Raw genomic sequence first — 90,800 nt, 5'->3', positions numbered from 1 at the left:
TTCACCCCACGGAACCGCGGGTAACCGGGCGTCTCCCCGGCTTTGACGCGGCGGAAGAAAGCCTGGAATGCCTTGTCCAGGCGGCGCAGCGTGGCCTGCTGGGACGAGAACGACCACCGGCCGTGACACTCGGGGTCGAAGGCCCGGATGTCCTTGAGCTGCGCGGACTGGTCCCCGTACTTGATGCCGGTCTTCGACACGTGCCGGTAGGCGTCGCGGCGTTCCTGCAACGCCCCGTTGTACAGCGAGCAGTGATCGCGGAGCATCTCCGTCAGCGCCCCGGCCTGCTGGACGGTCGGCCGGAGCAAGAACCTGTACGAGCGGATCATCCTCCGGCCTCCTTTCTATTACGTGATGTGACATCACACTACCATGCATGCACTCACATCACGCAACGCCTACCATCGGCCCATGACCCAACGCCCCCTGACCGGAGCCGAAGCCGCCGAATACCTCGGCATCAGCATCCGCCGCATCCACAACCTCAACGCCGCCGACAACGACTTCCCCGAACCCGAATACACCGGCCGCACACCCACCTGGACCACAGGCCAGCTCGACGCCTGGCGCACCACCCATCCCGCCCGCAGACACAACATCCGTACTCAAAACTGAGGTCAGAGCAACACCGAGAAGCGATTCCGCCACGCCTAAAGGCGCGGGTCCCCTCGCCAGGAGTCTGATGGAGAGGGGCCGGACAGAACCCTGGCCCCGAATCGCGGTCATCGTTGTTGAACGACTTCCAGAACGTCGAGGACGAGCAGGATCGCAGCCCCGGACAGAACCACGATGGTCAACGCCCATCCGCAGAATTCCGAGCGTCTTCTGGCTACGCGGCGGGACATCACTCCATTTCCTCCGCGTCACCGGACAGAGGCAGGACGGGAACGAGCGGGATCAGATACCAGGTGCCCGCACGGGCGTCGCGGTGGTCCCCGGGGTGCCCGGACTCCCGTACACACGCGCCCGCTTCGCCGAGTATCGGGGCGCCGTAGAACAGGGAGGCGCGTACCGTCCCGCACCGGTCACGGGCCGGGGGCGTGGCTGCGGTCGCCGTCACCGCGTGCCCTCTTCTGGCATTCGCAGAAGCGCCCATACGACCTTGCCGACCGTGTCACGCGGTTCGGAGCCCCAGGCATCGGCCAGGGCATCCACCAGCGCCAGCCCCCGCCCCGACTCGTCCTCGCCCGTCGCGTGCCGCAAGCTCGGCTGCCCGTCGCTAGCGTCGGAGACCTCCAGCCGCAGCGCGGCACCGGTCAGTTCGAACCGGACGCCGATCTCCCGGCCGGGGGTTGTCGGGGCGTTCACGGCGTTTGTAGTCAGCTCCGAGAGCAACAGGACTGCGGAGTCGGTGAGTTCGGCGTCGTCGATGTGCCATATGGCGAGCTGGTGGCGGAGGGCTGCGCGGGCGCGGCCGACGCTGCGGCGGTGCCGGGGGAACCGGTGCGTCGCGCTCCGTGTGGGAGCGGGCGGTGCGGTTCCTGTCGGTAGGGCTCTTGTGGGCATGGCACATCCCCTTGCGAGCGGGTGACGGTGCGTCAAGGTGACTCATCTGTCACGGGCTGGAGCGGTGAGTAACGGATTCCAGAGTGCACGGCAATCTCCCTGTCCGCAACATCCCCTATGGAAATATATCCATGATCAAATTAATGAGCTAACGTTCACGCGGACAGGCATCCAGGAAGGGGGCTCGCATGGCTGGATCTCGCCCAATGGTTCGACAACGTCGCCTTGCTGCACTGTTGATCGAGTTCAGGGAGACCGCGGGGAAGACCCTCGATGAGGCGGCTGACCGTATCGGATGCCACCGAACGAAGATCAACCGCATCGAGAACGCACGCTTGGGGATCTCCTTGGGGGAGCTGCGTGACCTGCTGACGTTCTACGGGGTCGAGGATTCCGCCCAGGTCGACGAGATGGTGTCGCTGGCCAGACGGCGGCGGCAACCGGGCTGGGTGCAGCGTGCGGGGCAAGCGCGCCCTACATACCCGGACTTCATCGAGTACGAGGAAATGACCGACTGCATCCGGTCGTACCAGCACGGCGTCATCGCCGGGCTCCTGCAGACGTCCGACTACGCGCGGGAGATCATCTCCGCCGCCCCCTCGTCCCTGAAACGCGAAGAGATGGACGCGCTGGTAGAAGCACGGATCAAACGTCAGGAGGTCCTGGAAAGGTCCACACCGCCGCGGCTGTGCGTGATCGAAGGCGAGGCGGCTCTCCGCGTTCAAGTGGGTGGCCGAGGGGTGATGCGCAAGCAGTTGGAGCACCTGGAGGAGATGGCCGGTCATCCGTCCGTGGAGATTCAGGTTGTCCCGGACCAGGCGGGCGCGCACGCGGGACTGACCGGATCGTTCGTCCTCTTTTCGTTTCCTGGTACGTCGTTCCCGGATGTCGTGTGCTTGGAGCAACGCACGGGGACGCTCTACATGGAGTCTCCGGAGGAGGCGGCGGAGTATGCGCTCATCTTCGACTCGCTCCGGTCAATCGCCTTGAACCCTGGGGACAGCCTCGGCCTGATCAGCCGGGTACGGCAGGAGATGTAGCAGCATGCAACGCAGAGAGGTAACAGGGATGAGTGCCCCCAGTCCTGAGACAGCGACTTGGCGTAAGAGCAGCCACAGTGCAGAGGGCGGCGACTGCGTGGAGATCGCCGCCGGGTTCCCGAACGTGCTGCCCGTACGCGACAGCAAGGACGCATCCGGCCCCAACCTGGCCTTCGACACCCGGGCCTGGACCTCGTTCATGACGGCGTTGAAGGCCGACGAACTCCCCTCGGCCTGAGCAGCAGCGTCCCTCGCATCTCTGGACCATTCGCCCAACACCCGTACAACCAAGCCGCATCCTCACGCGTCCTGATCGTCGACGGCTCCCTCCTGCCGTCGACGACCACGACCGAAGGACCGCATGAACCCACACAGACGTACGACGCCCACAGCCACCACCGCGACGGCGACCGCCGTCGTGCTCGCCACCGCCGGTGCGCTGCTCAGCACCGCCGCCCCAGTCGCCTCCGCCGCGACCACCTGCGACTCCCCTGTCTACAAACGCCAGTTATTCGCGAACGCCAGCCTCTCCGGTACGCCGAAGAGGACGGACTGCGATTCCGCCATCGCGGAGAACTGGGGCGCGAAGGCCCCCGCTGCCGGCCTCCCGAAGGACAACTTCAGCGTCCGCTGGACCGTCACCCGCGACTTCGGCTCCGGCGGGCCCTTCACCCTCACCGCGGCCACCCAGGACGGCATCCGCGTCTACCTCGACGGCAAGATCAAGGTCAACCTCTGGAAGAACGTCACGACGACCCAGAAGAAGACCGTCAACCTCACCATCCCCAAGGGCAAGCACACCCTCCGCATCGACTACGCCAACTTCACCGGCAACGCGAACGTCAACTTCGCGTACACGCCCAGGACTTCGGCGTCGGTGGACAAGGTCAAGCCGCTCGCGCCGACGGCGCCGACCGTCACGTACGACAAGACAACGGGCAAGGCGAAGCTCACCTGGGCGAAGAACAAGGAGATGGACCTCTCCGGGTATCGCGTCTACCGCCGCGTCACGAGCAGCGACAGTTGGAAGCGGCTCTCGGCCACGACCGGGACCTCGTACACCGACACCCCGCTCGCGACCGGCGAGACCTACTACTACGAGGTCCGCGCCTACGACAAGGCCGGCAACGAGTCGGCGGGCAGTGCCGACAAGACCGTCGCCACCGAGTTCGGTGCCCCGCAGGGACTCGTGGCGACGTCGACGAGCGCGGCCAACTCCCTTGCGTGGAAGGCCGCTCCGGGAGCGGCGTCGTACGAGGTGTACCGCGCGTTCGGCGACAGCGGGACGTTCGAGCTCGTCGCGACGGTCGGGTCGCCCGCGTACACCGACGGGACCGCGGCGGCCAACGTGCCCTACGCGTACAAGGTGCGGGGGCTGAACGCGGCCGGGAGCCCGTCGGCGTACTCGGCCGTCGTGTGGGCCACCCGGGACACCGTCGCGCCGCCGGCGCCCGAAGGTCTCACGGTCGCCTCGGCGGACGAGGGCGGGGTGACCCTGACCTGGCGGAGTTCGGGCCCCGACGCGGCGAAGTACCACATCTACCGTTCGACGTCGTCGATACCCGGCGGTCCCAGGCTGGGATCGACGTCCACAACGGCCTACCGGGACACGAGCGCTGAGCCCGGCCAGCTCTACTCGTACACGGTGAAGGCCGTGGACGCGGCGGGGAACGAGTCCACCTGGAATTCCTTGGTCCACGCGACGAGGCCGGTCGGACCGAGCAGTGCTCCGAGGCCACCGGCCATCATGAACCCCTCCATCGTGAACAACCGGCTCTCGATGAGCTTCGAGAACAACGGGTACGTCCCCGTGTCCGGCTACGAGGTGTACCGCTCGCGCACCACCCCCGTGGACACGACCGTGGCGGCGAACCGCTTCGGGGGTGGGGGAACGTCGTTCCAGGCCACGGTCTCCGAGAACGAGTACGACTACTACTACGCCGTGGTCGCCGTCTCGCCGTACGGCGTCCGTTCCGTGCCCTCGGGCTCGTTCCGGCCGCACGTGGTGCCTCTGACGCAGCTGCCGCTGCCCGTCAACGCGGTCCAGGCCGTTCCGGGCGACGGGCAGGTCCGGCTCCTCTGGGACGCCAGTCCCCAGAGTTCCACCGAGCAGGTGGTCGTCGGCTACCGCGTCTACCGCTCGACCACCCCTGGGTTCACCAAGGAGACCGCCGAGTCGAGTGTCCTGACCCACGTCACCAGCTACACCGACACGGGGCTGATCAACGGCACGGCGTACTACTACGCCGTCGCCTCCGTCGCCGAGACCGGCACGGAGTCCGCACTGTCCCCCGAGGTGACGGCGACACCCACGGCCTGACCCGTCTCAGCTCCGCCGGTGGCCCGTGATCGCCTCACGATGACGAGCCCTCGGCGGGGCCTTCCGGGACGACGGCCTCGGTGGCGTACGGCGGCAACACGATGCTCACCCTCACCGTGCACCCGAGGCCGGTCGTACACCGACACCACGGCCACCGCCGGCACCACCCACTTCTACTGGGTGACCGCCCTGCACGCCGACGGCACCGAGTCCGCCCCCGGCGACGCCTGGGCGGCTCTGGCGCCCTGAGCATGCGAGGAGGGGCCCGGAGAATTCTCCGGGCCCCTCTCGCGTGTCTGTCCACCTGCGTCAGTCCTGTTGCCGCTTCGGCCGCCAGACCACCAGCGCACTCGTCTGCTGAACTTCCTGATACGGCACCAGATCCCGCCGGTACGAGGCATGCACAGCCGCCTCCCGCTGCTGCATCGCAGCCGCGGCCCCGTCCAGCGCGGACTCCATCTCCGCCACCCGTGCCTGCAACGCGGCGACCTGGTTCTCCAGTTCGATGATCCGCTTGATGCCGGCCAGGTTGATGCCCTCGTCCTGCGACAGGGCCTGCACCGTGCGGAGCAGGTCGATGTCGCGGGCCGAGTAGCGGCGGCCCCGGCCGGCGGTGCGGTCGGGTGAGACCAGGCCCAGGCGGTCGTACTGGCGCAGGGTCTGCGGGTGCAGGCCCGAGAGCTGGGCCGCCACCGAGATGACGTAGACCGGGGTCTCCTGCGTCAGTTCATACGGGTTGCGTCGACGACCGTCCATCTCGGTCAAGCTCCCTTCGCTGCCTCGAACAGCTCCGCCCGCGGATCCTCGTCCGCGGTCGCCTCGCGATACGCCTCCAGTGCGTCACGAGCCTTCCCCGTCAGCTCCGTCGGGACACTCACCTCGACGGTGACCAGCAGATCGCCCCGGGTGCCGTCCTTGCGGACCGCGCCCTTGCCCCGCGCGCGCATCGTGCGCCCGTTGGGTGTGCCCGGAGGAAGCTTCAGGGTGACCGGCGGGCCGCTCAGGGTCGGGACCCTGACCTCGCCGCCGAGTGCCGCCTCGACGAACGTCACCGGCACCGTCACCGTCAGGTTGTCCTCCCTGCGGCCGAAGACCGGGTGGGCGTCGACATGCACGGTGACGTACAGATCGCCGGCCGGACCGCCTCGCTCGCCCGGCGCTCCCTTGCCGCGGAGGCGGATGCGCTGGTCGTGCGCCACGCCCGCCGGGATGCGCACCTGCATCGTCCGGGAGGACTTGGCGCGCCCGGAGCCGCTGCACACCAGGCAGGCGTGCTCCGCGATCAGGCCCCGGCCCTTGCAGTCCGGGCAGGGGTCGGTCAAGGAGAAACCGCCGCCCGAACCGCGCGCCACCTGGCCGGTCCCGACACACGTCGGGCACACGCGCGGCGTGCCGTTCTTGTCGCCGGTTCCCGAGCACGCCTTGCACGGTGACTGGGACGTCATGCGCAACGGGACCGTCGCGCCGTCCACCGCCTCCGTGAAGCTCAGCGTGACCTCGGTGTCGATGTCCTGGCCGCGCCGGGGCTGCGCACGCGTGGTGCCGCCGCCCCGGTTGAACAGTCCGCCGAAGACATCTCCGATACCGCCGCCGAAGCCACCCGCGCCGGGGCCGGATCCGGCCCCGCCCGGGGCGCCGCCACCGAAGAGGTCACCCAGGTCGAAGTTGAAGGAGCCGCCGCCCGCGCCCGGCCCCGGACGGAAGCCGCCGTTGCCGAAGAGGGCACGGGCCTCGTCGTACTCCTTGCGCTTCTTGGGGTCGCCGAGGATGTCGTTCGCCTCGGAGATCTCCTTGAAGCGCTCCTCGGCCTTGGCGTTGCCCTTGTTGGCGTCCGGGTGGAACTCGCGGGCGAGTTTCCGGTACGCCTTCTTGATCTCGGCCTCGGTGGCGTCCTTCGGGACGCCGAGGACCTTGTAGAAGTCCTTCTCGATGAAGTCCTTGGTGCTCATCCCCGACGTCCCTCCTTTCCGGCGTTCCCCGCGTCAGTGCTCACGTCAGCCCTCTTCCGGGCCACCGCTCTCCTTGCCGTCCGCCGCGTCGCCCGACTCCGGGGCCTGCGCCCCGGGCTGGGGCTCGGCCACCGCGACCCGCGCGGGACGCAGGTTGCGCTCGCCGAACCGGTAGCCCGGCTGCAGGATCGCCACGCAGGTCGTCTCCGTGACGTCCGGCGCGTACGAGTGCATCAGGGCCTCGTGGATCATCGGGTCGAAGGGCTCGCCCTCCTTGCCGAACTGCTGCAGGCCCATCTTGGCGGCGACGGTCTCCAGCGACTCGGCGACGGACTTGAACCCGCCGACCAGTTCGCCGTGGTCCCTCGCCCGGGCGATGTTGTCGAGCACGGGCAGGAGTTCGGTCAGGAGGCTCGCGACGGCGACCTCCTTGACCGCGATCCGGTCCCGGTCGACCCGGCGGCGGTAGTTCTGATACTCGGCCTGGAGCCGCTGGAGGTCCGCCGTGCGCTCACCGAGCGCCGTACGTACCTGGTCCAGCTGTGCCGTCAGACCGGCGACCTGTGCTGCTGCTGCGTCCCCGGCCGGGGACGCCCCCTCCGAAGAGGGGGCGGCCTTCGGCTCGGCGTCGTCGGGGGTGGCGCCGGAAGGGACGTCGGGCTTCTCGTCGAAGCCCGGAGTCTCCTCCGTCACGCGGCACCGTCCTTGCGCTCGTCGTCGACGATCTCGGCGTCCACCACGTCGTCGTCGGCCCTGGGGGCCTCGGCGCCGGGCGCGTCGTCACCGGCGGCCTGCGCCGCGGCGGCGTCGGCGTACATCGCCTGGCCGAGCTTCTGCGAGACGGCGGCGACCTTCTCCGTGGAGGTGCGGATCTCGGCGACGTCCTCGCCCTTGAGCGCGGCCTTCAGCTCCTCGATCGAGGCCTCGACCTCGATCTTGATGTCGCCGGGGACCTTGTCCTCGTTGTCCTTGAGGAACTTCTCCGTCTGGTAGACGAGCTGCTCGCCCTGGTTGCGGGACTCGGCGGCCTCGCGGCGACGGTGGTCCTCGTCCGCGTACTGCTCGGCCTCCTGGCGCATGCGGTCGACCTCGTCCTTCGGCAGCGAGGAGCCACCGGTGACGGTCATCTTCTGTTCCTTGCCCGTGCCGAGGTCCTTGGCCGTGACGTGCATGATGCCGTTGGCGTCGATGTCGAAGGCGACCTCGATCTGCGGCACACCGCGCGGGGCCGGCGGCAGGCCGGTCAGCTCGAACATCCCGAGCTTCTTGTTGTACGCCGCGATCTCGCGCTCGCCCTGGTAGACCTGGATCTGGACGGACGGCTGGTTGTCCTCGGCCGTCGTGAAGATCTCGGAACGCTTGGTCGGGATCGTGGTGTTGCGCTCGATGAGCTTCGTCATGATCCCTCCCTTGGTCTCGATACCGAGGGACAGCGGCGTCACGTCGAGGAGCAGGACGTCCTTGACCTCGCCCTTGAGGACACCGGCCTGGAGCGCGGCGCCGATGGCGACGACCTCGTCCGGGTTCACGCCCTTGTTGGCGTCCTGGCCGCCGGTCAGCTCCTTGACGAGCTCGGCGACGGCGGGCATACGGGTGGAACCACCGACGAGAACGACGTGGTCGATCTCGGAGAGGTTGATCCCCGCGTCCTTGATGACGTTGTGGAACGGCGTCTTGCAGCGCTCCAGCAGGTCGGCCGTCAGCTGCTGGAACTGGGCGCGCGTGAGCTTCTCGTCCAGGTGCAGCGGGCCCTCGGCGGACGCCGTGATGTACGGCAGGTTGATCGAGGTCTCGGTGGACGAGGACAGCTCGATCTTGGCCTTCTCGGCGGCCTCACGGAGGCGCTGGAGGGCCATCTTGTCCTTGCCCAGGTCCACGCCGTGACCGGCACGGAACTGCTGGACCAGGTAGTCCATGACGCGCTGGTCCCAGTCGTCACCGCCGAGGTGGTTGTCACCGTTGGTGGCCTTCACCTCGACGACGCCGTCGCCGATCTCCAGGAGGGACACGTCGAAGGTGCCGCCACCGAGGTCGAAGACGAGGATCGTCTGGTCGTCCTTGTCGAGGCCGTACGCGAGAGCGGCGGCCGTCGGCTCGTTCACGATGCGCAGGACGTTCAGGCCCGCGATCTCGCCGGCCTCCTTCGTCGCCTGACGCTCGGAGTCGTTGAAGTAGGCCGGGACGGTGATGACCGCGTCCGCGACCTTCTCACCCAGGTAGGCCTCGGCGTCGCGCTTCAGCTTCTGCAGGATGAACGCGCTCATCTGCTGCGGGTTGAAGCTCTTCCCGTCGAGCTCGATCTTCCAGTCGGTGCCCATGTGGCGCTTGACCGACCGGATGGTCCTGTCGACGTTGGTGACCGCCTGGCGCTTGGCGACCTCGCCGACCAGCACCTCACCGTTCTTCGCGAAGGCGACGACGGACGGCGTGGTCCTGGCACCCTCGGCGTTGGTGATGACGGTGGGCTCGCCGCCCTCCAGAACGCTGACGACGGAGTTAGTCGTGCCCAGGTCGATGCCGACCGCACGTGCCATTTTGAATCCTCCAGAAGATGACTTGAGTGGAACAGGCTCAAGTGTGCATCACTCCCGTCGCGTGGTCAACAGAGCTGAGTCGACCACACTCAACTCTTATCCGTTCCTTACGCGCAATGCCGCTCTGACCTGCGCCGACTGCGCGGTAGGAGGCCGCCGGAGCCCGTACACGGGAACTCTCAGCAGCCCCAGTACGACCATCCCGGCCACCCCCGCCACCCACCACAGCCCCGATTCCCCGGCCCATCCGCCGTGCGCGAGCACACCCACCAGCACCGCCCCGAAGGCACCCGCACCGAGCAGAACCGCCGCCCCGCGCGCGGTGAGGCCCAGCCGCCGCAGCCGGTGCGCGAGATGATCGGGCCCGCTCCGCGCCAGCGGCCGTCCGGCCAGCCGACGCGACACCACGACGAGCACCACATCCGCGCCCGCCACAGCCGTGAGCGCGAACAGCACCCCCGCACTGGACGCCGGTTCGTGCCCGGTCCGCACGACCACCGCCGCCGAGGCCAGCACGAACCCGGTGAACAGGGACCCGCACGCGCCGAGGGCGATCCGCGCAGGATGCCAGTTGTGCATGAGGAACCCGGTGAGCGCGGCGGCCAGCACGCTCAGCAGCACGGCGAGCCCGTCCAGCACCTCGACGGCCGCGCACGCGGCCACCCCGAAGGCGGTCAGCACCCCGACGGTCCCCACCAGCCCGTCGGCGTGGTCGAGGGCCCGGAAGGCGACGGTCACGAACACGATCCAGAGGGCGGCGAGCAGCCCGACCCCGAACCCCAGCTCCCCGTACGGCACCACGAACGCGGCGGCGACGGCCGTACCGACGACAAGGAACCGCGCCTTCACCCGCCGCACGTCGGCCACCAGCCCGAGCACGCCGACGCCCGCACCGGCGAGGAGAAGGGCGGCGACGCCGTCCCCGAGGGGGGCGTGACCGGTCCACTCCCCCGCCCCCGCGACCAGCCCCGTCGCGAGCACGACGGCGAGGCCGCCGAGCAGTGGCAGGGGGCGCGCCCGGCGCCGGTCGAGTACGCCGAGGCGCAGGGCGAGTGTCCGCAGGAGGGCGGCTAGGACGGCGGCGAGGAAAAGGGCGGCGATGGCGGCGAGGATCCCGTAGAGCACGGGCTCACGGTAGGCGGAAACGTAACAATTCTGTACGAATAACACGACTTAACATCGTCTGATCTGATCGGCTTCGATCTACGACTCAGGTAAGCCTGAGCGATCCAGATCACTCCGCCCCTGACTACAGTGCGGGCCAGGATGTTGGGTAGTCTCTGACAGACTGCCTAAGTTACCGCTTAGTAATACTCTCCCCCAGCCATTCCGCCAGTCATCCACCACGCATCCGTCAGTCATTACGCGCGCAGGCCTGAGGAGCCCTTCCATGCAACTCGCCGCGATCATCGTGTCGCTCGTCCTGACCGTGATCGGCGTCGCGCTGCTCGCACGCGCCATCGGTCAGTTCGTCCGGTACTTCAAACTCGGCCAGCCGGTCCCGGCCGGCCTTCGGACGGACAACCCGTACCAGCGCAGTGTCACGCTGGCGAAGGAGTTCCTCGGCCACACGCGCATGAACCGGTGGGGCATCGTCGGCTTCGCCCACTGGTTCGTGGCGGTCGGCTTCCTGACGCTGCCGCCGACCCTCGCCCAGGCCTTCGGCCAGCTCTTCTCGGCCGACTGGACGCTGCCGGTCATCGGCGGCTTCCTGCCGTTCGAGCTGTACATCGAGTTCATCGGCGTGATGACCATCCTCGGCATCGCCGTGCTGATCGTCATCCGCCTGCTGAACCTGCCCTCGCGCCCCGGCCGCAAGTCCCGCTTCGCGGGCTCCAAGTCGGGCCAGGCGTACTTCGTCGAGTACGTCATCCTCACCATCGGCCTCGCGATCTACGTGCTGCGCGGCCTGGAGGGCGCGATCCACCACGTCGAGCACTACGAGGCCGCGTACTTCGCCTCGTACCCGCTCGTCCTGGCCTTCAAGGGCCTGAGCACGGCGACACTCCAGAACCTGATCTACCTCACCGCGACGGTGAAGATCAGCACCTCGTTCGTCTGGATGATCGTCGTCTCGCTCAACACCAACATGGGCGTCGCCTGGCACCGCTTCCTCGCCTTCCCGAACATCTGGTTCAAGCGCGAGGCGACCGGCGGCACGGCCCTGGGCGCCCTCCAGCCGATGACGTCCGGCGGCGAGGCGATCGACTTCACCGACCCGGGCGACGACGACGTCTTCGGCGTATCGCAGGTCGAACAGTTCTCCTGGAAGGGCCTGCTCGACTTCTCCACCTGTACGGAGTGCGGTCGCTGCCAGTCGCAGTGCCCCGCCTGGAACACCGGCAAGCCGCTCTCCCCCAAGCTGCTGATCATGTCCCTGCGGGACCACGCCCACGCCAAGGCCCCGTACCTGCTGGCAGGCGGCGGCAAGACGGCGGAGGGTGACGAGAAGGCGAGCGCTGAGCAGCTGGCAGGCGTACCGGCCGCAGCCCTCGCCGAGGCCGAGCGCCCGCTGATCGGCACCGCCGAGGAGAACGGCGTCATCGACCCGGACGTCCTGTGGTCCTGCACGACCTGCGGCGCCTGCGTCGAGCAGTGCCCGGTGGACATCGAGCACGTCGACCACATCGTCGACATGCGCCGCTACCAGGTGATGATCGAGAGCGCGTTCCCGTCGGAAGCCGGGACGATGCTCAAGAACCTGGAGAAGAAGGGCAACCCCTGGGGCCTGGCGAAGAAGCAGCGCCTGGAGTGGCTCAAGGAGCTCGACTTCGAGGTGCCGGTCGTCGGCCAGGACATCGAGGACCTCACCGAGGTCGAGTACCTGTACTGGGTCGGCTGCGCCGGTGCGTTGGAAGACCGCGCCAAGAAGACGACGAAGGCCTTCGCCGAGCTCCTCCACATCGCGGGCGTCAAGTTCGCGATCATGGGCGGCGACGAGAAGTGCACCGGCGACTCGGCCCGCCGTCTCGGCAACGAGCCCCTGTTCCAGGAGCTCGGCATGGAGAACGTGGCCGCGCTGAACATGGCGTTCGGTGAGGACGACGAGGACGAGTCGACGAAGAAGCCCAGGTCGGCCAAGAAGATCGTCGCGACCTGCCCGCACTGCCTGAACACCATCGGCAACGAGTACCCGCAGCTCGGCGGCGACTACGAGGTCGTCCACCACACCCAGCTGCTCCAGCACCTCATCGACGACGGCAAGCTGCTCCCGGTGACCCCGGTCGAGGGCCTCATCACCTACCACGACCCCTGCTACCTGGGCCGCCACAACAAGATCTACACGCCCCCGCGCGAGATCATGTCGGCCGTCCCGGGCCTGCGCCAGCAGGAGATGCACCGCCACAAGGAACGCGGCTTCTGCTGCGGCGCGGGCGGCGCGCGGATGTGGATGGAGGAGCGGATCGGCAAGCGCATCAACAACGAGCGGGTTGACGAGGCACTGTCGCTGAACCCCGACATCGTGTCGACGGCCTGCCCGTTCTGCCTCGTCATGCTGACCGACTCGGTCAACGGCAAGAAGAACGAAGGCAAGGCGAAGGAGTCCATCACGGTGGTCGACGTCGCCCAGCTCCTCCTGGAGTCCGTGAAGACCCCGGCGGACGAGGAGCCCCCGGCGGGCGAGACGGAGCCGGAGAACGTGCCGGAGCCGCAGCCGGTGAAGTAGGGACTGGAACAGGCCCGTTCCAGTCCTGGAACAGGCCCGAACGGGGTCGGTGCCGGTGGCGTCGGCCCCGTTTTCGGTTCACCGAACTGCCGTACAACCATTACTACTTGTCGAGCGTCTCCTGATCGCCCGCTTTCCTCGTGCACTGCCGCGACCTTGGAGACCCCATTGCTCCCCAGACCCTCCGCCCGCGCCGCCCTCCTGGCCACCGCCGTCCTCGCCGCCACCGTGAGTCCACTGGCCCTCGGCGCCCCGGCGTCGGCCGCTCCGGCGAAGCACGTGGACGACTTCAACGGCGACGGTTACCGCGACCTGCTCCTCGGCGACCAGACCGCCACCGTGGCCGGGAAGAAGGACGCGGGCGCCGTCGTCGTCATCTGGGGCTCGGCGACGGGGCTGAACCCCGCCAAACGCTCGGTGATCACGCAGAACAGCCCCGGCATCGACGGCGTGGCCGAGGCGAAGGACGGCTTCGGCACGAAGGTCACCTCGGCCGACCTCAACAAGGACGGCTACGCGGACATCGTCGCCACCGCCCCCGGTGAGCTGTACGCCGACCGCCACGGCACGTTCACCGTCCTGTGGGGCTCCAGGTCGGGCCTGACCAAGGGCAGTACGTACGCGTCCCCGGGCAGCAAGAAGCAGATCTTCGGCCTGGACGTCGCCATCGGCGACTTCAACGCCGACGGCCGGCTGGACATCGTGTCCGTGGACGGCGACTTCGTCTGGTTCCTGCGCGGTCCGTTCACCAAGTCCGGCGGGCGCGGCAAGGCCACCAACCTCGACCCGCAGGACGGCGAGGACATCAAGCCGAAGATGGTGGTGGCCGGCAAGGTCACCAAGGACGGCACCGCCGACTTCGCGCTCATCGGGTGGGACGCGGCCACCGCCTCCAACCGCGTCTGGTTCTACAAGGGCGGCAGGAACGGCCCCGCCAAGCCCTGGAAGAGGAGCCTGCCCGCCTCCTCCGAGCTTTCCGGATCGAGCGCCGTGATCGCCGACTTCGACCGCAACGGCTACGGCGACCTCGCGATCGGCCTCTCCCGCTCCGGCAGGGGCGGCGCGGTCCACATCCTGCCCGGGACGGCCACCGGCCCTGCCGGCCGGCTCACCACCCTGACCCAGAACACCGCGGGCGTCCCCGGCAGCGTGGAGGACGGCGACGACTTCGGTTACGACGTCTCGGCCGCCGACACCAACGGCGACGGCTACCCCGACCTGGCCGTCGGTGCCCCCTACGAGGCGCTCGGCACCAGGGCCTGGGCCGACGGCTCCATCACCGTCCTGCGCGGTGGCTCCACCGGTCTGACCGGCAGGAACGCCCGCCAGTACGACCGCACCACCCCCGGCCTGACCAACGCCTCCCCTGACAACGGCTGGCTCGGTGCCTCTCTCCTTCTGCGCGACTTCAACGGCGACGGCCGCGCCGAGCTGATCGCCACGGCCAACGAGGGGGGCCGCCTCCACATGTTCCCCGGCACCTCGTCCGGCCCGACGGGCACGGGCTCCGTGACGCTCACCGTCCCGCAGCTGGGTCTGGGGGCACGAGCGTTCATGGGGGCGAGGCTGGCGGACTGAGGACGCCCTCCGCCACCTACCGCCAGGCACCCCCGTGGTGTGGTGTTCCGCACCGCCACGGGGGTGTCTTCGCCTCTCGAACGCGTGCATCATTGCTGGACTGAGTCGTTGTCAATGAGGCCAATGATCCGGACGAGGTGCAGGGTGCGGGTGCGGGTGCGGGTGCGAAAAGGTGGTCGGGGTACGACGGCCATCAGCGGGCTGGCGGCCCTCGGTGCCCTGGTGGCACTCACCGCCTGCGGCCCGCTGTCCGGCGACGACCCGGCAGCCGCCGACCGGACCCCGATCCGCGTCGCCAAGGCCCCCGCCAAACGCCCGATACCCCAGGGCGACGGCAGCAAGGTCGCCGACGACTTCAACGGCGACGGTCACCGTGACCTGGTCCTCAACGACCTCGTCAAGGACCAGGTCCACACCGACGACGCCGGTATCGGCATCGTCTACGGCTCACCGGGCGGACTCGTCCCGGGCGCCCGGCAGTTGCTGAGCCCGGCCCGTCAAGCCGCCCGTACGAAGGGCCAGTTGCCGGCGGTCTTCGACGCGGAGGCCAGCTGCGACCTCGACGGGGACGGCTTCACCGACCTGGTCGTGTCGACCGACCCGCCCTACAACGGCCAGGGCCGGCCCCCGGTGCCCCTCCAGCTCCTGTTCGGCTCCCCGGACGGCCTCACCGGCCGCGCGGTCGCCCTCACGATCCCCGCCCAGGCCCGCGCCGGCAACGACTGGCCCGACCAGCCGGTGTGCGGCGACTTCGACGGTGACGGCGCCCAGGACCTGGTCGTCCACGCCTCCGACGTCCAACTCAGCTATCTGCGCGGCCCGTTCACCCGCAAGGGCACCCCGAGCAAGGCCGGTGCGCCGATCACCGCCCCCGGCAACGTCCCGACGGGCCCGGCGGCCGACGTGAACCATGACGGATACGACGACCTCGTCGTCCGTACGGCGGACGGCACCTCGAAGTCGGCTGTCGTCCTCGGCGGCCCGGACGGCCCGACGCGCACGGGGACGGTGCTGCCCGAGGGCATCGACGTCGCCCTCGGCCGCTTCGGCAAGGGGCGCGACCTGGACGCAGCCGTGGGCGCGATGGGCGAAACGTCTCTGCGCTACGACCTCCCCGACGCCACCAAAGGCGCCCTCGCCTCCCCCGGCTCGATGCTCGACACCGGTGACTTCGACGGCGACGGCCGCGACGAACTCGTCTCCAGCGGCTCACGGTTGAGGATCTTCCGGGCACCGACAGCGGCGGCCGGGCTGTCAGCGGCGGACACGGTGACCGTCGCGCCACCCACCCGGGGCACGACCCGGGTCCTCACGGTCGGGGACTTCGACGGCGACGGCCGGGCGGACCTGGCGGTGCGGACGTACCGGGGCGAGACATGGGACGAGGTGGCCGTCTATCCCGGGGTGAAGAAGGGCCTGGTGGCGACGGAGCCCTCGGTGACGTTCTCCAGCTCGGAGTTCCTGTAACGGCCGGTGGGCGCCCGCTCGGCTCGGCGTCGGGAAGCGGGATACTTCCCCGATGTCCCCTAGGGGGAAGCCTGGAGGCCCCCTTAGTGGATGTAACAGCTGGGCAGCAAAGCCCGGCCCAAAAGCCCGGGCCCCACGCGTCACTCTCCGGGACCAGGTACGTTCGATGACGTGGCTGGATTCAGGATCGGACGCGGCGGCCGGGACAACCGGGCCCCGCAAGCGCGACCGCAACAACAACCGCGGCAGCAGCCGTACGGCCAGCAGCCCCCACAGGGCGGCCCGTCGTACGGCTACCCGTCCACGCCTCAGCAGCAGCCGTACGGCGGCTCGGGCGGCGCCGGACGGCCGTGGCCCCCGCAGGCGACCGCCGGCGGCGGTTACGGCGCACACGGCTCGCACGGCGGGCACGGTGAGCCGGAGTACTTCGGCGACGACAGACAGGGACACGGGCCCGGGCACCCGAACGCCCCCGTGGACCCGTACGCGGCCAACAACCCTGGTCACACACAGGCGTTCACGGTCAACGACGACCCGTACAGCCAGGGCGACACCTACCGCGCCGGCTCCGCCACGGCCCCACCGGCCGGTCCTCGCCTGCGCTGGAAGGAACTGCTGCGGGGCATCGTGACCGCCCCCGACCGCACGTTCCTCCAGATGCGCGACTACCAGGTCTGGGCGCCGGCCCTCGTCGTCACGTTCCTGTACGGCCTGATCGCCGTCTTCGGGTTCGACGACACCCGCGAGACCACGATCAACGCGACACTCAGCAACGCGATCCCGATCGTGCTGACGACGGGCGTGGCGATGGTCCTGAGCGCCTTCGTCCTCGGTGTGGTCACCCATACCCTCGCCCGCCAGCTCGGCGGCGACGGCGCCTGGCAGCCGACGGTCGGCCTCTCCATGCTGATCATGTCCATCACGGACGCGCCCCGCCTCCTCGTCGCGATGTTCGTGGGCGGCGACGCCCCCTTCGTGCAGATCCTGGGCTGGGCGACCTGGGTCGCGGCAGGCGTCCTGCTGACCGTCATGGTCCGCCGCTCCCACGACCTCCCGTGGCCGAAGGCCCTGGGCGCGTCGGCGATCCAGCTGATCGCCCTGCTGTCGATCGTGAAGCTGGGCACGTTCTAGGGACGACCTGGACGCACATGAGGGGGAGGGCTCCCGGCCGCGCGCCGGGAGCCCTCCCTTCTCGTCGGCCCCTGCGACCTCTTTGGTCAAATTAGACCCAAGAGGTCTAGTCCACCCCATACCCGCCGGTGTTCACTGCGCGGCATGACGTTTCCCCACAGCGCCCGGAGAGCCGACCGGACGATCACCCTCGTCTCCGCCGCCCTCGGACTCACCCTGACGGCCTTCACGACGGCCGCCGGGGCTGCCCCCACCGTCCCGTCGGAGTTCGGCACCGACTACCACGACCCGGTGACGGCCGCTCCCCCCATCTCCACCCCCCACACCCGGTCCTGCGAAGTGACCGTCGCCCAGGCGAAGTTCAAGGACTTCACGCCCTACACCGGCACCTACACCCCGCCCACCGCCTGCGGCACGCCGGGCCGCTGGTCGAAGGTGGTGCTCCGCCTCGACGGCAGCGTCGCCGGCCGTCAGTACGACCGCCTCGGCTACCTCGACATCGGCGGCGTCCAGATACTCCGCACCTCGACCCCCGAACCGTCGCAGGACGGCATCGACTGGTCGGTGGAGAAGGACGTCACACGGTACGAGAAGACGCTGAGCAAGTCCCGGTCCGTGGACATGCTCATCGGCAACGTCGTCAACGACACCTACACCGGCGTCCTGGACGTCAAGGTCACCCTGACGTTCTACGCCCCCGAGCACGGAACCCGGCCCGCCAAGGCCAGTGGCTCCGCCCCCGACCAGGTCATCCCGCTGAGCGACGGCAACAGCGTCACCACGGGAGCGAAGCTCACCACCCCGCGCAACTCCGAGCGCATCCTGGCCGAGGTGTACGCGACCGGCTCGGGCGGCGGCTGCGAGGAGTTCTGGTACTCGGCGGTCACCCCGTCGGCGTCCTACTCCTGCCAGGGCGGCGACGACGGCCCGTACCGCGAGGTCCAGGTCACGATCGACGGAAAGCTCGCCGGGATCGCCTCCCCGTACCCCAACATCTGGACGGGCGGCTGGTCCCCGTACCTGTGGAGCGTGATCCCCTCCCCCACCGCCTTCGACGTACGCCCCCTGGAGTTCGACCTCACTCCCTTCGCCGCCCTCCTGAACGACGGCAGGGCACACACGGTCGACGTGACCGTGGCAGGCGTCCCGGCGGGCCAGACCGGCTGGAGCGCACCCACCAACATCCTGGTCTGGCAGGACGCTCACAAGTCGGTGGTGACGGGCGCCCTGACCTCGTACAAGGCGACCGATCCGGCCGTCACGAACACGTACGCGGACGGCTCGACACGCACCCTGGACACCACCGGCATCCGCCACTTCACGGCCACCGGCTACCTGAACACGTCGCACGGCCGCGTGACGACGACGGTCGACCGGCGCCTGACCACCGCCATCACACACACCTGGACCCCGGACGAGAACACCGACAACCAGAAGGGCCGCTGGACGGACGACCAGACGGTCCGCACGACCGGAACGGGCGGCAGCCGGCACCCGGTGACGTCCCACACCAACCGGACATACACCCTGGACGGCCGCTCCACCATCGACGCGGACAACCGCCTCCGCGTGATCATGTCCTTCGGCGACCACGCCCGCATCGACGGCGTCCGCCTGGACGACACGTACGACGGCGACGCGACCTTCACACTCGGCGTGGCCCGCGACCAGCGCCACGCGGTCGCGACGACCACCGAGCGCTACCGCCTGCGCGGCCCGGACCTGTGCTACGACCGCACGCTGGGCACGGAGCAGGGGGTGCTGACGAAGGACGGGCGGGACTGCTAGCGAGCCTGGAGAACGCCGGGCGGCCCTCGTACAACAGGTACGACGGGTACAACGGCCGCCCGGCGTGCGTCTCAGCGCTCAGAGCGCGTCCTTGGACGGAGTGATCAGCTCCCCCGACTTACGTACTACAGGCAACACACTCCACGGAAAATTGATCCACTCATCGGTCCGCTTCCACACGTACTCGCACTTCACGAGGGACTGCGTCTTCTCGTAGATCACCGCGGAACGCACCTCGGCGACGGCGTCCAGACAGAAGTCCCGCACCAGTTTGAGCGTCTTGCCGGTGTCGGCGACGTCGTCGGCGATGAGGACCTTCTTGTCGGAGAAGTCGATGGCGTTGGGGACGGGCGCGAGCATGACGGGCATGGGAAGCGTGGTGCCGACGCCGGTGTAGAACTCGACGTTGACCAGATGGATGTTCTTGCAGTCGAGCGCGTACGCCAGCCCGCCCGCCACGAACACACCCCCGCGCGCGATGCTGAGCACGACGTCGGGCTCGTACCCGTCGTCGACGATGGTCTGCGCGAGTTCGCGGACGGAGACGCCGAACTGGTCGTAGGAGAGGTTCTCTCGTACGACCGTCATACCTGTGTCCGGTGGAAGTTGAGGAAGGACCGGGAGGCGGTGGGCCCACGCTGCCCCTGGTACCGCGAGCCGTACCGCTCGCTGCCGTACGGGAACTCGGCCGACGAACTCAGCTGGAACAGGCACAGCTGGCCGATCTTCATACCGGGCCAGAGCTTGATGGGCAGCGTCGCGAGGTTGGAGAGCTCGAGCGTCACGTGTCCGGAGAACCCGGGGTCGATGAACCCGGCGGTGGAGTGGGTGACGAGCCCGAGCCGTCCGAGCGAGCTCTTGCCTTCGAGACGGGAGGCGAGGTCGTCGGGAAGGCTGATCACCTCGTAGGTCGAGGCGAGCACGAACTCCCCGGGGTGGAGGATGAACGGCTCGTCACCCTCGGGCTCGACCAGGCGTGTGAGGTCGGCCTGCTCGATCGAGGGGTCGATGTGGGGGTAGCGGTGGTTCTCGAACACCCGGAAGAAGCGGTCGAGGCGCACGTCGACGCTCGACGGCTGCACCATGGATTCGTCGTAGGGATCGATCCGTACTCGCCCGGAGTCGATCTCGGCCCGGATGTCCTTGTCTGAGAGAAGCACGCCCCGAGGATACGCAAGGCGCGCGAACCCGACACCACCGGCCGGTTCCGCGCGCCCGCCACTGCTCTACTTCGACTTCGACTTCGACTTCACATGTCTGCTTCTGCTGCTGCTTACTGCTACAGCCTCTGCTTACTGCTTACTGCTTACTGCTTACTGCTTACTGCTTACTGCTTACTGCTTCTACTTACTGCTGGTGCTCCGCTGCTGCTGCTCCAGCGTCACCGGCACCACACTGCGGAGCCGCGCGCAGCGCGGACACCGGACCAGCCGGCCTGGGCCGAGCCGATCGGCCTGCTGCATCGGGAACGAAGCGGTGCTGAACACGTGCCCTTCGGCACAACGGACGACGGTGCGCTCGATCAAGTCCTCAGAGTCCCTTCCCCAAGAGCCATCGCCGGTCACTGTCGAGACCGACGAGAGAAGCCACATTACGGGACGAAAAGGGCGACCTTCCAGGCGGCGCTCCGATCCCGCCGAGCCCCTGTTCCGCGCCCCACCGTACGCCTCAACTCCAGGCCCTCACAGCCGGGTCGCACCGCGAAAACGCGTCCGGTTCGCATCCGGTTCAGGTCCGGTCCACGCCCGGAACACCCCCGGAATCCCCTGGAAACGGGGGCAGGCCCCACGGCTTCGATGCCGGGGGCCTGGCGTGCGGTAGAGTGACCGAGCGTTCGGACACCGGCCATACCGGCGTCTTACGCGGGTGTAGTTTAGTGGTAGAACATCAGCTTCCCAAGCTGATAGTGCGAGTTCGATTCTCGTCACCCGCTCCATGAAGAAACCCCAGGTCAACGGCCTGGGGTTTATTTGTTGTCTAGTCCAATTCGAGGGTGACGCGCCCTCCGCGTGCCCTAACAGCGCCGATCACCCACGAAAGCCCTCAGCCTGCCGTCCCCATGGTGGGGTCGAATGGCGTTTTCGTGCGCTGCGGAGGGACGGCAAGCCGGGGCTTGCCGCGTAAGACACAATGTCTTACGCTGGCTGCATGGCTGACACCATTACCATCCGCAGCGACTCGGAGACCGAGCACGCCCTGGATGTTTTGACCCATGACGGCGGCTCACGCTCGGCGGCCATCCGCCAAGCCGTACTTGAAGCCGCACTGCGTAAGGAGCGGGCCGCCGCGATGCGTCGCGCTGTTCTGCGGATGCCGCTCGGCGAACCGGACGGCATCGACATCGCGGCGGAGATCTCCCGCAGCCGCGAGGACGAGCGCTGATGATCTACCTCGACTCGGCCGCCATCGTAAAACTCGTCCATGCCGAGGCCGAGACACAGGCATTGCGCGACTGGCTCGACGAACGGGCGGAGACCGGGTGGACGAGTTCGGTTCTGGCGGAGATCGAGTCATCCCGGGCGCTGGCACGCTACGCCCCAGAAGCCGTCGCCCGACTCCACCCAGTCCTCGACCTGATCGAGTCGGTGGAACTGGACGCCAGCATTCGCATTCTGGCCCAGACCGTGAAACCAGCGACCGTACGGAGTCTGGACGCCATTCATCTGGCAACGGCTCTCCGCATCCGCTCCCGGCTCACCTCATTCGTCACGTATGACAAACGGCTGGCCGATGCCGCCCAGGCGGCCGGACTGACCGTCGATATGCCTGCCTGAGACATCTCTCCGCCTCAGGATCTCCTGACGGGGGCTCCTCTCTGGCCTGCGGATACCTGTGATGTCATGCAAGCAAGGTGCCACGCCACCGCTCAACTCGCCCTCACCAGAACGCCTTTTGCGTGCTTCCGCCAGCAACGAGATCGCCATGGCGATACCCGCGCCCAACTGCATGGCCAGAAGAGTCGCCCACGACGGCGCCCACGCCCTGCCCCTGGGCCTCCTCCAGCCGGACGAGGCCCGCGCCCTGCTGAGCCGGGCCCTAGGCACGGACCGGGTCGACGACAACGAACACGCGGTCGCCGAACTGATCCGGCTCTGCGGCAGCCTCCCCCTGGCCCTGCGGGTAGCCGCCGCCAGGCTCGCGGGTGATCCGGCCCTGCGGACGGCCGACCTCGTCGCCGAGATGACCGAGGGCAACAAGCTGGAGGCACTGGAGCCGGACGGTGACACCAACTCTCCTTTGCGTACGGCCTTTTCGGTGTCGTACCGGGTCCTGGCTCCCGGTGCGCGCCGGCTGTTCCGCCTGCTCGGCCTGTTCCCGGGAGCGGATTTCACCGCCGAGGCCCGCACCCACGCCGAACAGGCGCTGGCCCTGGCCCGCACCCACTCCTTCCGCGTGGTGAAGGGCCAGTCCCTGACAGCCCTGTGCGAAACAGCGGAGGCCGAGGAAGCACATGGCACAGCCGTCGAGCTCGGCCAGGAGGCCCTCGCCGTACATCGCGGGACCGGCCACCGACTCGGCGAGGCCCGCACCCTCACGGCCCTCGCCCGCGTTCGCCGGAGGACCGACGGCGCCGCCGCTGAACTGATGAGGCGACAGGCATGGACTATCTTCTCGGACATCGGCGTGCCCAAGACGGAGTACGAGAATCTCGACCGGTGACGTCTCCTCAGATGAGCCCGCCAGTCCCGTTCCCGACGTAGCCAGGACATGTGCTCCGGCCCATAGCGAAAGGCGCGGGAGACCGTGTTCTGGGCGCCACGGGAGGATTCCGTGCCAACGCCCGCGCCGAAGGCGCCGAAGTGGGGCACGTCGTGTTCCCGGACGACGTCCCCGTCGGGTGTCACCTCGAAGAGAGGCGGCCGAAGGAACCCTCGGCGGTGAAGGCGTCGCCGTTCGGGAGGCGTGGGGCTCTCACGGGGACCACGCCACCGGTTGCACATTCAACAGCGACCGCACGCGCCGTGCCGGCTTGCGCCTGATACATCCTTCCAAGGGCGTGACGACGCCGCTGACCTGTGGTTTTGCGGCACCGGTCACGAGGTTCACGAGTGAGAGCCCTCAGCCTGCTGTTCCATGCCGTTCTCCGCTGCGGTCGGGTCACCGGATCGACGGTCGGCTCCGGCTCTCCGCCCCGTCGCCACGCGTCCCGTCGCCACGCGTCCCGTCGCTACACGTCCCGAGCACTCTGGATGTCCTCGTGCAGATGCACGAGGAGCCAGTGACCGTCATGGCGGGCGCGCCGCAGAACCGCGGTGTTGCGCGCCAGTTCCGGCAGGGCTGTGAGGAAGTCGACCCGCAGCCAGTAGCGGGCCACGGCCAGTTCTCCGAAGACGTCGATGACCTGCCCGTACGGCGTGAGACCGGTCTCGGCCGGGCTGCCGTCGGCCGTGGGGCGATTGTCCCGGACCCGGTCCAAGTCGGTTTTGCCACAGAGCAGTTCGGGGGTGGCGGAGTCCCAGATGGTGGCGTCCGGGTCCAGGTGGGAGTCGATGCGCTCGCGATCGCCTGCGGTGTAGCCCGCATACATGTCCGTGATCACCGCCCACACTGCTGCCAGGTCGGCGGGTGTGCCACCCGGGCGGGCGCCACTGGGTGCGGGCTGAGCGGTACGGGGCGGTGAAGCGGGCATGGCTGGGTCCTTCGGTGGGGTGGCGGAGCGGGTGCGGCTCGGGTCAGGGGCGATCGTGGGCCCAGGTTCGCAAGGCAAGCGACCGTCCTTTGTCGACGGTGAGGATCGGCGGCTCGTCGGTGAGGTGGTAGCCCGCGGCACGGGCCACCGCGGCGCTGGCGCCGTTCTCCGCCTCGATGCTCAGCGTCACCCGGGGCAGGCCCAGGGTGTGATGGGCGTAGTCCGTCAGTACGGTCAGCGCCCTGGACCCCAGGTGCCGGCCGCGGTGTGTGGCTCCCACGGAGTAACCGAGGCTCGCGGTACGGTCGTTGGCGTTCCTGCGGATGACGAGCACCTCGCCCAGGGGGAGCTGGCCGTCGGTGGTGATGGCCAGCTGAACGCGCAGGCCGTCGAGGCGGGCCTGCCGGGCGGTGGCGAGGTAGGCGCGGGCTGCGGCCAGGTCGAACGGTGAGGCGAGCGGGGTCCAGTGCGCGATCCCGGGGTCGTCGAACAGGTCCGTCATGGCGGGGAGATCGGCCTCGGTCCACTCGCGCAGGACGAGGCCCTCGCCGGGCAGCCACAGCGGTGCCGGGACGGCGGGACGGGCCGTACTCTCGTAGGTCATCGCTGGTTCCTGGTTCCTGGTTCCTGGTTCCGGTTTCTGGTTCCGGTTCCGGTTTCTGTGGGCGGGCGCGGGGTCAGGGGAGTACGACCAGGTCGCGGGCGGTGCGGTTGAGGCGCTCCCCGCCGTCCTCGGTGCAGATCACGATGTCCTCGATCCGCGCTCCGTACCGGCCGGGCAGGTAGATGCCGGGTTCGACGGAGAAGGCCATGCCGGGCTCCAGCGGGAGCCTGTTGCCGGCCACGATGTAGGGCTCCTCGTGGCTCTCCAGGCCGATGCCGTGTCCGGTCCGGTGGATGAAGTTCGGCCCGTATCCGGCGTCGGAGATGATGTCCCGGCCGATGGAGTCCAGCCGCTCGGCGGTGATGCCGGGCCGTACGGCGTCGGTCTGGGCGCACTGGGCGCGCAGCAGCACTTCGTGGAGCCGGCGGAAGTCCGCGGGCAGCTCACCCATCGCGTACACACGGGTGGAGTCGGAGCAGTAGCCGTCCGGGGTCGTACCGCCGATGTCGACCACCACGGGGTCGCCGGGCCGGATCGTGCGGTCGGACAGTTCGTGGTGCGGGCTGGCGCTGTGGGGTCCGGAGCCGACGATGACGAAGTCGACGCGGGCATGCCCCTCGGCGATGATCGCGTCCGCGATGTCCCGGCCGACCTCGCGTTCGGTACGTCCGGCCCGCAGCCACTCGCCCATGCGGGCGTGCACCCGGTCGATGGCCGCACCGGCCCGGCGCAGGGCGGCAGCCTCCTGCGGGGTCTTGCGCATCCGCAGCTCGTTCAGCACGCTTCCGGCCAGCTCCTGACGGGCGCCCGGAAGTGCAGTGCGGAACGCGATGGTCTTCTCTGCCCACATGTGGTTGTCGACGCCGAGGCGGCCCGTCCGGGAGGGCAGCCGGGCCGCGACGAGGGCGTAAGGGTCGTCGGTCTCGTTCCAGCCGGTGATCTCGATGCCCAGGTCACCGGCCGGAGACGCCCGCGCGGCGGGTTCTTCCAGGGCCGGCACGAGCAGGAAGGGCGAGCCGTCGGCCGGCAGGACCAGGCAGGTCAGCCGCTCCAGCGGCTTGGCGTCGTAGCCGGTCAGGTAGCGCAGGTCCGCACCGGGGGAGATCAGCAGGGCGTCAAGACCGGCCCGTGCCGTGGCCTGTCCGGCGGTGCGAAGACGGTCGGCCGGGTACAGGGCCGCGAGCGGTTCGGCGGGGTGGCGGAGGTGGGCGTCGTGGGGCGTCGGGGCGTCGGGCATCGGTTCTCCGTGAGGTGTTGTGCGGGTGGGACGGTCGCGCGGGAGGTGCCGCTGACGCGGAGCCACCGGGAACGCGGCCGGCGGGCCGGGCGGCACCCCGGGTCGGGCGCGCGCATCCCCGGGTGAGTCACCGGGCCGGGCGTACGTCCGGCCGGGCCCACGGCCTCGGGGCGTACGGACGGACCGGCGAGCGGGCGCGCGGGATCCGGTACCCGCTCCTGGTAACCGATCCTGGGTGGGCGGTTCGGCCCGGGTCAGGTCAGGCCGCGTACAAACGGCATGCGACGCCCCCGGCGATCAGCTGCGGTTCCTCACGGTCGCAGCCGTCGAAGACCCGTGGGCAGCGGGGGTGGAAGCGGCAGCCGCTCGGCGGGTCGGCGGGGTCGGGTACGTCGCCGGGGAGTTCGGCGGGCAGCACTCCCGCCCCGTCGGGCCGCGGTACGGCGGCCAGCAGCGCCCGGGTGTAGGGGTGCCGTGGGTCGTCCCAGACCTCGGCGGTGGGGCCGGTCTCCACGATCTGCCCGAGGTACATCACGGCGATACGGTCGGCGATCAGCCGTACGACGGACAGGTCGTGGCTGATGAACAGCAGCCCGGCGCCCGACTCGACGGCCAACGACCGCATCAGCGTGGCCACTTGGAGCTGGGCGGAGGCGTCGAGGGCGGAGATCGGTTCGTCCCCGACGAGCAGCCGGGGGCGGGCGGCGAGCGCGCGGGCGATGGCGATGCGCTGCCGCTGGCCGCCGGAGAACTCCTGCGGGTAGCCCTGTGCGGCGCTCGCCGGCAGCCCCACCCTGGTCAGGAGTTCCTCCGGGGTGGTGCCTTCGGGTGCCTCGCCGCGCTCGGCGGCGGCGCGGATGCCGTCGGCGAGCTGTGCGCCCACCCGGCGGCGGGGGTTGAGGGAGCCGTACGGGTCCTGGAAGACCATCTGGACGCCGGTGAGAGCCGGGTCACGGCGGCGTACCCGCAGCGGGCGCACCGGTGTGCCGTCGAAGGTGATCCGGCCTTCCGCCGGTGCGGTGAGGCCGCAGACCGCGCGGGCCAGGGTGGACTTGCCGCAGCCCGACTCGCCGACCAGCCCGACGACCTCCCCCGCCCGCACCTGGAGGCTGACTCCGGCGACGGCGCGGGTGGGCGGCGCGCCCGGCCGGGGGTACTGGACGACGAGGTCGTCGACCGAGAGGAGAGGGGCCGTCGGGTGGGGGGTCATACGGGTCGTCATACGGTGCTCCTTCCGGGGAGCGCGTCCAGGAGCGTACGGGTGTACTCGTGCTGTGGGGCGGTGAGGACCCGGCCGCGTGGGCCGGTCTCGACGACGAGGCCGTGGCGCATCACGCTCACCTCGTCGGCGATCGCGGACATCACGCCCAGGTCGTGGGTGACCAGCAGGACGGCGAGGCCCAGGTCGTCGCAGAGGCCGCGCAGCAGCCGCAGCACGCCGGCCTGCACGGTCACGTCGAGGGCGGTGGTCGGTTCGTCGGCGATCAGCACCTTCGGTTCGCAGGCCAGCGCGATGGCGATGGCGATGCGCTGCCGCATCCCGCCGGAGAACTGGTGCGGGTAACGCCCCAGCGCCTCACGGGGGTTGGGGATACGGACCTGAGCGAGCAGCTCGGCCGCCCTCTCCTTCGCGGCCTTCCGGTCCAGCTTCAGATGGTGGCGCAGGTGGTCGGTGAGCTGGTGTCCGACGCTGAGCATGGGGTGCAGGCTGGTCGACGGGTCCTGGAACACCATGCTGATCACCCGGCCGCGCAACGCCCCGAGCCGCCTGGGGGGCAGGGTCAGCAGGTCGGTGCCCTCGAACTCGATCCGCCCGCCGGTACGGGCGCCGGGCGGCAGCAGGCCGAGGGTGGCGAGACCGGTCAGGGTCTTGCCCGACCCGCTCTCCCCCGCGAGCCCGTGGATACGGCCGGGCCGGAGGGTCAGGTCGACGCCGCCGAGGATGCGACGGCCGCCCAGGTCGAGGGTGAGGCCGCTGATCTCCAGCACGTTGCCGGCGCTCACCGGAGTCATGCCACACGCTCCTTCTCCGCGCCGATGGTGCGGGCGGTGTTGGGGTCGAGGGCGTCCCGGAGCGTGTCGCCGAGGAAGTTGAAGGCGAGGACGACGGTGAGGATGGCCAGGCCCGGGAAGACCCCGATCCACCACCTGTCGAACTGCTGGGTACCGGCGGCCACCATCGCGCCCCACTCGGCCGTCGGCGGCTTGGCGCCGAGCCCGAGGAAGGACAGTCCGGACAACAGCAGCGTCGCGGTCCCGATGTCGAGGGTGGCCAGCACCAGTAGCGGCCCGAGCACGTTGGGCAGGATGTCCACCCGCAGCGAGCGCCAGGCGGAGAAGCCCAGCAGCCGTCCGCTGAGCACGAACTCGCGGTTCCGCAGGCCCATGACCAGGCCCCGGGTGACCCGTGCGTACGACGGCCAGGCCACCACCAGGACGGCCAGTACCGCGTTCTGCAGGCTGGCGCCGAGCGCGGCGGCGACCACCATCGCCAGGATGACGGTGGGGAAGGCGAACACCAGGTCCGCGATCCGCATCACGGTCTCGTCGACCCAGCGTCCGAAGAACCCGGCGCAGGCGCCCAGAATCCCGCCGACGAGCAGGGACATCGTCACGAGCAGCAACGCGAGCGGGATGGACACCCGGGCCCCGTACAGCACCCGGCTCAGCACGTCCCGGCCCAGTTCGTCCGTGCCGAGCCAGTGTCCGGCACCGGGGGCGGCCAGCCTGGGCAGGTCCTGCGCGAGGGGGTCGTGCGGGGCGAGCATCGGGGCGGCGAGCACGATCACCAGCCAGAACGCCGCGACCAGGCCGCCGGTGACGGACAGCGGGCGGCGCCAGGCGGGCGGCAGCCGTTTCAACAGGTTGAGCCTCACTGCACCCTCACCCTCGGGTCGATCACGCCGTACAGCACGTCCACGGCGAGGTTGACGGTCAGATACACGATGCCGACGACCAGGCCGACGCCCATCACGGCCGGCAGGTCGAGCGTCGTCGCGCTCCGGTACGCGTACGCCCCCAGGCCCGGCCAGGCGAAGATCGACTCCACCAGGACGGTGCCCGACAGCAGCGACCCGAAGGCCAGTCCGGCGACCGTGATGACGGGTACGAGGGCCGCCCGGAGCACGTACTGGAAGAGGACCGTCCGGCCGGGCAGGCCCTTGGCGCGGGCCGCCCGGACGTAGTCCTGGTTCAGCACCTCCAGGACGGCGGAGCGGGTGAAGCGGGTCAGCAGGCCGACGGTGTACGCGGTCAGCACCAGCGCCGGCAGCGCGAGATGACCCACCGCGCTCCAGAACACCGGCCACTGCCCGGCGAGTGCCGCGTCGATCGTGTACAGGCCGGTAACCTGCGGCGGGGCGGTCATGCCGGGGTCGAGGCGGCCGCTGCCCGGCGCCCAGCCGAGTCGGTAGAAGAAGACGTAGAAGGCGAGCAGCGCCAGCCAGAAGGTCGGTACCGACACCCCCAACAGGCTGATCACGCGAAGGAGTTGGTCGGTGAACCGGTCCCGGCGCAGTGCCGCGACGACACCGAACGCCACGCCCACGACCAGCGAGATCACGATCGCGGCCCCGGCGAGTTCCAGCGTCGCCGGCACGGCCGTCGACAGGTCCGTCAGAACCGGCTGATGGCTCTGCTGCGACTCGCCCAGATCCCCCTGGAACAGATTGCCCAGATAGGTGACGTACTGGACCGGCAGGGACTTGTCGAGGCCGTAGTGGTGCCGGAACTGTGCCACGATCGCCGGGTCCCCGACCGCCCGCTGCCCGAGCGCCGCCGCCGCCGGATCGCCGGGCACGAGGTTGGTGAGGACGAACGTCACCAGCGTCACCCCGAAGGCCAGCAGTACGGCGACCGCGGTGCGGCGGAGCAGGAACCGCGCGAGCGGGTAGCGGGCCAGCGGGTGGCGGGCGAGGAGCCGCCCACCACCCACGCGCCTACTTCGCACCCAGGGCGGCGACATCGACCGTCCACACGGGGTTGTACGCGAGGCCGGTGACCGTCGAGGCCGACACCATGTGCCGGCTCGGCTGGATCAGCGGGATGAACGGACCACTGTCGTTCAGCCCGGTCTGGATCTGCTGGTACAGCTTCGCCCGGGTGGCGGTGTCGGTCGTGGTCGCCGCCTTGTCGCCGAGCGCCGTCAGCGCCGGGTCGGCGCCCGCCTTGTAGCCCGCGCGCAGGCCGACCAGGCCGCCGGGCAGGAAGACCAGGTAGTCGCTGGGGTCCGGGTAGTCCGGGCCCCAGTACCAGAGGCCGGCCTGCTCCTTGCCGTTGCGGTAGTTGTCCAGCTCCGTCGTGGTCGGCGCCGGCGCGAGGGTCACCGTGATACCGACCTCCTTGAGCTGCGACTGGACCCGCTCGGCGAGCGTCTGCAGCGACAGGCCGTCCACACTGAGGTCGCTCGGGTAGCCGAGCTTCACCGTCGGGTTCGCGACCCCGCTCGCCTTCAGGGCCGCTTTCGCCCCGCTCAGGTCCCGCTGCTGTGCCTGGGAGGCGGGCAGCGCGCCGACGAACGTCGTCGGAATGAGCCCGGGCGCCTGCACCGCGCCGGTCCCGCCGAGCGCCAGCAGGCTGGTGTAGTCGAGGCCCTTGCGGACCGCCTCACGGAACTTGGCGTTGGCCGTCGTACCGCTGATCCCCTTGTCCATGTTCAGCAGCAGGAAGATCACATCCGACGACGCCCCGCTCAGCACCTTCAGTCCGCCGCCGAGCCCCGTCACCTGGTCCGAGTTCAGGTCCAGGGCCACCTGGCTGTCACCGCGCTGCACGTTCAGCTTCTGCGTCGGCGCCTGGACGTTCCGGATCACGACCTTGTCGTACGTCGGCTTGTTCGACCCGGTGTACTTCGGGTTCTTCGCGAGCACGACCTGCGTGTTCGTGTTGAAGGACGTCAGCGTGTACGGCCCGGAGCCGGCGGAGGACTTGTTGAGGTACGCCTCCGAGCCCCCGTGCGCCTTGACCGCCTTGGCGTTGAGGATGCCCAGCGCCGGGTTCGGCAGGATGAAGGGCAGCGCCGGATTCGCCTTCTTCGACGTCAGCGTCACCGTCGAGTCGTCCGTTTTGGTCACCGTCACCCCGTCCAGCAGGAACGACGGGTTGCCCTTGAGGTCGATGACCCGCTGCAACGAGTACACGACATCGTCCGCTGTGACCGCGCCGCCGTCGGAGAACTTCGCCCCCGCACGCAGATGCAGGGTCAGCGTCCTGCTGTCCGAGGACTCCTCGTACGAGGACGCCAGCCCCGGCAACGGCTTGGTGACGTCACCGCCCTTGAACGTCAGCAGCGTCTCGTACAGCGCCTTGTCCACGATGGCGCCGGTCGTCTCGAACTCACGGCCGGGGTCGGCGGTCTTCAGGTTGAAGGTCGTGTCGATCACCAGTGTCGTGCCGCCCGACGAGCCGGACGTACCGCCGCCACCGGAGCAGGCACTGAGGGCGAGCGCCGCGACGGCGACGAGCGAGACCGCCGCCGGGTACGACCCGGTGCGTGATCTGGACATGGGTGCCTCCGAGAGCAGGGGGATGGAGCGGGAGAAGGCACGGCGGGCATCGACGGCCGCCGGAGGAAGTCCCAGGCAGTCCCTGGAAGTCCCTGGACGATTCACCGTTAGGGTGGGCTGAAACTAACCACAACATCTGACCAACAGGACACGATCGAGACGAAGCGTCCAGGAAAGGCACTCCCATGGCAGATCCGTCCAGCCCCGACGCGTCCGGCGAACCCCGCTCTGGACGGATCGGCATCGGTCTTGCCCTGGATTCTGTACATTTCAAGATCCTCGACGTCCTCCGCACCCAGGGCCGCATCTCCGTCGCCGCCCTTGCCGAGCGCGTCGGCGTCTCCCGCGCGAACGCCTACACCCGCCTCGAAGCCCTCCGCGCCGACGGCGTGATCAGCGGCTTCAGCGCCCGCGTCGACCACGGCCGGGTCGGTCTCGAAATCTGTGCCCTGATCTTCGTCACCGTCCGCCAGGAACTGTGGAAGCAGTTCCGCACCGCTCTCGCCCAGCTGCCGGAGGTGGAGTACTGCGCCGTCACCACCGGCCAGCACGACGCCATGATCCAGGTCCGGGTGCGCGACGTCGCCGCCGTACACCGCCTGGTCACCGACCAGTTGTCCACCATTCCCGCGGTCCGCGCCACCGAGACCGTCATCATCCTCGACGAGGTACTCCGCCGCCCCTACGTCCTGCCGTCCGCACCCGGCGCCACCGAGCCGACGCCCACCACCCCTCAGGGCGCCCCCGGAACGAGCCAGTTCGGCATGACCCGCTTCATCCGCGCCGCCGAAGGCCGGGCTGATCTCCAACGCGTTTCCGAGCCGGAGGACTGACAGCGAACGCGGCCGTCACCATCCAGGTGCGCACTCACAACGATGCCCCGGGCCGGACACCGGAGTGAGCCGAACCCGGAGCACCGACCGCCACGCACGGGCATCGCCCCGTGGGTTCACCGCAGCGTGCCCACGGCGTGCCCGTAGGAGCGGACAACCACGGTGGACAGCGGTGCGATCCGACCCGGTCATGTTCGACCTGGGTGTGTCCACCGATCACTCCAAGGCCGCGCTCGGCCGGCTGTCCGAGAAGGCCGGGCGCCTCAAGCCGAACGGCCGTCTCTTCTCCCGTTCGCCGCTCAGCGACGTCCTGGAGCTGGAGTCGATGCTCCTCGGCGTGCAGGGCAAGACGTCCTGCTGGCGCCCGCTCACGGCGTTCTCGCTTCCTCGCGCAGGGCGGGCGTCAGGCGCGGGTACCCCGACGGCCGGCGACGATTCGGACCTCGACGCCGTAGACGTAGGCGTAGAGGATCCCGGACCGTGCGGGCGTCCAGGCCACCGGGTGGGACTGCCGGGCACGGCGAAGGGCGGGCACCGGCAGAACACCGGTGCCCGCCCTCGTGTGCTGCGGAGTGACGGTCAAGCTCAGGCTCGGCGGTCTCCGTAGTAGCCGCCGACCTGCTCGTGGTAACCGGGGTCACCGACGTGCTTGTCCTTGTCGAACTCGGGGGAGTTCTTGATCTCTTCCTTGGTACGGCCGACATGGATCGTCCGCTCCGCGACATCAATGGACGAGATGACACCGGCAGGAAGCAGAACCTGCTTGCCGAAGATCCACACTCCGGTGTCGACGACGATATACGCGGCCCCGACGTCCTCGGAGTGCTTGTCGACCTTGCCGATCGAGCCGTCGCTCGCCTCGACCTTGAATCCCGTCAGGTCCGTCCCCGTCTGGTGGCCCATCTCGGCCGGGTAACCCCACACATTGTCCGTCATACAAAACCTCCCCTTGTCGTACGTGAATACCGAGGAAGCCCGTCAGATATCTCAGTGGGCATCCCTCGGTGGGTCGGGTGCCCACCGTTTCCCGTCCCACACAATTTATTTTCGGTCTACGCATCCGTAGGCACGACGACCAACGCGAGGGACGGTACGCGCAGCTGACTCACCAGCGGTACCAGCGGCCCCTCCTCGCTCCACCGGTTCCGGTACTCCGGGAGACGAATCGCAGGAACCACAGAACGTGAAGGGCGAATAGGGCGCCGCCCAATATCAGGGCGAGGAGAAGTAAAGAGTCAACACAGCCATGTTGATTCCACTTTTTCGAGGTCATGGCTGCTCATGCGCCACGAGGGGCACGGTTCAGCGGCGGCGCAGCATCATGACGACAGCGACGATGACAATGATGACGACGACAGTACCCAGACCTATATACACGAGCTTCTCCTTCCCTCAGGAAGCAGCACCCATCAGTGCCGCGAAGAACCGAGTGCCCCCGTCAAATCCTTTCAGCCCGCTCCAGTTGAGTCTGTTGCCCTGCTGTGACATTTACCGCACTACCGTCCGTCACTGAATTCCTCAGCTGCACGTTTCTCCACCGCCTCTTCATGGTTCGGCCCACCTACGGACGGGCCGCAAAAAAGGTCGTTCATGGTCTCCCCTTCACCTGATGACCGACCGGGACCATAAATGCGCCGAAGTAGCAATCACGGTGTTGGCGCAGGCGCTGCCCGACAGGCTCCAGACCCCCATCGCCCTCGGCCTGGGGCTTTTACCCGAGCGGGCTCTCCCGCGTCTTCTGGCACGTGTCGCGCTCGAGGATGGGGCATGCGGAGGGCACGAATGCCTTGCGGGTACAGCCCACTCAGTTGTCCGTGGTCACAGCTTCACCTTGTTCATCCCGTGTGGAGGTCTGCCACCGCACAACCTGGTCAAGCGCGTCGGCGAGCCGTTCGGCGGTGATGGACCGGATCGGGGACTGCATCGATCGCGGGCGGCCGCCCGGCCCAGAACGGCTGGTCAGCGGTCACCGGCACGGTCACCACGGGAACTCCGGCCCGCAGCGCGGCCGCCGTGGCCCATGCCCCGGTGTGGTGGACCACCGCGGCCAGCCGCAGGAGCAGCAGGTGTGCGGCACCGTCCCCGTCGGTGCCGGCGTCGTCGCCCTCGGCCGCGAGGCCTGCGCTACTGGACTGGACCATCGCCGACGCGACGGGCGCGCTCCGCTCCCGATACCTCTCAGGGGGTGCGGCTCGGGATCACACAGTTCTTCGGCTGTTCCCGGCCGGTGGGCCAGCCAAGGCCGACGAACTTCAGCTTGCCAAGGCCCTTCCGGCCCGGATCCAGTTCGACCACCGCGACCGGCTTGTCGTACGGGTTTCCACCGCTGGTCAGGCATATCAGGCCGCTCGTGCCCTGCACCCGGTGGCGGGACTGGAGCTGGGGCCATTCCCGGCCGACGTCCTCCAGGCCGGGCACCTTCTCGGCGCCGCCGCTCTGCACCTGATGCAGCGCTGTGCCGATGGTGACCAGGCCGTCGTAGACGAGCATCGTCCGGGAGTCCAGCAGGTCCGGGGTGGAGCCGAGATCGGTCCCCTTGTCGCGCGTGGTCCTGATCAGTTTGTTCAGGCTGTCCAGGGCCGCCTTGGGCTCGGTGAGGTACTGGGGGAGCTCGTCCGCGGTGGGCTCGCGGTCGTGGGTCGCGTCCCACTTCTTGCGCCAGGCGGCGAGTTCGGTGCTCCAGGCGGCAGGGTGCGCGGGAGCGGCGTACTGCACCGTCACTTTCGCCTGCCCGCCCTCGTCGCCGCGCAGTTGCGCCCAGTCCTTCGCCGACATGTCCTCCCGCAGCGAGGCGGCGTCGGAACCACTGATGATGGTGTAGTGCCGGTTCTCGCAGACCATCTGGGCCAGCTTGAGCGCGAAGATCCGCAGGTGCAGCGTGCGCCCCGCGAAGTAGACGGTGTCGGCCTCGGAGTCGCAGATGTTGTTGGCCATCTGGGCGAACTGGTTACCGCTCGATCCCGCCTTGTCAATCCCCGGGGATTCGTAGGGCATCGCGGCGGGACCGGCCGGCCCCTTCTCCTTGATCCCGGAGAACGCCTTGGCCAGCGACTCGTCGTAGCTGTCCGGACGCGTGTCGTAGACCAGCACCGTCCTGCGGTTCTCCCGGCCCCGTTCACCGTTGAAGTTGGACAGCGCCTGGGCCGCTTCGTAGTTGGTGGGGATGATCCTGGCCAGGCCGGGGTACTGGAGTTTGGTCATCCCGTCCGCCCCGTCCTGGTTCGCGATCTGGTCCCCGGTGATCCGGGAGGCGAGTACCGGGACCTTGTGCTCCGTCAGGCGTTTGACGGCGTCCTGCGTGTCGACGAGGCTGAGGTTGAAGCCGGTGACGGCCCGCAACCGGTCCTTTGACGAGTCGGCCATGCGCAGCAAGGTGTCCACGACCGTGGACTGGTGCCCGTAATCCTGTCCGGGGTTGGCCAGCACCAGGCGGATCCTCGGCGGTTCCCCCTCGCCCTCGTTGGCCTCCAACTGGCCCAGATACGCGCCCTGCAGGTCTCTGCGCATCTGCCGTCGCAGTGCCGGACTGTCCGACTGGAGGGGCAGCATCATCGCCACCGTGACGTAGGGCTGCCCCTCGATCTTCTCGTTCTCCTCCGCGATGGCCCGGGCCACGTCGCGGATCTCCGGGGTGCCGAAGTCGTAGCCGTCACTGCTGACGCCGACGCACTCGCCGCCGATCCGGTCAACTCCCTTGTGACAGGTGTCCGGTCGGGTCAGGGCGTACCAGCTGTACAAGGCCAGGGCCACGATCGTCACCGCGCCCAGCAGCACGTAGAGGATCTTCTTCCATCTGGGCATCCCCGTTAACTCCTTCGCCCGAGTCGGTCGGTACAGGCACAGCGCAGCAACGGCCTCTCGTTCTCGGCCAGTTCACGCCAGTGGGTGGCTGTCCTGCCGAGTTGCCCGGCACCGTCGAAGTCCATCTTCGAAAGATCCTTCAGCAGCTGGGCCAAGGTGCCGGCCGTCTCCTTTCCGGTCGGCCTGGTCCGCTCCTCGCACAGCCACACCGCGTGCAGCAGCTGGTCGACCGTGCGGCGCAGCGCCGGGCCGTCCACCGTGACCTCGCCCGTGGCACGCTTCCGGCGGGTGTCCGCCCCGCCCGGATACGGGGCCTGGGCGATCTCCAGCAGCTCCGCGCACCATTCCTGAGGGCGGCCTGGCAGCGTGGCGGCCAGGTGGCGGACCACGTCGTCCACGCCCCCGGACACCAGGTGGTGGTTCATCCGGTGCGCGAGGACCGAACGGAACGCCCCGCCGCCCGGCACACCCTCGTCCCCGGTACGTACGGCGTAGTGGTCCCGCAGCAGGTGGTGGTCGGCGTACCAGGCGGCGCCGTCGGGGCGTAGCCCGTACAACCGGTGCACCAGCTGCTGGCGCAGTCCGAAGTCCCCTATGAAGTGCCGTTCGCAGCTGGGCCACCCGGTGTCGGTGAGCAGTTGGGAGACTTCATGTGCCGCCAAGCGGTGGACACGGCCCGCCTGATGATGACGGAGCAGGACGTCCGCGCACTCCTCGTCATGGGCCACCGACAGGTGGATGAGCAGATCGAGCCACTGGTCGTGGTGCTCGATCGGCAACTTCACCGGCAGCTGGTCCAGGATCAGTTCCCGCAGCAGGACGTCCACCACCGTTCGGCCGGCGGCGGCGTCGCCGTCGCCCGGGCGTCGCAGCGTGGCATCCAGTATGTCCCGGTCATTGGCGTCCGTCGGCATCCGGAAGGCGCCGGCAGCGGCGGCCAGCCGGATCACCGTGTGCGGTCGTCCGCCGCTCAGCCGCGCCACGGCGGCATCGACACGGCGGCGGCTCGCGCTGCCCTCCGGTTCCGTGCGCCGGTGTCTTCGCTGGGTCTCCTCACGCATCTGGTCATCGGTGAGAAGGGGCATGCGCAGGAGGAGCACCCCGTCGGCCAGCGGCGCCCTGCCCTCGTCCGGATCCGGGCTCCGGGACGACTCGGGCGGTACGCCGCCGACGGGCCGGAACACCGCCGGGGGCAGCACCTCCTGCGACGACAACCCCTCGTACAGGAAGGCTCCGCCGTCCGCCCTGCGTGCCGTGCCCACGATCACCACGCGGTCGCGTTGCCCGCCCCGGCGGTCGGTGAGCACGCCGCTCAGCAGTTGCTCTCCCAGCGGTGACTCGGCGTGGTCCAGCAGCAGTCCCGGGCGTCCGACGCGGCGCAGCCAGGCCGATGCCCCCGTGTACCCCGCCTCAAGATCCTCCCGTAGCGCCCTGAAGAGGAAGCTCTCCGCCAACTTCCGCTGCTCGCCGCCGGCCTGGAAGTCCTCGGCGAGGTCGTACAGCCCGTTCTTGGGGTTACCGACCGCGCCGGGATACGCGCCGTAGGTCCGCGCGAGTTCCGCCCTGCCCCGTGGGGCCAGACTTGGCGCCAGATTCGCGAACACGGCGTCCAGCAACGCGGTGCTCACGGAGGCCGCCAACGGATCGAGCACCTGCCCGGAAAGGGTCGTCAGCAGGTTACGGCCGGCTCCAAGGAACACGCCCTTCCAGAATTCGCCCGTTGCCAGGCCGCCGAATCGCCGCCTCTGAGGCAGCTCCTCGTACCGTGCGATCTCTGTGGCGACCGTGGTGGGCGTGGCGTTCGCGACGCCGGTCGCGATCACCGCCAGGCCCGTGAAGAGCCGGGGAAAGACGAACGGCCCGCCTGTCCCCTGCCACATGCACAACCGCCGGGCGGCCTCGACCAGCGCCTCGGTCGCGGCCGAACGGGCGCCGGGTTCCGGCCCCGCCCGGTCCGCGTACACCGGCGAGCCGCAGTCCAGCAGGATCACCGGCACCTTGGGGGCGAAACGGTCCCGCACCACGCGTAACAGCCGTCCCTTGCCCATGCCCGGGCCGCCGGTGAGCAGCACCACCGGGAGGTCGGGGCCGTACAGCAGTTCGCGACCAGCGCCCGACGGTGACCGCCCGAGCAGGTGCGCGAAGAAACCGTCCTCTTCGAGGAGTTTTTCGAACCCCAAATCCTCACACACGGATTCCCTCACGGGCATCTCCCCGCCCAGAAGCAGTGATCGTCACGGCGCAGGAAGATTAGTGGAACATGACATGTTCTGCTGGGACAACAGTGTTTGTGTGAAAGAAGATTGGTGATCGTGCACAATGTGGCGCTACGCCCTGCGGGCACCGTCCCGACGCCCCCGTTCGCCCCCGAAACCGAGTGCTCCGCCGGCGGTGTCGCGACAGACCACGACGGGACTGGATGTGAACAAGAGAACGCCGGGGCGCAAGCGGGGACCGGCCCTCGACGTGGTCCACCTGCTGGCTCCCGGTGTGTGCGGTCGCGACCGGCGCTCGGGATCAGCCACAGAGAAGATGCGGCTGATCGGTGCAGGGGCTGTGCACTGTGCAGCCCGGTTGCTGGTGGCGCCCGTGCCCACAGCGTGCCCGTAAGAGCGGACAACCACGGTCAACAGCGGTGCGATCAGGCTCGTGCGACGACGCCGGCACAACGAATCAGCGCAGGTCAGCAGTCCTGCACCCGCCCAAGCGCCGTAGCTTCCCAAGCTGAGAGTGCGAGTTCGATTCTCGTCACCCGCTCCATGACAAAGGCCCAGGTCAGCGACCCGGGCCTTTTTGCTGTCGTCGTCAGTTATTCGCTGCGTGCCAGATTCGTGCCGGAACGTTGATCGTCTGGATCAATGGCGTCTTCATCTGGCACGGCAGCAGCTTCCTGACGTGCCTTGCGCGCGGTCGCGTCGAGTCCGTCCGGTAGCAACTTCCTGCTGTCGATCGTCGTCGGAGTGTTGACAGATCAACGCCGCCTTCTCCGAGGACTGGCCGGCGCGGACCATCGCGTCCTTCAGCGTGGTGCCTGACCGCGTCGACAGGGTGTGTCCGGTGTGGGGAAGGCCGTAGAACCGGAAGCCGTCGGCATACCGATGACGGGTCCCGGGGCGGACTCAGATCCAGACGGGCGCGTGGTCCTCGGAGTAGCGGGCGCCGAAGCCGCCGTGCGGCAGGATCTCGTCGATCGTGGCGAGGTCGGCCTCGGTCAGAGGGACGTCGACGGCGCCGGCGTTCTCCTCGATGCGCTGGACGCTGCGGGTGCCGGGGATCGGCACGACGCGCTCGCCCCGGGTGAGCAGCCAGGCCAGGGCCAGCTGGGAGACGGTGATGCCCTTGGTCGCGGCCAGGTCGCCGAGCTTGCCCACGGCCTCGACGTTCTTCTCGAAGTTGCCGGGCTGCCAGCGGGAGTCGACGTTGCGCATGTCGGTGACGTCGTATTCGCCGGCGGGCTTGGCTGTGCCGGTGATGAAGCCGCGGCCGAGCGGTGAGTAGGCGACGAAGCCGACGCCCAGTTCGTCGAGGACCGGGAAGAGCTGCTCGACGTCCCGCTCGAACAGGGAGTACTCGGTCTGCAGGACGGAGACCGGCTGCACGGCATGCGCCCTGCGGATGGTCTGCGGGCCGGCCTCGCTCAGGCCGAAGTACTTGACCTTGCCCGCGTCGATCAGCTCCTTGACGGTGCCGGCCACGTCCTCGATCGGCACGTCCGGGTCGACGCGGTGCTGGTAGAGGACGTCGATGTGGTCGACGCCGAGGTAGCGCAGGCTGTTGTCGGTGACCGTACGGATGTTGTCGGGGCGGCTGTCGAGACCCAGCCCCTGCTCCGTCTGCGCGAAGCCGAACTTGGTGGCCAGCACGACCTCGTCGCGGAAGTCCCTTACCGCCTTGCCGAGCAGGACCTCGTTGTTGCCGGTGCCCCAGCCGTAGAGCTCGGCGGTGTCGAAGAAGGTGATGCCCAGGTCGTGGGCGCGCCGGATGGCGGCGACACCCTCCTGCTCGTCGCCGGGGCCGTAGCCCATCGTCAGGCCCATCGAGCCGTAGCCGATCGCCGCGACCTCCAGGCCCTGGCTGCCGAGTGTCCGGTTCTGCATGACGCGCTCCTCAGGTCAAACCAAAATGTTTGTTTTTACCGTACGCCTTGCGGGCGGCCTTTGCCAAACAGACCTTTTTGGTTGGGTAGTCTTCAGGCATGGCAGACTCGACCCGCGCAGACTCGACCCGCGACCGCATCGTCACCGCGGCACGGGCCGAGTTCGCCCGGTACGGAATCGCCGGCGCACGGATCACCCGCATCGCCAAGGCCGCGAAGACCAGCTCGGAACGCCTCTACGCGTACTTCCGCAGCAAGGAAGAGCTCTACCGGTTCGTCGCCGAACAGGAGCTGGCCGCGGTCCTCGAGGCGACCCGCCTGGACCCCACCGATCTGCCCGAATACGCGGGGCGGGTGCACGACTACTTCCTCCGGCACCCCGACCGCTTCCGGTTCATCAGCTGGGGACGCCTGGAACTCGCCGGCGCCGCCGCCGACCCCGTCACCCGGGAAACCTTCCGCCGAAAGGCCGAGCAGCTCCGCAAGGCCCAGGAGGCCGGTCACCTGGATCCCGCCTGGGACCCCGTCGACATCCTCGTCTTCGTCAGCCAGCTCGCCACGGCCTGGGCCGGCCAACTCGACCTCGTGGACGCGGCGGCCGACCAGGTCCGCGACCCCTCCCCGGCAGCCCGCCGCGCCGCCGTCGTCACTGCCGTGCAACGCCTGTTCCCTGCCACCGCAGGCGACGCCGGCGACGGAGCCGGGAGCTGATCGATCGACTTCGGTATCCGCCCGGCCGCATCCTTCGCCCGCCGGTAGGCCAACGTGTCGAAGAGGTAGGACTGCTCATCCCCCTGCCCCGAGCGCTCGGCCGATCGGTGTGGAGTGAGGACCTCCGACAGGCCGGCCGGCTCAGGGCGGGCCTCCACCCTGCGTCCGACGCTTCTGCGGTCGGCCGGCAGTAGCCGCCGCGTCCGGGGTTCAGGATCCGGTGCGGTAGCGGGTGAGCATGAGGGCGACGGCTTCGTCCACGATCGTGGTGTCGGTGGGGTCGGGCGGGATGAAGTCGGTGCGTACGAGTTGGGGCCACAGGAGCTGGCCGCAGATCATGCCGAGGAATTGTTCGGCCACTGCGGATGCCGGCTGCGTCTGTCCGTCGGCCGAACGGAAGTCGAGTGTGCCGGCCTGCGCTTCGGCGTCCAGGTAGTCGCGGAGCCGGCCGAAGAAGGGTCCGCGGTCGATGGCGAAGCCGGTGCCGACGATGTCGGCGAGTTCCGGCATCTGGGGAAGTTCGGTGATGATGAGGCGGCACAGCGCCGCCGTGCCGGGCCGCGAGACCAGGCAGGCGTAGTCGCGGCCGATGTGGTCAAGACCGTACCGGGGATCACCGGGCGGGGGCGGTTCGGCGTACTGCACGTCCAGCTGCCACTGCTCGGAGGTGACGGCCGCGAACAGCGCGGCCTTGGAGGGGTACCGCTTGAAGAGGGTGCCGGTGGAGACGCGGGCCTCTCGGGCGATCTGGGCCAGGGAGGTCTTGTCGTATCCCCGGGCGAGGAAGAGGTCGCGGGCGGCGCGGATGATGCGCGCGCGGTTCTCCGCTTTGATCTGCGCGTGATACCCGGCCTGGCACGTATCGCCACCGGTTTCCGTTCGGTCACGGTCCGCCACCGACATACCCACGCCCCTCGCCCGTCTCCCAGCCGCATCCTCGCTGTCAGAGAACGGTCTGGCCACCGTCCAGGATAAGGTCCTGGCCCACAGCGAAGGCGGAGGCATCGGAGGCCAGGTACACGACGGCTTCCGCGACCTCCTCGGGCAGACCCATGCGCCCCAGCGGAATGCCGGAGCTGATCGCCTCCAGAACCGCCGTCTGCTGCGCGGGATCCTCGATCCCGAGCTTGGAGTACAGCGGGGTGTCCACCGGGCCGGGGCTGACCGCGTTGAACCGGATGCCGTGCGACCTGAGCAGGTCCGCGTTCCACGACCGCATCAGGGAACCGACAGCCGCCTTCGTCGCGGCGTAGGCGTTCGACTGCCCGTAGCCGCCGTGCGCACTGTTGGACGCGTTGAGGACGACCGAGGACGGGTTGGCCAGCACGGGCACCAGGGCCTGCGTGAGAAAGAAGACGCTCTTGACGTTGATGTCGAAGAGCCGGTCGAAGCTGTCCTCCGTGTGGTCCTCGAACGGCCGCCAGTCCGAGACGCCGGCGTTCAGGAACGCCACGTCCAGCTCCCCGAAGTGCTCACGCACCCGCTCCGCCAGGCCGCGCTGCGCATCGAGGTCGCGCGCATCGGCCTGCACCACCGGCACCTTGTCCCCGAGGATCTGCCGCGCCTTGTCGATGCTGGCCGGGGTTACGCCTGTGACCAGCACGTCGGCGCCCTCCGCGACAAAACGCTGTGCGGTCTCCAGGCCGATGCCACTCGTGCCGCCGGTGATGAGGGCGCGCTTGCCCGCAAGACGATTCATGTTCATTGTTCCTTGCCGAGTCGTGAGGTAAGTCGATGGACTCACCACTTGAAGGTAGCCCCCGCATCACCCATAAGGCAAGTCGATCCACTTACCATTGGGAGAAGGTGACCGACACCGGCTCGAAGGCCATGTCGCTGCCGTCCGCGAGGAGCCGGGCGAGGGTGGTCTTCCCGACCGCCGGGCGGCCCCGCAGGATGGTGGAGCCGAGTCGCTTCCGGGCGGCCGCCCGGGGCCGGCAGCGGCGTCCGCGGCCAGGAGGTGGTCCTGCCCGACGGCGTGCTCCAGCTGCTTTGCGGGGCGCAGGCGGTCGGCGACTGACCGGAGGGCTCTTCGTCGAAGAGCGGCAGGATCACTACGGTCGGTAGGTGCGCGGGTCGACAGGCCGCTCGGCCCGGTGACGGACTGTGGCATCGAAGGAGGCGGAGGGTGCGCCGCGCGGGCGCGGTGGCACGTCCCATCCTTCCGTCGAAGCCGACCGGAGGGGCGGTAGGCTGCGGACACGTGATGGTCGACAAGCGACACTCCGGGCCGACGAGGCCGAGCGGGCAGGCCGGACCAGCTGCGGTTCCGCTGTACGGTTTCCAGCCCCCGGTCGGTACTCCGTACGGCCTCGAGGTGAGTACCGTCGAGGACTTCTTCGCCCAGCACGACGACTGGCCGTGGAACCCGCCCCGTCCGGGCCGTGCCACCTTCCACTACCTGATCCTGGTCACCGAGGGTGAGTTGCGGCACGACGTCGACCACGTCACGCGGACCGTCGCCCCCAGCCAGTGGCTGTGGGTGCGTCCCGGGCACGCGCAGTGCTGGCATCCGCCCGGCGCGGCCCGCGGCCCGTTCATCCTGTTCGAACCGGACGTGCTGCGGCCCGACCTCGCCCGTCTCCTGGCCCCGCTCACCGCGCACGAGGCCCCTGCAGTGCTCAGCCCGCACCCCGACGACACCGCCTGGCTCCAGCAGACGGCACTCCAGCTCCTGGACGAACACCGCGCACTGGGGCGCCGCCCCCTCGACATCCACCACGCCCTGCGGCGCAGCCTGCTCGAATCGCTGCTGCTGCGCCTGGCCAACTCCCCGGACATCGCCCCCATCGGCACGGCCACGGCCGGCATGGGCCGTGCCGACAGGTACGGGCGCTTCCTGGACGCCCTGGAGTTGCACTTCCGCGAGCTGCACCAAGCCGCGGACTACGCCGAGTTGCTCGGCTGTTCGGTCCGCACCCTGAGCCGTGCCGCCCGGGACGCCACCGGCAAGGGGGTACGTGAACTCATCGACGAGCGGCGCCTCCTGGAAGCCCGGCGTCTGCTCGGAGGTGCCCGGTGGGACGCCCGGGCTGTGGCCGTCCACCTCGGCTTCACCGACCCCGCGAACTTCGGCCGCTTCTTCCGCGACCGCACCGGTCTCACCCCGGCCGTCTACGCGACCGGCGAGGCCACGACCGTCTCCCCGCCTCTCCTTGGTTGACGATCCCGGTGGTTTCCGGCTGGGTTATCAGTCGACGGCCTCCATGGTGACGTCGACCGTGCCGTCGTACTTCTTGAATGCATCGGCCCCCGAGTCGATCTCGCCGAGGACGATGATGCCGGGGTCGGGGATGGACTGGCCGTCGTGGTCATAGAAGATCGCGATGTCGGGACCGGGTGACCAGTAGACGATGTTGCCGATCTCGTAGCTGTACCGCGGCTCGCCTCCTGCGGCGAGAGACCGGGGCAGGTGACCGTACTTCTCGCGCTTGAACAGGTCGTTCATCTGCAGCGTCAGCGGAAGCAGCGAGGCGAGGTCGCGTGCCGTCGCGTTGTCGTCGAGGGTTGCGTTGAGGACGGTTTCTCCGGCGGTCAGTCGGATTCTCATATGGGTTCTGCCCTCTGGGGTGTTGTTGGAGTTATCGTCTGCGGCCGACACGTACGCCATGTTCATCGGAGTACGCGCTTCGGTTCGGCGTGGACCCCGCGAACGTAACTTCCACACCATCCCGACGGCAAGTCGATCCACTTACCATTGGAGCTTGGGCCTTGGGCCTTGGGGCTGATCGGCCATTTGCCCGGCACGGCTACGGCTACGGCTACGGCTGGCCCGTATCAGGTCCTACGCCAGTTCCCCTTAACGGGGTGAAATCGGGGATCGTCCACTGGCCCGCCTGTACCCCTCGTTGGCGTTGAAACGCCGACGTCTGGAAGACCAATGGGCAGCGCCGGGAACAGGCGGTCCGGCCCACGCGGTTGCATCGACCGAGGGACCGGCGCCGTACGGGCGGGGAACACCGAGACAACACGGTCGTGGGCCCCACCAGGATCCGGGCCCCAGAAGCGCGGTACGCCCGCCGCGCTACTTGGACCAAGACGTATTTCCGCAGGAGGACTGCCTTTCATGACTGACCGGCCCTTGACGCTCATGGCAGTACACGCCCACCCCGACGACGAGGCCACCGGAACCGGCGGGGTCCTCGCGCGGTACGCGGCGGAAGGCATCCGCACAGTTCTCGTGACGTGTACCGACGGCGGTTGCGGTGACGGACCGGGAGGTGTCAAACCGGGTGACCCCGGGCACGATCCGGCGGCGGTCGCCTTGATACGCCGTGAAGAACTTGAGGCGAGCCGTGACGTCCTGAAGATCAGCGATCTGGAGCTGTTGGACTACGCCGACTCCGGGATGACGGGCTGGCCCAGCAACGACGCCCCCGGATCCTTCTGGCAGACCCCCGTGCAGGAAGGCGCGGCCCGGCTCGCGGAACTCATGCGGCACTACCGGCCTGATGTGGTCGTCACGTACGACGAGAACGGCTTCTACGGCCACCCCGACCACATACAGGCCCACCGCATCACGATGGCGGCGCTGGAGATGACCTCGCTCACGCCGAAGGTGTACTGGACCACGATGCCCCGCTCGGCGATGCAGCGGTTCGGCGAGGTCATGCGCGAGTTCGGAGAGGACATGCCGGAGCCGGATCCCGCCGAGGTTGCCGCGCTGGCCGAGATCGGCCTCCCCGACGACGAGATCACCACGTGGGTGGACACCGTCGCCTTCAGCGGCCAGAAGTTCGACGCGCTGGCCGCGCACGCCAGTCAGGGCGAGAACATCTTCTTCCTCAAGATGGGCAAGGAGAGGTTCGGCGAGTTGATGGGCACGGAAACCTTCGTACGTGTCCAGGACGCCACCGGCACAGCCCTACCCGAGAACGATCTTTTCGCCGGACTGCGCTGATCCCCTCGTCCGACCGGGGCGCGGGAAGGTCCTCGCGCGGGCCACACACCCGGAGGCTTGTCCACGCGGGTCCCGCTCCGGCAGCCCGCGTCCAGGCCCGCGCTGCCGACCCGACACCGTGCTCGTCCCCGAACCACCTGCCAACCGCACGGGTGGGAGACCTGCGGGCTGCTGACTCGGAAGGTGCGTGACAACCCAGTTCACAGGCCCGGCGGTCCGCTTCGATCAAGACAGGCCGCCGAGGGCTGGGGTAATCATGCGGCCGGCGTCTCACCTGCCTTGTCCGCGACCCCGACATCCAGCAGCGCCTCGTCCGACCCGGCCGACAGCCGTCCCCCCGGACCTGCGCCGTGCCAGACCCGCGAACATCCGCCAGCCCCCTGGATCGGCCGAGCCAGCCGGTCAACCAGACCAACGACGAATCCGCCGACCTATTACCGACGGACCGCACTCCCCTCGTCACGACGGCCAGGCATCGGCAACCACGAAGGAGACCACCGTTCCGCCGAAGTGACTGGGCCCGGAGTGCCACGACTCCGCGATCGAGTCGACGAGCAGCAGCCCGCGCCCGTGTGCGTCGTTGGCATCGGGGTGCCGGAGCCGCACGTTCGCAGGGAAGCCCGGGTTGTGCACCTCGACCCGCAGCGAGGTCTCCTCCCGGAACCACTCCACCCGCACGACCCAGGGTTCATGAGCCCGTCCGTAGCGGATCGCGTTGGTGACCAGTTCCGAGATCATCAGCGCGCAGTCCTCGACCGAGCAGGCAGGGTTGTACGGGGCGATGAACTTCCGGAACCAGCGTCGGGCCCGGGGGACGGACTCCGGGGTCGGATGCAAGGCCATCGCTCCGAGCCGTGGTGAGTCCTCGGAGGGGTAACGGTCGATCCTGTAAGCCATCCGCGCTCACTCCTTGCCGCTGCCGTCGCAGTCGAGGCAGCGCCGCTTCGATGTGGCACGGGTGCTGTCGACGGCAGCGGCAAGCGCCGAGGGCGTACGCGAACCGACGCGCTTCCAGTCGCCCCCTGGCAACTCCGGCAGGGTAGATGCGCTCCCTGGTCCGGCTGCCGACTCATCACTCCGTGCCCTCTTCCGATCAAGTGGCCTTAGCCACTTACTGGATAGTGGCATTAGCCACTTGTGGCGCGCAAGCAGTTCGCCGAAACGACGAGCCATCAGGTGAGCGGATACCCCTGCTCGAACGCCCAGCGGTGCGGCGGGTAGGTGGCCTCGGCGAACTCCAACGGCCGGTCCTGGAGGTCGAAGACGACGTGATGCACGATCAAGACAGCCGCGCTTGACTCAAGTTGGAGGTCCGCCACCTCGTCGTCGGTCGCCTGCCGGGCACACATGCGGTCTTCGGCGTAACTTCCCTGCCGTGCCGTCATGTTCTCGACGTACATCAGGGTGCCCTCCTGGATCCGTTCCGGTTCCAGGAGCTTGGGCGCCCTCCGCCCGACGTCCGGCGCGAACCACGAGGTGGACAGCGTGATGGGCCCGTCCTGGTTGTTGGTCACACGCCGGCGATGCACGGCACGGCGGTCCTTCACCAGGCCCAACGCCTCAGCAACGTGATCCGGGGCATCCAGCCACCCGGCCGACGTGATCACCGCGTACTCACCGGGTGTGTAGATCTTCCCGGTCTGCCGGGCCCACCCATACAACTCACGTGCCCGCCGGTTCACTTCCAGACTGCGGACGTACGTGCCGGACCCCTGCCGCTTCTCGACGAGCCCCTGATGGCTCAACGCCTCCAACGACCGCGCCGCCGTCGGCCTGGATACCTTCCAAACCGCCGCCAACTGCCGCTCCGAGGGAACCTCGTCCCCCGGCCGAAGGTCGCCCCGAAGGATCTGATCACGGATGAAGTGCGCGATCTGCAGGTACTTCGGCTGCGCCTCCTCAATCTGAGGCATGTCCCCTCCTCGTCCAAGTGGCCATAGCCTCTAGCCACTATAGGGTGATCGGTCAACGAGCCGCCCCGTACCCTTGGTCCCATGACGCGGTTGATCGTCGCAGCAGGCGGAGGGGGCGACGCGGTCGCCGCCGCAATGCTTGCCGCCGCCCTGTACGGCGACAGCGAGCGGGCGGTGATCCTCACGTACGCCTGGGACCGCCTGCTGATCGACCCGGTACCGGGCCCCCGAGGCCCCGCCGACTTCACCGGCCTCGAACCGCTCACCCCGGCCGTCTGGACAGTGCCGGCGGAATCCCGCCCGAACGCCCCGGCAGGGTCGACGCTTCCTCGACTAGCGGCAGAGCTTCCGCACTCTTTTGCCCTGCTCGACCCGGGGCAGGGCGCCGAGGGCGTCACGCGCCAACTCGAAGAGCTGGTCACCCACTTGCAGCCGACCTCCATCGATCTCCTGGACGTCGGCGGCGACGTGCTGGCCCGAGGGGACGAACCGACGCTGAAGAGCCCACTCGCCGACTCCCTGACACTGTCAGCATGCGGCCAAGTGAACGCCCCCATAAGCCTGTTGGTCGCAGGCCCCGGCCTCGACGGCGAACTGTCACACGAAGACCTGCAAGGCATGCTCGGCCCCCTCGTCCACACCTTCACTGCTGAGGATGCGGAGCCGATCAGCCCGGTCCTGGAATGGCACCCCTCAGAGGCAACAGGCATGCTCGCGGCAACAGCCCGAGGCGTACGCGGCACGTGCGAGGTCCGAGACGCCGGACTTCCCATCCCGCTCACCGACGAGAGTCCGACCGTCCACGAGGTCGACCTGGAAGAGGCGTTGAGCCGCAACGAGTTGGCCCGCGCCATCATGTCGACAACCACCCTGGACCAGGTGGAAGCACTGAGCCGCGAGGTCTGCGGCTTCTCCGAAATCGACTACGAGCGCAACAAGACTCTCTGGCTCAAGGATCGACGGCCAGCGAAGTTCAACGCCGAATCGGCGCTGATCCAGCTCGCCCAGTTCGAGGCGGAAGCCCGAAGCCGCGGAGTCACTCACACGACGTTCCGCCACCTCACCGAGGTCCTGAACCTCAACGGCTCACAGCGCGATGACCTGCGCCGACTGCTCATCAACAACCGACCGGAGCAGTATTCGACCCCACTGTGGCGCATCCCAGCCACCATCTGAGTAACAACCTTCTTCGCGGGTTCAAGGCGGCCCGCCTACGGCGGGCCGCGCGCGCTGGCGGCCACGGGCCGCCGCCACTCAGCGCGCAGCAACGGCCAGGCCGGGTCGAGTTGATGGCCGTGACGTACGGAAGAAGCGTGGCAGAGGCCAGCAAGGGGTTGCCGGAAACACACGTGGGGGGGTGCTCGCTCGGCGCGCCCGCCAACCGCCCCGGCACCATCGGCACCGGGGTCCTGATCAGGGCTTCCGCGACCGGACCACCCGGAGTGCTGTCCAGGCCGAGGGGCGGTCCGGTCTGCACTCGATGGTCCGCCAGCCAGTAGCGGAGATGAGCAGCGAGACGCCGAAGGCGTAGACGTTCGGCTTCATGCGTCGGCTCAGGCCGCCCCGGGGCGAGAACGCCGACCGCGATCTCCGGTGCCACGTAGTGGACGAGGCAGCCGCGGAACGGATCCCATCGGATGGCTGAGCCGCCATACAGGCCCTGGAGTGGCGGTCAGCAACGCTAAGATGACACATGGTTACCGGGCTAGTCGTGGACGCCAACGGGTTTGAGCTGGTCGTTGATGGCCGGCGGGTCGGTCCCCGTCGGATGTTGCAGACCTCTGACGTCGACCTGCTCAATGCCGTCGCCGACCAGTATGTGGATGCCGTGCGTAACGGCTCCAAGGAGCAGGCGCTGCTCGCGGTGGGACGCGAGTTGTATCGGTGGCTCGACGGCGACCTCGGCCAGTTGACGCGCCTGCTCGATGAGGCGTCGGCCCCGCTGGTGTTCGAGGTCCGAGCGCCGGCGAGACCGTCCGCGGTGGCGTGGGCACTGCTGCGGGCCCCGTACGAGTTGCTGGCCGCCCCCGAGGGCGGGTTCCTCGCCGAGGCGCCGAAGCTGTTCGCCGTGGCACGTCGGCTCGGTCACCCGAGCCCGGCGCAGGCCCTGGACGGGCACCGGCTCGGGGTGGCGTTCATGGCCTCGGCACCCCGGGGCCAGCACGATCTGGACTTCGAAGCCGAGGAGATGGCCATCCTCAACGCCGTCGGGGAGACGGGCCTTGATCTCGTTGTCGAGGACTCCGGCAATCCCGAGCATCTTGGCCTGCGTCTGTCCGAGCTCGGCGGGATGCCGGTGGTTCATCTGTCGTGTCACGGTCTGCACAACTGGCGCTCGGGGCCTGACGGGCCTGCCACCCCCGTCCTGCTGATGGAAGATGATCTCGGGGACGGGTGTCCGACGAGCGCGGACGCGCTGGTGGGTCTGTTGACTCCTCGGCCGCGGCTGGCGTTCGTGTCGGCCTGCCTGACCGCCACCGGTGCCGACGTGGCCGGGCATGTTCCCGCCGGCGCCGGCCACCGCGGCGATCCGACAGCCGAGCCCGGCATGTGGGTGGCGCACTCGATGGCCACCGGGCTGGTGGCCGCCGGGATTCCCGCGGTCATCGGCTGGGACGGCTCGGTCAGCGACCAGGCCGCCACTCGTTTCGCCGAACACCTGTACCGGCAGCTCAGCCGCCGTGTCGAGGTGGCCGAGGCCGTCGCCGGCGCCCGCCGCCACCTGCTGGCCTGTTCCGATGAGCGCCTGCGCGCCGACTGGCACCTGGCGCGGCTGTGGCTGGGGCCGACCGGTGGTGGCCCGCTGGTCGCGGGAACCCGCAAGCGCCAGATGGTGCCCCCGCACCATGTGACCAAGACGTTCCTGGACCGCAAGCACCAGCTGCCGGTCGCGGCCGCGGAAATGTTCGTCGGCCGCCGCCCGGAAATGCAGCACACGCTGCGGGCCCTGCGCGGCGGGCAGAAGGCCGGGGTCCTGCTCCACGGGCAGGGCCGGTTGGGCAAGTCGAGCCTGGCCGCCCGGATCGCCGACCGTCACCCCAACCGGGCCGTCGCGGTCGTGTTCGGCGACTACACCCCGATGGCGATCCTCGACGCCATCGCCGACGCCGTCGACGCCAACCCCGACGCCCGCTCCCTCATCGACGAGAGGCGCGTCGAGGTCCGCGAACATCCGGACCGCTTCAAATGGCTGCTGATTGATCTGCTGGCCGGACCGTGCGCCCAGGAACTCGACGACGTTCGCAAACCGCTCCTGCTGATCATCGACGATCTCGAACAGATCCTGACCGCCAACCCTGACGGCCCGCACCAGGTCGACCCCGGGCACGCCACCGTGCTCGCCGACGTGCTCTCCGCGTTCGACCCGACCATCACCGACAGTCGCATACTGGTCACCAGCCGCTACACATTCACTCTCGGCGGGCTGGAGGCCCGGCTGGAACCGGTCCAGTTGCAGCCACTGTCTTCGTCGGCCCAGCGCAAGCTCCAACGTCGCCAGCAGGACCTCGCCCCGGCCGGGTACCGGACCCAGCGCGCCGACCTGGCCCAGCGGGCTCTGGACGTCAGTTGCGGCAACCCCGGGCTGCAGGACCTCATCGGGCTGCGCCTGGTCTACAGCAGCCAGGTCGACCAGACCCGCGCCGAGGCCGCTGTCGCCGGCATGGAGGCCTACCTTCACCGGGGTGACCTCCCGGCCGACAACTCCGACATCGGCGAGTTCCTGGAGAAGCTGGCTCTCGACACCCTCCTCGACCAGGCCGGGCCCGCCCACCGCGACCTGTTGCGGGCCTGCACCCTGTTCACCGTCCCGGTCCCGCAACCCGTCATCGACATCCTCGCCGCCGCTGTCGGCGGATCGGCGTCCCGCCTGTGCGGCCTCGGGCTCCTTGACACTTTTCCCGACCAGCACCGCCCCGACTTCCCGGCCTTGGCCGTCAACGCCCTCGCGGCCGGACGCCTGGCCCCCCTCACCCCCGACGAGCGGACCGCCCTCGCCACCGTGGCCGCCGAACCGCTGTACGCCCAGTGGGGCGGTGCCACACCCCGACCCGCCCGCGGCAGCGACCTGGACCTACAACTGACCCAACTCGCCCTGGCCGCCGACAACCCGGCCATCACCGCCTGCTGCGCCGCCACGGCCGTCTCCGCCCTGCGGCAAGGCCCGGCCTCCACCGCCGCCGAGCTCGGCCACCACGCGATCACCCTCCTCGACCGCCACAACCACGAGGTTTCCGTCACCCTGCTACGGGCCGTCGCCGACGCGGCCGTCACCAGCGGCGACGGCGACCACGCCGACACCCTGCTCCACCGTGCCGTCAAGCAGACCCGGACCAGCGACCGGCGGACCAACCCTGCCGGCCACGCCGCACTCCTCTACGACCACGCCAACCGCCTGATCACCCGCGGCGAGGTCGACCAGGCCGAGAACCTGCTCCACCAGGCCCGCCAGCTGTTCACCGACGCCGGTAACACCCACTCGGTCGCAGTCACCTGGGGAAAGATCGCCGACATCCTCCAGCAACGCGGCGAAGTCGACGAGGCGTTGCGGATCCGCCGCGAGGTCGAACTTCCGGCGTACGAGCGGATCGGCGACACCAGCTCGGTCGCAGTCACCTGGGGAAAGATCGCCGACATCCTCCAACAGCGCGGCGAAGTCGACGAGGCGTTGCGGATCCGCCGCGAGGTCACCCTGCCGGTGTACGAGCGGATCGGCGACACCAGCTCGACCGCAATCACCTGGGGAAAGATCGCCGACATCCTCCAGCAACGCGGCGAAGTCGACGAAGCATTGCGGATCCGCCGCGAGGTCGAACTTCCGGCGTACGAGCGGATCGGCGACACCCGCTCGACCGCAATCACCTGGAGCCAGATCGCCGACATCCTCCAGCAACGCGGCGAAGTCGACGAAGCATTGCGGATCCACCGCGAGGTCACCCTGCCGGTGTACGAGCGGATCGGCGACACCCGCTCGACCGCAATCACCTGGGGAAAGATCGCCGACATCCTCCAGCAACGCGGCGAAGTCGACGAAGCATTGCGGATCCACCGCGAGGTCGAACTTCCGGCGTACGAGCGGATCGGCGACACCAGCTCGACCGCAATCACCTGGGGAAAGATCGCCGACATCCTCCAGCAACGCGGCGAAGTCGACGAAGCATTGCGGATCCACCGCGAGGTCGAACTTCCGGCGTACGAGCGGATCGGCGACACCCGCTCGACCGCAATCACCTGGAGCCAGATCGCCGACATCCTCCAGCAACGCGGCGAAGTCGACGAAGCATTGCGGATCCACCGCGAGGTCACCCTGCCGGTGTACGAGCGGATCGGCGACACCCGCTCGACCGCAATCACCTGGGGAAAGATCGCCGACATCCTCCAGCAACGCGGCGAAGTCGACGAAGCATTGCGGATCCACCGCGAGGTCGAACTTCCGGCGTACGAGCGGATCGGCGACACCAGCTCGACCGCAATCACCTGGGGAAAGATCGCCGACATCCTCCAGCAACGCGGCGAAGTCGACGAAGCATTGCGGATCCACCGCGAGGTCGAACTTCCGGCGTACGAGCGGATCGGCGACACCCGCGAGGCCGCGGTCGCCTGGGGAAAGATCGCCGACATCCTCCAACAGCGCGGCGAAGTCGACGAAGCCGTCGAACTGCAGCTCAAGCGCTTGGAAGTCAATGAGCAGCTCGGCGACATGGACGGCATCGCGGCAGCCAACTGGGACCTTGCGCGAATCGATCTGAGTCGCCAGGATTTCGACGCGGCGGTGCCGAGGCTGGTCACCTCGTTTCAGCTCCTTCTGAAGCTTCAACGGCCGGATGGCATCGCGGTCGTCGGGGCTACGTTGGGGCAACTTCTGCTGGTCGCAGGTAAACAAGGGCAGGCCCGACAGGTGTTTCAGACGAGCCGAGCCTCTGCCGCCAAGATCGGGTTGTCAGACGTTGTTGACCAGCTCGATGAGCTACTGAATGCCACCGACGACGGAAACGAGGAATCATGATCATCGAGTTTGTCGGAGCGGACGTCGAAGCCGCCGGGAAGAGTGTCGCCGCGTTGGCCTCGAGCTGGGGCTACCAACCCGAACCAGCTCCAACAGCGGAACTGGCGAGCGATCCGGACACCAAGGGCGTCGACCCCGTCGCGGTGACGTCTCTGATCGTGTCCATTCCATCGGCCATGCTCGCGGTCGCGGACATCGCCGACCGTATCCACAAACGGCGCCGCGCCGGCGAGCTCATCGAACGCGCCCAACAGCTCAGGACTCAGCAGGCGGCGGCACGGCTCGTCCGCGAAGACCGCTCCGTCGACCTTGCCACTCTCACCCCCGACCAGCTTCTGGACCTCATCGCCGACGAGCTTTCAGCAACCTGAACCCAGGGAGCGTCGCCCGACGGCCCGGACCCGGTCCGCCCGGCCCGACGAACCCGGGACCGCGACTGTCCGCGGGAGAGGGTCGTGTGTCGGTCGTGGTCTGGTGTTCGCCAGACCACGACCGACACACGACCCTCAGGGACCGAATAGCAACCTCTATGCCCCTTGTTGACCGATCTCCATAGAGCTACGGGTCCAGAAGGCATAACCTGTTGAGCGGTGAGGTTGTCCGCACGGTAAAGGCCGCGACCCGGGGTGCGACAAGGGTCGGCTGCCTCACCGCTGAGAGCCGTGCCAGTTCCGCGCCAGGTGGAGCGGGGAGCCACGGGAGATGGCGGGTAGTGAACCGCTGGCGTTGAAGCAGTTCCTCACAGTCGGCCGCAGGTCAGGCGCCCAGCAGGCTCTTAAACACCTCAGCTTCCCAAGCTCATGGCTCCGCTTTCCTGTCGAGCGGAGAGCCGCGGTCGCAGCAGGCGGGCCGACGTTGCGCCTGCTAGGCGCCGCTTGCGCGCAGAGCGAGCTGCGCGGCTGGGCGGCATGGACGGCCTGCTCGGGCACACCGTTCGTCGAAGTCCGGAGGAAGCCAACCTCGGGTGAGCAGACGCGGATGGGCCGGGAACGCAGTGATCGCAGCAAGCACGAAGGCAAGCGAAGCCCATGGCGTCTGCACGCGAACCGTCGTATGGGAACCTCGAGTATCGACGAAGCCCGTCTGGAACACGTCGGACGCTACGAGGTCGACAGAACTCAACGCCCTCCAGTCGAGGTCGAGTTCAGCAGGGTGCGCGAAGTGGAGCCTCTGCAGTGTGAGCGTCACTTCGCCGGCCCCGTCCACAACCCACCGTGGCTCGGCGTCACGCGCCGCCTGACGACGGCGGGCGGAGTTTCCGATGGCAGAGCCCGCCAAAGAGCCGATCACAAAGCTGGGGCTGCCGAAGGCGGCGACGTTGGTGTGCGTGTACCTCCCGTTGCCGAGGGCTCTCCACGTCTGGCGTTGTGCCGGTCCTACGGCAAGTGCACGATCGCCGTGTGGCAGCCGTGCGGTCGTGGCCACGACCGGTCGGCGAGCCACTTGTCCTTCGAGGACATCGGCGAGGATGTCGCACGAGTGCCAGAGGTATTCGTCAAACGGCGACCATAACGGCTGGCTGGGGATCTCTGGCGGCGGTGCAAAGGGATTGGCCACTGTCGCTCCAGGCTCCGTCAGGGGTCAAGGGCTCGCGATCAACCCTACCCAGGCTGTCCTAGCCGGTCGTTCCTGATGGCTCTTGGTGGTCCGGCCTGGACGGCGTACGCCCAGCTCCCTCGAACGTCCGCTTCTCCTTGCCATACGGGCCGTCACAGGTGCCTGCGATCCCGGCCCGCGTCCGGTGGTGTCCCGTCGCCGCGAAGCAGACGCGCCGTCGGCGAGGTCAGGGCCGTACCGGCCGACCGCCGCAGGGAGACCAAGCCCGAGAGCGACGTCTCCCTCAGCTCCACGGTGGCGCCGTGGGCGGTCTCGTTGCCGCTGTTGGTGACGGAGAACGGCACGGTGAGGCTGGTGCGTAGGACGCGGTGCGGCGTGTGTGTGGGGGGCGGTGCAGCGTGTTGGGGGTGTTGGGAGCGCATCGCTCCCCTCCCTCCCTCCCTCTCCCCCCCGACACACACGCCTCCGCATCAACAGGCCTCCCAGGTCGCCGACTTCTGCGGTGGCTGGTCAGGCCGTCTGCGGGACCGGGGTCTTGAAGCGGTCGGACGGGATCTCCGGCAGGTTGCGCCTGGCCAGGCCGGCGAGGGTGGAGCCGGGGCCGATGTCCAGGAAGGCGGTGGCGCCCAGTTCCTCGTGGAGGGCGTGGAGGGTGTCCGCCCAGCGGACCCGGCTGATCAGTTGACGGGCGCACAGATCCCGCCAATGGGTGCCGCCTTGGTGGGCGCGGGCGTCGACGTTGGCCACCACGGGGACCGCCCCGGTCGCGAAGCCCGTCAGTTCCAGGGCTCGGCGCAGGGCCGCGCCGGCCGGTTCCATGTAGGGGCTGTGGCAGGCCGCGGTGACCGGCAGGACGCTGTAGCGCAGGCCGGTCTCGGCCGCGCGGGCTGCGGTGGCTTCCACGGCCGTACGGCTGCCGGCGATCACCGTCTGCTGGGGGCTGTTGTGGTTGGCCACCCACAGCTCGGCACCGTCCCGGCGGGCCGTCTCCACCAGGGCCTCGACCTGCTCCAGGTCGCCGCCCATCACGGCGGCCATCGCTCCGGGCCGCTGCCGGGCCGCCTCGGCCATGGCCCGGCCCCGCTCGCCCACCAGCCAGGCGCCGTCGGTCACCGACAGCACCCCTGCGGCCACCAGGGCCGAGTACTCGCCGAGACTGTGTCCGGCGACGGCGACCACGTGCGTGGGCGTGGGCGGATCGTGCCTCTGGAACTCCGACCAGGCCAGCAGGGACGCGGTGAACACCGAGATCTGGGCGTGGTCGGTGCGGGAGAGGGTCTCCTGGTCCGCCGTCAGCAGCAGCTCGGCGACGTCGAAGCCGGAGGCCCGGGAGACGGAGTCGACGAGCTCCCAGGACGGCGTCCCCCGCCACGGCTCACCCATGCCGGGGCGCTGCACCCCCTGACCGGGGAACAGGACGGCGTACCGCGGCCCGGCGGTGGACCCGTGAACGTGCGCAACCATGATCTGCCCTCTCGAGATTCCGGCGACGGTCGGAGACATCGTCCGCGGGGGCCGCTCAAGTTCCGGACCGCTTTTCCCTCATGTCCCAGACTGCCTTTCACTCAAGGCCCGGAAAAGGAATAGGAGGCTTTTTCGCGGCTTGAGTCAGGCATTGTCCGTGACCCCGAACTCTTGTTCCGGGCGGCCTCGATCCGGCGGCCACCCGGACGGGAGGACAAGGCATGACCATCGTGGTCGAGAAACCCATCGCGGAAAACCCGGTGCCGTTCGCCGAGTCGGAGCCCGAGCGTCCCGACAGCATGCATGTGCGGGTGGAGGAACTGCGGCGGCTGCGTGCCGAGGTGCACGCGGGTCCCGGAGCGCGGGCGACCGAGGCGCAGCACGCACGAGGCAAGCGCACCGCCCGCGAGCGCATCGAACTCCTGCTGGACGAAGGGTCGTTCACCGAACTGGAACCGCTGCGCCGACATCGTGCGACCGGCTTCGGCCTGGAGCACCGCCGGCCGCACACCGACGGCGTGATCACCGGCTGGGGCACCGTCGACAGCCGCCAGGTCTTCGTCTACGCGCACGACTTCCGGATCTTCGGCGGCGCGCTCGGCGAGTCCCACGCGGCGAAGATCCACAAGTTGATGGACCTGGCGGAGGCTTCCGGAGCCCCGCTGGTGAGCCTCTGCGACGGCGCGGGCGCCCGCATCCAGGAAGGGGTGACCGCGCTCGCCGGATACGGAGGCATCTTCAGCCGCAACGCACGCGCATCGGGCGTCATCCCGCAGATCAGCGTGATCCTCGGCCCGTGCGCGGGCGGCGCGGCCTACTCGCCGGCGCTGACCGACTTCACCTTCATGGTGCGGGGCGTGGCCCAGATGTTCATCACCGGCCCGGACGTCGTGCGGGCGGTCACCGGTGAGCAGGTGAGCATGGACGAGCTGGGCGGCGCCGACGTGCACGCGTCGGTGTCCGGAGTCGCGGCGTTCGCGTACGACGACGAGGCGAACTGCCTGGAGGACGTGCGCTATCTGCTGTCGTACCTGCCCTCCAACAACCGGCAGGCCCCGCCCGCGCTGCCCTGCGACGATCCGGCGGACCGGCGCACCGACCGGCTCGCCGACCTCGTTCCGGCCGACCCCGCACGCGGGTACGACGTACGGGAGGTCGTCGAGGAGATCGTCGACCACGGCGAGTACTTCGAGGTGCACCCCACCTGGGCGGGCAACATCGTGTGCGCCCTGTCCCGGATCGACGGGCAGGTGGTCGGCATCGTCGCCAACCAGCCCATCGTCGGCGCCGGGGCGCTGGACATCAAGGCCAGCGAGAAGGCCGCGCGGTTCGTGTCCCTGTGCGACGCCTTCAACATCCCGCTGGTCACCATGCTGGACGTGCCCGGCTTCCTGCCCGGCGTGGCACAGGAGCACAACGGCATCATCCGGCACGGCGCGAAGCTGCTGTACGCGTACTGCAACGCCACCGTCCCGCGCATCCAGCTGATCCTGCGCAAGGCGTACGGCGGCGCCTACATCGTCATGGACTCCCGCTCGGTCGGGGCGGACCTGTCCTTCGCCTGGCCCACCAACGAGGTGGCGGTGATGGGCGCGGAGGGTGCCGCCAACGTCATCTTCCGCCGGCAGATCGCCGCCGCCGACGAGCCCGCGGCGATGCGCGAGCAGATGGTCAAGGAGTACCGGGCCGAGTTGATGCACCCGTACTACGCGGCCGAACGCGGCCTGGTCGACGACGTCATCGAACCGGGTGAGACCCGCGCGGTGCTCGCCCGCTCGCTGGCCATGCTGCGGACCAAGCACCAGGCACTGCCGCAGCGCAAGCACGGGATCACCCCGCTGTGAGCGCCACGCCGTCCGCCTTCCGCGTACTGCGCGGCGAACCCACGCCCGACGAACTGGGCGCGCTGGTCGCCGTGTTGACCGCCCTGCGCGCTCGCACCGAGACCGCCGCCGCCGGCGATGACACCTCGGGCGCCGGGGCCGCCGTACCCCGTGCGGCCTGGGACCGGGGCGGCAACGGCTATCGCAGTCCGCTCGCCTGGGTGGGCTAGCCCGTCAGGCCCTGGGGCCTGCCGGCCGACTTTCGCGGCCCGCCCCTTGAGTTCGCTTTTAGTGAGCGATTTGCCACCTCCCCCGACAATGAAACCAAGCGAGAGAAAAGGGAATTGACTTCCCGTCTCGCGCCGCATCAGGAGGACGAAGAAAATGACCCCTGCCGAAAAGAAGACCTGCCTGCCGGGCGCCGCGAACCTCGAATTCATGCGCACCGTGGACCGTTCCCTGCTGCATCGCTGGGCGCTTTCCGAGGTGTTTCTCACCGACGCCCGTCAGACCGGCGAGGACGAGTATCTCGCCGCCGCCCAGCTTCCCCCGCTGCACGCCTTCTACACCGGGCACACCTCGCGGCTCGGCAGCCCCGACCCGATGCTGCTGCTGGAGTGCTGCCGGCAGGCCGAGACCTACGGCGGCCACGAGTACGCCGGGGTCTCGCGCAAGAGCAAGTTCCTGCTGCGGTCCTGGTCGATGGAGCTGCCGGGACTGCTCACCCTCCCTCAGCAGGAGCAGCCAGGTGAGCTGCGGATCTCGGTGCGCACCAGCAACCGTCGCGGTACCCCCGGCGATGTGCGGCGGCTGACCTTCGGCATCGACATGAAGCTCGCCCAGCGCTGCCTCGGCTTCGTGCGCATGGACGTCGGCTACATCCCCGCCGAGGTCTACGACACGGTCCGTCTGCAGGGCCGCGGCCGGCCGCTGGTGCCGTTCCGGGACCTGCCCCGCCAGAGCGCGTACGTCGACCCGCACCTGGTCGGTCGCAGCGACCCGGCGAACGTCGTGCTCGCCGAGGCCACCGTGGGCAGCGACAACGCCTCCGCGACCGTGCGGGTCCCGCTGGACAACCGCAGCATGTTCGACCACGGCCAGGACCACGTGCCCGGCATGGTGCTCATGGAGGCGGCCCGCCAGCTGTGCCTGCTCGGCGTGTCCGACCTGTGGGGCGCCTCGGTCAGCCGCAGCACGGTCGCCGGCTTCGACTTCTCCTTCATGCGGTACGCCGAGCTGGACGTCCCCACGACGGTGCACATCCGCAAGACCGAGACGTACACGCACGAGGACAACCTCAGCCTGATGCTGCCGGACCTGCGGACCTTCCACATCGACTTCGAGCAGGACGGCGACGTCATCGCCTCCGGCCGGATGCACACCACCACCGCGTCGACGGGCGTCGCGCTGCTCGACGGCGAGGAGTGCGCGTGATCCCCGACGACCTGTGGGTCGCTCCCGCCGAGTGGCTGCCGCCCACTGCCGAGAAGACGGCGGACGCGCTGGCCACGGGCCGGGTGACCACCGGGGAGGCGGACGCGATGGGCTACGAGCAACTGCCCGTCTCCGACGACCTGTCCGCCCCTCAGATGGCGGTGCGTGCCGCCCGGCGCGCCCTGTCGCGGGCCGGCGTCCCCGCCGGGAACCTCGCCGCCGTCCTGCACGCCTGGACGTACTACCAGGGCCACGACTTCTGGTCGCCAGCGCACTACGTGGCCGCCGAGACCGGCGCCCGCGACGCGATCCCGACCGGCATCCAGCAGATGTGCAACGGCGCGGCGGCGGCCCTGCGCGCCGCGGTGCACCAGCTCGCCGCGCATCCTGGCGGCGCGCCGGTCCTGGTGACCACCGCCGACCGCTTCGCGTCGCCGGGCTTCGACCGATGGGGTGGTGACTACGGCGTCTGGTACGGCGACGGCGGCACCGCGGCCGTCGTCGGCGCCGGACCCGACGGCGTCCCGGAGGGCGCGCTCGCCCTGCGCGCCCTGCGGACCCGGGCGGCGCCCGAGCTGGAGAACGCCCACCGTGACGTCGGCGCCTTCCATCCGGCGCCGCACACCGGGGGCGCGGCCGTGGACGTCCGCCGGACCAAGAAGGCGTTCCTCGCCGACCACGACAAGCCGCGCTTCCTCGCCCGGCTGCGCCGGGAGACCACGGCCGTACTGGCCGCCGCGCTGACCGCGGCGGGCATCGGCCCGGGCGGGCGGCAGCTGAGCACGGTGCTGCTGCCACGGCTCGGCCGGGCCACCGCGCGGGACGTGTACGGCCCCGCCGTCGCCGAGATCACCGACGCGCCCCTGGCCGACCTGGGCGACCGCACCGGCCACCTCGGCGCCGGCGACCTGCTGTCCAACCTGGCCGCCCTGGCCGCCGACACCGGCCCGCACCGCCTCGAACGGGGCGAGTACGCGGCGGTGCTGAGCGCTGGCGCGGGGTTCACCTGGAGCGCGGTCGTGGTGCAACGGACCTGATCCGACAGGGACTTCACCCCATCTCTCTCCGTTTTCCCGACCCCTCTCCGTTTCCCCAGTCCCTCTCCGTTTCCCACCCTCCCCCCTTCCTGCCCTCTCCCCTTCCCGCCCCTCCGTTTCCCGCCCCCTCCGCTTAGATCCCTCTCCGCTCAGATCTCGAAGAAAGGCACTGTCATGACGTTCCCTCAGCGCGAGGGTCCCGGTGAGCGGCGTCCCGTTCTCGTCGTGGGCGCGGGCCCCGTGGGACTCGTACTCGCCACCGAACTGCTCGCACAGGGTGTTCCGGTCCGGCTGATCGACCACTCGGCCGCCGGCCCCGTCCAGCACTCCCGGGCCAGCGTCGTCTGGCCGCGCAGCCTGGAACTCCTCGGCCGTATCGGCGCGTCCGAGCCGCTGATCGAGCTGGGCAACCGCCTGGACGAGGTGCAGTACTACTCCGAGAAGCGGCATCTCGGCTCCATCGAGATGAGCCGGCTCGCCGACACCCCGTACCCCTTCGGCGTGGTCGTCCCGCAGGACACCACCGAGGAGGTGATCCGCACCCGGCTGGCCGCCTACGGCGGTGAGATCGAGTTCGGTTCCCTCAGCGGGCTCGACACCTCGGGGCCCCGGCCGGTCGCCGACGTGACGCGGGCCGACGGGCGCACCGAGCAGATCGAGGCGGACTGGGTGATCGGCGCGGACGGCGCGCACAGCGCGGTGCGCCGACTGGCCGGGATCGAGCTCCTGGGCAGCGGGAACGACGTGCTGTTCGCCATCGGTGACGGCCCCGTGGCCGGTGACATGGACCAGCACGCACTGGTGTACTGCTACTCCCGCTCCGGAGCCCTGGGCATCGCCCCCTTCGGTGGCGGCACGTACCGGCTCGCCATCAGCGTGCCGGACTGGCGCGGGGAACAGGGGCCGCCGCCGGAGCTGTTCCAGCGGTTCCTCGACGAGCGCTCCCCGCGGCCCGGCATCGTCGGCGAGCTGGACTGGTCCACCATCTTCCGCGCCCGGCGCCGGGTCGCCGAGACCATGCGGGCGGGCCGGGTCTTCCTCGCGGGCGACGCCGCCCACGTGTTCAGCGCGGCGGGCGCGCAGGGCATGAACACCGGCATCCAGGACGCGGTCAATCTCGCGTGGAAGCTGGCCGGCGTCGTCAAGGGCGCCTTCGAACCGGGCATCCTCGACACCTACGACAGCGACCGTCATCTGGCCGCGGAGCGCATCGTCCTGACCACCGCCAAGCAGACCAGCTGGGGACTGTTCAAGCGGCGCCACGAGCTCGCCCTGCGCGACGCCACCGTACGGCTGGCCCACCGGACCGGGGTGCTGCAGCGGTTCGGCGCCCCGCTGATGGCGCAGCACGACGTCAGCTACCGGCCGGCCGAGTCCCTGCGCGACACGCTGCCGGGGCTGACCCGCAGACTCCGCGTCGGCGACCGGCTGCCGGTGTTCACCGCGTACGGCGCTCCCCAGCCGGGCGCCGAGCGCTGGCCCTCGATCGACCCGGCGCGGCTGACGCTGCTGCTCTGGGCCGGCGAACGGCAGGACGCCGCATGGGTGGCCGCCCGCGAGGCCGTGACAGCGGCCGCGCCGGACGGGGTGCCGGTACGGGACATCTCCGTCTGGCCGGGCTTCACCCCGCTGCTCGGCACCGCACCGAAGGCCGTCCTGGTCAGGCCCGACGGACACATCGCGGCGCTCACGGCCCCCGAGCCGAGCGCGGTCCGTACGGCGCTGCGCCGGGCGGGCAACAGCTTCCGCACGGCCCGCACCTCGACGCCGGACGCGCCGGATGCCCCGGCCACCCTGGCCGCCCTGGACACGCCGGACAGGGCGGGCGCGCCCGCCCCGAACGACCCGAACGACCCCACCGCCACCACCGACCCCACCACCGACCCCACCGCCGCCGACAAGATCGAGGAGCTGGTCTCATGAGCCGCGCCGCGGTGTTGTGCGGACTCGGCGGCGCGCTGCCGGCGACGGCCGTGTCGAACGAGGAGCTGGCCGGGCAGCTGGACACCTCCGACCAGTGGATCCGCACCCGTACCGGGATCGGCCTGCGCCATGTCGTGGCCCCGGGCGAGGCCACCTCCGACCTCGCCGTGGCGGCCGGGGAGCACGCCCTCGCCTCGGCCCGCCGTACGGGCGGGGACGCCGCCGCCGACGTGGACCTGGTGGTGCTGGCCACCAGCACGCCGGACCGGCCGTGCCCGGCCACCGCGCCGGACGTCGCCCACCGGCTCGGACTGGGGACGGTGCCCGCCTTCGACGTGGCCGCCGTGTGCACCGGGTTCGTCTACGCGCTGGCCACGGCGTCCTCCATGATCACCGCGGGTGTCTCGGAACGGGCCCTGGTGATCGGCGCTGACACCTTCTCCACCATCCTCGACCCGGCCGACCGCACCACCCGGGCCATCTTCGGCGACGGAGCCGGAGCCGTGGTGCTGCGGGCGGGCGAGGCGGACGAGCCGGGGGCGCTGCTCGGCTTCGACCTGGGCAGCGACGGCTCGGGCGCCGATCTGATCACGGTGCGCGCCGGAGGCTCCAGGCAGCGCTCCTCGGCCGAACCCCAAGGCGCCGGGGACCACTTCTTCACGATGGACGGCCGGCCCGTGTTCACCCAGGCCGTGCTGAACATGAGCCGTTCCTCGCAGGCGCTGCTCGACCGGGTCGGCTGGACACCCGCCGAGCTCGACAAGGTCGTGGCGCACCAGGCCAACATCCGCATCCTCAACGCCGTCGGCGAGCAACTCGGCCTCGACGAAAAGCAGATCGTCGTGAACCTGGACCGGGTCGGCAACACCGTCGCCGCCTCGATCCCGCTCGCCCTGCGGGACGCCGCCGCCGACGGCGAGCTGCGGCCGGGCCACCGCGTACTCCTCACCGGCTTCGGCGGCGGCCTCACCTGGGGCTCTGCCGCGCTTGTCTGGCCGGCCCTTGAGACCGACTGACCTCTCCGAGCGCACCGAACCCACCAGGCACACCAGGCACAGTCAGCTCACCGAACACAGTCAACTCAGCGAACACACCGAGCACATCCACGAAAGGAACCTCACCATGAGCACTCCCGTCATCAAGATCCAGGAATCCCTCAAGCACCGCGTCTCCGGCCTGATCAGTGAGAAGTTCGGCCTCGACGAGGCGGAACTGCTGTCCGGCGCCACCTTCGACGAACTGGAGATCGACTCCCTCATCCTCGTGGAGCTCAGCCTGATCCTGCGCAAGGAGATGGGCATCGTCCTCCAGGAGGGCGAGCTGAAGGCCGCCTTCACGCTGGACGAGGCCGTCGCCGTCATCCGCACGAAGGCGGATCAGGCGTGAGCGGCGTGGCCCGGGGTCGCGGAGTCGCGATCACCGGCATGGGCCTGGTCACTCCGGCGGGCATCGGGGTGGAGGAGAACTGGCGGCGCGTGCTGTCCGGCGTGTCCGCCGCGGCCACCGACCCCGAACTGAAGGGCTCGAAGGTCGACATCTCGTGCCGGGTCCCCGGCTTCGACCCGACGGCCGAGCTGGGCCGGCGCACCGCCTGGAAGCTGGACCGCTTCACCCAGCTCGCCGTGGTCGCCGCCCGGCAGGCGGTCACCGACTCCGGCCTGGACACCGGGTCCTGGGACTGCACCCGGGTGGGCGTGGTCATCGGCAACTCGCTCGGCGGCGCGGCCACCCTGGAGAAGCAGCTGCGCACCTACTGCGAGGGCACCCCCGAGGACGTGTCGGCGCTGATGATCCCCATGAGCATGGTCAACATGGTCGCCGGATACATCGCGATGGACCTGCGCATCCACGGCCCCAGCCTGGTCACGGCGACCGCGTGCGCGTCGGGGGCGTCCGCGATCGGCACGGCCCGCGAATGGCTGTTGTCCGGGCTGTGCGACGTGGTCCTGGCCGGCGGGACCGAGTCGGCGATCAGCCCCGGCACGCTCAACGGGCTGTCCCGGATGGGCGCGCTGTCGGGCCGTACCGACCAACCGGGGGCGGCGTCCCGCCCGTTCGCTGCGGACCGGGACGGCTTCGTGGCCGGCGAGGGCGCGGCGCTCCTCGTGCTGGAGCGGTGCGCGGACGCCACCGCCCGCGGCGCCCGGCGCTACGCGGACATCGCCGGCTTCAGCGCCACGTCCGACGCGCACCACGCCACCGCCCCGCATCCGCGGGGCGAGGGCCTGGCACGGGCCCTGCGGGCCGCTCTGAACGACGCCGGAGTGCTCCCCGACGAAGTGGAGCACGTCAACGCGCACGGCACCTCCACCCCGATGAACGACCTCACGGAGGCCCGCGCCCTGCACTCGGTGCTCGGCGACCGCGCGGCGATCACCTCCACCAAGGGCGTCACCGGCCACACCCTGGCCGCGGCGGGTGCCGTCGAGGCGGCGTACACCGCACTGGCGCTGTACCACGGCGCCGTGCCGCCCACCGCCAACGTGCAGTCGCTGGACCCGGCGATCGACGTCGACATCGACATCGTCACGGGCGCGGCGCGGCACCGGCGGATGAGCGTCGCGGCGAGCACCTCCCTGGGATTCGGCGGGCACAACGCCGCCCTGATCCTCACCGCCGCCTGACGGGGCCGGGGTGTTCGCACCCCGGCCCCACCAACTCCCTTTGGCAGATTCGACCGACAGATTCGACCGCCGGATTCGACTGACGGATTCGACAGAAAGGAAGTTCGCGTGACCACGCGTAACCTCGGCCCGACCGGACTCGCCGTCCACCCCGTCGGCCTCGGATGCATGGGAATGAGCTGGGGTTATGCCGAGTCGCAGCGCGACGACACGGTCTCGGTCATGGTGATACGGCGGGCGCTGGACGCCGGGCCGGTCCTGCTGGACACGGCCGACGCCTACGGCGCGGGCCACAACGAGACCCTCGTCGGCCGCGCCCTGGCCGGCCGCCGTGGCGACGCCGTGGTCGCGACCAAGACCGGCATCGTCGTCGACGACCTCGCCACCCGAAGCCTGAGCCGCGACGGTTCCCCCGAGCACATCCGGCGCTCGGCCGACGCCTCGCTCGAGCGGCTCGGCGTAGACGCCATCGACCTGTACTACCTGCACCGCGTCGACCCCGCCGTACCTCTGGAGGAGTCCTGGGGCGCGCTGTCCGAGCTGGTCCGGGCCGGCAAGGTGCGCCACCTCGGGCTGTCGGAGGTGACCCGGGAGCAGGCGGATGCCGCCCACCGCGTCCATCCGGTGGCCGCGGTGCAGTCCGAACTGTCCCTGTGGACGCGGGAACCGCTCGACCCCGGCACCGGGATCTCCGGCTGGTGCGGCGCACACGGTGCCGCTTTCGTGCCGTTCGCGCCGCTGGGCCGGGGTTTCCTCACCGGCCGCTACACCCGGCCCGAGGACTTCGAGGCCGGCGACTTCCGGGCCACCAACCCACGCTTCACGGGTGAGGCGTTCACCGCGAACCTGCGCATCGCGCACGCGGTGGAGGAGGTCGCCGCCCGGCACGGGGCCACCGCCGCCCAGGTCGCCCTGGCCTGGACCCTCGCCCAGGGCGACCACGTCATTCCCGTCCCCGGCACCAAGCAGTCCCGCTACCTGGCGGACAACCTGGCCGCCGCCGACCTGCGCCTGACCGCGCGGGACCTGCGGGACCTGGACGCGGCGCCTGCCGCGACCGGCAGCCGTTACTAGCTTGCTGCTCCGCCGGGAGGGCAGCGACGGGTGCGTTGCCGGACGCGGCGCCGTCGTGGCCGGTCGCGCAGTTCCCCGCGCCCCTTCAGGGCGCCGGGCTGCGCCCGCGCCCAGCCGTCACCCACGGCAGCTCACCGGCTACCGGCACAGCCCATACCCCGGCCCCGGCCCTTCGACCAGTCCCGACATCCCTCCACAACCAGGAGCACACCATGCCCGAGCAGCCAGGCGGCGCCGTCGCGTCGTCCCCGTACACCGTGGCCGTCGTCGGTCTGGGCGGCACCGGGCTGGCCCTGGTGCGCCGACTGGCCGGCGCGGGGCTCACCGTCGTCGCCGTCGACGACGACCCGGCGGCGCTGGCCCGCGCCGGGGAACTGAGCCCGTCCGAGCGCCCCCGCACGGTGACCCCCTTCCCGGCGGGGGTCGCCGAGGCCGACCTGGTCATCGAGGCCGTACCGGAACCGGCGGCGCTCAAGCGGCTGGTGCTGGCCAAGGTGCGCCGGCACCTGCGGCCCGGCACCCCGGTGCTCACCACCGCGCTGACCACGTCCCTCGTCGACCTCCAGGACGCCGCGGGCCCTGACCTGTTCGCGCTGCGCTTCCTGCGCGCGGACGATCTGGCCGCCGTGGAGGTCGCCCGCGCTCCCGGCGCCGGGGACGCCGCGGCCGAGCGGGTGGAACGCGTCCTGACCGCGGCCGGGATCACGGCGCACCAGGTCGTCGACCGGCCCGGGTCACTCGCCCCCGGCCTGCTGCTCGGCCTGCTGAACCGGGCCGCGTGGATGGTCCACGACGGGTACGCCACCGCCGAGGACGTCGACACCGCGGTACGGCTCGGCTGCGGCTGGCGCGAGGGTCCGCTGGCGGTGCTGGACGCGATAGGCCTGGACACGGCACGCGACGTCCTCTCCCGCCTCGCCGAGACGGCCGACGGGCACGCGGCGCCGGCCCCGGTCCTCGACGAACTGATCGCCCGGGGCGCGCTCGGCCGCAAGACGGGCCGCGGCTTCCACCGGCACGACCGGGGCGAGGGGCCGCGCCGACCGGTGCTGCCGACCGCCCCGCCCGGCCGCCGGGTGGTGGTCGTCGGCTCGGGAACCATGGCCACCGGCATCGCGGAGTCCTTCGTACGCGGCGGCTTCGACACGACGCTGCTGGCCCGGACCGAGGAGAAGGCACAAGTGGCCGCGGAACGCGTGGAGTTCGCACTGCGACGCACGGGCGCGAACGAGGAGCAACGGGAGGGACAGGAGGCCGGCTTCACGGCGACGGCCGACCGCTCTGTGCTGGGCGCGGTGGACATCGTCGTCGAGGCGGTGGTGGAGGACCTGGAGGTCAAGCGGCGGCTGTTCGCCGAGCTGGGCGCGGTCTGCGCGCCGCGCACGTTGCTGGCCACGTCCACCTCCAGCCTGCCGGTCGCCGCCTGCACCGAACCCGCGGGCCGTCCCGCGGACGTGCTGGGCCTGCACTTCTTCAACCCGGCTCCGGTGATGCGTCTGCTGGAGCTGGTCCCGGCACCGGGCACCAGCAGGCACAACCTGGCCCGCGCCCGCGCGCTGGCCGAACAACTCGGCAAGCGGATCGTGCAGTGCGGCGACCGGGCCGGTTTCATCGTGAACGCGCTGCTCTTCCCGTATCTGAACCAGGCCCTCGAACTGCTGGACGCGGACGAGACGACGACCGCCGCGCTGGACGCGACCGCGCGAGCGGTGGGCGGCCAACCGCTCGGTCCGGTACGGCTGCTCGACACGGTCGGCGCCGACGTGGCACTGGAGGTGCAGCGCCGCCTGCAGGCCGACCCGCGCTGCCGGGCACCGGAGACCGCCGGGCTGCTGAAGCAGCTGGTGGCCGCGGGGCACCTGGGCCGTAAGACGCCGGGCAAGGGCACCCGCACCTACCTGACTGCCCGCACCACCGCACCGGTCCCCGCGTCCGCCTGATCCCACCGGGCCACGACACCGGTCCCCGCGTCCCCCTGATCCCCTGATCCCGCCGGGCGGCGGTCTGCCCCTCCCCCGGGTACGACCGCGGCCCGGCGCCCTCTCCCCTCCCTCCCCTTCCCTCTCCTCCCCCGTCACCCGCATGGAAGGCCGCACCCCCATGTCCGCTGTCCCCGGCGCACCGAACACGCCCGTCGAGATCGCCTTCTTCGACGTCGACGAGACGCTGATCACCGTCAAGAGCATGTTCCGCTTCCTGGAGTTCCACTACCGCGAGCGCGGCCTGCCGCCGTCCGCCTACGAGGAGGCCGCGGGCACGCTGCGGCGCAGGTCGGCGGCGGGCGTCTCACGGCTGGTCACCAACCGCGAGTACTACCGCCTGTACGCGGACCGCCCGCGCGACGAGCTGTTCGCGCACGGCCGCGCCTGGTTCGACGCGGAGATCGCCGGCGGCACACTGCTGCATCCGCCCGTGGTGTCCGCCCTGCGCCGGCACCGGGAGCAGGGGGCGCTGATCGTGCTGGTGTCGGGCTCGTTCCGGCCGTGTCTGGAGCCGGTCGCGGAGCTGCTCGGCGCCGACGAGATCCTGTGCAGCGAGCCGGAGTACGTCGACGGGTACTGCACGGGCCTGGTGGAACACCCGGTCATCGGCGTCGAGAAGGGCCGGCTGGCGCGCGCGCTGATGCGGCGGCGCGCGGTGTCCCCCTCGCGCGCCGCCGCCTACGGCGACCATGCCTCCGACCTGGACCTCCTGCGCTCAGCGGGCCACCCCGTCGCCGTCGGCGACGACATGGTGCTCGGCGCCCATGTCGCCAAGGTGGGCGGAGGCACGCTGCCGGGGGCCGGTCACGCCGCGAACGTCAGCCGGTCGTCCGCTCCTTGGCGACCGACGCGAGCGCGGTGAAGCACAGCCTGCTTTCCTGATGCATCGTCACCAGGAAGCGGGCGCGGCCGAGTTGGTCGTCCGGCAGCAGCTGGACGTCCACGCTGCAGGGGGAGTCGAGTTCGACGTAGCGGTGGAAGACGGTCTCCATCGCCTCGGCGTCGCCGACCCGGGGGTGCCGCATGGTGCGCACGGCCTGCTTGGCCGCCTCCAGCAGGAGGATGCCGGGGGCGTGGTCGCTGGGGTGGTCGAAGTACATCGGGTGGTGGGTGTCGATCCGCAGCTGCCAGCGGTCGGGGGCGTCGGTGGGTGAGAGCAGCGCGTCCCGGAACTCCTCGCCGGCGCCGGAGGCCGGGGGCGGCAGCGGGCGGCTCCGGGCCAGTTCCAGCATCCGGTGGGCGTCGCCGTACGAGCCGCGCAGCCGCTCGTAGACGGCGGGCTGCTGGATGGTGAAACGGGTGTGGGCGGTGGCCAGTTGCTCGCCGTCGCGCAGCACCGTGATGTCCAGGGACAGGGCCGTGACCCGGTCGCGGCGGCGGACCACGTCGTAGCAGCGGATGTGCAGGTCCGGACGGCCGCCGATGCCTCCCTCGCGCAGGGTGGGCAGGTTCAGCGCGTAGCGGTACTCGCTCCAGAGCAGACGGTGGCCGAACGGGACGTCGTAGCCCGCGTGCGACAGCAGCGGAAACGTCTGCCGAATCGTTTCCGTGAGCAGAACGGCACTGTCCTGGTCACGGTCCCCGGCGCCCACGAACTCGCTCGTGTCCGTCCAGTCCGCCGCGACGAGGAACTCGTCCTCCGCCAGCCGCTTCAGGCCCACGAGCAGTACCTGACCCGCGTCGTGCTTGTGGACGAGGTCCTTCGTGACCCGCACCGGTCTCGAAACGGCAGCCGTCATCATCTCGTTCATGTGAATCCCCCTGTGTCGATGCACTGACACGAACTGCTCCCCCAGCGGTGGCGGAGCCGCGCTACGGCAAGTAACATAGAGGACGTTCTTTTTCTTGTCGAGACCGGGATGCAGCCATGGCACCAGCGAATCCGAATCACGCGCCCAAGCAGGAGCGCGCGATTCAGACCCGAGAGCAGCTCTTGAAGGCAGCCGCGGAGGTCTTCGACGAGTACGGATACGCCGGCGCGGGGATCAACAAGATCCTGCAGCGCGCGGGGGTGACCGCGGGGGCTCTTTACTTCCATTTCAAGGACAAGAAGAGCCTCGCGATGGAGGTGATGAACGCCCAGCGCGGCACCATCGAGCCGCATGTGCCCACCACCGGCCTGCAACGGCTGGTGGACATCACCCTCATCTGGTCGCACTCGCTCCAGGCCGACCCCATGCTGCGCGCCGGCGTCCGCCTCACCGGCGAGCAGGCCGCCTTCGGACTGCAGGACGCCACGCCGTACGCGGTCTGGACCCGCAGCTTCGAGGAGTGCCTGGAAGTCGCGCGCGCCCAGGGCGAGTTGCGTGAGCACGTACGGATCGACGAGCTGGCCGAGTTCGTGGTCGGCGCGTGCACCGGCATGCAGGAGTACGCGCAGGTCGTCTCCCGGCGTGCCGACCTGCCCCGCCGGACGGTGAACATGTGGCGCGCGCTGCTGCCGGGCGTCGCCGCCGGTCCGGCTTTCGACGGGATCGAGAACAGCGAGGAGCGCGCGCTGTCCCTGTGGACGTCCGTGAGCGCGCCCGACCAAGGGGAGGGAACCCGACCATGACCGACCGACCGCGCCACCTGCGCCGCCTGCGAATCGCCGCCGTCAACATCGACGGCGTCCTGCTCGCCGACACCTTCAGCCCGCTCATCCACCAGTTCGTCACCCGACGCGGCGGCACCTACTCGGCCGACGTCGAGCGCAGTGTCTTCTCCCAGCGGCAGGCCGACGCCGGCCGCGCCATGGCGGCGGTGGTGCCGCAGGCCATGACCGGCGAGGAGGCCCTGGCCGCCTACTTCGAGGAGCGCGCCGCCTACCTCGTCGACCACCCCGTCGAGATCACCGAGGGAGCCGGACCGCTGCTGGAGCGGCTGCGCGCCGCCGGGCTCGACGTGGTCTGCTACGGCGGCCTGGCCAAGTCCCACTTCGACGAGCAACTCGGTGCGTACGCCCACCTGTTCACCCCTCCGCACTACATCTGCACCAACGACGTGCGCCCCGGGCTGCGGGAGATCACCGCACACTTCGGCCTCGATCACGGCCAGGTGCTCTTCATCGACGACGTGGCACGGGTCGCCGAGGCGGCGAAAGCCATCGGGGCGCCGTTCATCGGCCACCCCAGCCGGTTCGAGCACAGCCACCAGGCGGAGCTGATGCGGCAGGCCGGGGTACGCCATCTCGTGGGCGGCCTGAACGAGATCGACGACGCGCTGCTGCGCACGCTGGACGAGGAGGCGACCGCCGGCACGCTGTGGCCGACCCGGGCCGACGAGCCGGTACCGACGGCCCGATAGGGCCCTTCGCCCTCCCTCGGGCCCCGGGTCGGCCGGGTGCCTCGTGGAAGCGAGGTGCCGGGCGGCCCGGGGCTCGGCGCGGACGGTCGTACGACGTCTCAGACAGCGAGCGTGCCGCCGTCGACCGGGATGGTCGCGCCGGTCACGAAGGACGACGCGTCGGCGCACAGCCACAGCGCCGCCTGCGCCACCTCGACCGGGGCGGCGAACCGCTTCTGGACGGCTCGCGCGAAGAACGTCTGCTCCACGCCGGGCATCTGCTCGACGACCGACTCCATCATCTCGGTGAGCGTGCTGCCCACGGCCAGCGCGTTGACCCGGATACCCCGGTCCCCGTACTGGGCCGCCGCGGCCTTGGTCAGGCCGATCACCGCATGCTTGGCGGCCACATAGGGCGCGCCCACCCCGGTGGCGATGAGACCGGCCACGCTCGCGGTGTTGACGATCGCGCCACCGCCGGTGTCGAGCATGGCGCGGATCTGGTGGCGCATGCAGTTCCACACGCCCCGGACGTTCACGTCCATGACGGTGTCGTAGTCGTCGTCCGACATCTCGTGCAGATCGCCGCCGGGCACGGCCTGGCCAGCGTTGTTGAAGGCGGCGTCCAGGCGGCCGAAGCGCTCCACCGCCGCGTCGACGACACGCTCGACGTCCTCGCCACGGCGTATGTCCCCGGGGACGGCCAGGGCGCGACCGCCCCGCACCTCGATCTCCTTGACCACCGAGGCGAGTTGTTCGTGGCGGCGAGCCGTGACCACCACTGCCGCGCCGTGCTCGACGAAGAGGCGTGCCGCCGCCGCGCCGATACCCGACGAAGCTCCGGTGATCATGACTACCCGGCCACTCATTGCGCACGTCTGTTCGATCATGAAAGGCAGTCAAACAGGCGGTTCACAGGTAGTCAGCCGGATGGGACAGTCCTTACCAGCCAACCTGCCAAGAACGTTCCGAGCTGCTCGTTCTCCGGATCTCTTGGGAATCTCTTGACCTATGGTTGGTGCTGTCGCGGGCCGTCCGCGGCGCACGGGGGGCGGGAGGAGGCGCGAGCACACGTGGCGAAGCAGGAGAGGGCGGAGCAGACCCGGCAGCGACTCGTAGAGGCCGCGTCCGCCGCATTCGCCGAGCATGGTTACGCCGGCACCTCCCTGCACCGGATCGTCAGATCGGCCGGGGTCACCATGGGCGCGCTGACCTTCCACTTCTCCAGCAAGTCGGCCCTGGCGGACGCCGTCCAGGAGGCCGGCACGGCCGCCACCCGCGAGGTCCTCCACAACTCCGCGCCCGCGCCGGGACTGCGAGGCGTGCTGGACGAGGTGCTCGCACTGGCCGACGCGCTGCGCACCACACAGAGCATCCGCGCCGCCGCCCGGCTCACCCGCGAGGGCCACGCCGCCGACCACGACTGGTACGACTCCTGGGCCCCCGGTCTGCGCGACGCGCTGGAACGGGCCTGGCGCGAGGATCACCTGGACGGCGGGCTGACCCCGCTGGCGGCGACCTCGCTGCTCTCCCACGTCCTGCTCGGCGTGGAGGCCACCACCGCCTCCCCGGACTCGCTGCGCACGGTCACCGGCGACGGCCCCGAGGACAACCTGACCCAGGCCCTGAAAGCGCTGGGCACCCTCATCACCCCCTCGGCCGCCTCCGCTCGGGGCGAGGACTGACCGACGGTTCGCCGGACCCCGCGAAGGGCCTCGTTCCGGCGCGACCGCCCTCACTGAATGCGCCGTTCCGCACACGTGCCGTATCGCCTCGGCCGGCCCACTCGTGCCCCCGTACGGAATTTTCCGCGCCCGGCACACCACTCCTGACGCCACCCTCGGCGCAACTCCTGCCGCAGCTCAGAGCACCCGGGCACATCACCACGCACGCCGCCGCGCACCCCTCCCCGCCGTTGCCGGCCCGGCACCCTCCATAGAAACATAGAGAATGTTCTGTATATTCATGGCAGACCGGGGGAGAGGAGTCCGTACATGTATCCGGCCAAGGAGTGCGTCCCGCCGGCCCACCGGCTCTTCGCCCATCTGCCGCGGGCCGACCAACGGCGTTGGGCAGGCGTCTATCTGAAGGGACTGCTGGCCACCCAGGGCAAGAAGTCGCTGCGGCGCATAGCGGCCTCGGTGACGCCGTCCCCGACGGCACCCCAGTCGCTGCAGCAGTTCGTCAACGACAGCGCCTGGCAGTGGCGCCCCGTCCGCGCCGAACTCGCCCGCTGGGCCGCCGAGCACACCGCCGCGCACGCCTGGACGCTCTCCCCCGTGGTCATCCCCAAGCGGGGCGAGCTGTCCGTCGGCGTCCACCGGCGCTTCGTGCCCGCCTTCGGACGCACCGTCAACTGCCAGCTCGCCCTCGGCGCGTTCCTCTCCGGCGACCTCGGCGACCTCGCCGTGGACTGGCAGCTGTATCTGCCGCGGCGCTGGACCGAGGACGCCCGGCTGCGGCGCCAGGCCCGCATCCCCGAGGCCACCGGCCACGCCACCGCGGCCGAGCTGTGCCTCGCCCTCGCCGACCGACTGGCCCGGATCACACCCGAGATGCCGCCGGTCGTCGTCCACACCGACGGCCACATCGACGCCGCAGCCGTGATCGAGGGCCTGCAGGCCCGCGGCCTGGACTGGATCGTGGCCGTGCCCGACACCCTGCCCCTGTCACTCGCCGCGTCCGCCGGTCCCCACCCGGCGGACGCGGCGGCCCTCCACCCGGCCCCGGAACCGGCGGGCGACCTGCTGCGCCGGCACGCCCGGCCGCCCACCGCCACACCCCTCGCCCCCGGGCAGCCCCGGCTCCGCACCACAGAGGTACTGCTGCCTGCCGGGACCCGGCCGGCCCTGCTGGTCGGCGTCCGGACCGCCTCACGCTTACGGCCCGACCGGCTCTGGCTGACCAACCTGCCCCCGGCGCGGCGAGACCGGGCCCTCGCGGTCATCGGCTCCGCCACCACCGCGCGGGCCGGGGTCGCGGAGGCCGAACTGGGCCTGCACGACTTCGCGGGCCGGTCCTACCCCGGCTGGCACCGCCACGCCACGCTGGTCTCCGTAGCCTCCGCGCACCGCAGGCTCGGGCACGAGGTGTGTCTGGCCCCCAACAGCGGCTGACCGCCGCCGTATACCGGCCGGACAGCCGGCCACCACCGCTCGACGGCCCTCCCCCACACGCACACTGACGGCCCTTCCCCCACGCACAGCACCACAGGAACCCCGCAGCGGCGCGGGCTCCTGCCGATCTGTTCGCCCGTACACCGCTCACTGCACCGGGCGGTGACACCCACCTTGAGGAGGGGCTGTGGAGTTCCGTGTCCTTGGACCGATCGACGTCCGCGAGCTGGGGCGTGACGTCACCCCCAGCGCACCCAAGCAGCGGCAGGTACTCGCCCTGCTCCTGGCGAAGGCCAACCACCGTGTGTCCGTACCGGCGTTGCTGAGCGAGGTGTGGGACGGCGAGCCGCCCCGCACCGCCACCACCGCCCTGCAGACGTACATAGGGGCGATACGCAAGGCGCTGGCCGCCGGTAGTGGCACCAGCGCCCGCGACATCGCCGACCACCGGCTGGTCACCGACGGCAACGGCTACGTGCTGCGCCTCGAACACCACGAATGGGACCGGCCGCGCTTCGAGCGGCTGGTCCTCGATGCCCGCCGCCTGCTGGAGGAGCGCGAGGCGCACACCGCGACCGACACCCTCGGCGAGGCGCTGGCCATGTGGCGCGGCACGCCCTTCTGCAACGTCCGGCACGGCAGCCAGCTCACCGTGCAGGCCCGGGTGCTGAACGAGGCGCACCTCGCGGCCTGCGAGGTGCGCATCGACGCGCTGCTGCTGTGCCGGCGCTTCCAGGAGGCGGTCGGGGAGGCCGTCGCCCTGGTCGGCGACCACCCGTACCACGAGAACGTGCACACCCAGCTGATGCGGGCGCTGTACGCCTCGGGCCGCCGGGCCACGGCGCTGGAGGTCTACCAGTCGCTGCACCGCCGGATGACCGACGACCTCGGCATCCCGCCGTCACCGTCGACCACGACCCTGCACCGCGTGATGCTCCAGGACAGCCCCGACCAGCGGTACCTCGCCGCCGCCGGCGCCGGGGCCCTGCTCTGAGCCGGAGGCACCCGACGGGTCGGCGGGTGGGCGGACGGGCGGGGGTCAGGTGGGCGGAGGGGCAGGTGGGCGGGCGGTCAGGTGAGCGGGTGTCGCCGGGCCCGCCTGCGGACGACCACGCCCCCTCAGGCGCCTGTGTCCTCGCCCGCCCACAGGCTCTCCACGGCCCGCGCCGGGCCGCCCGCCCCGCGTACCTGCTCCATGGCCACCTGGACGAAGGCCCGTAGCCGGGCCGTCTCGTGGCCGGTGGGCCAGACGAAGGCGTAGTCGATGGCCGGGGCGTCCGTGAACGGCTTGAAGACCAGGCCGGGACGGCTGTAGTAGTGCGCGCCCGCAGCCGCCACCGGTGTCACGCCCTTGCCCGCGAGAACGAGGGAGAGCGCGTCCTCCCAGTGCGTCATGGCCTGCCCGTGCGGGATGGGCCGCCCCGACGGCGTCTGCCGCGGGAAGTGGTGGTCCAGCCAGTGCGCCGGCACGTTCCCGGCGACCGTCAGCAGCGTCGCCTCCGCCAGGTCCTCCACGCTCACCGACTCACGGCGCGCGAACGGATGCGCGGACGCCATCAGCAGCACCCTCGGCTGCGACACCAGCACCGGACCCAGCGTCAGATCCGGCTCGGTCACCGGAGGTTCGGTGACCTGGAGCTCGATGTCACCGGCGCGCAGCGGACCGTAGGGGTCCGAGATCTGCACCTGCCGTATCTGCACGTCCACGCCCGGGTACCGGCGTCCGAACACCTCGGCGACGCTGTGCAGCAGATGGCCCGTGAACGCGCCGGAGAAGCCGATCCGCAGCATCCCGGTGATACCCCGGCCGGCCGCCATGGCCTTGGTGACGGCCTCCTCGATCCCCCGCCACGCGGGCGCGATGTCGTCCCTGAGCTGTTCTCCGATGGGGGTCGGCGTGACCTGGCGGCTGGTGCGGTCGAACAGCCTGGCGCCGATACGGCGTTCCAGCCGGGCGATGGTCTGGCTGACCCGGCTCTGCGAGACCCCCACGCGGTCGGCGGTCCGGCCGAAGTGCAGTTCCTCCGCGAGAGTCAGGAAAATCTCGATCTCCTGGCGTTCCATGACGGTTCTCCCGCACCCCCTCACTCCTGCGACCTCGAACGATGAGCCCAGCGAATCGATCGTTGCACAGATCGTCCTTGTTGCGCAGGCCCCCTGATTCGAAGCTGATCAGGCCCGTCAGATCGGCAGGTCAGATCGCCAGGAAGGACCGCTCATGGCCGTCACCGAATCCTCACCCCCCACCAGTTCCACACACGAAGTCGCCACACCACCCGGGCCCACCGCCGACGGCACCGCCTTCGGGGCCCGCGAGTGGCTGGTGCTGATCACCCTGTGCTGCGCCACCTTCATGTGCGGCCTGGACTTCTCCATCGTCACCGTCGCCCTGCCCGACATCGGCAACGCCCTCGGCTTCTCCTCGGCCGGCACCCTGCAGTGGGTGGCCACCGCCAGCCTGCTGCCCTCGGCCAGCCTGCTGCCCCTGTTCGCCCGGGTCGCCGACCTGATCGGCCGCAAGCGGCTGTTCACCCTCGGCGTCGTCGTGTTCACCCTGTTCTCGCTCGGCGCCGCCCTCGCGAACAGCCCCGGCGTACTGATCGCCACCCGCATCGGCCAGGGCACCGCCGCCGCGATGATCGCCCCGTCCGCCATCGCCCTGATGACCGGCTACTTCCAGGAGGGCCCCAAGCGCGCCCGCGCCCTGGGCCTCAACGGCGCGGTCATGTCGCTGGGCTTCGTACTCGGCGCGCTCGGCGGCGGCGTCATCACCAACGGCTTCAGCTGGCGCTGGACCATGGTCGCGCTGTGCGTGATCGGCGCGGTGGCACTGGCCGGCGCGCTGGCCCTGCCGACGATCCACGAGTCCCGTGCCGCCCGCCGGATGGACATCCCGGGCGCGATCCTGTCCACGCTCGGCCTGTTCGGCCTGGTCTACGGCATCTCCACCGGCGGTGACGAGGGCTGGACCCGCCCCGCCGCGCTCGGCCCGATCGTCGGCGGCCTGGTGCTGCTGGCCGCGTTCCTGCTGGTCGAGCGGCGCCACCCGGAGCCGCTGGTGCCGCTGTCCGTGCTGAACCGGCCGTCCGTGAAGTGGTCGGGGCTGTTCGGTGTGATCACCTTCGGCATGTGCGCCGGTACGACCGTGCTGCTGAGCCTGTACATGCAGGACGTGCTCGGCTTCACCGCCCTTCAGGCCGGTCTGAGCTACCTCGGCGAGGGCGCGGCGGCGATGCTCGGCGGCCTGTACGTCGCCCGGCTGCTCGGCCGGTTCGGCGGGGTGCGGGTGCTGGCCGCGGGCCTGCTCATCCAGGGCGTCGGCACGGTCGCGATGTTCTCCCTGCCCCAGGACGTGAACCTGGTCGCCCTGCTCGTCACCTCCTCGGTCATGGGACTCGGCCACGTCTTCAGCGTCGTCTCCTTCATCACCGTGATGACCACGGGCGTCACCGAGGAGGACCAGGGCGTCGTGGGCGGACTGTCGCAGCTGCCCCAGTACGTGGCCGCGATCGGTGTCTCGGGTCTGAGCGCGATCGCCGCCGCCCGCACCAACGCCCTCTCGTCGGGCGCCGTTCCGTCCCGCGCCGACATCCTGGGCGGGCTGCACGCGGGCATGGTCACGGCCGGTGTCGTCACCCTCGTCGGCGCGCTGCTCGTCGGCGCCCTGCTGCGCAAGCGGACCACGGTCTAGGCCGTCCCGTGTCCGGCACACGGCACCGCCCGCCGGAACCGTCCGCGCACCCGGCGCGACCGTCCGCCGCCATTCGGCGGACGGCCGCGCCGTCCCCGTGTCCGAGCCGCGCCGGGCGCCTTCGCCTCCTGCGAGGAGACCATCCGTGAACGACAGCCGACTGCGCAGGCCCTCCGCCGTGCGTACCCTGCGCGTGGGTGAGCTGAAGGTCAGCTATGTGCCCGACGGGGCGATGCTGCTGAAGCCGGCCGGCAGTCCGCCCGCGGCCGTCGACCGCCACCTGGGCAGGTACGGCGCCTACCTCAACGACACGCGCCGCCTCGTGGCGAACACCGGCGGCCTGCTCGTCGAGCACGGCACCCGGGCCCTGCTGATCGACGCCGGGTTCGGCCCGCGCGCGGTACCGGAGGACCCCGGACACCCCGACCGGGGCGCGGTGCACGGCGGCTCGCTGCCCGGCAATCTGGCCCTGCTCGGGCGGTCGCCCGAGGACATCGAGACGGTGGCCTTCACCCACCTCCACCCCGACCACACCGGCTGGGCCTGCGTCGACCCGCCCCTGTTCACCCGGGCCACCTTCGTGATCCCCAAGACCGAATGGGACCAGGACCACCGGGACCCCGCGCTGGAGGCCCTCGAACCCCGGACCAGGCTGGTGCTCGCCGGTGACGAGGTCTTCCCCGGTGTGCACGCCATGGCCCTGCCCGGCCACACCGCCGGGCACACCGGCTTCGTCATCACCTCCCACGGCGCCCGCCTGCTCGCCTTCGGCGACGCCCTGCTCTCCTCTCTGCAGATACAGCACCCCGAGTGGTCCGCGATCTCCGACACCGACCCCGTCCGGTCCGAGCGCCACCGGCGCCGCCTGATCGCCGAACTCCTGCGCCCGGACACCCTCGGTTTCGGCATCCACTTCGCCGACGTGGTCTTCGGCAGGGTGCGGCCGCACGGGGAGAGAGCGGCCTGGCATCCGCTGTGACGCGTAGGGGCGGGACACCTCGCGCCGGTTCCTCGGCCATCGGCCGCGTCGGCGTCATCACCGGCCACCCCGACACCCTCGGGCGCGTCCGCGTCGGCACCGACGGACGCGGTCTCCAGTACGGCGACCCGTCCTGACCCCACCGCCCGAGCGGGGCCGCGAGCACGACGGCCTGCGGCCCCGCCATGGCCGACCCGCGCCCCACCCGCTCCGCGACCCCGTGTCCTCCGCGTGCCCAGGCCGAGGCGAAGACCCGGAAAGCGTGTCGAGGGCGGGGCAAGGGCCGGTCGGCCCCTGTCGGGGACCTGTGGCCCCTGCCCCACGAGCTCGATCGGCACGAGGCTGGAATCGGGTCGTGCGATCCCGGTCCAGGAGGTGGAGACCATGTCCGGCGCCGTCGTCGTGGGTTTCCGCGGCTCGCCCGGGAACCGCGGAAACCCACGACGACGGCGCCGGACGGGGCGGTCATGGAGGCCAAATCGTGCGGCCTGCCGCTGAAGCGCCACACGCGGGTACACGTGCTCCGAGACGCGTTCGAACGCGGGGCCCTTCGCACACCACGACGAGCGGGCGCCCTCGGTTCGCGCCTCTTCCCGGAGCCCGACTCGCCTCGCCTCGCCTCGACGACCTACGGAGTCACCGTGCCCAAGATCAAACACCAGAACAGCACCAGCACCAGCACCGTACTGACCGACGAGGAACTGCGTACCCTGGACGCCCACTGGCGGGCCGCCAACTACCTGGCCGTGGGCCAGATCTACCTGCTGGCCAACCCGCTGCTCACCGAGCCCCTGACGCCCGAGCACATCAAGCCGCGGCTGCTCGGCCACTGGGGCACCTCGCCCGGTCTCAACCTCGTGTACACGCACCTCAACCGCGTGATCAAGGCGCGCGGTCTCGACGCGCTGTGCGTATGGGGGCCGGGTCACGGCGGGCCGGCCGTGCTCGCGGGCTCCTGGCTGGAGGGCAGCTACAGCGAGACCTACCCGGACGTCTCGCGCGACGAGGCGGGCATGGACCGGCTCTTCAGGCAGTTCTCGTTCCCCGGCGGCGTGCCCAGCCATGTCGCGCCGGAGACACCCGGCTCGATCCACGAGGGCGGCGAGCTCGGCTACTCGCTCGCGCACGCGTACGGTGCCGCCTTCGACAACCCGGACCTGCTGGTCGCCTGTGTGATCGGTGACGGCGAGGCGGAGACCGGGCCGCTCGCCGCGTCCTGGCACTCCAACAAGTTCCTCGACCCGGTGCACGACGGCGCGGTCCTGCCGATCCTGCACCTCAACGGCTACAAGATCGCCAACCCGACCGTGCTCTCCCGCCTCCCGGAGTCCGAACTCGACGAGCTGCTGCGCGGCTACGGCCACGAGCCGATCCACGTCACCAGCGACGACCCGTACCAGGTCCACCGCGCCATGGCCGACGCCTTCGACCAGGCACTGGACCGCATCGCCCTGGCGCAGCGCACGGCCCGCGAGGACGGTACGGCCGAGCGCGTGCGCTGGCCCATGATCGTGCTGCGTACGCCGAAGGGCTGGACGGGCCCCGCCGAGGTCGACGGAGTCCCGGTCGAGGGCACCTGGCGCGCCCACCAGGTCCCGCTGTCCGGCGTACGTGAAAACCCGGAGCACCTGCGGCAGTTGGAGACCTGGCTGCGCTCGTACCGGCCCGAGGAGCTGTTCGGCGCCGACGGGCGGCCCAGCGCCGACGTCCTCGCCTGTGTCCCCGACGGGACCCGCCGGCTCGGCACCACCCCGCACGCCAACGGCGGCCTGCTCGTACGTGACCTGCCGATGCCGTCCCTCGACCGCTTCGCCGTCCCCGTCGACAAGCCGGGCGCCACCCAGCACGAGCCCACCCGGATCCTCGGCGACCTCCTCGAACAGATCATGCGGAACACGTCGCAGCGGCGTGACTTCCGTCTGGTGGGCCCGGACGAGACCGCGTCTAACCGGCTCGGCGCCGTCTTCAACGCGAGCGGAAAGGCCTGGCAGGCCCAGACCCTCCAGGTGGACGAACACCTGGACCGGCACGGCCGGGTCATGGAGATCCTCTCCGAACACCTCTGCCAGGGCTGGCTGGAGGGCTATCTGCTCACCGGCAGGCACGGACTGTTCTCCTGCTACGAGGCGTTCGTGCACATCGTCGACTCGATGGTCAACCAGCACATCAAGTGGCTGAAGACATCGAGGGAGTTGGCGTGGCGGGCACCCATCGCCTCCCTCAACTACCTTCTGACGTCGCATGTCTGGCGTCAGGACCACAACGGCTTCTCGCACCAGGACCCCGGGTTCATCGACCACGTCCTCAGCAAGAGCCCCGAGGTCGTACGGGTCTATCTGCCGCCGGACGCCAACACCCTGCTGTCCGTGGCGGATCACGTCCTGCGCAGCCGTGACTACGTCAACGTGATCGTGGCGGGCAAGCAGCCCTGTTTCGACTGGCTGTCCATGGACGAGGCCCGCGCCCACTGCGCCCGCGGCGCCGGGATCTGGGACTGGGCGGGCAGCGAGAACGGCGGCGAGCCCGACGTGGTGCTGGCCTGCGCGGGAGACGTACCGACGCTGGAGATCCTGGCCGCGTCCGATCTGCTGCGGCGCCATCTGCCGGAACTCACCGTCCGCGTCGTCAACGTCGTCGACCTGGCCCGGCTGCTGCCGCGCGAGGAACACCCGCACGGAATGGGCGACTTCGAGTACGACGGCCTGTTCACCACCGACAAGCCGGTGATCTTCGCCTACCACGGCTACCCCTGGCTGATCCACCGCCTCTCCTACCGCCGCACGGGCCACGCCCACCTGCACGTCCGCGGCTACAAGGAGATGGGCACCACGACCACCCCGTTCGACATGGTCGTCCGCAACGACATGGACCGCTACCGGCTGGTCATGGACGTCATCGACCGCGTCCCCGGCCTCGGCGTCCGCGCCGCCGCCGTACGCCAGCTGATGGCCGACGCACGCACCCGCCACCACGCCTGGATCCGCGAGCACGGCATCGACCTGCCCGAGGTCACGGACTGGACCTGGACCGGCTGAACTCACATATCCCGCAAGGGAGTTCATCTCCATGGCCGTACGTGTCGGCATCAACGGCTTCGCCCGTCGGCCGACACGTCGGCCGGGATCAGGGCCGAAGGGCCCCTCGGAAGGGCCCGCCCGGCCTCTGTCCCCGGTGCTCGTCCCGGTACCAGGCTCGGTGGCAGAAGAGCGACCCATGGGCAGCAACGCTGGAGGTACGCCTCATGCTTCGACACGTCACCGCGGGGATCGACGGTTCTCCCGAAAGCCTGGCAGCCGCGCACTGGGCGGCCCGGGAAGCCGTACGCCGGAGCGCCGCGCTGTGCCTGGTGCACGCCTGGGAGTGGCATCCGCGTCCGGCCCCGTCAGTGCCCGCGGACATGTCCGAACGGGCCCTGGCCGAAGACCTGCCGGAACGGGCCGCGGACAGTGTGCGCGCCGCGCACCCGGATCTGCGGGTCATCGGCCAAGCGCTCGCCGACTCGCCGGTCTCAGCCCTCCTCAAGGCGGCCGGGCAGGCCGAGCTGCTGGTCCTGGGCTCCCGTGGACTCGGCGGCGTCGCGGGGTTCCTGATGGGGTCGGTGTCGCAACGGGTCGTCGCCAGGGCACCCCGTCCCGTGGTGCTGGTGCGGGCAGGCGCGAGCACCACGGACGAGCACTTCTCCGCACCGGACGGCATCTCCCCGGACGAGATACCCGGGATCCCCTACCGCGATGTCGTACTCGGCCTCGACACCGGCCGGCCCTGCGACGAACTGATCGAGTTCGCCTTCGACGCCGCCGGCCGCCGGGGCTCCTCACTGCGCGTGATCCACACCTTCAGCCGCCCGCCGGACTTCGCGGCGGCGGACAGGATCGTCCCGGTGAGCGGCCCGGAGCTGCGCGCGGAGCGGGAGCACATCATGGCCGCCGCGCTGCACCCCTGGTGCGAGAAGTTCCCCGAGGTCACCGTCACCGGGACCGTCACCGAAGGACGCGCGGCCGACGAGCTGATCAGCGCCTCGGCCGGCGCGGCCCTCCTCGTGGTGGGACGCCGGATCCGCGAATCCCGACTCGGCACCCACCTCGGCCCCGTCACACATGCCGCACTGCATCACGCACCCTGCCCCGTCGCCGTCGTCCCGCACGCCTGATCGAGCCCGGAGGAGCTGCCGGGGCCCGGCGGCCCCCCTCTGACGCATGTCCCCTGCCCGGACACCGAATCGCGTCCCCTCAAGGAGGGCTCCACATGCTCCGCAACGTCACGGTCGGCCTGGACGGCTCACCCGAGAGCCTCGCCGCCGTCGACTGGGCCGCCCGCGAGGCGCAGCTCCGCGACACGCCCCTGCGCCTCGTGCACGCATGGCACCGGCAGCCCCACACGTACGCGGCACTGGCGGGCACCGTCTTACCGTCGCCCGGGAAAGGACCGCACCGCGACTGGGCCGAACGTCTGCCGCGCGAGACCTCGGCCCGGCTCACCGAACGCCATCCCGGTCTGCGCGTCAGCGCCGAACAGAGCACGGAGCGGCCCGTCACAGCCCTGCTGGCCGCCTCCCGGGACGCCGATCTCCTGGTGCTCGGATCCCGGGGCCGGAGCGGGGTGACCGGGTTTCTGGCCGGCTCCGTCGCGCTGTCCGTCGTGGCCCGGAGCGAACGGCCGGTCGTCCTCGTCCTGGCCGGTGAAGACGCGGGGACCGATCGACTGACGGGCGATGTCGTGCTCGGCCTCGACCTCGGCCTGGAGGACTCCGACGGAGCCGTGATCGGGTTCGCGTTCCAGGCGGCTTCCCGCCGTGCGGCGAACCTGCGCGTCGTCCACGGCTGGAAGCCACCGTCCTCCTCCGGCTACGGCGCCGCCTTCGACATCGAGCCCAACGCGGAACTGGGCGCACAGGTGCGGCGCAAGCTGGGCGACGCACTCCGGCCGTGGCGGACGAAATTCCCCGGCGTCGAGGTGAACGAGCAGGCCCTGATCGGCACGGCGGGCTCCCATCTGGTGAACGCCTCCCGGAACGCCGCGCTCGTCGTCGTCGGCCGGCACAACCGTCGTACGCGGACCGGGAGTCACATCGGACCGGTGACGCAGGCGGTCCTGCAGCACGTCGTCGCCCCGGTCGCGGTGATCCCGCACTCTTGACCACGCCCACACCCACGCCCACACCCACACCCGCGCCCACACCCGCGTCCGCGTCCGAACCGGCGGCGGCCCGGCTTCAGCAGGCTGTGCGGTGGCGGTCGGCAGGCCCGAGCGCCGCTTCGGCGAAGCGATGTCCGCGGACCCGGGTGCGGGCCGACGGGGCTGTTCAGTTGAGGCCGTGGCCGTGGCGGTGGTCCGCCGCGACGGCGGGGAACCGGCCCGGCAGCAAGTGGCCGGAGTCGCCGTCGCAGGGGGTGAACAGCACCCACAGCCCCGAACGGAGGCGGGCGGCGACGGAGCGCTCGGGGAGGCCGAGCATTCGGGAGACGGTCGCGCAGGAGCGGTCTCCGACGAGGTGGAGCGCGAGCTCGACGCGGTCGAGCGGGGAGGAGGCGTCGTCGGGACAGCGGTCCCTGGTGACGGGCAGGTGTGCGCGAGCGGCCCGTGGCGGGGGCGGCGCGGGGAGAGCAGGGGGGTATTCGCCCAGGCCGAGGACCGCGGGAGGTTCGACGGGGTCGGTGAGGACCTCGGCCAGGGCCGCGTCGACAACACCGGGGGCGTCCGTCATGAGGGTGGACAGGGCGTGGATGGCCATCAGGTGACGGTCGCACCAGGCGACGACCGAGCGCCGACGGGCGAGGAGCACTTCGACCTGGTGGTGGTGTTGCTGAGGTGACGTGTCGGTGGTCCGGGTCCTGCCCGGTGTCGTCACCACGGCCGGCTCCGTGCACCGGTCCCGGGGCCCGGATGCGTCGGCCGGAGCTTCCCGGGAGGTCCCGTACGCGGCACCGGATCGTGGCCGGGTTCGCCTGCCCCGGTGATCAGGGCCCGGCCGTCGACCAGGACCACCCATGCCTCGACGGCATCCGAGCGGCGCCTGAGCGGACTGCGCCGCCACCGCCACCACCTCAGCTTCGTGCCCATGGCCGACCCCGCTTTCCGAACACGGCAGCACGGGTGCCCCTCAGCGACGGTCGTACACACGACACACCGGAGCAGGGCCATCGGCCCGGACAAGAGACCGATCGGCCCCGTTCGGCCGCCGGTGGAGGCTGACCGAGTGCCGCTCCGGCCGACGAACGTCCGCGCTGCGGGCCCCGGTTCGGCACTCCACCCAAGGTGAGAGGTCTCACGACGGCTCCCCTGTCCGCGCCGACGCGCTCCGGCGGCCCCGGACGCCGCCCGGCACATGTACCCCGGTCGGCTCGGGAGTCGAGGACCAACGGCCCCTGCCGTGGGAGCCGGTCCCTGGTGATCCTTGCGGGGACGGCGTGGTCGGGCCACCACGGCCACGGGACACGGGACGCGACCGTCCGACGGCACTTTTGAGGAGCCGAGGAAAGCATGCCTACGACGCCCCGCCCTGCGAAGCCGGAGACCCGGACAGCCAAGTCCTCGGCAGACAGGCCGCCGACGGGCAACCGAGCGGACAACCCGCAGGATGCCATCGGCTCGCCCCTGCCCACCGGCCCCGCCACGAACACACAGGCCCAGGCGCCGCCGTCGGCCGACCGGCGGTGGCTGATGCTGGCGCTCGCCACGGCCGGGTTCGCAGTGAACTTCTGGGCCTGGGCGCTGCTGAGCCCGCTCGGCCCACGGTTCAAGGACGGCCTGCAACTGAGCTCGTTCCAGCAGGCGTTGCTGGTCGCCGTGCCGGTGGTGGTGGGCTCGTTGGGCCGCATACCGGTGGGTGCGCTGACCGACCGGTTCGGCGGCCGGGTGATGTTCCCGCTGGTCTCCGCCGCCACCATCGTCCCCGTCCTGTACCTGGGGCTGGCCGGACACTCCTCCCTGAACCAGCTGCTGGTGGGCGGGTTCTTCCTCGGTATCGGCGGCACCGCGTTCGCGGTGGGGGTGCCGTTCGTCAGCGCCTGGTTCCCGCCCGAGCGCCGGGGGCTCGCGATCGGTGTCTTCGGTGCCGGGATGGGCGGCACCGCCATCAGCGCCCTGACCACGGTGAACCTGGTCAAGTCGCACGGCCTGGCCACCCCGTTCGTGGCGACCGCGATCGTGCTGGCCTGCTACGCGACGCTGGCGGCGTTCCTGCTGCGCGACGCTCCGGGCAGGGCTGTGCCGGCCGGGACCATGACGGGCCGGCTCGCCGCCACCGTCAGGCTCGGTGTCACCTGGCAGGCATCCGCGCTGTACGCGGTCGCGTTCGGCGGATACGTCGCCTTCTCCGTCTATCTGCCCACCTACCTCAAGTCCGGGTACGGCCTCGCACAGGCCGACGCGGCCAACCGGATGGCCGGGTTCGTACTGCTGGCGGTGGTGATGCGGCCGGTCGGCGGCTGGCTGTCCGACCGGCTGCGCCCCACCCCCGTGCTGGCCGTGGCGCTCGCCGTGGTCGCGCTGAGCGCGGCCGTCCAGGCCTTCGCCCCGCCGCTGGCCCCGGTGGGCACCATCGCCTTCCTGACCATCGCCGCCGCCCTGGGCGCGGGGAGCGGCGCCACCTTCGCCCTCGTCGCCCTGCTCGCCCCGGCAGGCAAGGTCGGGGCCGTCACCGGCGTGGTCGGCGCGGCCGGCGGCCTCGGCGGCTTCGTCCCGCCGCTGCTGATGGGTTCCCTCTACGGCGCTTACGGCGACTACGCGCTCGGGCTGGCCCTGCTCGCCCTGATCGCCGCCACCGCCCTGGCGTTCACCGCGACCACCGTCCGCAAGGCCGTCGCCCGCGGCACCAGCACCGGCACCGGCACCGGCACCGGCACCAGCCATGTGTGAGTACTGCGGCTGCCAGGCGCTACCGGCGATAGCCGAACTGACCCGCGAACACGACCTCGTCGTCAACCTCATCGGGGACATCCGCACCGCGCACCGCGAGTCCGACGTACCGCGGATGGCACGGATCGCGCGCCGGATCTCCGCCGTTCTCGTGCCGCACACGGCGGTGGAGGAGCAGGGGCTCTTCCCGCCGCTGGCGGAGGAGTTCCCCGAACGTATCGCGGCGCTTGAGGCCGAACACCGGCACATCGAGGCGATCCTCGGCGAGGCCGCCGCCGGTGTCCCGGCCGACCCCGGCTGGCCCCTGCGGCTCCTGGACGCCCTGGCTCTGCTGCGCGACCACATCCTCAAGGAGCAGGACGGGGTGTTCCCCGCCGCGCTCGCCGAGCTCAGCACGGAGGCCTGGGAGGCGATCGACGCGGTCCGCGCCCGCGTCTTTGGCCTTCGGCCGGATCGTCCTCAGGCGGACACAGCACGTACAGGAAGGCAGCACAATGAATCCGCGAGCTGACAAACAACCACGCCAACCAGCAGGCCTGGACGGCGAGTTGGCGGACGCGCTCATCCGCACTCGCCGGTTCTTCACCAAGGCCGAGGTCTCCGCCGACCACCGCACCCTGTTCAAGATCGGTGGCCGCAAGGCCGACGACTTCTACCGGGACCGCTGGAGCCACGACAAGGTGGTCCGCTCCACCCACGGAGTGAACTGCACCGGCTCCTGCTCATGGAAGGTGTACGTCAAGGACGGGATCATCACCTGGGAGTCCCAGCAGACCGACTACCCCACTGTCGGCCCGGACAGCCCGGAGTACGAGCCGCGCGGCTGCCCGCGCGGCGCCGCGTTCTCCTGGTACACCTACTCGCCCACCCGGGTCCGCTACCCCTATGTGCGCGGGGTGCTCCTGGAGATGTACCGGGAGGCCAGGACCCGCCTCGGTGACCCGGTGCTGGCGTGGGCGGACGTCGTCTCCGACCCGGAGCGCTCCCGGCGCTACAAGTCGGCGCGCGGCAAGGGCGGTCTGGTAAGGGCGAGTTGGGACGAGGCGAGCGAGATGATCGCCGCCGCCCATGTGCACACCATCAAGGAGTACGGCCCCGACCGGCTGGCCGGGTTCTCGCCGATACCGGCGATGTCGATGGTCTCCCACGCCGCAGGGGCTCGCTTCTACTCGCTGCTCGGCGGCGTGATGCTGTCCTTCTACGACTGGTACGCCGACCTGCCGGTCGCCTCCCCGCAGGTCTTCGGCGACCAGACCGACGTACCGGAGTCGGGGGACTGGTGGGACGCCGGCTATCTGATCATGTGGGGCTCGAACCTGCCGGTGACCCGCACCCCGGACGCGCACTGGATGGCGGAGGCACGCTACCGCGGCCAGAAGGTCATCGCGGTCGCCCCGGACTACGCCGACAACGTCAAGTTCGCCGACGAGTGGCTGCCCGCCGCACCCGGCACCGACGGGGCACTCGCGATGTCCATGGGACACGTGATCCTCAAGGAGTTCTTCGTCGACCGCCAGGTCGGCTACTTCACCGACTACGTCAAGCGCTACACCGACCTGCCCTTCCTCGTCACCCTCGAACAGCGCGGTACCGGGGACGACTTGACGTACGCCCCGGGAAAGTTCCTGACCGCCGCCGACCTGGGCGGCACCGCGGCCGAGGCGGAGAACGCCGAGTTCAGGACCGTCCTCCTCGACGCCGCCACCGGCGAGCCCGTAGTCCCGAACGGTTCGCTCGGCCACCGCTACGGCGAGTCCGGCGCCGGAAAATGGAACCTCGACCTCGGCGACACCGACCCCCTGCTGACCGCAGCCGGAGGTGACGGCGGCGAGGACGCCGTCACAGTCGAGCTGACCCGGTTCGACACCCCGGACGGGACCGCCGGGCAGCTGCGACGCGGCGTCCCGGTCCGCCGGATCGCCGGGCAGTTGGTGACCACCGTCTTCGACCTCCTCCTCGCCCAGTACGGCGTCGTCCGCGACGGTCTGCCGGGTGTCTGGCCGACCGGCTACGACGACGCGGACCAGCCCTACACCCCGGCCTGGCAGGCGGCCATCACCGGCGTTGCCGGGGAGACGGCGGCCCGCATCGCGCGCGAGTTCGCCACCAACGCCGAGGAGTCCAAGGGCCGCTCCATGATCATCATGGGTGCGGGGACCAACCACTGGTTCCACTCCGACACCATCTACCGTTCCTTCCTCACCCTGACGACGCTGACCGGCTGCCAGGGCGTCAACGGCGGTGGCTGGGCCCACTACGTGGGGCAGGAGAAGGTCCGGCCCATCACCGGCTACTCGGCCATCGCGACGGCCGCCGACTGGCACCGGCCCGCCCGGCAGATGATCCAGACGGCCTACTGGTACCTGCACAGCGACCAGTTCCGCTACGACCCCTTCAGCGCCGACACCCTCGCCGCAGCGGGCGCGGGCGGCACGTTCGCGGGCAAGACCACCGCCGATGTCATCGCCGCCTCGGCCCGGATGGGCTGGATGCCCTCCTACCCGACCTTCGACCGCAACCCGCTCACCCTCGCGACGGACGCCGAAGCCGCCGGACAGCAGGTGCCGGAGTACGTGGTCGACCAACTCAAGTCCGGGCAGCTGAAGTTCACGGGCGAGGACCCCGACGCGCCGGAGAACTTCCCCCGGGTGCTGACCATTTGGCGGGCCAACCTGCTGGGCTCCTCCGCCAAGGGCAACGAGTACTTCCTCAAGCACCTGCTCGGCACCGACTCCGCCGTACGCGCCACCGAGGCACCGCCCGGCGCCCGGCCACGCGATGTGGTCTGGCGGGACGAGGCGCCGGTGGGCAAGCTCGACCTGCTGCTCACCCTGGACTTCCGGATGACCAGCACCACCGTCTACTCCGACATCGTGCTGCCCGCCGCTACCTGGTACGAGAAGCACGACCTCAACACCACGGACATGCACCCGTTCGTGAACTCCTTCAACCCGGCCATCCCGCCGCCCTGGCAGACCCGCACCGACTGGGACGCCTTCAACACCATCGCGGCGGCGTTCAGCCGTCTCGCCGAAGGGCGGCTGGGCACCGAAAAGGACGTGGTGGCAGCGCCGTTGCTGCACGACACCCCCGACGCGATGGCCACCCCACACGGCCGCGTACGCGACTGGAAGGCCGGCGAGTGCGAGCCGGTGCCAGGACGGACCATGCCCAAGCTGGTGGTGATCGAGCGCGACTACCCGGCCGTAGCCGACCGGATGACCGCCCTCGGCCCGCTCCTCGACACCCTGGGCGCCACCACCAAGGGCGTCACCTTCGACGTACGGCAGGAGCTGGAGTACCTGCGCCACAAGAACGGCACCGTACGCGGCGGTCCTGCCGACGGCCGCCCGTCGATCGCCCGGGACGTACAGGTCTGCGAGGCGATCCTGGCCCTGTCCGGAACCACCAACGGGCACCTGGCCACCCAGGGTTTCCGCACCCTGGAGGCCCGTACCGGCGTCAAGCTGGCCGACCTGGCCGCCGAGGCCGAGGGCAAGCGGGTCACCTTCGCCGACACCCAGGCGGGACCCGTCCCGGTCATCACCTCGCCCGAGTGGTCGGGGACGGAGTCCGGCGGGCGCCGCTACTCACCCTTCACCATCAACGTCGAACGCCTCAAGCCCTGGCACACCCTGACAGGCCGTCAGCACTTCTTCATCGACCACGACTGGATGGCGGAACTCGGCGAGTGGCTGCCCGTCTACCGGCCGCCGCTGAACATGCACGCCCTCTTCGGCGAGCCCGAGGTGGGCGACCAGG

General features: G+C 70.2%; 81 protein-coding genes, 1 tRNA gene and 3 pseudogenes (1 of these 85 cut by a window edge). 47 read left to right on the top strand and 38 right to left on the bottom strand.

The window, feature by feature from the left end; genetic code table 11:
• A partial coding sequence (locus tag G3I71_RS03445; RefSeq protein WP_343242831.1) for a helix-turn-helix domain-containing protein occupies positions 1 to 329 on the bottom strand: 329 nt, incomplete at its 3' end.
• Positions 330 to 411: 82 nt separating this feature from the next.
• Here G3I71_RS03445 and G3I71_RS03440 point away from each other — a divergent pair.
• Positions 412 to 615 carry a DNA-binding protein gene (locus G3I71_RS03440; protein WP_164312360.1) on the top strand — a complete coding sequence of 68 codons (204 nt, stop codon included), beginning with the start codon at positions 412 to 414 and terminating at the stop codon, positions 613 to 615.
• Between the two features lie 229 nt (positions 616 to 844).
• Here the strand turns inward: G3I71_RS03440 and G3I71_RS03435 are convergent, their stop codons facing one another.
• Both G3I71_RS03435 and G3I71_RS03430 read right to left on the bottom strand, forming a co-directional pair.
• Positions 845 to 1,060: a hypothetical protein gene (locus tag G3I71_RS03435; protein ID WP_164312359.1), complete on the bottom strand. Its 216-nt coding sequence runs from the start codon at positions 1,058 to 1,060 to the stop codon at positions 845 to 847.
• Positions 1,057 to 1,506: an ATP-binding protein gene (locus G3I71_RS03430; RefSeq protein WP_164312358.1), complete on the bottom strand. Its 450-nt coding sequence runs from the start codon at positions 1,504 to 1,506 to the stop codon at positions 1,057 to 1,059. The genes G3I71_RS03435 and G3I71_RS03430 overlap by 4 nt, the downstream gene beginning before the upstream one ends.
• A gap of 188 nt (positions 1,507 to 1,694) precedes the next feature.
• Between G3I71_RS03430 and G3I71_RS03425 the strand changes: the two genes are divergently transcribed.
• From G3I71_RS03425 to G3I71_RS03410, 4 genes are all read left to right on the top strand, one after another.
• Complete coding sequence (locus G3I71_RS03425) at positions 1,695 to 2,546, top strand: helix-turn-helix transcriptional regulator (RefSeq protein ID WP_164312357.1); 852 nt, start codon at positions 1,695 to 1,697, stop codon at positions 2,544 to 2,546.
• A 28-nt stretch (positions 2,547 to 2,574) separates the two neighbouring features.
• A complete protein-coding gene (locus G3I71_RS03420) occupies positions 2,575 to 2,784 on the top strand; it encodes a DUF397 domain-containing protein (protein ID WP_164312356.1) in 210 nt (69 codons plus the stop codon).
• A gap of 123 nt (positions 2,785 to 2,907) precedes the next feature.
• Positions 2,908 to 4,866 carry a fibronectin type III domain-containing protein gene (locus tag G3I71_RS50820; protein ID WP_239148832.1) on the top strand — a complete coding sequence of 653 codons (1,959 nt, stop codon included), beginning with the start codon at positions 2,908 to 2,910 and terminating at the stop codon, positions 4,864 to 4,866.
• 39 nt (positions 4,867 to 4,905) lie between these two features.
• On the top strand, positions 4,906 to 5,115 hold the full coding sequence (locus G3I71_RS03410; RefSeq protein WP_164312355.1) for a hypothetical protein: 210 nt from the start codon (positions 4,906 to 4,908) through the stop codon (positions 5,113 to 5,115).
• A 60-nt stretch (positions 5,116 to 5,175) separates the two neighbouring features.
• On the opposite strand, the gene G3I71_RS03405 is transcribed toward G3I71_RS03410, so the two are convergent.
• From G3I71_RS03405 to G3I71_RS03385, 5 genes are all read right to left on the bottom strand, one after another.
• The gene (locus G3I71_RS03405) at positions 5,176 to 5,622 is read right to left on the bottom strand and encodes a heat shock protein transcriptional repressor HspR (protein ID WP_164312353.1); all 447 of its coding nucleotides are present in this window, start codon (positions 5,620 to 5,622) and stop codon (positions 5,176 to 5,178) included.
• 5 nt (positions 5,623 to 5,627) lie between these two features.
• The gene (gene dnaJ / locus G3I71_RS03400) at positions 5,628 to 6,815 is read right to left on the bottom strand and encodes a molecular chaperone DnaJ (RefSeq protein ID WP_164312351.1); all 1,188 of its coding nucleotides are present in this window, start codon (positions 6,813 to 6,815) and stop codon (positions 5,628 to 5,630) included.
• Between the two features lie 45 nt (positions 6,816 to 6,860).
• The gene (gene grpE, locus G3I71_RS03395; RefSeq protein ID WP_164312349.1) at positions 6,861 to 7,508 is read right to left on the bottom strand and encodes a nucleotide exchange factor GrpE; all 648 of its coding nucleotides are present in this window, start codon (positions 7,506 to 7,508) and stop codon (positions 6,861 to 6,863) included.
• Positions 7,505 to 9,349 (bottom strand): molecular chaperone DnaK, encoded by a 1,845-nt coding sequence (gene dnaK / locus G3I71_RS03390; RefSeq protein WP_164312348.1) that lies wholly within the window; start codon positions 9,347 to 9,349, stop codon positions 7,505 to 7,507. Before dnaK ends, grpE begins: the two co-directional genes overlap by 4 nt.
• Positions 9,350 to 9,445: 96 nt before the next feature.
• Entirely contained in the window at positions 9,446 to 10,474 is a 1,029-nt protein-coding gene (locus G3I71_RS03385; protein WP_164312347.1) for an MraY family glycosyltransferase, read from the bottom strand.
• 265 nt (positions 10,475 to 10,739) lie between these two features.
• On the opposite strand from G3I71_RS03385, the gene G3I71_RS03380 reads away from it, so the two are divergent.
• The 5 genes from G3I71_RS03380 to G3I71_RS03360 all read left to right on the top strand — a co-directional run bounded on the left by G3I71_RS03380 (position 10,740) and on the right by G3I71_RS03360 (position 18,980).
• A complete protein-coding gene (locus G3I71_RS03380) occupies positions 10,740 to 13,016 on the top strand; it encodes a heterodisulfide reductase-related iron-sulfur binding cluster (RefSeq protein ID WP_164312346.1) in 2,277 nt (758 codons plus the stop codon).
• Between the two features lie 168 nt (positions 13,017 to 13,184).
• Entirely contained in the window at positions 13,185 to 14,594 is a 1,410-nt protein-coding gene (locus G3I71_RS03375; RefSeq protein ID WP_239148831.1) for an FG-GAP and VCBS repeat-containing protein, read from the top strand.
• A 162-nt stretch (positions 14,595 to 14,756) separates the two neighbouring features.
• Positions 14,757 to 16,061 carry a VCBS repeat-containing protein gene (locus tag G3I71_RS03370; protein WP_343242834.1) on the top strand — a complete coding sequence of 435 codons (1,305 nt, stop codon included), beginning with the start codon at positions 14,757 to 14,759 and terminating at the stop codon, positions 16,059 to 16,061.
• 99 nt (positions 16,062 to 16,160) lie between these two features.
• Positions 16,161 to 17,192 carry a Yip1 family protein gene (locus G3I71_RS03365; RefSeq protein WP_239148874.1) on the top strand — a complete coding sequence of 344 codons (1,032 nt, stop codon included), beginning with the start codon at positions 16,161 to 16,163 and terminating at the stop codon, positions 17,190 to 17,192.
• A 144-nt stretch (positions 17,193 to 17,336) separates the two neighbouring features.
• Positions 17,337 to 18,980: a peptide-N4-asparagine amidase gene (locus tag G3I71_RS03360; protein WP_164312341.1), complete on the top strand. Its 1,644-nt coding sequence runs from the start codon at positions 17,337 to 17,339 to the stop codon at positions 18,978 to 18,980.
• Positions 18,981 to 19,058: 78 nt separating this feature from the next.
• On the opposite strand, the gene G3I71_RS03355 is transcribed toward G3I71_RS03360, so the two are convergent.
• The 3 genes from G3I71_RS03355 to G3I71_RS03345 form a co-directional block, all read right to left on the bottom strand.
• Positions 19,059 to 19,568, bottom strand: coding sequence for a phosphoribosyltransferase (locus tag G3I71_RS03355; protein ID WP_164312340.1), 510 nt, complete (start codon positions 19,566 to 19,568; stop codon positions 19,059 to 19,061).
• On the bottom strand, positions 19,565 to 20,140 hold the full coding sequence (dcd, locus tag G3I71_RS03350; RefSeq protein WP_164312339.1) for a dCTP deaminase: 576 nt from the start codon (positions 20,138 to 20,140) through the stop codon (positions 19,565 to 19,567). Before dcd ends, G3I71_RS03355 begins: the two co-directional genes overlap by 4 nt.
• A gap of 183 nt (positions 20,141 to 20,323) precedes the next feature.
• Positions 20,324 to 20,503 (bottom strand): hypothetical protein, encoded by a 180-nt coding sequence (locus G3I71_RS03345; protein ID WP_164312410.1) that lies wholly within the window; start codon positions 20,501 to 20,503, stop codon positions 20,324 to 20,326.
• 339 nt (positions 20,504 to 20,842) lie between these two features.
• Between G3I71_RS03345 and G3I71_RS03340 the strand changes: the two genes are divergently transcribed.
• The 4 genes from G3I71_RS03340 (at position 20,843) to G3I71_RS50165 (ending at position 22,640) form a co-directional block, all read left to right on the top strand.
• Positions 20,843 to 20,916 (top strand) — tRNA-Gly (locus G3I71_RS03340).
• Positions 20,917 to 21,128: 212 nt separating this feature from the next.
• Positions 21,129 to 21,362 (top strand): hypothetical protein, encoded by a 234-nt coding sequence (locus G3I71_RS03335; RefSeq protein ID WP_164312338.1) that lies wholly within the window; start codon positions 21,129 to 21,131, stop codon positions 21,360 to 21,362.
• Positions 21,362 to 21,754: a type II toxin-antitoxin system VapC family toxin gene (locus tag G3I71_RS03330; protein WP_164312336.1), complete on the top strand. Its 393-nt coding sequence runs from the start codon at positions 21,362 to 21,364 to the stop codon at positions 21,752 to 21,754. Before G3I71_RS03335 ends, G3I71_RS03330 begins: the two co-directional genes overlap by 1 nt.
• A gap of 148 nt (positions 21,755 to 21,902) precedes the next feature.
• Positions 21,903 to 22,640 (top strand): hypothetical protein, encoded by a 738-nt coding sequence (locus G3I71_RS50165; RefSeq protein WP_203729161.1) that lies wholly within the window; start codon positions 21,903 to 21,905, stop codon positions 22,638 to 22,640.
• A 508-nt stretch (positions 22,641 to 23,148) separates the two neighbouring features.
• Here the strand turns inward: G3I71_RS50165 and G3I71_RS03320 are convergent.
• From G3I71_RS03320 to G3I71_RS03285, 8 genes are all read right to left on the bottom strand, one after another.
• A complete protein-coding gene (locus G3I71_RS03320) occupies positions 23,149 to 23,610 on the bottom strand; it encodes a DUF4440 domain-containing protein (protein WP_164312334.1) in 462 nt (153 codons plus the stop codon).
• Positions 23,611 to 23,653: 43 nt separating this feature from the next.
• Complete coding sequence (locus tag G3I71_RS03315) at positions 23,654 to 24,214, bottom strand: GNAT family N-acetyltransferase (protein WP_164312333.1); 561 nt, start codon at positions 24,212 to 24,214, stop codon at positions 23,654 to 23,656.
• Between the two features lie 73 nt (positions 24,215 to 24,287).
• Positions 24,288 to 25,451, bottom strand: a complete 1,164-nt coding sequence (locus G3I71_RS03310) for a Xaa-Pro peptidase family protein (RefSeq protein ID WP_164312331.1) — start codon at positions 25,449 to 25,451, stop codon at positions 24,288 to 24,290.
• Positions 25,452 to 25,710: 259 nt separating this feature from the next.
• The gene (locus tag G3I71_RS03305) at positions 25,711 to 26,673 is read right to left on the bottom strand and encodes an ABC transporter ATP-binding protein (protein ID WP_239148829.1); all 963 of its coding nucleotides are present in this window, start codon (positions 26,671 to 26,673) and stop codon (positions 25,711 to 25,713) included.
• Positions 26,670 to 27,464 carry an ABC transporter ATP-binding protein gene (locus G3I71_RS03300; RefSeq protein ID WP_164312328.1) on the bottom strand — a complete coding sequence of 265 codons (795 nt, stop codon included), beginning with the start codon at positions 27,462 to 27,464 and terminating at the stop codon, positions 26,670 to 26,672. Before G3I71_RS03300 ends, G3I71_RS03305 begins: the two co-directional genes overlap by 4 nt.
• On the bottom strand, positions 27,461 to 28,327 hold the full coding sequence (locus G3I71_RS03295; protein WP_164312327.1) for an ABC transporter permease: 867 nt from the start codon (positions 28,325 to 28,327) through the stop codon (positions 27,461 to 27,463). The genes G3I71_RS03300 and G3I71_RS03295 overlap by 4 nt, the downstream gene beginning before the upstream one ends.
• Positions 28,324 to 29,400, bottom strand: coding sequence for an ABC transporter permease (locus tag G3I71_RS03290; RefSeq protein ID WP_343242830.1), 1,077 nt, complete (start codon positions 29,398 to 29,400; stop codon positions 28,324 to 28,326). The genes G3I71_RS03295 and G3I71_RS03290 overlap by 4 nt, the downstream gene beginning before the upstream one ends.
• Entirely contained in the window at positions 29,390 to 30,955 is a 1,566-nt protein-coding gene (locus G3I71_RS03285; RefSeq protein WP_164312326.1) for an ABC transporter substrate-binding protein, read from the bottom strand. The genes G3I71_RS03290 and G3I71_RS03285 overlap by 11 nt, the downstream gene beginning before the upstream one ends.
• A 185-nt stretch (positions 30,956 to 31,140) precedes the next feature.
• Between G3I71_RS03285 and G3I71_RS03280 the strand changes: the two genes are divergently transcribed.
• A complete protein-coding gene (locus G3I71_RS03280) occupies positions 31,141 to 31,788 on the top strand; it encodes an Lrp/AsnC family transcriptional regulator (RefSeq protein ID WP_164312325.1) in 648 nt (215 codons plus the stop codon).
• A gap of 172 nt (positions 31,789 to 31,960) precedes the next feature.
• Positions 31,961 to 32,395: a hypothetical protein gene (locus tag G3I71_RS03275; RefSeq protein WP_164312079.1), complete on the top strand. Its 435-nt coding sequence runs from the start codon at positions 31,961 to 31,963 to the stop codon at positions 32,393 to 32,395.
• Here the strand turns inward: G3I71_RS03275 and G3I71_RS03270 are convergent.
• From G3I71_RS03270 to G3I71_RS03245, 7 genes and pseudogenes are all read right to left on the bottom strand, one after another.
• Positions 32,374 to 32,724, bottom strand: a complete 351-nt coding sequence (locus G3I71_RS03270) for a PRC-barrel domain containing protein (RefSeq protein ID WP_164312324.1) — start codon at positions 32,722 to 32,724, stop codon at positions 32,374 to 32,376. The genes G3I71_RS03275 and G3I71_RS03270 overlap by 22 nt on opposite strands.
• A 169-nt stretch (positions 32,725 to 32,893) precedes the next feature.
• Positions 32,894 to 33,061, bottom strand: coding sequence for a hydrophobic protein (locus tag G3I71_RS50815; RefSeq protein WP_164312322.1), 168 nt, complete (start codon positions 33,059 to 33,061; stop codon positions 32,894 to 32,896).
• Between the two features lie 585 nt (positions 33,062 to 33,646).
• A pseudogene (locus G3I71_RS03260) lies at positions 33,647 to 33,929 on the bottom strand (nucleotide disphospho-sugar-binding domain-containing protein); the annotation flags it as partial.
• Between the two features lie 37 nt (positions 33,930 to 33,966).
• A complete protein-coding gene (locus G3I71_RS03255) occupies positions 33,967 to 35,589 on the bottom strand; it encodes an ABC transporter substrate-binding protein (protein ID WP_203729155.1) in 1,623 nt (540 codons plus the stop codon).
• 5 nt (positions 35,590 to 35,594) lie between these two features.
• Positions 35,595 to 37,793, bottom strand: coding sequence for a hypothetical protein (locus G3I71_RS03250; protein ID WP_343242829.1), 2,199 nt, complete (start codon positions 37,791 to 37,793; stop codon positions 35,595 to 35,597).
• A 605-nt stretch (positions 37,794 to 38,398) separates the two neighbouring features.
• A pseudogene (locus G3I71_RS50810) lies at positions 38,399 to 38,678 on the bottom strand (site-specific integrase); the annotation flags it as partial.
• A 30-nt stretch (positions 38,679 to 38,708) separates the two neighbouring features.
• Positions 38,709 to 39,686, bottom strand: coding sequence for an aldo/keto reductase (locus G3I71_RS03245; protein WP_164312321.1), 978 nt, complete (start codon positions 39,684 to 39,686; stop codon positions 38,709 to 38,711).
• A 98-nt stretch (positions 39,687 to 39,784) separates the two neighbouring features.
• Between G3I71_RS03245 and G3I71_RS03240 the strand changes: the two genes are divergently transcribed.
• Complete coding sequence (locus G3I71_RS03240) at positions 39,785 to 40,396, top strand: TetR/AcrR family transcriptional regulator (RefSeq protein WP_164312320.1); 612 nt, start codon at positions 39,785 to 39,787, stop codon at positions 40,394 to 40,396.
• Positions 40,397 to 40,606: 210 nt separating this feature from the next.
• Here the strand turns inward: G3I71_RS03240 and G3I71_RS03235 are convergent, their stop codons facing one another.
• Both G3I71_RS03235 and G3I71_RS03230 read right to left on the bottom strand, forming a co-directional pair.
• Positions 40,607 to 41,299, bottom strand: a complete 693-nt coding sequence (locus G3I71_RS03235; RefSeq protein WP_164312319.1) for a TetR/AcrR family transcriptional regulator — start codon at positions 41,297 to 41,299, stop codon at positions 40,607 to 40,609.
• Between the two features lie 40 nt (positions 41,300 to 41,339).
• Positions 41,340 to 42,095 (bottom strand): SDR family oxidoreductase, encoded by a 756-nt coding sequence (locus G3I71_RS03230; RefSeq protein WP_164312317.1) that lies wholly within the window; start codon positions 42,093 to 42,095, stop codon positions 41,340 to 41,342.
• Positions 42,096 to 42,713: 618 nt separating this feature from the next.
• On the opposite strand from G3I71_RS03230, the gene G3I71_RS03225 reads away from it, so the two are divergent.
• The gene (locus G3I71_RS03225) at positions 42,714 to 43,559 is read left to right on the top strand and encodes an AraC family transcriptional regulator (RefSeq protein ID WP_164312316.1); all 846 of its coding nucleotides are present in this window, start codon (positions 42,714 to 42,716) and stop codon (positions 43,557 to 43,559) included.
• 27 nt (positions 43,560 to 43,586) lie between these two features.
• Here G3I71_RS03225 and G3I71_RS03220 read toward each other — a convergent pair whose 3' ends face one another.
• Entirely contained in the window at positions 43,587 to 43,946 is a 360-nt protein-coding gene (locus G3I71_RS03220) for a cyclophilin-like fold protein (protein ID WP_164312315.1), read from the bottom strand.
• Positions 43,947 to 44,462: 516 nt separating this feature from the next.
• On the opposite strand from G3I71_RS03220, the gene G3I71_RS03215 reads away from it, so the two are divergent.
• On the top strand, positions 44,463 to 45,296 hold the full coding sequence (locus tag G3I71_RS03215) for a PIG-L family deacetylase (RefSeq protein WP_164312314.1): 834 nt from the start codon (positions 44,463 to 44,465) through the stop codon (positions 45,294 to 45,296).
• 459 nt (positions 45,297 to 45,755) lie between these two features.
• Here G3I71_RS03215 and G3I71_RS03210 read toward each other — a convergent pair whose 3' ends face one another.
• Complete coding sequence (locus G3I71_RS03210; RefSeq protein ID WP_164312313.1) at positions 45,756 to 46,193, bottom strand: ATP-binding protein; 438 nt, start codon at positions 46,191 to 46,193, stop codon at positions 45,756 to 45,758.
• Between the two features lie 275 nt (positions 46,194 to 46,468).
• Positions 46,469 to 47,209 (bottom strand): GntR family transcriptional regulator, encoded by a 741-nt coding sequence (locus G3I71_RS03205; protein ID WP_164312312.1) that lies wholly within the window; start codon positions 47,207 to 47,209, stop codon positions 46,469 to 46,471.
• Positions 47,210 to 47,290: 81 nt separating this feature from the next.
• Here G3I71_RS03205 and G3I71_RS03200 point away from each other — a divergent pair, with 81 nt between their 5' ends.
• Entirely contained in the window at positions 47,291 to 48,385 is a 1,095-nt protein-coding gene (locus G3I71_RS03200) for a DUF1152 domain-containing protein (RefSeq protein ID WP_164312311.1), read from the top strand.
• Between the two features lie 300 nt (positions 48,386 to 48,685).
• Here G3I71_RS03200 and G3I71_RS50805 read toward each other — a convergent pair.
• A pseudogene (locus G3I71_RS50805) lies at positions 48,686 to 48,842 on the bottom strand (protein kinase); the annotation flags it as partial.
• A 135-nt stretch (positions 48,843 to 48,977) separates the two neighbouring features.
• Between G3I71_RS50805 and G3I71_RS03190 the strand changes: the two are divergent.
• The gene (locus G3I71_RS03190; protein ID WP_239148828.1) at positions 48,978 to 53,213 is read left to right on the top strand and encodes a tetratricopeptide repeat protein; all 4,236 of its coding nucleotides are present in this window, start codon (positions 48,978 to 48,980) and stop codon (positions 53,211 to 53,213) included.
• On the top strand, positions 53,210 to 53,584 hold the full coding sequence (locus tag G3I71_RS03185; protein WP_164312309.1) for a hypothetical protein: 375 nt from the start codon (positions 53,210 to 53,212) through the stop codon (positions 53,582 to 53,584). Before G3I71_RS03190 ends, G3I71_RS03185 begins: the two co-directional genes overlap by 4 nt.
• A 1,338-nt stretch (positions 53,585 to 54,922) precedes the next feature.
• On the opposite strand, the gene G3I71_RS03180 is transcribed toward G3I71_RS03185, so the two are convergent.
• Both G3I71_RS03180 and G3I71_RS03175 read right to left on the bottom strand, forming a co-directional pair.
• Complete coding sequence (locus G3I71_RS03180; protein WP_164312308.1) at positions 54,923 to 55,192, bottom strand: hypothetical protein; 270 nt, start codon at positions 55,190 to 55,192, stop codon at positions 54,923 to 54,925.
• 88 nt (positions 55,193 to 55,280) lie between these two features.
• Positions 55,281 to 56,234: an ACP S-malonyltransferase gene (locus G3I71_RS03175; protein ID WP_164312307.1), complete on the bottom strand. Its 954-nt coding sequence runs from the start codon at positions 56,232 to 56,234 to the stop codon at positions 55,281 to 55,283.
• A gap of 299 nt (positions 56,235 to 56,533) precedes the next feature.
• Here G3I71_RS03175 and G3I71_RS03170 point away from each other — a divergent pair, with 299 nt between their 5' ends.
• The 11 genes from G3I71_RS03170 to G3I71_RS03120 all read left to right on the top strand — a co-directional run bounded on the left by G3I71_RS03170 (position 56,534) and on the right by G3I71_RS03120 (position 68,993).
• Entirely contained in the window at positions 56,534 to 58,078 is a 1,545-nt protein-coding gene (locus tag G3I71_RS03170) for an acyl-CoA carboxylase subunit beta (protein ID WP_239148868.1), read from the top strand.
• The gene (locus G3I71_RS03165; protein WP_164312305.1) at positions 58,075 to 58,287 is read left to right on the top strand and encodes an acyl-CoA carboxylase subunit epsilon; all 213 of its coding nucleotides are present in this window, start codon (positions 58,075 to 58,077) and stop codon (positions 58,285 to 58,287) included. The genes G3I71_RS03170 and G3I71_RS03165 overlap by 4 nt, the downstream gene beginning before the upstream one ends.
• Positions 58,288 to 58,441: 154 nt before the next feature.
• Positions 58,442 to 59,491, top strand: a complete 1,050-nt coding sequence (locus tag G3I71_RS03160) for an AfsA-related hotdog domain-containing protein (protein ID WP_164312304.1) — start codon at positions 58,442 to 58,444, stop codon at positions 59,489 to 59,491.
• Complete coding sequence (locus G3I71_RS03155) at positions 59,488 to 60,528, top strand: 3-oxoacyl-ACP synthase (protein WP_164312303.1); 1,041 nt, start codon at positions 59,488 to 59,490, stop codon at positions 60,526 to 60,528. The genes G3I71_RS03160 and G3I71_RS03155 overlap by 4 nt, the downstream gene beginning before the upstream one ends.
• Before the next feature lie 174 nt (positions 60,529 to 60,702).
• A complete protein-coding gene (locus G3I71_RS03150) occupies positions 60,703 to 62,451 on the top strand; it encodes an FAD-dependent monooxygenase (protein WP_164312302.1) in 1,749 nt (582 codons plus the stop codon).
• Entirely contained in the window at positions 62,448 to 63,467 is a 1,020-nt protein-coding gene (locus tag G3I71_RS03145; RefSeq protein ID WP_164312301.1) for a beta-ketoacyl-ACP synthase III, read from the top strand. Before G3I71_RS03150 ends, G3I71_RS03145 begins: the two co-directional genes overlap by 4 nt.
• A gap of 106 nt (positions 63,468 to 63,573) precedes the next feature.
• On the top strand, positions 63,574 to 63,837 hold the full coding sequence (locus G3I71_RS03140) for an acyl carrier protein (RefSeq protein ID WP_164312300.1): 264 nt from the start codon (positions 63,574 to 63,576) through the stop codon (positions 63,835 to 63,837).
• A complete protein-coding gene (locus tag G3I71_RS03135; protein ID WP_343242828.1) occupies positions 63,834 to 65,075 on the top strand; it encodes a beta-ketoacyl-[acyl-carrier-protein] synthase family protein in 1,242 nt (413 codons plus the stop codon). Before G3I71_RS03140 ends, G3I71_RS03135 begins: the two co-directional genes overlap by 4 nt.
• Before the next feature lie 108 nt (positions 65,076 to 65,183).
• Positions 65,184 to 66,149: an aldo/keto reductase gene (locus tag G3I71_RS03130; RefSeq protein ID WP_164312299.1), complete on the top strand. Its 966-nt coding sequence runs from the start codon at positions 65,184 to 65,186 to the stop codon at positions 66,147 to 66,149.
• A 212-nt stretch (positions 66,150 to 66,361) separates the two neighbouring features.
• Positions 66,362 to 68,089, top strand: coding sequence for a 3-hydroxyacyl-CoA dehydrogenase family protein (locus tag G3I71_RS03125; RefSeq protein ID WP_164312298.1), 1,728 nt, complete (start codon positions 66,362 to 66,364; stop codon positions 68,087 to 68,089).
• 160 nt (positions 68,090 to 68,249) lie between these two features.
• Entirely contained in the window at positions 68,250 to 68,993 is a 744-nt protein-coding gene (locus G3I71_RS03120) for an HAD family phosphatase (protein ID WP_164312297.1), read from the top strand.
• Here the strand turns inward: G3I71_RS03120 and G3I71_RS03115 are convergent.
• On the bottom strand, positions 68,950 to 69,882 hold the full coding sequence (locus G3I71_RS03115) for a ScbA/BarX family gamma-butyrolactone biosynthesis protein (protein ID WP_164312296.1): 933 nt from the start codon (positions 69,880 to 69,882) through the stop codon (positions 68,950 to 68,952). The two genes, G3I71_RS03120 and G3I71_RS03115, sit on opposite strands and share 44 nt — an antisense overlap.
• A gap of 116 nt (positions 69,883 to 69,998) precedes the next feature.
• Here G3I71_RS03115 and G3I71_RS03110 point away from each other — a divergent pair, with 116 nt between their 5' ends.
• Both G3I71_RS03110 and G3I71_RS03105 read left to right on the top strand, forming a co-directional pair.
• Entirely contained in the window at positions 69,999 to 70,685 is a 687-nt protein-coding gene (locus G3I71_RS03110; RefSeq protein ID WP_203729149.1) for a ScbR family autoregulator-binding transcription factor, read from the top strand.
• Positions 70,682 to 71,416, top strand: a complete 735-nt coding sequence (locus tag G3I71_RS03105) for an HAD family hydrolase (protein WP_203729147.1) — start codon at positions 70,682 to 70,684, stop codon at positions 71,414 to 71,416. Before G3I71_RS03110 ends, G3I71_RS03105 begins: the two co-directional genes overlap by 4 nt.
• Positions 71,417 to 71,514: 98 nt before the next feature.
• Here G3I71_RS03105 and G3I71_RS03100 read toward each other — a convergent pair whose 3' ends face one another.
• Positions 71,515 to 72,246, bottom strand: a complete 732-nt coding sequence (locus tag G3I71_RS03100) for an SDR family NAD(P)-dependent oxidoreductase (protein WP_239148827.1) — start codon at positions 72,244 to 72,246, stop codon at positions 71,515 to 71,517.
• Between the two features lie 222 nt (positions 72,247 to 72,468).
• On the opposite strand from G3I71_RS03100, the gene G3I71_RS03095 reads away from it, so the two are divergent.
• The 3 genes from G3I71_RS03095 (at position 72,469) to G3I71_RS03085 (ending at position 75,505) form a co-directional block, all read left to right on the top strand.
• The gene (locus G3I71_RS03095; protein ID WP_164312295.1) at positions 72,469 to 73,080 is read left to right on the top strand and encodes a TetR/AcrR family transcriptional regulator; all 612 of its coding nucleotides are present in this window, start codon (positions 72,469 to 72,471) and stop codon (positions 73,078 to 73,080) included.
• Between the two features lie 309 nt (positions 73,081 to 73,389).
• A complete protein-coding gene (locus G3I71_RS03090; protein ID WP_164312294.1) occupies positions 73,390 to 74,511 on the top strand; it encodes a transposase in 1,122 nt (373 codons plus the stop codon).
• A 187-nt stretch (positions 74,512 to 74,698) separates the two neighbouring features.
• The gene (locus G3I71_RS03085; RefSeq protein WP_164312293.1) at positions 74,699 to 75,505 is read left to right on the top strand and encodes an AfsR/SARP family transcriptional regulator; all 807 of its coding nucleotides are present in this window, start codon (positions 74,699 to 74,701) and stop codon (positions 75,503 to 75,505) included.
• A 125-nt stretch (positions 75,506 to 75,630) separates the two neighbouring features.
• Here G3I71_RS03085 and G3I71_RS03080 read toward each other — a convergent pair whose 3' ends face one another.
• Entirely contained in the window at positions 75,631 to 76,575 is a 945-nt protein-coding gene (locus G3I71_RS03080) for a LysR family transcriptional regulator (RefSeq protein WP_203729145.1), read from the bottom strand.
• Between the two features lie 154 nt (positions 76,576 to 76,729).
• On the opposite strand from G3I71_RS03080, the gene G3I71_RS03075 reads away from it, so the two are divergent.
• The 6 genes from G3I71_RS03075 (at position 76,730) to G3I71_RS03050 (ending at position 84,317) form a co-directional block, all read left to right on the top strand.
• The gene (locus tag G3I71_RS03075) at positions 76,730 to 78,202 is read left to right on the top strand and encodes an MFS transporter (protein WP_164312292.1); all 1,473 of its coding nucleotides are present in this window, start codon (positions 76,730 to 76,732) and stop codon (positions 78,200 to 78,202) included.
• Between the two features lie 145 nt (positions 78,203 to 78,347).
• Positions 78,348 to 79,181: an MBL fold metallo-hydrolase gene (locus G3I71_RS03070; RefSeq protein ID WP_343242827.1), complete on the top strand. Its 834-nt coding sequence runs from the start codon at positions 78,348 to 78,350 to the stop codon at positions 79,179 to 79,181.
• On the top strand, positions 79,178 to 79,318 hold the full coding sequence (locus G3I71_RS03065; RefSeq protein ID WP_164312291.1) for a hypothetical protein: 141 nt from the start codon (positions 79,178 to 79,180) through the stop codon (positions 79,316 to 79,318). The genes G3I71_RS03070 and G3I71_RS03065 overlap by 4 nt, the downstream gene beginning before the upstream one ends.
• A 504-nt stretch (positions 79,319 to 79,822) precedes the next feature.
• Positions 79,823 to 82,216, top strand: coding sequence for a phosphoketolase family protein (locus tag G3I71_RS03060; RefSeq protein WP_164312290.1), 2,394 nt, complete (start codon positions 79,823 to 79,825; stop codon positions 82,214 to 82,216).
• A 206-nt stretch (positions 82,217 to 82,422) separates the two neighbouring features.
• Positions 82,423 to 83,331 carry a universal stress protein gene (locus tag G3I71_RS03055; protein WP_164312289.1) on the top strand — a complete coding sequence of 303 codons (909 nt, stop codon included), beginning with the start codon at positions 82,423 to 82,425 and terminating at the stop codon, positions 83,329 to 83,331.
• A gap of 95 nt (positions 83,332 to 83,426) precedes the next feature.
• Positions 83,427 to 84,317: a universal stress protein gene (locus tag G3I71_RS03050; RefSeq protein ID WP_164312288.1), complete on the top strand. Its 891-nt coding sequence runs from the start codon at positions 83,427 to 83,429 to the stop codon at positions 84,315 to 84,317.
• Between the two features lie 166 nt (positions 84,318 to 84,483).
• Here G3I71_RS03050 and G3I71_RS03045 read toward each other — a convergent pair whose 3' ends face one another.
• Positions 84,484 to 85,032 (bottom strand): hypothetical protein, encoded by a 549-nt coding sequence (locus tag G3I71_RS03045; protein WP_164312287.1) that lies wholly within the window; start codon positions 85,030 to 85,032, stop codon positions 84,484 to 84,486.
• An 809-nt stretch (positions 85,033 to 85,841) separates the two neighbouring features.
• On the opposite strand from G3I71_RS03045, the gene G3I71_RS03040 reads away from it, so the two are divergent.
• The 3 genes in view from G3I71_RS03040 to G3I71_RS03030 are tightly spaced (each overlapping or abutting the next) and all read left to right on the top strand, a layout consistent with a single transcriptional unit that may run on beyond the window.
• Positions 85,842 to 87,038, top strand: coding sequence for an MFS transporter (locus G3I71_RS03040; protein WP_164312399.1), 1,197 nt, complete (start codon positions 85,842 to 85,844; stop codon positions 87,036 to 87,038).
• Complete coding sequence (locus G3I71_RS03035; RefSeq protein WP_164312286.1) at positions 87,031 to 87,549, top strand: hemerythrin domain-containing protein; 519 nt, start codon at positions 87,031 to 87,033, stop codon at positions 87,547 to 87,549. The genes G3I71_RS03040 and G3I71_RS03035 overlap by 8 nt, the downstream gene beginning before the upstream one ends.
• On the top strand, positions 87,533 to 90,800 hold the 5' portion of the coding sequence (locus tag G3I71_RS03030; protein ID WP_164312285.1) for a nitrate reductase subunit alpha. It continues 467 nt past the right edge of the window; the window shows 3,268 of its 3,735 coding nt (coding positions 1-3,268); its start codon is at positions 87,533 to 87,535; its stop codon lies beyond the right edge, outside the window. The genes G3I71_RS03035 and G3I71_RS03030 overlap by 17 nt, the downstream gene beginning before the upstream one ends.

Source organism: Streptomyces sp. SID12501 (genome assembly GCF_010550245.1).
In the GTDB taxonomy this organism is placed as follows: domain Bacteria; phylum Actinomycetota; class Actinomycetes; order Streptomycetales; family Streptomycetaceae; genus Streptomyces.
The sequence above is the reverse complement of the archived record's forward strand: the minus strand, read 5'-3'. Positions and strand labels throughout refer to the sequence as shown.

Bases quoted from the DNA above. Each gene is read 5' to 3' on its own strand.
- G3I71_RS03360 (WP_164312341.1), top strand. From the start codon at position 17,337: ATGACGTTTCCCCACAGCGCCCGGAGAGCCGACCGGACGATCACCCTC.
- G3I71_RS03280 (WP_164312325.1), top strand. From the start codon at position 31,141: ATGGCAGATCCGTCCAGCCCCGACGCGTCCGGCGAACCCCGCTCTGGA.
- G3I71_RS03175 (WP_164312307.1), bottom strand. From the start codon at position 56,234: ATGGTTGCGCACGTTCACGGGTCCACCGCCGGGCCGCGGTACGCCGTC.
- G3I71_RS03090 (WP_164312294.1), top strand. From the start codon at position 73,390: ATGTATCCGGCCAAGGAGTGCGTCCCGCCGGCCCACCGGCTCTTCGCC.
- G3I71_RS03430 (WP_164312358.1), bottom strand. From the start codon at position 1,506: ATGCCCACAAGAGCCCTACCGACAGGAACCGCACCGCCCGCTCCCACA.
- G3I71_RS03180 (WP_164312308.1), bottom strand. From the start codon at position 55,192: ATGCGCTCCCAACACCCCCAACACGCTGCACCGCCCCCCACACACACG.
- G3I71_RS03190 (WP_239148828.1), top strand. From the start codon at position 48,978: ATGTTGCAGACCTCTGACGTCGACCTGCTCAATGCCGTCGCCGACCAG.
- G3I71_RS03285 (WP_164312326.1), bottom strand. From the start codon at position 30,955: ATGTCCAGATCACGCACCGGGTCGTACCCGGCGGCGGTCTCGCTCGTC.
- G3I71_RS03320 (WP_164312334.1), bottom strand. From the start codon at position 23,610: ATGCCCGCTTCACCGCCCCGTACCGCTCAGCCCGCACCCAGTGGCGCC.
- G3I71_RS03305 (WP_239148829.1), bottom strand. From the start codon at position 26,673: ATGACGACCCGTATGACCCCCCACCCGACGGCCCCTCTCCTCTCGGTC.
- G3I71_RS03410 (WP_164312355.1), top strand. From the start codon at position 4,906: ATGACGAGCCCTCGGCGGGGCCTTCCGGGACGACGGCCTCGGTGGCGT.
- G3I71_RS03420 (WP_164312356.1), top strand. From the start codon at position 2,575: ATGAGTGCCCCCAGTCCTGAGACAGCGACTTGGCGTAAGAGCAGCCAC.
- G3I71_RS03405 (WP_164312353.1), bottom strand. From the start codon at position 5,622: ATGGACGGTCGTCGACGCAACCCGTATGAACTGACGCAGGAGACCCCG.
- G3I71_RS03120 (WP_164312297.1), top strand. From the start codon at position 68,250: ATGTCCGCTGTCCCCGGCGCACCGAACACGCCCGTCGAGATCGCCTTC.
- G3I71_RS03100 (WP_239148827.1), bottom strand. From the start codon at position 72,246: ATGATCACCGGAGCTTCGTCGGGTATCGGCGCGGCGGCGGCACGCCTC.
- G3I71_RS03300 (WP_164312328.1), bottom strand. From the start codon at position 27,464: ATGACTCCGGTGAGCGCCGGCAACGTGCTGGAGATCAGCGGCCTCACC.
- G3I71_RS03425 (WP_164312357.1), top strand. From the start codon at position 1,695: ATGGCTGGATCTCGCCCAATGGTTCGACAACGTCGCCTTGCTGCACTG.
- G3I71_RS03440 (WP_164312360.1), top strand. From the start codon at position 412: ATGACCCAACGCCCCCTGACCGGAGCCGAAGCCGCCGAATACCTCGGC.
- G3I71_RS50815 (WP_164312322.1), bottom strand. From the start codon at position 33,061: ATGACCTCGAAAAAGTGGAATCAACATGGCTGTGTTGACTCTTTACTT.
- G3I71_RS03315 (WP_164312333.1), bottom strand. From the start codon at position 24,214: ATGACCTACGAGAGTACGGCCCGTCCCGCCGTCCCGGCACCGCTGTGG.
- G3I71_RS50165 (WP_203729161.1), top strand. From the start codon at position 21,903: ATGGCGATACCCGCGCCCAACTGCATGGCCAGAAGAGTCGCCCACGAC.
- G3I71_RS03210 (WP_164312313.1), bottom strand. From the start codon at position 46,193: ATGGCTTACAGGATCGACCGTTACCCCTCCGAGGACTCACCACGGCTC.
- G3I71_RS03050 (WP_164312288.1), top strand. From the start codon at position 83,427: ATGCTCCGCAACGTCACGGTCGGCCTGGACGGCTCACCCGAGAGCCTC.
- G3I71_RS03205 (WP_164312312.1), bottom strand. From the start codon at position 47,209: ATGCCTCAGATTGAGGAGGCGCAGCCGAAGTACCTGCAGATCGCGCAC.
- G3I71_RS03040 (WP_164312399.1), top strand. From the start codon at position 85,842: ATGCTGGCGCTCGCCACGGCCGGGTTCGCAGTGAACTTCTGGGCCTGG.
- G3I71_RS03270 (WP_164312324.1), bottom strand. From the start codon at position 32,724: ATGACGGACAATGTGTGGGGTTACCCGGCCGAGATGGGCCACCAGACG.
- G3I71_RS03115 (WP_164312296.1), bottom strand. From the start codon at position 69,882: ATGAACGAGATGATGACGGCTGCCGTTTCGAGACCGGTGCGGGTCACG.
- G3I71_RS03255 (WP_203729155.1), bottom strand. From the start codon at position 35,589: ATGCCCAGATGGAAGAAGATCCTCTACGTGCTGCTGGGCGCGGTGACG.
- G3I71_RS03150 (WP_164312302.1), top strand. From the start codon at position 60,703: ATGACGTTCCCTCAGCGCGAGGGTCCCGGTGAGCGGCGTCCCGTTCTC.
- G3I71_RS03220 (WP_164312315.1), bottom strand. From the start codon at position 43,946: ATGAGAATCCGACTGACCGCCGGAGAAACCGTCCTCAACGCAACCCTC.
- G3I71_RS03235 (WP_164312319.1), bottom strand. From the start codon at position 41,299: ATGTCGGTGGCGGACCGTGACCGAACGGAAACCGGTGGCGATACGTGC.
- G3I71_RS03215 (WP_164312314.1), top strand. From the start codon at position 44,463: ATGACTGACCGGCCCTTGACGCTCATGGCAGTACACGCCCACCCCGAC.
- G3I71_RS03140 (WP_164312300.1), top strand. From the start codon at position 63,574: ATGAGCACTCCCGTCATCAAGATCCAGGAATCCCTCAAGCACCGCGTC.
- dnaJ (WP_164312351.1), bottom strand. From the start codon at position 6,815: ATGAGCACCAAGGACTTCATCGAGAAGGACTTCTACAAGGTCCTCGGC.
- G3I71_RS03330 (WP_164312336.1), top strand. From the start codon at position 21,362: ATGATCTACCTCGACTCGGCCGCCATCGTAAAACTCGTCCATGCCGAG.
- G3I71_RS03355 (WP_164312340.1), bottom strand. From the start codon at position 19,568: ATGACGGTCGTACGAGAGAACCTCTCCTACGACCAGTTCGGCGTCTCC.
- G3I71_RS03035 (WP_164312286.1), top strand. From the start codon at position 87,031: ATGTGTGAGTACTGCGGCTGCCAGGCGCTACCGGCGATAGCCGAACTG.
- G3I71_RS03110 (WP_203729149.1), top strand. From the start codon at position 69,999: ATGGCACCAGCGAATCCGAATCACGCGCCCAAGCAGGAGCGCGCGATT.
- G3I71_RS03310 (WP_164312331.1), bottom strand. From the start codon at position 25,451: ATGCCCGACGCCCCGACGCCCCACGACGCCCACCTCCGCCACCCCGCC.
- G3I71_RS03075 (WP_164312292.1), top strand. From the start codon at position 76,730: ATGGCCGTCACCGAATCCTCACCCCCCACCAGTTCCACACACGAAGTC.
- G3I71_RS03160 (WP_164312304.1), top strand. From the start codon at position 58,442: ATGACCCCTGCCGAAAAGAAGACCTGCCTGCCGGGCGCCGCGAACCTC.
- dnaK (WP_164312348.1), bottom strand. From the start codon at position 9,349: ATGGCACGTGCGGTCGGCATCGACCTGGGCACGACTAACTCCGTCGTC.
- G3I71_RS03145 (WP_164312301.1), top strand. From the start codon at position 62,448: ATGAGCCGCGCCGCGGTGTTGTGCGGACTCGGCGGCGCGCTGCCGGCG.
- G3I71_RS03380 (WP_164312346.1), top strand. From the start codon at position 10,740: ATGCAACTCGCCGCGATCATCGTGTCGCTCGTCCTGACCGTGATCGGC.
- G3I71_RS03185 (WP_164312309.1), top strand. From the start codon at position 53,210: ATGATCATCGAGTTTGTCGGAGCGGACGTCGAAGCCGCCGGGAAGAGT.
- G3I71_RS03230 (WP_164312317.1), bottom strand. From the start codon at position 42,095: ATGAATCGTCTTGCGGGCAAGCGCGCCCTCATCACCGGCGGCACGAGT.
- G3I71_RS03240 (WP_164312320.1), top strand. From the start codon at position 39,785: ATGGCAGACTCGACCCGCGCAGACTCGACCCGCGACCGCATCGTCACC.
- G3I71_RS03170 (WP_239148868.1), top strand. From the start codon at position 56,534: ATGCATGTGCGGGTGGAGGAACTGCGGCGGCTGCGTGCCGAGGTGCAC.
- G3I71_RS03335 (WP_164312338.1), top strand. From the start codon at position 21,129: ATGGCTGACACCATTACCATCCGCAGCGACTCGGAGACCGAGCACGCC.
- G3I71_RS03105 (WP_203729147.1), top strand. From the start codon at position 70,682: ATGACCGACCGACCGCGCCACCTGCGCCGCCTGCGAATCGCCGCCGTC.
- G3I71_RS03200 (WP_164312311.1), top strand. From the start codon at position 47,291: ATGACGCGGTTGATCGTCGCAGCAGGCGGAGGGGGCGACGCGGTCGCC.
- G3I71_RS03055 (WP_164312289.1), top strand. From the start codon at position 82,423: ATGCTTCGACACGTCACCGCGGGGATCGACGGTTCTCCCGAAAGCCTG.
- G3I71_RS03245 (WP_164312321.1), bottom strand. From the start codon at position 39,686: ATGCAGAACCGGACACTCGGCAGCCAGGGCCTGGAGGTCGCGGCGATC.
- G3I71_RS03080 (WP_203729145.1), bottom strand. From the start codon at position 76,575: ATGGAACGCCAGGAGATCGAGATTTTCCTGACTCTCGCGGAGGAACTG.
- G3I71_RS50820 (WP_239148832.1), top strand. From the start codon at position 2,908: ATGAACCCACACAGACGTACGACGCCCACAGCCACCACCGCGACGGCG.
- G3I71_RS03125 (WP_164312298.1), top strand. From the start codon at position 66,362: ATGCCCGAGCAGCCAGGCGGCGCCGTCGCGTCGTCCCCGTACACCGTG.